Raw genomic sequence first — 103,032 nt, 5'->3', positions numbered from 1 at the left:
TTCGCCCCATAAAAAATACTCCCCTTAGATAAACAGATTTTATTTTTTCATCTGTCTACCTAATAGGGAGCATATCAATGTATGATAGTGGTCGATTTTTTTGTATGACTGGTAATCAAATCGGGAGATACACCCGTGTGGAGGAAGATGAGTTTAACAAAATTAATTATCTCCACAATAAATATTTGTATAAACCGAAAGTAACAGACAGTCGAAATAAAATGAATATAAATTGTGGTACGAGTTTCACCGAAGACGAGCTTATAAACATTGCTTTAAAAAGTAAAGTCGGGGGCCGTTTTCAAGTTTTTATGGATGGTGGATGGGAGCAATTCTACAATTCGCACTCTGAAGCAGATATGGCTTTTACAAACGATTTAGCCTTCTGGACGAATTGTGATTACGCAATGATGGATAGTATTTTCCGCCGTTCATCTTTAATGCGTGACAAATGGGATAGGGAACAGAATTCCTCTACATATGGGGATGAGACATTACAAAAAGCGATAGCAGATTGTACAAAAACATTTAATCCGGAGCCGAAAGAAGATAACCTTCGAACCATTCTTAATGAAAATAATTCGTTTGTTTTTCCAAAAGGTTACATTTCTAAAAATGGCTGTCTGTATAATATTGTCGAAAAGAAAAATCGTAACGGTGAAATTGAAGAGCAAGAAGTATTAATATGCCGTCAAACACCAATAATTACACGCTCATTTATGAATGTGGAGCATCCACAGTTATATTATGAGCTAGCTTGGTCAGATAAGGGTAAAGTTTATAAAGAGGTTTTACCAGCTGGGGATCTTGCAATAAAAAAAGAACTACTAAAACTTTCGTATAAATCACTAGCAGTAACTGATAACAATGCAAAGAATCTTATCACATATTTTGATAGATTATGCATGGTAAATAATTTGGACCATGAATATTTAGTCGAAAGGTTAGGTCATATCAAAGACACTTTTGTACATCCGTTAGAAGGTGATGGTGTAAAAATCCTACCACCTGATATTGGTGAAAGACAAATACTTGATGCATTCCAAACGTCAGGAACAAGTGAAGAATGGCTTGAAAACGTATTTAAACCTATTAAAAAGCACCCTAAAGCCTTGTTAATGATATTGGCATCATTCACATCTGTCTTACTTCAAGATTTAAAAATGAAACCATTCATTGTTGATTTATCAGGGGTAACTTCTCAGGGGAAGACAACCGTATTAAGGGCTTGCGCAAGTGTATGGGGGTCAGAGCATTTAGTTTCAGAGTGGTCTTTGACAAAAGTTGCAGCAGAGAGAAAAGCCGCATTTTTGAATAGCTTTCCAATTATTTTAGACGATACAAGAAAAGCAGATGAAAAACAGTTACAAAGTTTTGTTTATGCCTTCTCAGGAGGTAGATCCAGAGGACGTGGTTCTGTGAGTGGTTCCCAGCGTGAATATACATGGGGAAATCTCCTTTTATCTACTGGCGAAGACTCACTTAATGCATACGCTGAACGTGCTGGTGGTGTGGCAGCAAGGATTTTACCTATTACAGGATTACCATTTCAGGGAGAAAATTATCAGTTTTTCACTGATTTATACAATGCGATAGATAAATATTATGGTTCGATTGGGTTAGAGTTTTTGAATCATTGGAGAGAAAAGAAAAATTTCTTGCTTCCAAACTTTGCAGAGTATAACGAAATATTTCAAAAGAAATCACAGGGTAACGAAGTTATAGGAAGAATAGCTAGATATTACGCTGCAATAGTTTTTACAGGGCGGTTATTGAATGAGTTTTTTGGTTTAGAAATCGATTTACTGGAGCTTTATCGTTTATTTGATGAATTAAATGCTGAAAATAAAGCGGTGGATAAACCTATGCAACTTTTAGAAGCAATACTATCCGATTTAGACTCTGATAGAGGCGCGATTTTTAATAACTATTTCGAACCTAGAAGTGGTATTAAAGCAATATATAAGAACGATTCATTACATTTGTTGCCTGCATATTTAAAAGAGTTTTTAAAATCAGAAGAAAAGACTATTCGGAGTGAATGGTTGCGTAGGGAAATAACAGTTCCCCAGATTAGCAAAGGAAAAACAGTTGATTATAAACAAGTCAAGCATAAAGGTAGAAATTTCAGTGGTGTACCTATCCAGCAGAAAATTGTAGAAGAATTAGGGTTTGATTTTTCGGAGGAAATTCACACTTAACTAAAAAAGGTAGGAAAAGGTAGGTAGATATAAAATTATATTCAAAACTTCCCTACCTTCTCAAACCCAGTAATATCAACAGATTGTTTGTATAGGTAGGAAAGGTAGGAAAAGTAAGAAGTAATTATATATATCGCATAAGAATAACGTTTTAACTTATTATGCTTCGATATAATGATAACTTTTATAACCTATTTTTCTTCTTACTTCTCTTACTTTTCCTACCATGCCATTTGAAGCCTTGATACATAAGGTTTTTGTCGGTAGGAAATAAGGGAGGAAACTTAAGAAAGTAGGAAGTATAAAAAGAGGATAACTCGCGGAAGTCCAAATAAATAATCAGGGAGCAAACATAATGGTGAAAACAAATATCGTAATTTTAAAAGAAACAACTTATCAAAAGCCAACTGGAATATATGGAGTAATCGAGAAGTGTGTAATCTGTAAAGATAAACATATTCATGCTGCAGAAGAAGGTAACGTCGTTGCTCATTGTATTAATTTACCTAGACCAACAACATATGAGCTGGTGATTGATCGGAATAATAAAGAAAACCTACGATTGGCCAAAAAACACGGCATTCCATTGAACTAATTGTGGAGGTACAAGCTCATGAGATTAGAAAAGTATGAAATTGAAGTAATAGAAAACTATTGGATAGACATTGAAGAAATTAAAAAGCGCGTGAAACATCGTGAATATGAAGTTTTGCAATCTGGTGAAAATCCTGCTGAAAATGCTTTTATAGACAGACATACAACAATAATTAATGGAATCGAGCAACTCTATAGTGAACTCGACGAAGATTTAAAAACTATTGTTGATATGCGCTACTGGAATTCAAGTGGTATTTCTGAAGACTGGTTAATCATTGCAGATCGTTTGTATATGTCTAGGAATCAGGTGTTAAAGAAACGTAAATGGTTGATTGAAAAAACTGCTGAACGTATTTACTGGGTTTAGTTGAAAGGAGGGTGTGCTGCATGAATCAAACTACAATTTCAGAAGCATTTGGTGAACAATTAGCCCTCATTACAGCTGACACACCTTATGCGATTGAAAGTGATTCAGATACTTTTATTTCCGAACTAGAACATAAAGTAAGGAAGTCTATGTATTCATTGTGGATGGATGCCAATGCTAACAAGCTAGCAAACTATTTAGAGAAGAAACAAGCAGCACACTTTGCCCAGCTGTACGAATTTAGTTATGGTATTCCTTCTTATGATAACGATGATCCTTTTTCTAGTAGGACAGATACACTTGCTTTAATGATTATCGATGAAAAGGCTGCATATAAGAAACGATTAAACCGCATTAGGCTTCAATACAAGCGTTTCAATGAGATATGTGAATCGTTAAGTATGGAAGATAGAGAGCTGTTTATACGTTATTTTGAGTTTTCTCAAAAGGTAGATTATGAAAGTTTAAGGAATGCTGTTATTAAAAATCTCACATTAATTAATGAACGTTATTGGCGTGATGAGCAATTAGCAGAGGAACATACAAAACAGATTAGTGAATCGATCGAAGGGCCAGCTCAACAAATTGTGTTGAAGCCTGATATGGCAAAAAGAAGTAGACGTCAAAATAAGATGCGTAGTTTGTTTACACAAGGGAGGTAAGAGAATGACAAGATCATTCGGACTGTATAATCCAGGTACCAATCTAAGAATGATACAAGATGCCTATAAAATCATGGATTATATTGAGCGTTTAGAAAGTATCGAGCATGACGAGGGAAGTAGTCTAGAAAGAAGACAAGCTGCTGCAAAAGAGAAGTCGTATCAAGTAAAAGATCTAGAAGATTTAAAATCATATATGCGAAATAGTAAACATGATTTCACAAAATTGGTTTATTACAAATACATTGAAGGTTATTCATTGGAAGAAGTGGCTCAAGTGTTAGGTCATAGCTACAGTAACGTAGCAAAAATACATGCTTCTTTTACCGAATATATGAAGCAACCAAAGGAAGAACCTATTCTAAATCCAATCCAAAATTTCAATGAATACTTGGAACAGTTGAGAGAATTAATAAACCCAAAATATGAAACATGTTGTGTTCATTGTGGAAGTACTACAACAATCCCACATGAGCAAGCAAGAAAAATATTTGCTAATGAATCTAGAAGAGAAAGAGTAAAAACAGGAAGATAGGAAGGGCAAACAATATGAAAGAACTACGATGCACAAAATGTGGGAAGCTATTACTTAAAGCTGCTAAAGAATATGAAGCAAGTGTTTCTCCATGTGACTTAGAAGTACAATGCACACGATCAAGCTGCAAAGCTATTAATCATTACAAAGTTAAATAACCTTAGAGACTCTAGAAGTCCATGACTGCACAGCGATGTGTTAAGTTGTGGGCTTTTTATTTTATTGAAAGGGGGAATGCCTATGTTTGTTAAATGACTGATTAATCAGTATCTACATTAAAAACTGGAGGGATAAATTATGTTAAGAAAAAAACGCGATTTAACTGATATTAGAAAGGAAATGGACCAAGTAAAGTTTAAGGTTCATCAATATACACAAGATCTCAAGTTACTACGTGGTAAACGTAATGACCTGGAGAATGAACAAGGAAAAGAATCAATGCACACGAGCATTGAAGAAACCGTAGAACGTGTACAACTCTTAAAAGATGTGAATGATCAAATACTTTTAGCAGAGAAAGAACTAGATGCTTGCTTAATAGAGCAAAACCAATTAGATGACGAAGTTGTATCGATTATCGAAGCAATAAAAGTTACTCGTAATGAAGAAGTGGTGCAATTCGATAAAGAAGTTTCTCGCGTAGAAAAATTAACAAAGCAATTACAGAATGAAGTTGATAAATTAGCTGAACAACGTAGGAAGATTATCAAAAATAACCAAAACATTCTTAGAATAGCAGAAAATTATTTAAACAAAACGAAGGCTCATGCAATAACTGCGAAAGAATATGATTCAAACTGTGGTGATCAAGCACGACAAATAAGAAGTTTATTGGTTAAAAAAGCTGGACAAGAGTGGGATACCATTGCGTAGGGGGATAGCCCCCCTCCATTCGTTTCCCATACGGCAGGGGGCCCTACACCGGCTGACCGCTTTCTGGGCATAGGAATCCCCACTTGAATTATTTTTAGAAAATCGAGGTGATATTTATGGCTGGACCACGAAAACCGATTGATTTATTAGTACGAACTGGACGAAAACACTTTACCAAACAGGAAATAAAACAGCGTATTGATCAGGAAAGACGTGTGTTAGGACCAACAGAGAATATCGTTCCACCTTCATATTTAACTGCAGCACAAAAGCGTGAGTTCAATGAAATCTCTGCCCAATTGGTGGAATTAAACATGTTTAGTGAGCTTGATTTGGACAATTTAGCTCGCTATTTAGATTCAAAATATCAATATTTTGAAGTGATGAAAGGATTAAAAAAAACCAAACCTACTTCAGTTATTGAAACTGATAATGGGAAGCAAATAGTTCCGAATGAGCATCATGCCAGCTTAGTTAGAACAAAAAATATGTTATTCAAAGAATGTCGGGCAGCTGCACGTGATCTAGGATTAGATATTTCTTCTCAAATGAAATTGAGTATACCAAAGGAAGTAAAAAGGGAATTAAGCGAATTCGAGAAGAGGTTCGGGGATCGAATTTGAGGAGGACTTAAATGGAGAAAGCAATATATGGACTAGCTGCTGATTTTGAGGCTGTTCATTGGGATATAAAAGGTAAGAATGTGGAATATTTTCACGTTGAACCAAGCACTGTTAATTATGCGGATAATGTAGCATTTACATTAGAACATGAACCAAAAGAGATCATAACAACGACTAAAGACCAGGAAAACGGCCAGCTAATATTGGTACAAAAAGGACCACTCTTATTCTTTAAATTTGTTCCAACAACCAAATATGGTGAACGTTTTTATCGCTATGTTAAGTTACAAAGGTTACGAAAATGTAGCTATATTTTCAGAAAGATCTTAAGTTATCGTGACGTACACAATGAGAAAAAATTAATGTGGGCTATGGATTCTAAAGAGAAGATATTAATTAATCATGGAACTGTATTTGAAATTTGCTTAACTAACAGCCCACGTGATAATACCACTTTTTGTACCACTAATGTAAATGATCCAAGACTAAAGGGGATTAATTGGATAACTAATGTGGAATTAAAAGGTGGTTCACGTTGGGAACAACATCTTGAAACAGAAGAATTGAAAGACATGATAGAAGAATTCGATTTGACTTTCAAACGAATCGATCAATTATTAAGTAAAAACTACAACAAAATCCACTTATCAAAAGAGAAATGAAAGAAGGTGAGAATATATGGCAAGCATAGGAAGTTTAGAAGTCAGTCTTAGTTTAAATGCATCAAATTTTAACGGTACTGTAGCACAGGTAAACCGAAACATGAAGGCGATGGGTAGTGAGTTACAAGCTATTCGAGCAAAAGGCTCAGCTTATGAAAATTCATTGACTGGTTTATCTCAAAAACAAAATGTTCTATCAAGATCATTTGACGCTGCTTCAATTAAGCTGCAAGAACAGCGACGTCGATACGATGAATTGGTAGCTAGCGGTACCGCATCTTCTGCACAAATCGAAAGACAAGCCAATGCAGTTAACCAAGCCCAAGCGCAATATAATCGCTTAGAACGTGAGTTAGCTGAGGTTACTGACCAATTACGTATCCAATCATCTCAATGGACTCAAGTTGGACAGAGATTTCAAGATGCTGGAAGCAAGATGAAATCATTTGGTGGAAACATGACCGCCATCGGAAAAGATTTATCATTGAAAGTTTCAGCTCCAATCGCCGCTCTGGGGGTGGGAGCTATAAAAGCAGCAGTAGACTTTGAATCAGCTTTTGCAGGTGTTCGTAAAACTGTGGATGCAACTGAATCAGAATTCCAATTCTTCTCTGACGAAATCAGAAACATGTCTAAAGAAATTCCAGCTGCTGCTACGGAGATCGCAAAGGTAGCAGAGGCTGCAGGACAATTAGGTATTAAAAACGATGCAATTATAGGCTTTACACGAACAATGACAGACATGGGAGTAGCAACAAACATGTCAGCAGATGAAGCAGCGACTGCTCTTGCAAGGTTTGCGAACATCACGAAGATGTCACAACAGGACTTTGACAAGTTAGGTTCAACAGTCGTTGATCTTGGTAACAACTTCGCAACAACAGAATCTGAAATCGTGGAAATGGCCCTACGTTTGGCAGGTGCAGGGGCTCAAATTGGCATGTCTGAAGCTGACATTCTTGGTCTTGCTACTGCTTTATCATCTGTAGGTATTCAAGCTGAAATGGGTGGTTCTGCACTGTCACGTGTAATGGTACGAATGCAGGTAGCTGCTAGTACAGGACTTGGTAAAACAGAAGAACTATCTAGAAAAACAGGTATGTCGTTACGAGAGTTACAAATGCTTGCCGCTAACAACAGCATGGATTTTACTAGCTTGGCAGATAGTCTTGGCATGACCAACAAAGAAATGAAGAACATTGTTAACGCAGGTGTTGATTTAGAAAATTTCGCGAAAGTCGCTGGAATGACAAGTAAGGACTTCAAAGAGGCATTTGAAAAGGATGCAGTCGGTGCAATCGGAGCATTTGTAAACGGCCTTGGCACAGCAGAGCAAGCAGGGGATTCAGCCATCAACATGCTTCAAGAAATGGGCATCACAGAAATTCTTCTACGTGACTCATTACTTCGTGCAGGGAATGCAAACGAATTATTTGCAAGCTCAATAGACATTGCTAACAAAGCGTGGGAAGAAAATGTTGCTTTAACTAATGAGGCTGAACAACGGTACAAAACAACCGAATCACAACTGATTATCTTGAAAAATAAAGTAACTGATTTAGGAATCACACTTGGAAACATATTGATTCCAGTGGTCTTATCAATTGTGGAAGTAGTGGGTCCTTGGATTGAAAAATTTGCGAGCCTTAGTGAAGGTACACAGAAACTAATTCTAGTTTTAGGTGGTATAGCCGCAGCTATTGGACCTGTACTCATTGTTGGCGGTGCCTTAATTTCAAGTATTGGTACTATTATAAGTGCGGTTGGTGGATTATCTATTGCTATTGGTGCAGCAGGCGGTGCGACAACAGCATTTGGTGCCACATTAGCATTAGTAACTGGTCCTGTTGGATTGGCTGTTGGTGGTATTGCTGCGTTGACTGCAGGTGGTGTTGCTCTCTATAAAAACTGGGACACAATCGTTGAAAAAAATCCACAACTCCTAGCTACTTTTGCTGCTATTGCTCCCCCAGTTGTATTAGCTGTTGGTGCTATTAAAACAATGCAAGAGGCGATGAGTCCTGCAATAGAGAAAGTTGATCTATTTGGTGAAGGTGTCTCAAAAGCTACACAAAAGGCGCTGGGAGGATACTTAGAACTATCAGATGGTGTATCACAAACTCTATCTGAAGTTTACCTGACTTCCACAAGAATGACTGAAGAAATAGCAGCTGGTTTGGCAGAGAAATATGCTGAAATGAATAAAAAGATTGTGGAGGGCATGAAGGCTAGACATCAAGAAGAACTATCAGAAATGGAGAACTTCTTTGCAAATTCATCTGCTCTATCTTCAGTTGAAGAAGAAAAAATCCTAGCAAATCGACAGGCTCGTCATGATAAAGAAGTTGAACAGCAAAACTTCATGTTCCAAAGGATTAAAGAAATTACTGAAAAAGCAGCCGCTGAAAATCGTCAACTTACTGAACGTGAACACGAAATTATCAATAACTACAATCAAATGATGAAAGAAAATGCTGTTAGAACGTTCTCAGAAAGCGAGTTAGAACAAAAAGTCATACTTGAACGCATGAAAGAAAATGCTTCTAAAGTATCCGCAGAACAAGCAGCAGAAGTAGTTAAAAATGCTGTTAAACAAAAAGAAGAAGTCATTAAAGAAGCAAATGACACCTATGATCAAAAATACAAACTTATTATAAAAATGAGAGATGAAACAGGGGATATATCTGCTGAAGAAGCAGATAAAATGATAGCTGAAGCAAAAAAATCCCGTGATCAGACAATTAAGTTGGCTGAAGAACGCCATGAAAAGATTATTTCTGAAGCCCAAAAGCAAGCAGAAGAACATGTCGCAAAAGTAAATTGGGAAACTGGTGAAGTACTATCAAAATGGGAAGCTTTTAGAAACGCAGCATCAAAAAAATGGGGAGAGATCAAAACGATTGCCTCAGATATGTGGAAACAAATTGATGCAGATACACAAAAATGGTGGAAATCTATAAAAGATTGGCCAGGTAAAAAAATCGATGAAATGAAATCATCTATTGAGAAAAAAATGGGTGATGTGAAGACAATAATCGAAACCCAATGGAAACATGCGCAGTCTTTCCTAGAAAATGTTAACTTGGTTCAAGTAGGTAAAGACATTATTAATGGCCTAATAAAAGGTTTAAACGATATGATGGGTGGCGTTAAAAAGAAGGTAGAAGAAATGGGAAATTCTATGTCTAGTACAATTAGAAAGGTTTTAGGCATAGCATCACCTTCTAAAACGTTAATAGAAGTAAGTGCACCATTCGATATGAAAGAATTTTTAACTGATGTAGCTAATGTATTATTTGGGGATCAAGGAGTGTGTATGAATGACTTTTATCTATAATTTTAACATAGGAGGATCCATTTCCATTCTAACGAGTGATACACGACAGACAATAGAAATAATGGGCCATCAATTTAAAGTCAAAGATGCTGAAAAGAAAATATTTCAATTGTCTGATTACCTAATCGCTGGAGGCGGAGGAGAGAATAATATTGTGGATTTTATTCTTGAAGAACTACAGTGCTTAGATTTGAAATACATTAATGATTGTCTCGGTGTTATGGACAACATTTCGTCTAAAGTAGATTCGATTTTTTATTCTGATAAAAATAAGGACATGTATGCACAATTTTTCTTAGTTGGATTTAATCAATATGGTCAATCCGGTTTTGTTTATTATAATACTGATTCAGAAGACAAAGTTACATCGAATTTACTACCAAAAGGAATGCTTCATGTTGGAGCTGCTTTATCTAGTGATGAAGTCTTTGATGTAGCTAGTGCTAAAGTGATACAACCGAGTTTAAATGGTCTTCAAAATACAAATGAATTTGCTGAAAAAATTACAAATTATTTGGCCGAGGTTCAAAAAAACATGTATCTAATTGATGAAATGTCCGTATCCGATACATTTTGTTACCACATTTTGTATTGGGACTATAAGGAGAATAAAGTGATGCATATTGCTGATAAACGAAAACTAGATGTGTCTGAGGTGAAAAAATGATGAACAATTCTCGAGAATTAATTTACCTCACAAGTAGAGTATTAAATGACATAGACAGCGAAGCCAGACATATAAATAAAAAGCTTAAGAGCTTGCAAAGAAAGGCTAAAAATGAAGCTCCAGAGAATGAGAGGGATATATTCATAGATGGTTGTAAAGTGGCTAAACAGGGTGTGAAAAAGATTCAACGTGAAGTCTTAAAATTAAGATTTAAAAAGCCAGAGCAAGACACAATTGGACAACTGCAGTTAATTAAAGATGAAATAATAAGGCAAAGAATTGAGATAGATCAAATTTATCAAGAACTAATGGGATAATTGAAAAATAAAAAATGTAAATTAAAAACACTTACTTCGGTAGGTGTTTTTTTATTATCCAATAATTGTACGTGTAAGCTTGTACGTAATTGTGAAGAAACAAGCAATTAAGACTACGAAATTGGTAGTCTCTTTTTAAATATTTCAATAATATAGTTGAATGTTCATATTTTTCCTCTTAAGCTAGATATTAAGTAGAGGAGGAATAAATGTGTCATTTGATGAAATCGAATCAGTAGTAGTAGGTGTAAGTGCAATAGCTACATCGTTTTTTAGTTTTCTAATTTGGAGAGCCAATATACAATCTGCAAAGGCTGCTAAAGGAGCTGCAGATGCAGCCGAGGAAAGTGCTAAAATATCTAAATTAATGCTAGAGGCAGAGGAAGAGAAAAGGCAGAATCTTCGAGATCAAATAAAAAGAGATATCCTTAAGCAGACTAGCTACATTATGAATATTCTTAATGAAATGAAAGAAAGTAGTATGCCATCTTTGGTTATGAGTAAGTTACCTGAAACTATTAATAATGTTAGTAATTATGAATTAGCCCATTATTTCTCAATGAAAGAAAGACAATTAATCTACTATACTATTAAAAAATATGAATCATATAGAAATGATTACTTTAAAGACGGAAAACCTAATTTTACATTGAATGATAAATTCCAAAAAGAAACCCAAGAACTTCTAGATAAAACTAAAGATGTAATAATCGAGTTTACTGAAAAAATATTTGTAACTAGTGAGATTGAAATAGGTTAACAAATCGATAAAGTCACATCTAACCAGGTGTGGCTTTTTATCATGTTCATTTTTTCTTTTAATGACAATACGTTCCTAATACACTAAAATTATTATGAAACTGTGTAAGTAGGTGGTAAAAATAAAAAAATTAATTTTGATTTTAATGGTAGTAGTGCTTATTGTCTTGATGTGTCATAATATTTTCCCTAATTGGTTTTTGGAGGTAATAAGATTACTTAAGGAACCAGCAACATTTATAAGTTTTCTTACAACAACTTTAGGTATTACAGGAGCATATCTCGTCGCAAATTATCAAGTAAGTAAAAGTTTGAAGTATGCCAATCCACAATACTTACAAAATTTTAATACTGCACAAGTTCCTATAAGATATTTTATTGAAATTGCTAAAAAAATCTCAAATGTAATTAGTACTGAAGAGAGAGTTGAAGCAAGATATAAAATTTATTGGTCAGATTTTAAAGAAATGGAGGAGAATTTGTTTTGTGCAATTCAAATCATGAATCCAGAAATAAGTGATGAACTTGTGCGTAAGGATCTCCCGAGTGCTTTATCGAAAAAAATGAACACGCACCGCCTTATTATTATAAATCCATGAATTATTTATTTTATCAAATGATTTATATATATGATTCTCTTTTAAAAGAGAGTGAATATCTTGACTTATTTGGTGATAAATCTAATTTGAAGTATATTAGTTCTTATATAAGCGGTCCTAAATTCACACCTGAAAAGATAGATGAATTTATAAAAAATAATAAGAAAAAATACAAACAACTTAATTTGGATCAATTGTAATTTTTGATTAAGCATCTCAATGATCTCTATGAGGTGCTATTTTATGTATTAAAAAAGACCCCTACTTAGGAGTCTTAACATTATCACGTGCCACTATTCCATTTCTCTTGTCTTCAGGTAATTTATTAAATAAAGCTTCAATAGTTTTTGGGCGAGTAATTCTATCTTCAACTATAAAGTTGATGAGTTTAAATAAATGATTGGTAGTTTCAAAATCGTCTTTTAAATCAAGTTGTCCAGGATGAACAGATTCGTTTCCAATCACTCTTACGATATCTAATGCTTGTTGAACATGTGGATCTAGTCCTTTTTGAACTAAAGAACCGATATCTTTATTTATATCCTTACCAGATTCACCTAGATGGAACATTAATTTTTGCAAAACAAGCCTTAGTAAAGCGGCAGCTCCTCTAGGCGAATGATTTACTATACTAGAGGCTTCCAAATAGTCTACCAATAACTCTTCAGGTAAATCATCGTGGGGCAATGGAGCTAATGATTTATCTGGAAAAATCATTATTCTTTCTAACCATAAAGACATTTCTTTGCAATGTGAGCAAATAGCTAACTCCAATTCTGATAACATTTGATATGTATGAGTATAGTAATAAGTAGAATGCCAGATTTGATTTGAGTTTACTTCACAAAATGGACAATGGAAGTGTGTTTTACCATATTGTGGCGGGAAATATTTAGACATAATTTTCCTCCTAGTTTTTCTATAATTTTACTTTTTATATATTGGACAGTCAATATATTATTTGATTTAAGCTTTATATTTCATTTTAATTGTGGAGTGATATACGGCCGAAAGTACAAGATGATAGATAATGAAAATGGTAGTACCCCCGGGTAAAAGGTTTTGCGATTTTGAAAACCGCCTACACCGGATGCCACCCGTTTGTCTGAAAATTAATAGTTAAAAAGCGCTCATAGGAGGGAGGGGGAGTCATGGCCATAAAAATTAGAGAAATCGAGAAGGATTTATTAGCACGTCACGCCGATGATCCTATTAAACTATCAAAAGTACATCGCTACATACGATTTTTAAAAATCGATATAAGTTGCGATAAAGAGATTGATAATGATGGAACGATAAGTTTAACGTATAATTCCTACTTGGCGACAGGGAGTTTATTTCTTCTCAAACTCTTAATGGTGAACTTGCTAACTAAAGTAGTAAAATGACATTTAAAAGAGGTAATCTTTATGAATGAACTATTAGAAGTTGCAGAAGTAGCTAAAAGACTTAAATGCAATAAAAATAAGGTATATGACCTTATTAAAAGTGGCCAACTTGTAGGATTAAAACTCGGTCGAATGAAAGTATCAACTATTGAACTTGATAATTTTATGGTTAGGAACGCTGGTAAGGATTTAACAGATCCTTTTAATGTTAAAAATTTATGATTCGCAACTTCTACAATAAAAATATGTTAAACACTTTCAGCTGCATGATCAGTCGAGAGTGTTTCTTCTTTTTTATAAAGCTTAAAAATTGGCAATGATTAAAGAGAAGGGAGGGGATATATGTGGATCCTTTTAAAGATTTTGAAATTACAGAAGAAAAAGTTCGGAAATTATTACCGATTGTTGAGAGAATTTGGTCTAGGAAATATGGTGTTGATTTTAGATTAAAGTATTTAACAGTCAATAATATAACTGTATGGCGAGATGAAGCTAAAATACCGATAGACATTAAGAAAAAAACAATCGAAATAGAATAAAATATAGAACAAGGACACCCGTATTATTGGGCGTCCTGTTTTGTTTGGTGTGATTCTCCATTAAGCCAACAATCTATTTTATCTAGATCAAAAAGTAAAATACCTGGCGATGGTTTATTAAATGGAATACTGTTAGTTCGCATTAAATTGTAAATAGTAGTTCTCCCTATGGGGCAATTGATAGATTGAAGATAAGCTATCAATGCCTCGACACCTCTTACTTTTCTCAATATAATCCTCCATTTTTTATATGTTTATTTTATTGAACCTTCTATCTCTTAAATTTTCTAGAAGAACAGAATTACTCCTTCAATAAAGGTGATTTTTGTAAAAAAATAGAATAAAAGATAATACGAAATTACTGCAGTAAAAAGGAGGAATTAGCATGAATATACGTAAAAATTTTTATTCGTCTAAAGAGGTAATGGAAATGTTAGACTGTGGATGTTTAAGAACGGCTCAATTAAGAATTCAAGCGATGAACAACGAATTAAAAGCAAAAGGTTTTTGGGTTGAACGTGGGAAAATTCCTGTAGCTTTTTTTCACGAAAAATATCCTTATATCTCATACAAAGAAGACTAAAGGCAGCCATTTTAAGGCTAGCCTTTTTATGTTGCTAATTAAATTTTTTCTCCATCACCCATGATGAAATTGATTTCATAATTAATTTCCAATGCTTCTGTAATTTTCTCTAGATCATTTTCACTAAAATTATTTCGTGTCATTTTATTATGTAAATTTTGACGTGTAGTACCTAATTTATCCGCTAAATCTTTAACAGTCATGTTCTTTCTGCCAAGAATGATTTTGATTTTTTCACTAGTAGTTAATTTCATTTTTAACAACTCCTTCTAATCATTAGTATACCACTTAGTGTACTTGTATACAAATATTTTATAAAGTAAATAAATTAATTTACTAAATGCTTTACATTGTAAATTAATTAGTGTGCTATGTAATTAACAACATTATTATTACTCCAATATAGCCATCAATGGTGAGTCGGTGAATGGACTAGAAATAGCAGACATTTAGAAAGGGGTGAGGAAGTGAGAGTTACAGCAAAAGAATGGTGTACTATGTCAGACCACAATAAACAAATACTTTTAAATGCAGTAGCAAAGAAATAAAAACCACAGAAGGGAATTGATAATTATGCAACAGCAAACACAACTTACATTAGAAAAAGTAGTGATAGATTATAGCAATAAAATTTATAGTTTATCAGCACAGATGACTCAATTAGAAGTTTTACAAGGAGCCATTGCAAGATTAATGGATAGAATTGATGAGATCGTTCATAATGGTTGGAATAAAAATCGAGGGATGGCTTATCTTGCAATTGATGAAATACAAGATACTGTACGTTTAATTGATATGGGCTTTAATCCGTTGTTCAAAGAAATGTCAGAAGAGATTAATACCCTTAACATTCATGCAGATAATTTATATGAAAGGGTAGTAAAAAGCAAATCAGATCAATCAAATAAGGAACCTAATAAACTGGATAAAAATAGTGTGGAAGGTTGGAATGCCTTTGCAATGGAAGGTAATATAAAAACATTCACCAAGGAAGTTGGTAGAGAGCCAGAGAGCTTTGAGGAAGTATTAACGTATATTGCTGATATGGTAAAGAAAGTTGTGGAAAAAGACAAAGAAAATAAAAAAGCCGATGCGCCAACATCGACTCAAAAAATATAAACTAATTATTATTTTAACACATAGAGAGGACTTGCGCAAAATTGCGTAGTCCTTTTTCTTTTAACTATTTTTTTAAAGGTTATGTGGTCAAGAAAGTATATTTGTGAAGTTTTAGGAATATATACTTCGGAGAAACGATTGTAATATGTGGGTGAAAAATCAATACTTTGTAGGTAGTAATAGACCATTAATAAAAAAGGAGCGAATTTATGAAAACTATTCCATCAATTGAAACTCAACAACGTATGCACGAATTTTTTATGAGAACATCTGCACCACGTATCTATCAAAGACAATTAGAAGAAGAAAGAAAACGTAAAGAAATAGAAGCTGAAGAACAATTAAAAAAAGATCATAAATAATTTATCTAAGCACTTGCTACTATAGGTGTTTTTTTGTGGAAGGCAAAATAAAAAGATTGAAGAATACCTTCAATCATTGTTTGAATATATTGTTGTCACCACTACAAACATGCCCACCAAAAGCATTAATTATTAGCCCCAATCCAGCCCCAATTAGCCCCAAAACTATTCAATTTTATGCTTTGTTTTGCGTTGTTTAAAATTAATCAAAAACCTCTTAAATGCTGATAAATCCACGTTTATGGACTTTTTTATTTGTAATTTGCACCTAACAATATCTATTGGGAAAAAAACACACCACCTAAGTGGTTGTCATAGAATACCCGAAACACTCGTATTGAATACGGGTGTTTTTTTATTGTAAAACGTTGATATATAAGTGTTTGTTGTATTTCATTAAGTTGTTGATTTTTAACAAAATAGAGAGAGGGGGAGGTAGGGAAAAGCATGTACCTCAAAATGTATCCCAAATTCTTCATTTTTTGCTTAGATTTTTCAAATGAACCTAAAGTTTATGATTTCATCCATGAGATTAGATGCGTGTACCTCATCTTTTTCGAATGAATGTGCATAAACTTTATAAGTCGTCTACGGAGTATATATAGCGTAAAGGAACATAAGTAGTTCCATTGTATGTAAAAGGCTTATCTTCTGGCATCTTAGACACCGGGTTAACTACTGAAAATCCGATTAATTAACTTTGCATACACTTTTATTCCTCCATAAATTTAATTAAATGAGACAAATTGCTCGATTTCAATAATCCTTTATTCATCGTTAGATTATGTTTTGAATGAACAATTTTACTCATTTTTTAAAAATATTTTTAAAAAATATTTTATTCTAATATCATTTAATAAATTGATTTTTCAAGTGAATAAAAGCCATAGCGTTTGCACACGCTACAGCTTGTATCCTTATTTACTTTTATTTAAAGGAACGACCAATTCTAGTTCCTTTATTTCTTCGCTAAAACCTTCTCGATTTGTATGACTGGGCTTGAGTGTTAATGATTTTGGTATCGTATCCATTGGAGGCAAAGTCAGTACCATATGATGACCATAGTTCCCAGCCATACCTGCTTGTAGTTTCAGTTTATCATATACATGACCATTATCATCGACTACAGAGAAATCAAACCATGGCCAACTATCGTTTTCATCCATTTCAGTAGGATAATCAATTGTTAGGTCTATTCTTGTTGATAGAGGTGAAAATGTTACTTTGTCGGCCGTTAATGTATAAACTTCATCGACAGTTTCAGTTGTAACTTCTGGATAAAACTCAAATACATCACCTTTAATTTTTTCAAGTGGGAAAGCCACCCTCAACTTGCCCTCATAGCCAAATAAATCTTCGCCATGCACCGCAATCTCAATTTTATCTCCATATTCATTATAATTAGAAAAAGTAAATTGATGATGTTCTATTATTGTTTTCGAGTTTATGTCAACTTGCCCTGTTGAACTAATCGCTGGTTTAACTGGTTGTCCATTAATTGTTATATAATTAAAGCCAACAACTTCTTCTTTCATCGAAAGTTCTTTTTCTCCTGTGTAAACTAATGTTACGATTAACCGGCTACCATCATAAGCTGCTTCTTTTACAGTCATTGTTAAGCCATTTTTACTATCTTGTTTATCAATTATTGTCGTAAGTTGATCGTGTTCAATTTTATCTGAGGCAATGTCTCTAAAGTCCTTATAAATTGGACCAATTAGGGGGATATTTGATAATGCTTCTGCCATGCCTGTTGAAACAAATCCAGAACCAAGCAAAGTAATACATAACCCACACGCAACCAAGATTGACCGTTTTGAGGTTCTTACTTTTCTTTTTTTCTTGCCTTGAAAGATAGCCGTCTTCTCCCTTGCCATTAGCTTTTCAATAGGTACATTTATGTTGTTGATAGATTGATTGAATTTGCCTTTATTCATAAAGATAGCCCTCCTTTAAAATGGGTCTTAGCTCTTTTTTCGCTCTATTTAAGTGTGATTTCACGGTTCCTTCTGGATAATTCATTATGGTAGATATTTCCTTGATAGACAGATCATGATAGTACCTCAACAAAATAATGGTCTTAACAGTTGGATTTAAGAATTTAAAGGCTTCTGATAAATCCATCGAATGCATAATAAAATCAACATTTTCAGAAGCGATTAATTCAGTAAAGATTTCCTCATTATCTGTAGTAAAATGGTGGGATTCTTTCCGAATAAAATCAATCGATTTAAAAACTAGAATTTTTGTAATCCAACTCGAAAAACTTTCAGGGTTTTTTAATGTCTTTATTGAAATATAAGCTGTATAAATAGTTTCTTGATAGACATCAAGAGCATCTTGTTCATTTCTAACATACGCATAGGCTGTTCGGTACAGCTTTTGTCGAACAGAACCTATCAGTTGTTCAAATGATTCATCATCACCCTTTTTTGCTTTTTTTACTAATTTTGCTATATCCATTTTGCTTCTCCTCTCCGTTACACAATAAAGTCGAATGAGGAGGTAAATCGGTTGCAAAATAATTAAACACATTAAACTTGTTATACATTATCTTTTTCCATTTCCTTTAGCCTAAGATAAAATGCCGCCTGACTAATTCCTGTAATTGTACATATCTCCTTTACAGTTATATCGGAGTATTACGTAATTCAATAGCATGGTTCTTTTACTTATCTGTATTTTTTTAACTTTTCCTCGATGTTACCACTTTGCTTACTCAATTTAATTCCTGAATGTTTCTTCTTACTAGGTATTGAATGGGGTGGTTACTGGCAGGCAGGAAATTTTGATGCTCCACACTTTGAGATTCTAAAATTGGGCTATACCTAAAGAAGATGATGATAAAACATTGAGATTTACAAATCCAGCAACTGAAAATGCAGTACGCGACTACATCAAACAGACTGTAGATAAAGGGGAAATCGATAAGTCGTTGCTTGATAAATTTGATTCAGGTACTATGACAAGTGATAATTTTGAAGGATTGAAGATCATCATTGCGCAACGAGCATACTAAAAACTATAAGATCAGCAAAGCTATTTAGTCGAGCTGGTTTTAATACATAGTAATAAAAGTGACAATTCTGCGAAAATTATTAGAGGATTATAAGAAATGAACTAAATGAAGGTGTCAAGGATTTTAGTGTGAATTTAACTAAAAATGTTACTTTTGTTATATAAAATAATAAAAAATGCGCCAAATAATGACAGTATAAGTGGCGTGATTTGGCGTACTTTCAAAATAATTAATTGAGCACCGCCAAAAAATGACGGAGTGAACGCCAAAAAATGGCGTAATTATTCAATTGAATTATTATTTTCAGGAATGGTAGGATAATAGTTACTCGAGGGTATTTTGCTATAGCAATTTATGTTAATTACAAATAAAGAAAGGTGATTATATATGAAAAAAATTAAAAAAATAGTTTTAGCTTCTGCATTAGCTTTATCAGCGTTTGCGTTACCATTAACAACTACACAACAAGCATCTGCTGCAAGTCCAAATTGTAATTTACCAAATGATAAATTTGGGGGTTCATTTTACAAAACTTTATCAATAGCTCAAATGTATACTTTTGGTGCTGATAATATAGAAATTATTTCGGGTTTTGATGTAGTTACTTTAACTCCTAATAACTCGCTTAAACCACTTAAGCGTGGAACAGCTGTCGTTCATGCACATTTCAAGGATGGTACTTATATATCTTATGATTTTAATATTTTTTAACTGTGCAACAATTCTGTAATTTGTTATTCCCACAGAAGATGCAAACATCTATTTATAGAGCTACATAAGTTCTTAAAACAAATCGCATTTTGAGAAAATAGCCCAGGAACTCATTTATTTTTGAGCCTGGGCATTTTCTATTTCCAGAAATTTTATCTTGTCAAAATACGAATGTTTGCTCCGATTCGTATACAAACAAGTGTTCTTTTATAGATTATAAATGAGGAACATTTCACATATTAGGAGGAACTGTGATGAGAGAGCAATTGATTAAAGCTATGCAGCGTAATCAATTAGTAAACATGATGTATGTATCTAAAATTGGGTCTGTAACAAAAAGGCGAGTAAAAATTTTTAAAATCGTTGGTGATTCATTTCAAGCATTCTGTTTCATGAGACAAACAAAGCGTACATTTTTAATAAGTAGTGTTCTTGCTGGTGTTCCAGTTTTTTACTAAAACAAAACGAATTCCTATTCAAAACATACAGTCAGCTCAATTAGAAGCTGATTATTATGATTAAACCTGATCAACAACAGTTGTTACACCAATACTTACTAATTGAACTAGCAGTGAAGTCCGTACAGATTGATTATCAAAAAACGGAACAATTTAAAAAATTAAAGTTGTATTTCTTCCCCAAATGGATGCCCTTTTAAAAGATTTACGCCAAAAGTATTTCGATCTCAAAAGACAGTTGGTTTAGCAAAAGATACGGGTCATAGGATGGACTAATGTAGATGAATATTTTAGTGATGTACAAATAGCAACTGCTGGCAATGATGTCGTGCTTCGATATGCCAACCAAGCACTAAAGACTCAAGTAGAAAAATTATTGATCCATCATAGTAATGAGAAGATGAAATGAGAAGATTTAATGTTTCTGAGAAATTAAATCGTTTGAAGAAATAAATAATTCTAAAGAGCCGTTTCTCTATAAAAAGGACGGCTTTCATGGAGTATGTGAAACAATATCCATAAGTTAACGGGTGCTTTCCTTCAATATGAACAGGACTTGTGTTTATGATTGATTACCCTATATGCAAGTCCCTTTGTTATGCTTTCACAGCCTCTCCCGTAATCCACATAGGGCTTTATAGCACCATTTAGACAACCATATAAAAGAAGAGGCTGGGACAGAACTCGATTATTTTGAAAAATAGCGAAAATGGATATTAATTTTTCTGCCTCACTGAGTTAAATACTCCTTCCTAAATCAAAAAAATACTAGACCAAATGTATCTTGGTCTAGTATTTTTTCTTTTTGTCCCCGCCTCTTTCACTTATATAGCAATTTATTTATTGAATATTTGCTCATAACGGTGGAAGAATGCCACTGCGTGCGCTCTTGTGAGAGAATCATTTGGTTTAAACTCTGCATCCGTTTTAGTAGTTGTTAAGTCGAATTCACGTAGAAACTGGATGGCTTCTGGCTGAGATACTGTTTTTCCATAATGCATAGATGCTAGGATACGAGCAAAATTACCACGTGTGATATCTTTGACTGCATATACCTGTTTAGATGCTGAATTACCACCAAGCGTTGGTAGAGCATACTTACTCGCTAGTTGATAGTTTACATCTGCACTCCATGAAGAACTAGGTTTTGTTGAAGCTAATTCATCTGACTTAAAGTAACGGAAAAGTACAGATAACATCTGATTTTCTGTTAAATTTGTGTTTGGTTTCAGTAAGTTTTCGTATTTCTTTGTGGCAGGGTTGTATACGTTTTGATAACCGCTGATAAGACCTTTGTTGACTGCCCATTGAAAATCCTCTGCCCAGTACTGGTCTGCCTTGTAATCAGCGAACTTTGATATATTTATACTACCTACTAGAGTTGTAGGTGTTGGCGTTGAAGCTGAGTAGTTTAAATAACTTGATGCTACATAACCCTCTGTCCCATCATTTCTTTTCACAGGATACCAAACAAAATGGTTTTTCTTCGTTGATACTGCTTCATATTCAAAAGGGCCCGTAATGGTAACAATTTCGCCTTTACGTAAAGTACCCATAGAAGGACTATCCGTAGTAGGTCTTGTTCTAACTGTTACATTAGTTGTTGCACTAACTTTTTGATTTGTTTTAAAAAAGTACTTTGATTTTGTTAATGGTAAATCAAAATCATAGTTCATCGCTGAAAATTTAATATTTTCCCTGCTGTTAGAGTCATATTGAAAATGTTCGCGTTTAAAAGGCAGCTCTGTTAAGTCTATTAATTCTAATTTCTCAATAATTTGGAGAATTCTTTCTTGATAGGCATTTGCATTTCTTTTACCAGTCGCTTGGACAAAAGGACTATTTACTGGCTTAGTACCGTTATAAGCCATGATAGCGAAGTACCAATGTTCTAATACATCTTTTTCCCCTCCGTTGATGCTAGGCAAATCCTTCCGCTTAAACATATCATCCAGAGTCTCAACACCAGCTCGAATATTATAGACAATATCGCTTTTTAGTCTATCTTGATTGTAGCCAGCTTGATTTGTAATTTGCATAATGCCAATTCCATTATCAGCTGTCACAATCGCTTTACCATTCATATCGAAATGACGCCAATTTCCACTTTCACCTTCCGCTATTGCCTTCACAATTTCAGGAGGAACATTATAACTCAGTGCTGTTTCGGTTAACAAACAGTTCATTGTTGAATAATCAGGGTTGACCTTCGATGCCGAATCATACTTACATGTATTTGCAATATCATTAGCTAATACATTTTTATCTATATTTATAGTTAGAGAGAGGGCACCAATGACAATACCACTAATCAAAGGTTTCAATATCTTTTTCATCTCTGGTTATTACACTTCCTTTCATATTTTCCAAAGTTAAAAGATTCAGATATATGTTATCATAAACCCAATATTTGGGATAGGGGTAATATTCAATGTTTCTTTCATTTAACAGGTTTGAATGATAAATGATAGCCCTAACATATATTGATTCGGTGAAAGGGTTGTAAATAGTGATACTATTTTAGTGTAACAAAATCTGTTTCATTTGGAGTAAGTGTATCATATGGCTTTGAATCAGTAAGTGCAGCCCAATCTGCTTCTGCTGGTTATCATATTCATGCAGATTATAGTAGATGGAATCGTCAGCTGTTTTTGGTGTAGATAGGGTAATATGAAAATACTAAAAAATAAAAAGATTCAAAAGAAATGTGGTTAATACCATCATCTTTTTTGATGGAGGAACAAATATGATAAAAAGACCAATTTTATTATTTTTAGTTACTTTTCTTCTGTTAACAGGGTGCAATGAAAGAAATCAAGACAATATTTCTTTCCCTGTATTTAATTGGAATGGTCATAATTATATTGTTACTAATGAACCTATCCCAAATGATGAAATAGAAGAAAAAATCGGAGAAATAAAAGAACAAACAACAGATTTACCTACAAAACACGAAGAGGGTTACAGACTAAATATCGGAACAAATATATATAAAATAAGGGAAGTGGAAATTACGAATGATATTGATAGCAATATGGCGATAGAGATAGAAGGTGAATATAGAGTAGCGAGAATAATTGTTGACATAAAATAATAGTATTTAGCTTATGGCATTTGATGCACATTTTTGTTTTGTTCAAGTGAAAGTAATGATATAAACTGTGTAGCTACTACTCCAACCACTCTTCAACTCTGCGTACTTTTTAAACCTCAGCTTATAACATTGCGGTAATAATAACGAAATTCTAACGAAATATGAGACTTGGAGAAAAAGTTACACACCTATAATATTTTAATAAATTAAAGGATTCACATACACCAAAAAAACTCAAACCATTTTTGTCTAAGTTTTTTTGTACAGTAATAATTTTAATATGCATTGGTATTTCAGCTAGTAACATTTCTGTATCTTCAGGACTTAAAATTAATGTACCTCTCTGTAAACGAAAATTCTCCCTTGAGATTTTTCCTGTAGAGTTTACGACGAAGTAATTAATTCAGAGAGTCACATCTAACAAGGTATGGCTTTTTAATATTTAAAGAAAAAGACTTTTTTTAAGGAGTTTGTGTGAAAACGCAATACTGAGAGGGGGAGGTAACGGAAAGCATGTACCCTGAAATTTTGAGATGATGGGGAATATCACGGATTACTTAGTATTGAAGGTATTCAAGATGAACCTACTCAACAGGAAATAATTATTGAACAGGTAAACTACCCCATAATTCCTTCTGTTAGTATTTTTAAAAGCAAGATAATGAAGAAATCAGTCGTTTGATGGAGGAATGTAGGATTGAATTTGTCTTTTCTTGCGCTTACCCGGGAAATTTTTTTATTTCCTAAAGTTACATTTTGTTAAAGGGAGATAGGGGGACTGACAGATGAAAGTACGACTCAAATTGATATCAAACTACTATAAGAAAAATAGCTACCTGTTAAGGCAGCCATTTATTATTCCGCAACATTGCCCATAGCAATAGAAATTCGATTCCAACTGTTAATTTGATTAATCAAGATAACCAAATCGACATAAGCCTTTTCATCAAAATGCTTGCGAACACGTTTATATAATTCATCAGGAACGCGTTTATCTGGAATAAGCGTAATATGTTCCGTTAATTCTAATGCTACTTTTTCAGCATCTGAATAAAAAGTACATTCTCTCCAAGCGCTAATGCAGTATAAACGCTGTTCAGTCTCTCCCATTTTCTTAGCATCAGCAGTGTGCATGTTGATGCAATAGGCACAGCCATTAATTTGAGAAGCTCTAATTTTAATAAGCTCACGAAGTTTTCTCTCAATACTACTTTTTTTAGTGTATTTGTCCATTTCTATCATTATCTTCATAGCATCTGGTGCAACTTCATAATAATTCATACGTTGTGTCATTGTGAATCCCTCCATTATTTATTAGCTAATTCAACTGATAATTGATTCGCTTGATAAAGTGCATTTTGCAAGACATCTTCTGTATTCAATAAGGCTGTTCCTTGGACACGAAGAATTTTAAAATCTTCTATTCCAAGAAAGGCAAACATTGATTTAAGGTATTTGTAAGAATACTCCACTTCGGTATACCAATCGTCATTTGTATAGATTGAACCACTTGCCTGTATGAGTATCATGCTCCTTCCATCATTTAATAAGCCCACAGAACCATTTTCCGTATATTTGAATGTTTCTCGCGCAATTAGAATGTTATCCATATAATCCTTTAGCTTTGAAGGAATATTAAAATTATGCAAAGGCATCACGATTAGGTATTTATTTGCACTTTTAAATTGAACTAAAATTTCATTCATGCGTTTCAAAACTTCATTTTCTCCGTGTGTCAAAGGATCTCCATTTCGAGAATGTTCCCAGCCACTTAAAACAACTTTATCTATCATCGGAACAACATCTTCATATAGATTAATTTGCTCAATTACTTCATCATTCTGTTTATTTTCTTTATATGTCCCTAGAAAATGGTCCAATACTTGAAGGCTCAAAGATGTCTTGGATTCCACTTCAGGGTGTGCATTTACCACAAGTAGTTTACGCATAAAAATCCTCCAGTTAAATAAAGTTGTTACTAATCGCCGATTAGTTTAATCGTTGATTAAATTTGTCTACAATATACGCTTTTCATTTTCGTTTGTCAAACTGATTCATTTATGTATGGCTAAAATGTGTTACTATCATGGTAAGCAAAATGTTTTAAGAGGGTGGAATAATGAAATATAGTGTGATGGTTGAATATGCCCTACACAGTCTTGTTTATTTAATTGATGTACCAAAAAATGAAAGTATAGGAATAAAGGATTTATCAGAATTTCAAGGATTATCGGAGACCTATCTTTCAAAAGTTTTAGGGAAATTGTCCAAGGAAGGCATCGTTAGCTCGGTATCTGGCGTAAAAGGGGGTTATCGACTCAATAGAAAGCCTGAGGATATTACATTTTGGGATGTTGTGCGAGCTGTTGAAGGTGAAGAGCCGATATTTCAGTGTAAGAATATTAAAGCGAATTTTGCTTATCAAAATAAAAAACAAAAGTGTGAATCTTGTTCAAGTCAAACGAACTGTACGATCAATAGTGTCATGCTGGAAGCGGAAGAACACATGCGTAATTATTTAAGAAGCAAAACAATAGCATGGTTAGAAGAAGAATTACTGCGGACGCTACCAAAGGAGCAAATAGAAGAAGCAAAAAATTTTTTTAAAAAAACAAATTGATATAACTTCAATCGAATCATTGTAGATGTATGTAAATTCGGTTTACTTGAATCAACATCTAAAGCGAGAATTTTATCTTGAAGAAATCAACTAAAATTTTCCGAGAAACAAAAAACCGGCAAGGATGCCGGCTGCGGATGTTGAATGAAAGCTATTTTGAATTATTTTCGTTTGCAAATTTACCAGAAGCAAATTTTTTGTTAGCTTCAGCTTGTTGAATTTGTTGTCTGATTTGGTTAACATCAGTTTCATTCCCAAATTCAACGTTCGTTGACTTCATTGCGTTCATAGAACCAGAAGCCTGTTGCTTTTTAGCTTCAGCTTGTTGAATTTGTTGTCTGATTTGATTAACATCAGTTTCATTCCCAAATTCAACATTCATTGATTTCATTGCGTTCATAGAACCAGAAGCCTGTTGCTTTTTAGCCTCAGCTTGTTGAATTTGCTGTCTGATTTGATTAACATCAGTCTCATTCCCGAATTCAACATTCATTGAATTCATTGCGTTTGGAGCTGCATTAGGAATTTTTGAGTTGAAATTTTGGTTGTTGTTATTATTCGCCATTAAATATCACCTCCTGAAAAGTAGTCTGTGCAGAAGGCTTTTTACTATCCATACATTTTAGAAAAACCTAATGAGGACTCTTGCATCAAATTTACATAGTTTAAGAAATCTAGTTTTCCTAGTATAATTGTAGTCAGTTCGTTATTGTGTTTAGAGATTGGAGAAATGTATGAAGGATCGTAAACAAATCGTTATCGAATCAACATTACAATTATTTACTGAAAAAGGGTATCAGCATACATCGGTTCAGGATATTTTAGATAAGGCAAATATTTCAAAAGGTACATTTTATAATTATTTTTCATCTAAAAATGAATGTCTGAAAGCCGTATTAGAGCAAAATCGCCAAGAACGAAATGTTTTAAAAGAGGAAATTTTAGTTGGTAAGAAAAAAGATGATGTTGACGTTTTAATTGAACAATTAATCGCCACATTAAAAATTAAAGAAAAATATAATTTAATGCCTTTATTTCGAGAAATCTCCTTTTTGCATGATGAAGAGTTGCAAGAAATTCTTGCGGAACATCGCTTTCATGAAATTACCTGGTTAAAAAACAGATTCTATGATATTTATGGAGAAGAAGGAAAGCACTATTATTATGAGTGTGCGGTCGTCTTTTTTGGCACATTCCAATATTTATCTTTTTATTGGAATTTGGCTACTAATATGACGATAGATCTAAAAAAAGTGGTTACTCGGTCATTGAAATATGTAGAAAGTTTTCTCCCAGAAATGATTAAGAGTGGAGAAATTTTATTAGAACCACAGGAAATGTTTTTGTTAGAAAAGGATTTAGCCTATAAGTCCATCACCAGTGAACAAATACAAGAGAAATTAGAGAAATTTTGTAAAAAAATCTCGACAATCGAACTTCCACAAAAATCACTCGAACTTTCTAGCTTGCTTTTGGATGAAATGAAGAGAGAAACACCCCGCATGAGTGTTTTAGAGATCATGTTACAGCCATTTCGTGCTTCTTTTGCTGAAACAATTTATAAATATGAAGCTGAAGAAATAGCCAATCTTTTCTGGCTCTATATGAAGATGAAAAACAGCAAGGCACAATAAATGATTGAATGACTAGACCAGCTTTTTATCATAAAGTTGGTTTTTTCTTTTGAATTCGTTGGCTAAAATTCTAGGGAGGGTTATTAAGTCTTTATCCCCTAAAAGCACTACCACTTTCATTATGATTTCCGTTTTTTTTATTAATACTGCCACTTTTATGGCGTCCTGATTTTTAATATAGTTTCATTTTGAATAATTAATTGTGAAAAGAGGGTTATGACTGTGAAAAAATGGAAGGATAGGGCAGAAGTATCTTTTGTCACGAATATTTCCCGATACGATTATCTGAAACAGCAAATTCAAGAAGTGGCTGAAAAATTTAGTTTCAATCATCAGCAACTTGCAAAAATATTTGATTTACCAATGAAGGAGCTAGATAGTTTATTGAATAACAAGGGAAGCATTACGACGGAGCAGCTGGATAAGATTGAACGAAAAATAGCTATGTTATGTGCTGGCTTTGAAGGCTTTGATGCAAGGGAAAGAGCCGCATTGCTTTTGAATGATCTCATCAAGGAATACATGTTTTCCACGGATAGTGTCGCGAAAATGATTCATGTAGAGGAAAAGGACTTAATTGATTTTAGACAAGCGTTATCGATGGATAAGAACGTAGAATTGAAAATTTGCGTGAATAGTATCATGCTCCATTTTGTATTACATAACTAACGACAAGACCTGGTATTACAGCATTCCTTGGCATAAAAGCTTCATGACTTCCACGTTTTCATTCATATAGTAATGACGAGAACCACAAACATTAACCTCAAAAAGTATGGGGGTTCCAAAATGAAAAATGGCAATAAAGTGTATATGCTTTTATTTATCGTAGTTTTCTTATTTTTTACAACCGTATATGCTGAAGAAAATAAGGAAGGTATTCTTGTATACCATGTCAAATATGATTATGAAGCTATAAGTAAATTTTGGGGCATGACAGTGCAGGAATACGACCAAGAGTGGGGGAAAAGTCTTTCTATTGCAGAGATGGCGGAGAAAAAAGGAATTGCTAGAAGAGATGTAGAAGGCTATTTTTATCAATTTCATTAAGAAGAAATGCAAAAATGGCGAAAAAAGGGTGTCATGACGGAAAAACACTATTTCCATCTTGTCTACGGATTAGCGGATGAAATAGAGAAATTTATTGATCGTAATCCCAACCGATAACATTTCTCTATACCCTAAAATTGACCTTTTAAATAAAGTTTAAAGGCAGAAATGTTGCTTGCACAACATTTCTGCCTTCGTTCATTTATTTTTGAGTTATACGCTCGAAAAATTCCAGTGTTCTGTTCATATCCGTAACATGTTCATTGCATGTTTGACTATCTGCACAAATGTAATTACTGTGGTTGGTAAACGTGCCTACCACCTGTCCTTTAATGGACGTAGTAAATAAGCCTACATCTGAATGGCGATTACAGATAGCACAAATGCCGCGAACCGTGTTATTAGCAAATATCCCTTTGATCCCTTTTAGCTGCCCATTTTGCTCAAGGACAACATATTTTCGATGTGTGCCAGCATCATCCCAAGCAAGATAACAAATTTGCTGAAAATCGAGTGCTTCTAGATTTGGTAGCTTGAGCTTCTTTTCCTTTTTAAATATGGCTTTAAGCGTACTAGCGGTCACCGGCTTGAACGGGATGACATATGGTTTTAATTGCTCTAAAAATGCATCACCTTGTGCACGATCTGTGACAGCAAAAAGCTGGTCAATCAGCATTGTTTCTGCTTCTGATAATGCTAATTTTGTTGTTACCTCCGTATCAACAAGGCCACGTACTGCTAGGATAACGTTTTTATCCTTTGTTGTTGTCAGTGCATGTAAAATTTTATTTAATTGCTGTTCTAGTAAATGATAGTTGGCAACCGTTAAAAACGGCTGAATTGTTTGTTGTTCCATTTGAAATCTCTCCTGTTTATTAGGCTATTTGATTACTTTTTGGCCTAAAGAGATCATTCAATTTCTGTTAGTTTATAACTTAATCTTGACCTCTTTGACCTAAAGAAGTCGTTCTAGAGCATGCATTACAAGTGAATGCGATCATTTCGATCCCTCCTTTAAAGGAAACGTTGATTTATATGGATTTACATGAGGTTTTATAATAAGTTGAATTAAAAAGGCGACCAATTTACATTAATTTGTTAAAAATTATAAGTGTCTATAGATATAGTAACATGTGATTGTCCTAATTGCTCTTGAATTGTTTTGAAATTTACTCCCTTTACAATGGGATAAGATGCAAAGGTTCATGCAAATTTATTAGACGAAATTATTTGTCTATAATAAATCATTTCCATCTTCATTATATGTAGGATACTATTCATTTTTCTTTTGTTAGGCTGATTTTGGTAATCTTGATGTATATGAATTAGGATTGTTTAATTGATTTTAATGAATTAATTATATTTCTACCGTAAAAAAGGATAAAGTAAACTAGTGTAACATTTATAAAGAAATAAAGTATATTAAAGTGAATTTGAGTAATGCCATTTTTAGTAAATAAAGCAATTGCGGATGATAACTCATACTCACCGATGTAACTTATAAAGGGGAATGGGGCTCCAAATTTGTTAGAATCATAAGATGCAAAGAAGATGGACAATACGCTCATTATAACGCTAATCCATAACAACGCCTTTTTGTTTGTACCTTGCATAAAGTCATCTCCTTTTTATATTTTAACTACCCAATATAATTATTATATCGTAGAAAGTGGAGTGTGGTAATGTTTTGGGAATTTTTATTGAAACATTATCCAAAATGTTTATTTTAATTTAAATAAATATCGTTATTAAAACAGCTTTTGACAATTTGATAAATGATAAAGCAATGTTTATTTTCTGAATTGTTGGAAAGGTAATAAATTGGTATAATGGACTGAATTGGTTAATGAAAGGGGATTTATGATGAAACAGATGACTGAACGTAAATTAATGAATGCTTGGAGAATTTATACATTGTAGGAGGCACTATGCTATTAAATAAACAAGGTTTTGATTTATGGGCCGATGGATATGATCAAACGGTACAACACAGTGAGGAAAAGGATCAATATCCATTTGCAGGCTATAAAGCGATTTTAAATAAAATTTTCAATGAAGTGATGGCTGTTCCTGCTTCCACTGTTTTAGATATTGGCTTTGGTACAGGGATATTAACGGCGAAGCTTTATGAACATGGGCATTCAATTTATGGCTTTGATTTTTCAGCGAACATGATTGCCATTGCCAAGGAAAAAATGCCAGATGCCCACTTAATGGAGTGGGATTTAATGAATGGCTTGCCACAGGAGCTATTGCAGCAGCCCTATGATGCGATTATTAGTACGTATGCGCTCCATCATTTTACAGATGAGCAAAAGGCTTTGTATATCACACAATTATTACAGCACCTATCACCAACAGGGAAAATTTTAATTGGCGATGTAGCTTTCCAGACAAGAGAGCAGCTGGAGCAATGTCGTCAAGATAGCAAGGGATACTGGGATGAGGATGAATTTTACTTTGTCCATGAGGAGCTAAAGGTCGCCTTACAGAAAATTTGTGAGTTAACCTTTTACCCACTATCGCATTGTGGTGGAGTCTTTGTGATTAGTCGGAAGAATATAAATGCTGATTAGTGATCCCTTATATGGGGAGTTCGAAATAGATGGTTTGTTAGAGGAATTGATTGTAAGTAAGCCAGTTCAACGCTTAAAGGAAATTCATCAGGCTGGGGCAGGCTTTCTAGTAAATAGCAGGTGGACTATTTCAAGATTTGAGCATTCTGTAGGTGTCATGCTGCTTATTAGAAAGTTTGGCGGTTCATTGCAGGAGCAGGTGGCAGGCTTATTACATGATGTGTCCCATACCGCTTTTTCCCATGTTGTGGATGTTGTCCTTGAAAATGAGGCGGAAGATTATCATGAAGCAATATTCATGGATGTTATCAAACAGTCTTCGATACCTGCGATTCTAGAAAAATATGGCTACGAGGTTGAGAACATACTCGATACATCAAGGTGGTCGTTACTTGAACAACCTGCTCCAGCATTGTGTGCGGATCGTATAGATTATACATTAAGAGATATGTATTTTTATAGAAATTTAACTTTGGAAGATATCCAAAAATTTTTACAGGACTTATTCGTTTTTCAGGGGAAATTGTGTGTTAAAACGATTGAGCGTGCAGAATGGTTTGTGAAAATTTATTATCAGGAAGTGTTAGATTTTTTCTTGCACCCTTTAAATATCTATGCGACTAGTTCGTTAGCGAATGTATTAAAACTGTCGCTAGCAAAACAAATTCTAACGCTTGAAGATTTCCTAAAGACTGATCATGAAGTATTGCAGCTGGTGAAGGCTTCACATGATCAAGACGTTCAAGCTCTTTTACAACAATTACATGAAAATGTAGAGGTAAGAGAAGAACAAGAGAATCATGACATTCATTTTCGTAATAAAGTGCGACTCATCGATCCAGCTGTCTATCATCAACAGCGACTATGGAAGGCGAGCGAGGTATCTAACCATGTTAAAGCAATGAATGCCTGTGCTTTGGAAAGATTTGAGCAGGGTGTTTATGTGAAAATAATCAAAGGGTAGGCAATCATTGAGGAGCTGTCAAAAGGCAGCTCCTTTTCTTTAGGCAAACATGGATAAAATATATTTGCAGAAAGCATAAATAGGGCATAGACAGCGAGCGCGCTCATAACAGAAATGCCTGGTTTAAACCAGCCTGTTAGGAGGAAGGGGAGCACAGTAAATAATAGCATGCCAACCGCTCCAAATACCGTGTTTTGAAGAACAGTATGAAAGGTATCTTCTTTCATATTTTGTGCCACCTACTAAAAAATAGAGAAAGTAAAACATAGGATGCCCAAAATTAAATTCAGATTAGAGTGATAATACTGTAGAAGGAGAGTGTTCACAAGTACTCATTGATACGATTTAGCAAGAAACGCAGAAAGATAGATGTTTATGAAAAATAGATAGTATATTTGGGAGGGGGTGAGTTGTGATGTCCATTCTATCCTTTATGCTTTTATATGTAGTAGGCATACCAATCTCCACACTGTTGCATGAAATTGGGCATGCATTGGGTGTTATAGTATGTTCAAAGGAACGAGCCCATGTTTATTTGGGGGCAAAAAATTTTCCTGAAAACTTGCGTATAGGTCGTATACATTTCCATATTCGATGGGGATTTTTTGGCTTCTGTACCCCGCAAAAAGGGAGTAGCTTAACGCGCAAGCAGTCGCTTGGATTTATAGCGGGTGGTCCTATCATGACTTTAGCAGTATTACTTTGTGCCAGCTATCTAGCCCGTTATTTTACTGATTATGCAGGGATACACTATTTTTTTAATGGCCTTTTTTATTGGAATACTTTTCAATTTCTTGCAACAGCAGTCCCGCTAATTTATCCAAACTGGTATAAGCCCTATGCAGGATTACCCTCAGATGGCTATCAAATGCTAAGCTTACTGAAGAAAAATATCTGAAAATATAAACTTTAACGAGGTAGCTTTTAATATATCGTCATATACGATATAATCGTGTGGAACGATATATTAAAGGAGCTATTACAATGATTAAAGATATAAATGATTATTTTACAACGATATTCTATCATCTACATACAACCCATGAAGATGTTATTTCCCATCAAAGTGTGCGTATTTTGCAAATGATTCAAAAGGAAGCGGAAGTGACGGTGCGTGATATTGCAGGGTTACTAAATATTTCTCCTAATACGGCATCAGAGCATGTGAAAAAGCTAGAGCGTCATGGCTGGGTGATGAAGGAGCGTGCAAGTGACGATCAGCGTAAGGTCATGCTACATTTGACAGCGGAAGGGCTACAAGTGTTGAAGAAAAACTCGGAGCTAGATGATGATAAGCTACAGCATGCCCTTAATCAGCTAACTGAGCAGGAGCAGCAAGCCATTCTACAGGCGTTTCGACGTCTAAGTGAGGTGGCAAAATAATGTATACATTCTTTAAAATTTTGAGTTCAGCAGCCATCATTGGCGTTGTGACGGAGGTTGCACGACGATTTCCTACCTATGGAGGAATTATTGCTGCGTTGCCATTGGTGAGTATTTTAAGCATTATTTGGCTGACAGTGCAAAGTGAGTCGAGTGAGCATATTCAACGCTTTACGGTAGGCGTTATCGTTGGCTTGCCTGCAACGATGTGCATGCTATTTGTGATTTACATGGCGATGAAATCCTCCGTACATATTGTGCTAGCTATTGGACTTGGTGTGCTATCCTGGGCTATATTTTTAGGCATACAAAAAGCGATTGCAGGGGTTTTTCATATTTCCATTTAAGAAGGAGTTTATAACATGACGATTATTGCCATACATCAACTACCAAAACAAACTGTAAGCGAATTTTTTCAGGAGCATTGGGGTTCAACGGAGATGGTCATTTCCAGTGGCATTTATGATTGTAGTGAATTAGCGGGCTTTGCTTTTATGAATGAGCAACAAATGATGATCGGTTTAATCACCTATATCGTGCGGGAAGAGGACTGTGAAATCATTTCGTTAGATAGTAAGGTTGAGGGGAAAGGTATCGGTTCTGCTCTTGTGAAAGCGGTAGAACAAGCAGCAATGGAGCAGGGCTGTACAAGCATATCACTCATTACAACAAACGATAATTTACATGCATTAAAGTTCTATCAAAAACGAGGCTATTGTTTAATAGAAATACTGCGTAATGCAGTTGAAAAAGCAAGAGCCTATAAGCCTTCTATCCCACTCATTGGTAATGATGGTATTCCAATACGAGATGAAATACGTTTACAAAAACAACTTGACTGTCAATAGGTCAGGTTGTTTTTTGTTATACTAGTTGGGAGGAAAGAGAGGGAAAGTATGAAAAAAATACTATTTATTTTAGTACTGAGTGTGCTTGTGGTCGGGGCAATCTTTATGATTTATCTCAAGAGCAATCCACCACTTGTTATTCAAAGCTATAGCAGCAAACAAGGCAATGAAGCAATCAAAATCATCGCACTTGAAAATACTGGATTGCGTGAAATTAAGCTGAAGGAAATACTGGTGAATGATCAGCGTCCTGATAACGCGAAGCTTGTAATAAGTAAGTCAGAACCTTTTGAGGCGGAAACAAAGCTAGAGGGAAATGATCAACTATCTTTTCATAAATTAGCACAGCGAACGATCGTACCTCAACGATACATAAATCAACAAGCTATTGGCGAGCAGCCACAGCATTATGCAGTTCAAGTTCTAGCATCTAACAACCAGAAAGTAACGATACACTATGAATACTTAAAAATTCCTTTTACGCTTACAGTTGAGCTTCAAGCCAACAAATAATCATTTTTTGTCTTATCCTTTATGCCTGTGTCAATTTCTAAGATTGTTTGGTGAAAAGCTCCTATCTCTCCTAGAACATGGTAATATTGTATTAACAGCAATTGTGATACTAGGAGGGACCTAATGGCATTTATCATCTTGGGTATAGTACTAATTATCTGTGTTGTCACTGTGACTTTAGTGTTTATGAAAAAGCTTTCAAAAAATGATATTATGCTTGAAGTGACAGCCACTTGTGAAGGGAAAAATGAAGACAATCAAGCGATTATGAAGATATATTTTAGGTATTCCATTGGACGTCTTGCCAGAAGGAAACGAGAAATGATAGGCAGTATTGAATGGTCTGAAGGGTGGATGCCTGTCAGCTATAATTTAAAAGAACATGGCGTGTATGATGAAGAACGACTTCTGTATGCAACGAATGAGCAAACGTATTCCACCTTTGAAATCAATGCGACGAATGCGCTTGATGAGCAAGGACGTGGAGAGGGCTACGTGGTCCTTGTATTAGAAAAGCCAAATACCTCTCATATGTCCCGAGCGGGTGTTATTCTCGCTGTGACAGCCAATATGGTTACATATCAATTATCAGACTCGACTAGCTGGCACAATGATATGCTAGCGAACTAGCTATCCAATGTATTGGATAGCTTTTTTGGTATTTACAAGTAAAAATAGGCTGTTTATGGAACCAATTGCGGAAAATAACGTATAGAAAGAAGACGGACTAGCAGGAGGAAGGAGGATATAGATGTCCGAACAACATAGCAAATACAATGATTCAAGGCTTGTCACAATAGATGAGCAAATATGTACACTTTTGCAGCAACGAAAAGAGCAAGCTGCTCTTACTCCAGGCTTGCCTTCGGATGATACCATTTCGAAATGGGCACAGCAATATGGTTTCGATGATACTTTTTTAGCGTTGTTCTTCCAGTTGATTAAATCAGAAAAATACTATACTTCAAAGGTAGAACCTTCAGGCTTCCGTCACTATATCCCTGTATTGAAAACGGTAACAAAGGGAGAGCGTTTGTATACGGTTTCTTATGTTCGTCAATATGACAATGCAAGTGTGGTGCAATTATTAATCGATTGGGATGAGCAGCAAGAACCTCAGCTAACGATTCAGCAAAAATTAGAACGAAAACATTTTGGTCTATACATTGATGCGTCCTATGAATGCCGAAGTAAAGGTACAGGTGGCTCAAATGGACATGAAAGCAGTACGTATGTGGTGACACCACCCTTGCCAGATGATTTAAGGGGACTTCATTTTGTTTTTACAGAATACGAGGATGCCTTTGAAGAAAAGCCGACAGGGTGGGCTATCACCATACAAGGTTAGGGGGATATTTAATGAAAAAATGGATGTTTCCACTTGCCCTCATCATCCTATTGACAGCTTGTCAAAGCCCCAAGCAGGAGATACATTATATCGCCAAAAGTGAGCATTGGAAAGCCATCTATCATAGTAATGGTGAGGTGGGCTTACGCTTATTTTATCTGGGAGATGATGATGATTTGGGGCCTTTAGAAATTACAATTGAGGGGACAAAAGAATCCCAAAATTTAAGTGATGTTCAGTTAAATAAAGATGGCTATTATTCCTTCACAAAAAAAGAAAGTGAGAAAATCTTTAAACGAGAAACAAAGCCAATGATCCATGTAGAATGGCAAACTGAAGATGAGACCTTAGAAGTGAAAAATCATTAGGAGTTAATAATAAAATGCGAATTGAACAGCGCGAAGATATAGTGATTATTGATGGGCTAGAAATCAGCGGTACGATTCAAAAAAATCAACAATGCCCGAGTTGTCAAAATTCCATCATCTATGATGACACGTTTGATAGTTATTTTTGTGCGATGTGTAATGAGTGGCAAGAGGAGGCATGTAATGACCCGCATTGTCACTATTGTGTTCAACGTCCAGAACGCCCATTGCAAGTCCGTCGCTAAATTTTTTTCTTTTTTAGTGTTTGACAAAGAATTCACTATTCGTTATAGTAATTAACAATTTCATACAAAATGAAATGGGCAATGATAAGGACAAGAGATGCGATTAACCATTTATAGAGAGGGAGGCCTTGGCTGCAAGCTTCCTAATGTCGTATTCCCATCTTACTACCTTGGAGCCGTGCTTGGAAACTTGCACCGTTTTTTTGCGGCGTTACAGCAAAATCAATGAGCCACTAGCTTATAAACTAGTGGGAATTTGGGTGGAACCACGGGTAATCAACACATACTCGTCCCTTCTTAGGGGCGGATATGTGTTTTTTTTATCTACACAATTATGCCAAGGTGTAATTGATTTTATTACTAAAAGGAGTAGAGAAACATGTCAAATCAACGTATTCACATTCAATTTCCAGATGGTCAACAACAAGCATTTACAAAAGGTGTGACACTAACCGATATTGCACAAGCGATTCGTCCAGAGCTTCGTAAAAAGGCAGTCGCAGGGAGTGTTAACGGAACCATCATTGATTTGACGCGCCCGATTATGGAAGATGCACAAATTACATTGTACGATGCAAGCTCAAAGGAAGGGATCGAGGTCATTCGCCATTCTACGGCCCATTTATTAGCTCAGGCAATTAAACGACTTTATCCACATGCACAATTTGGAGTAGGACCAGTCATTGAAAATGGCTTTTATTATGATATAGATATTGCCGATACACTGACACCGAGTGATTTACAGCAAATTGAAAAGAAAATGAAACAAATTGTACAGGAAAATATCCCGATTCATAGACGCGAGGTTTCACGTGAAGAAGCAAAGCAATTATTCGCCCATGATGCGTTAAAGCTAGAGCTGTTGGAGGCAATTCCTGTAGATGAGCTAGTTACGATTTATGAGCAGGGAGATTTTTATGATTTATGTCGTGGTCCACATGTCCCGTCTACAGGCAAATTACAGCATTTTAAATTAATGCATGTGTCAGGCGCTTACTGGCGAGGCGATAGCAAGAATCAAATGCTTCAGCGTATTTATGGCGTTGCCTTTGCGACAAAAGAGGAACTGCGCGATCATTTTATCTTCTTGGAGGAAGCAGAAAAGCGAAATCATCGCAAGCTAGGTAAAGAGCTATCGTTATTTATGTTTTCAGAGGAAGCACCTGGCATGCCCTTCTATTTAGCCAATGGTCAAATTTTACGCAATGAACTGGAATCGTATTTGCGACATTTACAAGCAAAATATGACTATAGGGAAGTACGAACACCGCTGATGATGAACCAACGTTTATGGGAGCAGTCAGGTCACTGGGATCATTATAAGGACAATATGTATTTCACACAGGTGGATGACCAAAGCTTTGCCTTAAAGCCGATGAACTGTCCTGGGCATATGCTGATTTTCAAAAATGCCTTACATTCCTATCGGGATTTACCTATACGTATGGCAGAATTTGGGCAAGTGCACCGACATGAATTTAGTGGCGCCTTGAATGGTCTGTTACGTGTACGAACTTTTTGTCAGGATGATGCCCATATTTTTGCAACACCACAGCAAATTGAGGATGAAATTGCACTGGCCTTAAAGATTATAGATGAAGTGTACAACGTCTTTGGATTTGCGTATACGATTGAATTATCGACACGACCAGATGATTATATGGGTGATTTGGCACTGTGGGATCAAGCAGAAGCAGCACTTGAAAATGTCCTAAACAATTTAGGTATTGCCTATACAATTAATGCAGGGGACGGGGCTTTCTATGGACCGAAAATTGACATCCATATTAAAGATGCGATTCAGCGCAGTCATCAATGTGCAACGGTTCAGCTTGATTTCCAGCTACCAGAGAAATTTGATTTAACGTATATTAATGAGCACAATGAAAGGGTGAGACCTGTTGTCATCCATCGTGCAGTGTTTGGCTCAATTGATCGCTTCTTAGGTATTTTAATCGAGCATTTTGGCGGAGCATTCCCAACTTGGCTGGCACCACAGCAAGTCCAAGTGATTGGGGTAGCTGAGGCACATCAAGGCTATGCCAAGCAAGTTGTTGAAGCTTTACAACAAGCAGACATCCGTGTGCAATTAGATGACCGTCAAGAAAAGCTCGGCAAAAAGATACGAGAAGCCCAATTGCAAAAAATACCATATATTGTGGTTATCGGTGATCGTGAGGTTGCCAACCAAACTGTAGCTGTTCGCAGACATGGTCAGCAAAATTCCAATGATAAGTCACTACAGCAATTAATAGAAGAAGTCACAGTAGCCATTCAACAAAAAAGTTTAGCTTAATTCAAGTAAAAAAAGCTTGCGATGCATGTTCGTCATTCATCGCAAGCTTTTCAATTGTTAAGAAATTTTTACTTCTATTTTTTTGAAATGACTACTAGAATCTACATGGTGTGCATACAATGAATTAAAGGTGCTTGGAACTTTCTTGAAAATGCGAATGTCCCAGTATTACTTCTTGTGTTTCAGCGTCGATGACAAGAAATTTGCGATAGGATTCATCGGTATTGTGCTGAAAGGATGCTAAAAAATAAACTTGTCGATTGGGATGAATAAAAGTATGTTGAGAGAGGTCTATTGTTTCCTGTTTACCATCTGTTTGTAAATAAAAACGTTTTGTCGCATTTGCTACATCTTTAAAAGCCATCTTTTGACGAATATTCAATGAAGCATTGGTATATTCCTCATAAATCGCACGATTAAGCTGCTGATAAAATTTGTCCTCATCACGAAACGATTGAAATTGGTTGTTTGGATATTGATATAGTGTATTTATTTCAGTTGGTGTGCAAAGTGTGGGTGTTGTCTGGTCTACTGAATGTTGAGGTGGCATTAATATTTTGGAAACAACCATAAAAGTTAAGATGAATACGTGCATCATTCAACCTCCAAATGTTTTCTTATCAAAAACATCGCCTACTTTTTCATTCTCTATACATTCTGAGAAATGGCTAGGTGAATGCATGTATCATCCCCGATAAAACCGCCAATAAAACATGACTGGCTTTATCATATCTATTCTTTCTTCTATTATATGCCTCGTTATGATTAGGAAGCTTGTGCTTGTTTTAAATATCTATTAAGTAAGACATCCAATTCTTGACTGTAATCTACTACAATAGGGTGGGTGAAACCAAGATCCTTTGCTTTTTTATACATAATTCTTCGTTTGATCTCAATTTCCGCCTTCAAGAATTGTTTAAGTAATAAGTTAACCAAGATATTTTCCTCCTAATTTTTTATCCATATTCTTGAAATAAATTTTTATGACCTCGATTCAACTTTTTCATTGTATATCACTTATATTAAAAAAAATGTCATATTGTGTATCGTTTCTCAAATTCGTAATTTAGTCATAGATAAGGTACTTCATACTATTTAGATTGATTGAAATTTTTTATGTATTATAGATAAAAATTACTGTGTAATTCCCCTTTTATAGAATTTAATGCATGACTTAAAACCCTATTCATGCGCTGGATAGGGTTATTCACATTCTTTGTTTTAGAAAATATTAAGGGGAAAACAGAGCGGTATTAAGTCTTTTATACTAAGAAAAAAGTTGTGATTGGAGATTGAATTTTCCGATAATTAAGCGCGGAATTCATATCTTGTCACATTTTAGCAAATTCCCTTTTTTGTTGTTTAGAAATGGGGACATTTCATTGTCTATGGTGAAATGTTGAGAATTTTTGAAATTAATGGAATAATGGGTAAGAGAAGAGGTGATGAAGCGAATTTATCTTTGGAAAAAAGAGAGACCTATTAAGCTTTCTTAAAGGCAGGTAAGATTCGTCTTTTACAAACCTCTTCAAATAGAGGAAATACTGCTCATTATGTTTGATTTAGTGGAGGAACCTCATGATTTGCAATGACTGATAGCCATGATGCATTTCCCCACAAAAGAATTGTTTAAGCAATACTTAACGGATTCAATTACGTATTTTCTTATAGATTTTATGATCGAATAGCTATTAATGAATCGAGCACCCCTGATTTACAGGTCGTTCAACTGGAAATTTCCGTTGGGAGTCAGCGCTACAGCAAAACATACACGCTGCAATAGCAAGAGGGAATTTGGTAGATTCATTTAGTTAATATTAAAGAGGAGAAACAGATGACTGAAATTTATTTTGTTAGACACGCACATGCTCATTATTCAGAGGATGAATATCATCGTCCACTATCTGCTCAGGGACAATGGGATGCAGAGCGTGTCACAAATCTTTTGAAGCATTATCGAATCGATGCCGTTTATGCTAGTCCCTATCGAAGAGCCATTCAAACAGTGGAGGGGATTGCACAGGCGCGTCATTTACCCATCCAAACGATAGATGCTTTAAAAGAAAGACAACTTGCTACTGGGAAGCTGGAGGATTTTCATGCAGCAGTGCAACGGGTGTGGCAGGAGCCAAGCTTTGCATGGGCAGGTGGAGAGTCCAATCAACAGGCGATGGCTCGTGCCATTCCAAGTTTGCAGCGCATCCTTCTTACTCATCAAGAGGAGTCTGTCGTTATCGGTACACATGGTAATATCATGGCATTGATGATGCAATATTTTGATGCCCAGTACGATTATGCATTTTGGCAAACGTTAAGTATGCCAGATATCTATCGATTAGCCTTTCAAGGTCTATCCTTACAGGAAGTAACACGCGTGTGGCAAGAGGACTGAACAAAAAAAGAGATACTACAGCGATCATAGTATCTCTGTTGTGCTATTTAGTTAGTTCCTCTCCCATTCCGAGCGTAAGAGGCCAAATAAAACTACGTCATGGAATGTACCGAAGCGGAAGATTTCTTGGCGTAAAATGCCTTCTTTTGTGAAGCCACATTTTTCATAGGAGCGAATAGCTGCTGGATTAAAGCTAAAAACCTGAAGCTTGATTTTCTGAATAGCTATATATTGGAAGATGAAATCAATAAGCGTTTTCATTGCATCCGTGCCATAGCCCTTGCCGTGCCACTCTTTCCCAATTGAAATGCCCACTGAGCAAGTGCTATTTTGCCAATTCACTGCATAAACGCCACAGGAGCCTATTAACTGATGTGACGCTTTTTCATAGATACCGAAAAAGTATTCCTCCTTCTTTCCGCTGATACTGTTAAAGAAAGCGGTGTGATCCTCTACAGTTTGTGGAAAGGGAATCTCATCATTAGCAAGTAGTAAAGAGGTGAATTCGCTTTCGATTGCTATAAAAGCCTCTAGGTCAGCAGCAGTCATTTGCTGTAAAGTGATCGATTGCCCTGTTAAAAATGTTGTCAAATAGTTTTCCATTATTATATTCTCCCTTGTATAAGGGCTGCAAGTAGCGTTACAACCCTACGATTGTTGGTAATATTTTCACGTCTACTGCATCTTTCACACTCATAAACCCACCCCTTTTTTGTGCATACTTCCATAGTAGCATGAGGGACTAAGAGAATGGAAGAAATTATGCTGAAATATGTCATAGTTAAAGAGAGAGAGGGATTAAGATGCGCACAACATATTTTGCGAATTTATTACAATACTTACCACAAGAAGAGCAGCAACAATTACAACAGGCTTTTGGTGCTTCAGAGGCACAAATTCAGGCCTTGTTAGAAGTATTTCCGAACTGCCCACAAGTTTTGGTGGAGCTATTACAGGATGTCAATGGTACATATTATTGTCAGCATGGGCAAGAAACGATCTGTGTTCTAGTGCTAGGCTCTGATTTAGGGGATTATCCATATTATTTAAAGTCGGTGGAGCAAATCGTGAAAGATTATCATGACAAACGTGAAACAATTTATGAGCGCTATCAGGAATTTTTAGCGTATGTGGAAGTAGATGAAAAGATTAATATGCATGTCCCGTTAAATGAACGGCTCTGCTTTGCAGATTGTATGAATAATGGGGGAACATCAAGCCTATATATTGATTTTACGCCAAATGAAGCGGGACAAGTTGGCCAGGTGGTTCGTTATGTACATGATCCTGATAGCTTTGAGGTGATTGCAGCTTCGTTTGAGGATTATTTACAGCAACTTATAGAGGGAGACTATGAATTCACCGCTATTTACGAGGAGGAATTCGAGTGACTATGCAGCTCATGTTCTATGAGGACAAAGCACAAAATTTAGTAGAACAATACACGCTAACTAAAGAGCAGCTACGCTATACAAAGTCTCCAAAAGAAAGCATTGCACTTGCTAAGCAGGATAATAGTCGGCATGCCATTTTAGCAATGGACAGTAACAAGCTAGTCACGTTCTTTGTCTTACATGAAAAAGAAGGGGTGATGCCTTACTCCTCCAATGAACAGGCGCTATTAATCCGTTCCTTTTCCACTGATTTTTATGAGCAGGGCAAAGGCTATGCCAAGACAGCACTCCAATTATTGCCTGACTTTGTTCGCAAGCATTTCCCATACATCAATGAGCTGGTGCTTGGGGTCAATGTACCAAATAGAGCTGCTCAAGAACTTTATAAGCGATGTGGCTTTGTCGATGAAGGCATACAGGCAATGGGACTTCGAGATGAGCTAAAGGTGATGAGCTATTATATGAAGGAGGCTGAAAATTGAGCCACAATGTAATTGAAGCAAGAATGGAGCATTTACAGGCGCTTTGTACAATCGATCAAGAAGTGATTGGAGATTCATCCAGAGTGGAAGAAATTCAGCAAGCTATTAAAGAGAAACGCTGTTTGCTATACCAATCCACCGATACCGTTGGGGGGTTTTTGTTATTTAGCAATGACTTTTTTGGCTATAGCTTTATTTCCTTAGTCATTGTCAAGCCATCCGAGCGCAGACAGGGGATCGCTTCTGCCTTAATGATCGCTTATATCCAAATGGCTAAAACAGCAAAGGTTTTCTCCTCTACAAATCAGTCCAATAGGCGTATGCACCAGCTTTTTCATAACCTAGGCTTTGTCAAAAGCGGTTTTATCGACAATTTGGATGAGGGAGACCCAGAAATTATTTATATGAAACAAGCCTCACCACAAACATAGGGTGAGGCTTTCGTTTATTTTTTCGCTTTGATGAATAAAAAGGATGGCCTGCGTAGCTCCTTTTCAATAGAAGGAAGCTGTTGAATGGCTGCTGTGCTTGGAATTGGTTCTACAATACTATCAATCGTTAATCCATGAGCAATCAATGTATTGACCAGCGTCGCTATGGTGCGATGATATTTAACAACACCATCCACCAACCATGTTTGCTCACGCAAGCCTTCTTCCTGATAATGATCCACAGCGTAATGTAGACGTTGAAGATTGTCGTCATATACCCAATTATCATCCGTTGTATGACGAGCTGTAGCAATAGGATGCTCCACCGAGAAAATAAATACACCGTTAGGACGGAGCATGTGAGCAATTTGACCAATGACCGCATCGAAATCTTTGACATAATGAAGAGATAGGGAGCTGGTTATACAATCAAAGCTAGCCGAAGGAGCTTCATAATCCTCTATTGCCTGTAGCTGATAGTCAATTTGTGGGTGGGCATGCTCCTGTTTAGCGACGGACAGCATATTGCTCGAAACATCTAATGCGGTTACGTGCTTGGCTTGATGGTCGATACAATACTTGGCGAAATCCCCCATACCACAGCCAATATCGAGTACCTGTAAATTTGTCAAAGGTGGAAGTAAAGCCTTCATCGTGGGCTGCTCCAAAAGACGGTTATAATTAGTTGCTTTTTGTCTCAATGTCTTGTAGTGATGAAAAAATATCGGATTATCATAAATATTTTGTTTCATTAAAAGCCTCCAGTTTATGAAACATAACGTTATGTCATTTGTGCGCATCATTATTGTCCCATGTAGATAGAAAAAGAAATAGACTTTTATTACAATTTTTTGTAAGATGTAGATAGAGGCATACCATTTTTTGATACAGTCGTTTTCCATTTAATGGGGTATTTTATCGTTCCCTCTACATAATGATTGAACCTACCAAGCACATCCTCATTTCTATGTCATAAAAATGTAACAATTCGAAAAAATAAATATATTTAAAGGGAAAACATGGCACTTCTCACACGCTATAACGTTCTTAGTATTTGGAAGCATATTCCGAAAAAGAGACGTTGGAGGGATTCTATTGAATCAAGAAAGTTTATTATCCATTAGTAGCAATGCCTTATTTATTGCCTTTATTCTACTACTCATTGCTATTGTGCCATTAGGGCTAGCAGTCAAATCAAAGAGAAAAACATTCGGTAAGCTAGGCCTATTGCTCACTTATATAGCCTTTGCCCTACAGCTCGTGTACTTTGTTGTCAGATGGGTGGCGGTTGACCATGCGCCTGTCAGTAATATGTATGAATTTATGACGTTCTTTGGCATCATGCTTACAGGAAGTTACTTAATTATCCATTTCTTATATAAGCAAATCGTGGTTGGCTTATTCACGATTCCTGTATCCTTAATCATCCTTGGTTATGGAAGCGTTTTTGCGAAGGAAGTATCGCCGCTTGTTCCATCATTACAAAGTCACTGGTTAACGATTCATGTCATGACTGTGGCCTTTTCTAGTGCCATTTTATCTGTATCCTTTGCTACAGGTTTAATTTATTTATTAAGAACGCTGGATGTTTCCAAAAAATCTATCAGTACATATGGGCTTGAGTTTGTATTGTATTGTTTGGTGGTTGTCATTGGCTTTATCGGCGTATCTACTTTTTTCAGCCTTGCCACAGAAGAGGTGCAGGTACAATTCGATAATGCACAGGGACAGCAGGAAAAAGCTACTTACTCCATGATGCCCCTGATTGTAAGTAAAGGAGCCGTCACCGAAAAGGGCGAAGCAATCGGTGGTGTGGAAATCACAAATAAAATAGATGCCAAGAAATTAAACTCGATTGTCTGGGCATTTATCGTGGGGACTATTTTATATGGTGTCATTCGATTCATCACAAGAAAATCAGTGAGTGCCTTATTAAAGCCATGGACAAGCCGCGTACAGCCACAATTAATGGATGAAATTTCCTATCGGGCTGTTGTTATCGGCTTCCCATTATTTGCATTAGGTGGCCTGCTATTCGCCATGATTTGGGCGCAAATTGCCTGGAGTCGCTATTGGGGCTGGGACCCGAAAGAGGTGTGGGCATTAATTACCTTTTTATTCTACGCTGCCTTCCTCCATTTCCGCCTATCCAAAGGCTGGGAAGGGGAAAAAACAGCCTGGTTGGCCATTATCGGCTTCGGCATTATTGTGTTTAACCAAGTATTTGTCAATCTAGTCATTGCCGGCTTACACTCCTATGCCTAGCTAAAAGGGGGGATTCGTGACTCCAAAGTGATCCTGAGTGAGAAGGAGCCCGCTCCAAAGTGAGAGGAAAACGCTCAAACTAGTCAGGTGACCGCTCCAAAGTGAGGAGAAAGCGCTCAAACTATTCAGGAACCCGCTCCAAAGTGAGGAGAAAGCGCTCAACCCAGCAAGGAAGCAGCTCCAAAATAACTGAAAAGTGCTCAAACTGATGAGTGAATCGCTCCAACGAGTGAGAGAACCTCTTAGCTTTGGCCATCCTTTTCTTCTTATTAAAATATTCAACCGAAAAAAGCATTACGAAATGCATTGAGCACTTCGTAATGCTTTTTATTAATTATTTTTTGAGAAATAGTCTAGCGTTGCTTGACCTAAAACGTTGGCGGCAATTCGTAATGAGCGCTCGTCGATATCAAATTTCGGGTGATGGTGTGGATAGACTTCCTCCCAATCAGGATTTTTTGCCCCTGTGAAGAAAAACGCACCGGGGATTTCCTCTAAGAAATAGGCAAAGTCCTCACCGCCCATATTCGGATCAACTATTTCAACCGTCTCAACATCTGCAATTTTCTCTGCGGACGCCATTATATGCTCAGTCTCTTCTTCATGGTTTACAACAGGCGGATAGCCTCGCACATACTCATACTCGTAATCGGCTTTTGTTAAATAACAAGTTGCCTTTAGAAGCTCTTCGATTTCATGCTCTAACAAACTACGCTCCTCCTCGTGAAAAGTGCGTACCGTACCCTTCATGTACACTTGATCAGCAATGACGTTGAAAGGATTTAATGCCTCAATATGCCCAATTGATACTACTGCTGGACGTAATGGGTTGATGCGACGTGCCACAAGCTGCTGTAAATTTGTAATAAACTGAGCTGCAAGGACAATGGAATCCTTGGTGTCACTTGGGTTTGAACCGTGGCCACCCTTGCCTTTTATCGTTATATAGATACCATCTGCTGCAGCCATTAATGGTCCTTTAGCTGTTTGCACTTTACCAAGATCAGTTGGTGCCCATAAATGTGTCCCAAAAATAACATCTACACCTTCTAAGCAGCCATCTCTAATCATCGAAATAGCTCCACCTGGCGCAAGCTCCTCAGCATGTTGATGAATAAAGACGATTGTTCCTTCTAAATCATTCTTCATTTGGTTAAACGCCTTCGCTAAGATTAATAGTGAGGCTGTGTGTCCATCATGGCCACAAGCATGCATACGCCCTTTAATTTTTGATTGGAAAGGTAAGCCAGTTTCTTCCGTAATGGCTAAAGCATCAAAGTCTGCACGCAACGCAACTGTTTTCCCTGGTTTCCCACCAATTAGCTTTGCCACAACTCCATTGCCACCTACACCTTCACGAACCTCATGACCTAACGCGCGATGAAAGGCAGCAATGGTTTTTGGTGTTTCTACTTCCTCAAAGGAAAGCTCAGGATTTTCATGAAAATGACGACGAAGCTGTATTGTCTCTTCTTCATAATGTTTTAATAAATCTGCTAACTGTTGTTGTAAAGTTGTCATTCACTAACACTCCTTATTTTAAGTAAATATAATCTCCAGGACCAAGCGGTAAACCGAATAGGAACCAAATGGCGAAGAGGATAATCCAACCGATTGCGAAAAACACGGAGAACGGCAATAAAGAAGATATAAGCGTACCAATTCCGATATTTTTATCATAGCGCTTTGCAAATGATAGTAAAATCGCGAAATACGGTAACATAGGGGTAATTGGATTTGTAATCGAATCACCTACACGATAGGCCATTTGTGTAACCGCTGGGGAATAGCCTAAGTATAAGAACATTGGTACGAAAATTGGTGCAAGTAAAGCCCATTTTGCAGAAGCACTGGCGATTAATAAGTTGACAAAGGCACAAATTAAAACAAAACCTATCATCATTGGTAAACCTGTAAAATTTAATGCCTGTAAAAGCTCTGCACCTTTAATGGCTAAAATAGAACCAATATTGCTCCAATTGAAAAAGGCAATCATTTGTGAAGCGGCAAATGCTAATACTATAAATGGTGCCATATCTGCAATGGATTTAAAGATTTTCTCTGCAACTTCCTTATCGTTTTTAACCTCCTTCGCTGCAATCCCATAGGCAAGGCCTGGTAATAGGAAGAAGAATAACATGATAGGGACAATGCCTGCCATGAAAGGTGAGTTTAAAAAGCCACCTGTTGCAGGATCACGTAAAAGACCGTTCGATGGTATGACTGTAAAAGCAATGACTAAAATATAAACTAGCGTTACGATTCCAGCCCATTTTAAACCTCTCTTTTCTAAAGCTGTCAATGGCTCTAGCTTTTCAATTTCACCATGGAACGAACCAAAGCGAGGCTCTGTAAACTTCTTTGCAACCCACGTACCAATAATGACTAATAAAAACGTCGAAGCAATTAAGAAATAGTAGTTCATCGTTGCGCGACCAGCGTACGCTGGATCTGCTATTTGTGCTGCTGATTCTGTAATCCCCAATAATAATACATCTAGAGAGCTAATTAATATGTTCGCACTGAAGCCCCCCGCTACAGCCGCATATGTAATAATTAAGCCTGCTAATGGATTTCGACCAATACTCATAAAAATCATGGCAGCAATTGGTGGTAAAATGATAAATGCCGCGTCAGCAGCTAAGTTACCAACTAAACCTGTAAAAATGATAAAAGGTACAATTAATTTTGTAGGTGCTGACATCACAATTTTCTTCATGACAGCTGAAATTAAACCTGTTTGCTCAGCTAAACCAATACCAATCATTGTCACGATTACTAGCCCTAATGGAGCGAAGCCTGTAAATGTTGAAACCATCTGCGTTAATATTAAGATAAGCCCTTCTTGACTTAGCAGATTTTTTACTTGAATGACATCTTCGGTCCCAGGTTGAACTGCTGAAATACCGAGCATGGATAAAACCCATGATAAAACTAGTACTACACCTGCTAGAATAATAAATAACGTGATCGGGTCTGGTAGCTTATTACCTGCACGCTCGATTTTATCTAACATGTTATCAATCCAAGATTTTTTCTTAATTGTTTGTGAATTCCCTTGCATAAATTTCATCTCCTTTTATACTTTATTAGACTTAACCTTTAAAAATCCAATGTCTTTATTTTAAGACACTGAAAATCTATGTCCTTTATACAAAGAAACCATATTTTCTGACTATTTTCAATATTTATTTTTTATTAAGGAGCTATATGTATGTATAAAATTAATGTTTTTACCGCTAAACGCTCACTTTCATGGGTTCAGCAGCTTGAAAAAATTAAACCCTCTTTTTGTGAATTTCATTACTATGCTTATACTGATTTTGAACATTTGAAGGAGCTTTTAGAAAAGTATTTGGAAGGGGGAGATGGAGCACTTTTTAGCGGGCAAATTCCATATTTCTATGCACAAAAGCATTTTCAAGAAGCAACGGTACCCATGCATTATTTTGATATTTCAGAGCGTGATTTTTACCGTACCGTTACGGAGCTTTTTTATGAAAAAAAGATTGCTATGAATCGCATTGCCATCGACTTTTGCTATGAAGAAAACGGCTATTTGGGCATTCATGAATGGTCGATTGGAAAAAAACCTTATCTTTTTAGCCAAACGATGAGCGAGTACGCAAGTAACGATATTGTCGATAAAGCTGCTGAATGGCACATACAATTGCATAAGGAAAACAAGGTTGATTTGAGCTTTACCCGCATTGCAGAAATACGTGAGCGCTTAGCAGATCAAAATATACCATTTATTGCTTTTTATCCGTCTCCATATGCCATGCAATTAACATTAGATCATTTTCTCAATCAACTGCAAATTCGACAGCTTAACCAAAATAAAGTAGTGGTAGTGCATATTTTAATTCCGATTGATAAATCGAATATAGAAGACCTAGAATATCGGCAAATTGCCCTATATAAAACGATATTAGATTTCAAACAACTGTATGCTAGCTCATTTATCGTCCATCGTGAGGCATCCTTTATTGCAATTATCACGACGTATAAGCAATTTTTAAGTACAACGAATCGTTATTCACATTGTCATTTAGTTGATTTTTTAAATGAGAAGCTATCGTTTCCTGTCAGAATAGGGTGGGGAATTGGTGACTCTCTAATTGAAAGTCAGGAGTTTGCTAAAAAAGCCGCAACCCTCTGCTCTTCAAAGGAAACACAGGGACACATTATTGAAAATTCACGAGAAATCGGGCCTTTACTATATGGAACGATGCTACAGTTTGACGATGAAAAACAACAGCATTTAAAAAATTTAAGTACGACATATGATATTCCCTTATTACAATTACAAAAAATAGAAGCGATGCTGGAAAAACTAACGACAACGATCGTCAGTGGGGAACTGCTCAGCACACATCTCGGCATTACTGTACGCTCTGCAAACCGCATTTTAAAGCAGCTCCATGAAAAAAATTTAGCACACGAATTACCAAGCAACACGTCCACCACGCGTGGACGCCCAAAAAAGTATTATCAAATTCATTTATATTAGTCAGGATGGAATGGATCATACGGAGGGGCTACCTGCGCAAGTTGATAGGATCATCGTAAAGGTATAACGAGGGAGTAACTCGGATTTATAAATCCTGAAAAGGAAAAAGAGACATCCATTTAAGAATGTCTCTTTTTATATGCACGTCTATGTTAAGTGAAGATTATAGTTTCACTACATTCGTTGCTTGAGGTCCGCGGCTGCCTTCTTCTACGCCGAATTCAACTTTTTGGCCCTCTTCTAAAGTTTTGAAGCCATCAGATTGGATAGCAGAGAAATGTACGAATACATCATTGCCACCTTCAACTGCGATGAAGCCAAAACCTTTTTCTGCGTTAAACCATTTTACTGTACCTTGTGTCATGTAAACACCCTCCCAAAAAAATTCAACAATCAATTGCTTCTATCACATATAAAAAACATATTCAAAAGCTCGTATTACTTTTGAATACGTGTTTTTAATCATCGCAATGAAGTAATGTAATTATTACCCTTATTATAGTACAGAATTGTTTGTATATCCAGTAAATTCCGTTTTTAGTAAGGAAAAATTTACATTTGTAATCTAATAGTAAAGAAACGCTATTTCCTCATTATTTAATCCATGCTTTTTCCTTAGCAACGATGACAGCCTCTGCCCGCGACTCTACATTCAGCTTGACGAATAGCTTGGATAAATAGTTCTCCACCGTACGCTGGGTGACACCTATTGCAGAGGCGATGGCTTTATTTGTACAGCCTTGGGCAACGAGCTGTAGTATTTCCTGTTCCTTATCGCTCAGTAGAACCTCCTGCTGCACATTCGGCAGGTTCGTGCGTTGCTGAACAAAGTCTAAGAAATCGGCTGCAAGTAAAATCTCACCCCTTATGGCTGCTTGAATGGTTTGAATCACTTGCTCCTTTGTCGCCAGCTTTGATAATAGACCGTCAATTTTTTTCTCAATCAATAGCTCATAATAATCGGAAAGTTCGTAGCCTGTGTAAAGTATAATCAAAGCATCAGCTTGTTTTTTCTTAATCATCTCTGATAATTGAATACCGTTGATTGGCTTCATATTGATATCAATGAGAAACAACTGAAAGGTATCTGTATCCATTCTTGATAAAACGGCTGCGCTATCCTGTTCTGTTTCGATTTGAACATTGGCTAAATCTTGCAACAATGTTTTCGTACCATCTAAAACGACAGGATGGTCATCTATAATAAGTATGTTCATCATATGAATCCCCGTCCTCTTGTATTTGTATATAAATATGCATGCCCTCGTTAAGGCTCGATTGAATCGTAATGTCACCATTAAAAGCACGGACACGTTCACGAATGCCATTAATGCCCATTGATGCAGAGGACTGTATTAAATCGTCAATGTCGCAGCCTATACCATTATCATCGTATCGAAGGATAAAGCCTTGAGGAATCACTTGTAATTGAAGCGAAACCTCTGTTGCTTCGGCATGCTTGATTGCATTATTTAACAGCTCTTGAACGAGACGATAGACTACGAGATGCAGGGTGACATCCTGAAATTCTACACGATCAATTTGTGCGCTTAATAAAAAATCAGCCCTTATTTTTACCTTTTGAATGAGTTTTTTTAATGCCATTTGTAAACCAAAGGTATCCAATAGTGGGGGACTTAAGTTCTCGCAATATTCTCGTAAGTCCTTCGTTGCATTTAATAGCTGCTCGCGTATAGCTAGCACGGTCTCCTTTTGAATAGTAGGGGAGCCAGCTAGGACATCAAGCTCTCTGGCTAAATGAAGCTGCTCCTGCAAAATGGTGTCATGTAATTCCTGTGCTAAAATACTCTTTTCCTTCTCAATAATATTCCATAGCAATTTATCGAGCCAAGGAAGCGGTGTATCACTGGTATTTTTCATATGCTGAATTTCACGCACTAAATCCTCAATTTGCTGTAAGTTATTGATAAACATCGACACATACAGTGCAAGCAATTCTAACCAAAGTAGCTCTTCCTTTTGCAGAGCATGGCGTATTTCTAACATAATCTTTTCCTCACCAGCATCATGTAACAATAATTGCGGATAGTAGCTTACTTGCTGTGGAGAATCGTCTGTTATTGTACAGATATGAAACGCTGTTGTTCCAAGCTTCTCGGTAATTTCATATTTAAAACGATCCAATAATTCTTGTTGGTTTTTTGCTTTGCCCATGCGCTGAACGGCTGCATATAAATTATGTACATAATTTCCAGTAGAAGAGAAGATAATTTTCCGATACTTAAAATCAATGCGTTCTTTTATATAAAAGCTCGCAATGATCACCATAAAGACAAGTAAAAAAATACTTGTGACATGCACGATGGATAGCTCCCCCATAAATAACAGGGCAATCCCTGCTGTCAACAGAAGCGCACTGAAAAAGGCTAGCGTTGAATAATAGCGTAATCGTGATAATTGGTATTCAAAATCGAATAATCGTTCGTTCACCTGAATGAACAGAAAAGAGAACGGAATAAATAATAAAAACAATGCGGCGATTTCAGCGTGTAATATCGGCTTATGTCCTAATATTTCAGGTGTAACGAAGAATAATAAAAAGGGTAAAAACGGCACGATAAAGGCAAGCGCAATTAAACGAATTTTGGCCAATTTTGTACGTAAGAAACTCGTTACTAAAATAAAAATTGCATAGAGCACTAGGACAGCAAATAAGCTCAAGTTCAAGATAGGTATTATCTCACGTAATGTTGGCACCACTTCCTCCAGTAAAATGATAAGTATTAAAAAGTACAGCCATTTGCTGTGAGGATAGGTCCACTTGATTTGCAGGTATTTGAAAAAGTGTTGTAAAAAGTGAATAAAGAGAACCATGCATAAAATAATACAGCTACTAATGACAAACATCCCAATCATATTTCCTCTAGCTGATGCGCCAGTACTGATATAGGCAGTCGAACAAGTTAATAAAAATAGGATCAATAAAAACGTTGAAAGATTATTTTGATTGCGTCGCCAAACATAAAGTGCGACTCCAAAAGCTAGGAAAAAATAAAAGATGGGGAACAAAATTTGCAGATATAATTCTTCTGGTATGTCCCGATGTTTGACAGTAATGGTTTGAATACTCTTATCAGCCTTTTGGATCGTTATTGCATTGGCGCTTCTAACGATCATTTGCTGTTGAACGTAGCGATTCTCCATGGCTGGCTGCCCATCGATAGCCACAATAATATCCCCTTTTTCAATATTTTTTTGCTCTGCCCATAGAGGGTAATAGCTATCCACAAAAACAGGCTGACCGTTTGTTGTATCGAGAGTGAGACTAACAAAGGGTGTTTTGATAGTAATACCTAACACATAAATACCGAGTATTAGGTATGTAAGAAAAATACAATATGTCCATTTTTTCATTGTAAAACCTCGAATTTACTTATGATCATAATCTCCTATATATTATCGCTAATTATTGATAAATTTGGAATACCGAAATAACGAGTTTCGGAAAACCACTATTGTTTTTTCGGAATAACGAAATAGTGTTTTCGGACATGGCTATGATAGGGTAAATTTAATCATTAGTGACGAATAGGGGGACTTCTGCGTGAAAAAAGGCATTTTAACACTTTTACTTTTTTTTCTCATCGCTATGATCACCATTCCATTGACCACGAAGGCCAAAACGGTGAATCAGGATAAAGTCGAGGTAGAAATTGGTCTCATAGGCAGTGATCATCATTTTGTCTATAAGATTCCGAAGCACTTACATAAGGATATGCCCTATACAGAAATGAAAAACGGCATTCAAGCTTCCTTAGCTAATCATTGGAAAATTGGAGAGACTCGTTATGAGGCCAATAAATCCGATGTTGCCTATACCTTTTATATTCAGGATTTATTTCAAGAAAAACAGGATGGTCAGCTAAAAGTAGCCATACCCTATCGTCATCTAGTAGGGATGTTTGGCGAGCAAGATCCTATTCAATTGCGTATTTTAGCAAGTAAATTATCCAAGTGGACTGTCAATACAAAGGATTGGACAGCGCTTGGCTTTATGGAGCCCTTTACTTTTTTAAGTGAACGTGAATATGTCTATGAGGGAGCAGTCCAAGAGTTATTAAACCAAAGAGTTGGCCATTTTGATGGCACCATTCAAAAAAGTCAGTTGCTTGTATACAGTGTCATTTATTTTTGCTTTATGGCTATCCAACTGCTTGCTTGTCTTATTTTATCCAGACGGTTAAAAAGGAAAATCATTGAAAATCCAGACAATATGCATCAGTTCCGTAAACTCAATTACCTGTATCAATTGGTGCCGATCTTGATTATTGTCGCACAAATCGTGTTCCTTGTTTTATCGGGTCTAATTACAGCATTTGGATTATACTTTAGTCCTGGCATTGATTTATTAGTGATCGTTGGACCTGTTTTATTAAATATCATCTTGCTGCCCACTTTTTTCGTCACAACAGAGAGTGAAATTTCAAGGGAGCTCAACAATAATTCGTTGTGAAATGGTATAATGGTCAACAGCAAACTTGAAGGAGCTGTTGAAGAAAAATGACGCATCCAGAATTCGCGTACTTAAATTTACTACAACATATATTAGAAAATGGCACAAAGAAAGAGGATCGAACGGGGACAGGTACATATAGTGTCTTTGGGTATCAAATGCGTTTTGATTTAAGCAAAGGTTTTCCTCTTCTAACGACAAAGCGTGTGCCCTTTAAGCTTGTAGCAAGTGAATTATTATGGTTCATTAAAGGGGATACCAATATCCGTTACCTATTGCAGCACAACAACCACATCTGGGATGAATGGGCATTTAAAAAATGGGTGGAATCTGATGAGTATACAGGCCCTGATATGACAAATTTTGGTCGACGCTGTTTAGTAGACGAGTCATTTAACGCAATGTATCAAAAGGAGCTTGCCTCATTTTGTGAACGTGTCTTAACAGATGATGACTTTGCACAGCAATATGGAGATCTCGGAAATGTCTATGGCAAACAATGGCGCCATTGGACAACCTCTGATGGCGATAGCCTTGATCAGCTACAGGATGTTATTCATCAAATTAAGCATCAACCTGATTCACGCCGTATTATTGTCAATGCATGGAATCCTGAAGATGTCATTAATGCGGGCGCAAAGGGCAGTAAAGCTGCATTACCACCGTGCCATGTGATGTTCCAATTTTATGTAGCAGATGGTAAATTAAGCTGCCAGTTAATGCAAAGAAGCCTTGATACATTATTAGGCTGTCCATTCAATATTGCGTCTTACGCCTTATTAACACATTTGATCGCACATGAGTGTGGCCTAGAGGTTGGCGAATTTATTCATAGCATTGGAGATGCGCATATTTATGCGAATCATGTGGAGCAAGTGAAAGAACAGCTATCACGTGAGCCAAGAAACCTACCAACATTGCACATCAATCCCAATAAAGCATCCATCTTTGATATAGAGCTTGAGGATTTATCGATTGAAGGATATGATCCACATCCTGCGATTAAAGCACCGATTGCCGTATAATGCTAACAGCAGCCATTTTGGTTGCTGTTTTTTCAAACGAATAGCTAGGTCTAACTTTTTGTTAAATAGGTAAGTAGTTGGATGACTGGATGAAAAAAATCATTATAGTTATTATGGTATAATTAGCATTATTTGGTATAATAGGAATAGTTCATTATATTGTAGGGGTGATAGTTGTGAAAAATACAATGGTACTTCTAGTAGATGAATATGATCGACAGCAAAGAGAGCCAGAACAAAGCATGGGTTCTGTGCAACATGCATATTCTTGTAACAAGATCGAATTGTCGCAGCAGCAAATTCAAGAAATGATGCAAATCATTGAAGAGATTCGCTTGAAAGGTTATAAAGATACACTATAAATGTAAGCGCCCCCTAAGCTATAATGACTATGGAGGTGTTTTTTATGAATGTTATTTTTATCGATTCTTATTCTGGGGAAGAGCTGCTACATATGGTGTCACAAGATGTAGCAGGCATTTTGGCAGCAGCACAAGGAGAAAGTGTGACATTTCCTGTAGGTCACTTTAAATATGAATTTCATAATTTAGATTTTTATGAGGACAACGGTCAAATACGACAGGAATTAGTCATTTACGTAAAAAAAATATAAGCGATACATTAGCAACAGCATATCGGGAAACAATATATACAGGTGACAGTGCTTGACTTTTTTCTGCACCTGTAACTATAATAGTTACAACAGGTGGTGATACATATGGTGAACAGTCGATTTTCGGTGGCGATCCATATTCTTTCGCTCATTGCTACAACATCTGATAAAAGTCTCCTTTCGTCCGATTTTATAGCTGGAAGTGTGAATACCAATCCAGTAGTCGTAAGAAGAATGATTGGTGTGCTAAAAAAAGCAGGCTTACTTTCTTCTCATTCTGGCATGGCTGGCTATGAGCTATTAGTAGAGCCAAAGGATTTAACACTGTTAGCTATTTATCAGGCAATTGATGGGCCAGAACAGCTATTTGCCATTCATGATGAGCCAAATCCAGCGTGTGCAGTAGGTCAAAAAATCCAGCATACATTGGAGGGTGTCTATACATCTGTTTGGCTGGCAATAAAAGAGCAATTACAAGCACAGACGCTACAGGGTGTGCTAGATCAGCTTCGTACTTAGACGAAGATGGTCTTCTTGTATCTAACCTGTAACTAAAATAGTTACAACTAAACCTTAGGAGGAACAAATCATGAAAATGGCCGTAATTGGTGCAACAGGGAAAGCAGGACAAAAAATAATAGAGGAAGCGATACAACGTGGTCATGAGGTCACAGCCATCGTTCGTTCAGCAGCAAAAGTGACAGCTACTATTCCAGTAATTGAAAAAGATGTGTTTGATGTGACGCAAGATGATGTAAAAGGCTTCGATGTCGTTGTCAATGCATTCGGTGCTCCAGCTGGACAAGAAGATTTACATGTCAAAGCTGGTCGTCATTTGATCTCGATTTTCCAAGGTATTCCTACAAAATTAGTGGTTGTAGGCGGAGCGGGTAGTCTATTTGTGGACCAAGAGAAAAAAGTGCGTGTGATGGATACACCAGATTTCCCAGCCATGTATTTAGCAACGGCACAAAATCAAGGACAAAACCTCTTGGATTTACAACAATCATCCATTACTTGGACATTTATTAGTCCATCTGCATTTTTCGATCCAGAAGGACCACGTACAGGGCGCTATACAGCAGGAGTCGACCACTTACTAGTAAATGATGCGGGGGAAAGCTATGTCAGCTATGCCGATTACGCAGTGGCTGTCGTCGATGAATTAGAAAACCCACAGCACGTTAATAGCCGTTTCACAGTAACGTCGAATAAATAATATGCAACTGAGCGTTTCTATCAATTTCGCCTCGGCGTAATTGCATCCAGATTTTTTCGAGCTTGCTCGAAAAGCTCCTCTGCAAAATCTGTGACATTCGCCGGAGGCTTTGGGGCAACACGAAGTTGGTCACACCGTCAATGCCACAGGACGTGGCGCTTTTGACGGTGTTCTTCTATTTCAGTGGAATTTTGAGCAAATACTATGAGCAAATCATAAGGACCTTACATTGGCTTTCATTGCACAAAACATTTGCTGAATCAAGATAAAATGCGCTCGGTTTTTTGTGATTTTTTTGCTTTTTTGAAGGATTTTTTTCGTTTACAGAAAAATGACTGTTTACAATACGACTTTTATTAGCTACTATCAAGTGTGAGTATTACATAAAAGGAGACGACAATAATGTCAACACAACGAATAGAAAAAGATTTTTTAGGTGAGCGCGTATTACCAGCAGAGGCGTATTACGGAATTCAAACACTACGTGCTACGGAAAACTTCCCGATTACAGGCTACACAATTCACTCTTCACTTATTAAAGCAATGGGGATTGTGAAGAAGGCAGCTGCATTAAGTAATATGGAAGTACACCTATTATCAAAAGAAATTGGTGAGGCAATTGTCGAAGCAGCACAAGAAGTGATTGATGGCAAATGGGATGCTGAATTTATCGTAGACCCAATTCAAGGTGGAGCAGGTACTTCCATTAATATGAATGCCAATGAAGTCATCGCTAACCGTGCCCTAGAAATTTTAGGGAAAGAAAAAGGTGACTATCACACAGTAAGCCCAAACAGTCATGTCAATATGTCACAATCAACAAATGATGCTTTCCCAACAGCTATTCATATCGCTGTGTTAAATTTAATAGATGAATTATTAGTAACAATGGATTATATGCAATCCGTTTTCCATCAAAAAGCAGAGCAATTTGCTCATGTCATTAAAATGGGTCGTACGCATTTACAGGATGCCGTGCCAATCCGCTTAGGACAAGAGTTTGAAGCTTATTGCCGCGTGATCAATCGTGACATCGTACGCATTCGTCAAACACGTCCAAATTTATATGATGTGAACATGGGTGCAACGGCTGTCGGAACAGGCTTAAATGCCTTCCCAGACTACATTAAATCTGTTGATGAGCATCTTGCTGAAATTTCTGGTTTACCATTAAAGGGTGCAACGCATTTAGTGGATGCCACACAAAATACAGATGCCTATACAGAAGTATCAGGCGCTTTAAAAATCTGTATGATTAATATGTCTAAAATTGCTAATGACTTGCGTTTAATGGCTTCTGGTCCTCGCGCAGGCTTAGGAGAAATCCTGTTACCAGCTCGTCAACCAGGTTCTTCAATTATGCCAGGTAAGGTCAACCCAGTTATGCCTGAGGTGCTGAACCAAGTAGCCTTCCAAGTAATTGGGAATGACCATACGATTTCTCTTGCATCGGAAGCTGGCCAATTAGAATTAAACGTAATGGAGCCTGTATTAGTGTTCAACCTAATCCAATCCATTAGCATTATGAATAATGTTTTCCGTGCGTTTACAGAAAACTGCTTAAAAGATATTGAGGCAAATGAAGAGCGCATGAAAGAATATGTAGAAAAAAGCGTAGGGGTGCTAACAGCAGTAAACCCTCACATCGGTTATGAAGTAGCTGCTCGTCTAGCACGTGAAGCCATTCTAACAGGTCGTTCAATTCGTGAGCTTTGTATTGAAGAAGGCGTCCTAACAAAAGAACAATTAGACTTAATTTTAGATCCATATGAAATGACACACCCAGGTATTGCGGGTTCAAGTATCATGAAATTAAAATAAAACGAGCAATGATGGACTGTAGACATGCCCTAAAAAGCTGTCTATAGTCTTTTTTTTTGTAGACCTTTCCTCATATAAAAATAGAGCGTATCCTTATGTGTTTTAGGATTATTCAACTATAATAATGGTATGGAATACATATTTTAGTTGGGGGAATTTGGAATGAGTTTACGAAAAAAGAGTTTACTTGGCTTTTCCGCTTTAAATGTTTTAATGATCGTTATTTTATTTATCGATTTAGCCAATGTAACAACATTAGATTGGTTTTCTACCGTGTTAACAATTGTAGGAATCGCTATTACACTATCTTACACAGTGTATGTCCACTACAAAGTGATACAGCCTATCAAACAAATTACAGAGGCTGCACAAGCAATTACGGCAGGCCAATTAGATACAGTTGTCATTGAGGTTCGTGACAATAGTGAAATTTCTCAACTAGCAAAATCCTTTTTAGAGATGCAGGAACAGTTACGAACAATGACACAAAAAATTGCGCACAGCTCTACAGATTTATCAGCAAGCATCGAGGAATTATCTGCGAGTACGAATGAAATTACGCTTGCTGTGGAAGAAGTAGATCAACAAATGGATAAGACTTCTGAGGGCTTGAAGCAAGCAGCACAATCGGCTAATGATAGTGCTAAATCTATGCAAGAAACCGTTGATGGAATTGAGCGAATTACAGTAGCCACACAAGATGTGTTTGTGCATGCGAAAGATGCTAGCGAGATAGCAGGAAATGGTGCAAATATTTTACATGTGGCAAAAGAGCAAATGCAATTTATTTCCTCTTCAACAGAAAAAACAAGTGGATTGATGCAGCAATTATCCCTTAAAATGTCAGATATTAAATCAATGACAGATATGATTACGGCCATTACAGATCAAACAAATCTACTAGCATTAAATGCGGCCATAGAAGCAGCGCGTGCTGGAGAGCATGGTAAAGGCTTCGCCGTTGTAGCTGAGGAAGTGCGTCAATTAGCAGAACAATCCAAGCACTCTGCTACGCAAATTGTAGATTTAGTTGTAGGAATAGAAAGTGATACAAAACAAGTAGCCTCATCAGTAGAAGATGATTTGAAAAATGTTCAACAAGGAGTTTATGTCATTGACGAAGCGACAAAATCATTTGGCACGATTTCACAGCATGTTAGTCAGATGACAAGTCAGCTTGAGGATATTTCGACGACAGCTGAGCAGCTTTCAAGTAGCGCCAATGAAGTAGCATCCACTGTGACAACCATAGCAGCTGGCATGGGCAAGCTATCGAATTATACAGAAGCTGTGTTACATTCAATGGACGAGCAAACAGCCTCAATGCAAGCAGTTAATCATGTCACACAGGATTTAAGTGTCCAAGCGGATAACTTACAAAAGTTAACTAACCAGTTTCAGGTTTAGGCAATGAAAAGTATTTTTCTAGGTTTTTTAAGCCTAAAATAAGCATCTTCATCAATACTACGAAAAGCCACAAAGTAGAAATGATGGACCATAAAAACACTTTCCTAGAATACATGGAAAGTGTTTTTATGGTCGAACCAGCGCAATTAGTTTCCCAGTGAACTCCTCAGATAGTGTGTAGATCGTATGCGTATCCTCGACATGCATCAAACTACTGTTTTGACCTTTATCACCTAACCAATGATGCTAGCCATATTTGTTTCCTGCCTTGTCCACTATTTGTACATTATGTTCTGGTGAAGCCATATTGACGGTACCCTCGTTTTTGACAGCTGTTGCAATGGCTTGTTGGAATAGTGTAAGTAATTCTTCATCCTGATATTTTTTACTAAAATCACGGTTTATCTTGCCAAATTCAGCACGATTAGAAATGCTGACCTTAGCTAAATCATCATCTGGTTTTTCATTACATCCTAGTAAAACAACGGCTAGTAGAGACACTAAAGCAACTATCATTATTCGCAACCACTCACCCCCTCAATAGGCAAAATAATACCACCATTTCCTGTCGTAGCTCTCACTTCTTTGTAATACATTAAATAAACGAGAGCGAAAGGGGACAGATAGTGGGCTTATTTGATGGATTGATCGGCAATGCAAGTGAGGTGAATTTAGAAAAACTACAGGAGGAGGTCCATGATTTATTAATTCCAAATGAGACAGTCAAGAACGCCTATAAAATTATTAGAGACACGTTTATTTTTACCAATAAACGATTGATCCTCATCGATAAGCAAGGAGTGACTGGCAAGAAAACGGAGTATCATTCTATTCCCTATAAAAATATCGTGCATTTTTCAGTAGAAACAGCTGGAACATTTGATTTAGATGCAGAGCTCAAAATATGGGTGTCTGGCAGTTCATTACCGATTCAAAAAAACTTCAATAAGGCGACAAATATTTATAAGGTGCAAAGCGTCTTAGCACAGTATGTGTTGGGGACGTAATGAAGGTGCTAATAGTACATGTGCACAACCAAAAGCCCGCAAATATGCGAGGCTTTTTTGTCGTGCCAGAAAAGGACGGCGTAAGGGATTTTAAGTCGGCTTCATGATTACGGTAGGCTCGAAAATACTGATAAGCGTAAATAAGAACGCCTTGCCGAAGTCTTATTCAAAGACAATCATTTCTCCGACTTCTTTAAACCCGAAGCGTTTGTATATATTCTTTCCATCCTCTGATGCCTGTAAGACTACGGGCTTTTGCTTATCAATTGTTTGACTGAGTAGGAATTGAAACATCTCACTGCCATACCCCTTGCCCCCATACGCATCTTTTGTCATCACATCATAAATCCCATAGCTATGTTTACTGTCTATTAATAATCCCGTAGCGATAGGTATTTCCTTTAAACAGCCAATAAACATTCGAGCATTTGATGCTAACTTTTCCTGTGAGAATTTATGAAAATAAGTTTCTAATGCATCTCTTTCTGCTGTTTCTCCAAATAAACTTAGAAAAACTTCCTTATATTGTAGAAGCTCTTCCTTGTTGCTTACTTCTGTGATGGTAAGATGATTGGAAATTCGTGGACCTGTGCGAAGTGTATGGTCAAGCTTCATCATCATATTTCGTTCAGCTTCCTGTAAATTGCAGTCTTTTATCAGCTGTAGCCAATCATCGCTTAGATAGTTGGCATCCACCCACGTGCTGAAAGGAAGTTTATTAACAATGAAATGATTAATCCTTTGTTTAAGATGATTTTCCTTATGAATCATAGGCGATTTCACTACTAGCAAATTAAATGTATCAGTTGGAATGTTCGTGTTGGCTATGACAAAATGAGCTTCCTCTATAATTTGTCCAGAAACAGCTTGAGTAAATAGTTTCATTTTTTCCTCTAAATTACTCGTCACTAAATGTTGACTTGCTTTCATATCTTTCATCCTTTCACTATTAGTAGTGCGCACTATCTTTTATTATAGAGTCATTGAAAGATTAAAAATACGGAGTTCACCGTTTTTATATCCTCCCATAATTTTCAGAAAACAATCAGGCACGAAAAGCAAGGATGATTAGTAGTTTGGAAAATATTATGATATTTGACTTTAGAAAAATACTACTTTACAATTGATTTTAGTAATCTAATAGGAATGTGGCGTACACTAAATTCCTATGACAACTGAATAGCGTGTAGTAATAGGTGTAAATTGCGTGCAATTTGCTTAAAAGGGAAGTCGGTGCGAATCCGACACTGTCCCGCAACTGTAAATGTGAGCGACTTTTCAGCAACCACTGTCAAATGATGGGAAGGGGAAAAGTGGCGATGACCATGAGTCAGGATACCTGCCTAGTTACGAGTACACACCATAAACCTACGAGGAATAGGAGGTGGCATGTTGACAAAACAGAATACTCTGTTCGTCACAGTACGTCAAACGCCCATAGTAAATGAAAGGGTTCACAATCGAACTCGTTCACACATACTTAGGGTTTGTTTGCCATTGTGTGATGAAAGAAGATAAAATGAAGGATTTCCTCTAAAGTAGGGAGTCCTTTTTGTTTTGAAAATATGTACGCAAAGGGGATGCACGTATGACAAATTTTCATGTAACGACAACGTTGGAAACGCCTTTTGAAGATCTGAACATTTGTAAGCAACCACGCACAGAAGTTGCCAAGAAAGCGAAAACAAGAATGGTGGTCGAATCTCTAATCGATCAATTATTAGCAACGAAGCTGATTCGCAATGATCGCTTCTTTGAGCAAATCTTATATAATAAAGAAATTATTTGGATACAAAATGGGGATGTGGACGGTCATCTTTTAGCGAAAGCAGCCATAGCAGATGAACTGAAAACAAAGACGAATAGCTTTATGATGTACATGCCGACCAATCCGATTGTCTATGAGGTCAATGGAGAAGCGTATCACTTAATTACGCGCATTGATTCTACACGCGCAAAGCCCAACCTTGACCGTCTCTCATTGGCGCCAAAGCCTGTTTTAAGTGCCGCTCGTGTCAATGACTTATTATGCTCGATTGTTATGCGCTTTTACGAAACGTATTTACACGATTTAGCGCCTCACCATGACAAACTCATCGCATTTGTACAGCAGGAATATGCCCAGTTTATTGAAGCAGTGCAAGCGTTAAATGATTATCATTTCAACTGGCATCCACGTGGCAACGGTCACGAGCTTTTACTGCAATTAATTGATCATCTACAACTTTTAAAAAGTCAGCCAGGTAAGGTACTAATTGATTTTACAAACAAGCATGACTACGTGATAGTTGAACCCGCTTATTTGATAGACAAACCAACAAAGAAGGCTGTCGGTGCACTATAAAACCAAGCCCTCCATTTTTTGGAGGGCTTGTTTTGATCTTGCGCTATGAATATCCGCGAAAGCAGGAAAAATACCCGCGCTAGTGCGACGAATACCCGCGAAAGCAAGTAATGCCTTCACGCGAACAAAATCACCCCATCCTACAGGCAATGCATGGCTGCCTGTGCTTCTTGCCATGGAACCGTATACCCTTTGCCCTTTGCACAAAAGATACTAGAGGAACTATACTCAGGGTCTGCATTTTTATCGTAGCCAATCTGTGCAATCACATCCTCTGTATTATGGCACACATCATAGCCATCAAATTGGAGAGTGAGTGCACCTTTCCCATTTGTATAGGCGGCAAAGGTTGTACTGTAGCTCATTAAAGTGGCAACAGGCGCACGACCTGTTAGGATAACATCCGTTTCGGATAAAATCGGGTCATCGAATGTGCCTGCTGCTTGCTGAATATCATTCATCATACGGCCGATAAAGTCGTTTGAAGCCTTCATTTTAAAGCGATAATAGGGTTCAAGTAGGACATTTTGTGCCTGCTCCAGCCCCTGACGCAGTGCACGGAAACTGGCTTCGCGGAAATCTCCCCCCGATGTATGTTCATTATGCCCGCGACCTGTTAGAAGTGTAAAATGAATATCTGTTACAGGGAAGCCTGTCAGTAGCCCATGATGGTCACGCTCAAACAGATGCTTTTCAACAAGGCGCTGATTGCCTAAAGATAAATGATCTGCATGACAGGCATTGCTGAAGGTATTACCTGTTCCACGTGGATTTGGCTCCATTAATAAATGAACTTCGGCATAATGCTTGAGGGGCTCGAAATGACCATAGCCTGTTACGGGGGTCGCAATGGTTTCCATATATAAAATTTGCGGCTCACCAAAGGAGACAGCTATTGAAAAACGCGTCATGAATACCTCTGTCAGGACCTCTAATTGAATGACACCCATAATATGCACATGGATTTCCTGAAATTTTTCCAGCCAGACCACACGCAAGGACGGCTCTTCTGCTTCGAGTAAACGGAAAAACTGGAGCACTTCCTTGATATGCTGATCGCCCTCATATTGAACCTTTGCCTGTAAGGTTGGGACAAGCTCATAGGGCTGGGATAGCATCGTTGTACCGATTCGATCCCCAATGTTTGCCTGGCTCAGCCCTTTGACAGCGAAAATTTCTCCCGCCTCTACCTGTTGAACGGTCTCATAGCGACTGCCGTTATAAAGGCGAATTTCAGTTACTTTTTCTGTTACTTCGCTAAATGAAAATTCATCACGCACATGCAATGAACCCTTGACCGCCTTCATAAAGGTTAAACGCTGGTGACCATCATGACGAATTTTAAAAACCTCTCCCTCAAACGGGGCAACCTTGTCAAAATCGGTACTCGTTAACAGCGGGAGCTGGTCAAGAAATTCCTGAATGCCCTCATCCTTTAAGGCAGAGCCAGCAAAGCAAGGGAAGGCACATTCATTTTTAATCATTCCCTGTAACTGAGCAAGACACTGTTCATGCTCCAATGACTCATTCAGAAAGGCATCAAGCAATTTTTCGTCGCGCTCCGCTAGCCATTCCATGATGCTATTTGACACATAGTCTGCTCGCAGTGGCTCATCGATGAACAATACATGCTGTGAGCAATCTTTGCGAAGCTGCCTGATGACAGCCTCCACATTGGCACCTTCACGATCTATTTTGTTGATAAAGAAGAAGGTAGGGACATGGTATTGACGTAAAAGTTGCCATACTGTTTCTGTATGGCCTTGTATCCCTTCGACAGAGCTAATGATCATAATGGCATAATCCATCACACGAATGGCACGCTCCATCTCAGGGGAGAAATCGACATGCCCTGGCGTATCAATCAATGTGTATGTATCATCGCCAATGCGCATACGCCCCTGCTCGGCAAATATCGTAATGCCTCGTCTGCGCTCCAGCTCGTGATTATCAAGAAAGGTATCCTGATGATCAACTCGACCACGGGCTTGGATACTATTTGTATGAAAAAGTACTTGCTCAGAAAAGGTCGTTTTCCCTGCATCCACGTGCGCAAGTACACCAATTGTTTTGTACATAAGAAATCCTCGTTTCTATAGAATGCTATCTTTTTATTGTAACAGAATACTAGCTTCTATATTTCTTGTAAAATAGTTCGTCTTTATGTCGAAATAGTGCTAATATAATGATGATTATACTTTTAGTGTCATACTACTGATTGCGCGATAAATATTCTTCTGCTAGTCTATCAATAGTATTGACCATTATAGAACGTATTGGTGCAAATGGCATTTGTCATTTGCTTAAAAGGGAAATCGGTGCAATTCCGATGCTGTCCCGCAACTGTAAATGGGGAGTCTATACAGCATGCCACTGTAGTGAAACTATGGGAAGGCGTATAGATGATGAACCTAAGCCAGGATACCTGCCAGTATGTATTTTTTGACTAAGAACCACGAGGATGGGGATAGTGATACAGGTAATATACCGTTATTTCACTATGCTACTCTCTTGGCGACAAGAGGGTTTTTTTTATGCCCTTCCAAACACCTGGGTAGTAAAGAAATCTCTGATTTCTTTCTATATTTTAACAACAAAGGAGAAAAGGACATGAAGAAATGGAAAAGTATATGGCTAATGATGATCATTGCCTTGGTCGCTGTTTTAGGGGCTTGTAATGCAAAAGACAAAACGGAATCAGCAGCACAAGGTGAAAAGGTTGAGCCATCTGAGGCGGCAGCCGAAGTAACCATTGAAAACAATGACACAAGTCAAACATATACGGAAGCACCAACAAAAGCGATTAGCTTAAATCAGCATGTGACAGAAATTATGCTAGCACTTGGCTTAGAGGATTCTATGGTAGGGACAGCTTACTTAGATGATAAAATCTATGAGCCACTGCAAGAGGCATACGACAAAGTCCCTGTGCTTTCCGATCAATACCCAACGAAGGAGCAAGTCATTGATGCCGAGGCAGATTTCCTATATGCAGGCTGGAAAAGTGGCTTTGGCGAAAAGGGTGTAGGCACACCAGAAGAGCTTGAAGAATTAGGCATCCATACGTATTTACATACGGCTTCCAACATGACAAAGCCAACATTAGAGGATATTTTCACTGATATTCGCCATATCGCGAAGATTTTCCGTATTGAGGATCGTGGCGAAGCTTTAATTGAGCAAATGACGAAAGATGTAGAGGCAGTACAAGCTAAATTACCAAAAGATAGCGAAAAATTACGTGTTCTTGTGTTTGATAGCGGTGAAAAGGATGTATTTACAGCTGGTCAAAACTTTATGAATGAGCTGGTGACAATCGCGGGTGGTCAAAATATCTTTGGTGATGTGGAATCAGGATGGACAACTGTGTCGAAGGAAGATGCAGTAGACCGCAACCCAGAGGTAGTTGTCGTGATTGATTACGGTGAAACAACGGCAGACCAAAAGATCCAATTCTTAAAAAATGATCCAGCATTGAAGGAGATGGAAGCGGTCAAAAATGAGCGCTTTGTCATCCTGCCACTTTCAGCAGCGTCTGAAGGGGTTCGTGCAGCAGAGGCCATTGAAATTTTAGCCAAGGGCTTCTATCCTGAAAACTTTTAATCCATTCGAGCTAGCGTTTTGCTAGCTCCTTTTTTATAAGGAGCGATAAAAATGAACGCATTTCAAAAAAATGTACCAGATCAAACATTTGAAACACTAAACCGTCATGGTGAGTTTACCCGTCTAGCCGTTAGCCCTGGCATTATTAATAAGCATTATACGCCTGCACAATTCCAAAAAATAGCCGAAATTGCTGGCGAAAAGGGGGCGATAAAATATTCTGCTTCCTATAGTATACTCGTATCCATACCAACGTGCGATGCCACAGAAGCGGTGCAAGCCTTACAGGAAGCAGGTCTTTATGTTGCTCCCTCTGGTTCAATCATAGCCATGAAGGCCTGCGATTTTTGTGATGGGGAGAAAATGGAGGCTGCGCCGATAACCGAACAGCTCTATCATGCTATAGAGGGGATGAAGGTACCTGCAAGAGTGCGTGTCAATATTAATGGCTGTGCATCAGCTTGCTACAATGCAGTCTATGATGATATTGGACTCGTTTACCAACAAAAAAGCTTTGATGTCTATTTAGGGGCAGTACCGATGGGAGCAAAGGCACAGGCTGGTACGTTATTCGCTAAGAGGGTAGACGTCACACAAATTGAAGATTTTTTACTGCACCTGATCAACCTATATAAGGAGCATGCTCGCCCAAATGAGCCCTTTTACAAATTTTATCGCAGAACAAAGTCCGCAGAATATTGGGAACTAGTAAAAAATTCAATTAAATAGCAGGAATATTACTTAGGGTGTCGAAGTATTGTAGTAAGGCACAAAAAATTACAATACAAAGGAGCAAGAACATGACATCGAAACAAGGGATTCAACCAGAAGATCTTTATCGCTTAAAATCAGTAGCAGATCCACAGCTTTCACCAGATGGGACAGAGGTAGTTTATGTAGAGACTCGTATGGACGAGAAGAAAAATGACTATATATCGAATTTGTTTTACATAAACTTGAAGGACAAAACACCACAGCAATGGACATTTGGTGAAGATAGAACGAGTTCCCCTGTTTGGTCACCAGATGGCAGTCAAATTGCATTTTTGTCAACGAGAACAGGTAAGTCACAAATTTATGTTCTTTCGAAAGCAGGTGGAGAGGGAAAACAGGTGACACATTGTAAAAATGGAGCGACATCCCCTGTCTGGTCACCATGTGGCAAGAAAATTGCTTTTTCAGTCGTGCTAGGGAAAGATGAAACCATCCTAGATAAAGCGGAGGATGAGAAGAAAAAGGATAAAGAACTAAAGCCACTAGAAATCGAGAAAATGAAACACAAATCGGATGCTGGTGGATTTATTGATATGGAGCAGTTTACCCATATTGCCATTGTCAATGTGGAATCAGGAGAGCTAGAACAAGTGACAGAAGGCAAAGAGTACTTCCATCTGGGTACTTGGTCGCCAGATGGCAAATACCTTACGTATTTAGCAGATAAAGCGGAGGATTTAGATTTCTCATTCAATGTGGATATCTATTTATTGGAGTTTGAAACGAAACAGAGTCACAAGCTAACAGAAGGTTCGGGAGCATATTACCAAACGGCTTGGTCTCCGAATAGTCGCTATCTTTCTTTTGTAGGAGGAGAACGTGAATTTGAAAATGCCACACAAGCGAAGCTTTGGATTTATGACATGGAGCAAAAACTACTAAACTGTGTAACAAGTGAATTTGATGCGCCTGTCGGTGATTTTGTCATCGGTGATTTCCTGCAAGGTGTAGCGTCACCACGTGTGCAATGGATGAATGATAATCATAGCTTCTACTTCCAAGTCACAGATCACGGCAATGCGGCGATCTATTACGGAAATGTAGATGGCGAAATTTACCCAGCTATCCATGATGATCAATATGTTTATGGCTTCTCACTTGATGCGCAAAACGATCAGGCTATTGTGGCTATTAGCACAACGACCAATCCAGGCGATCTGTTTTATGTGAACCTAAAAACGGGTGACACAGAACAGTTGACGTCCATTAATGAAGAATTTTTAAAGACCAAAACATTAGCTGTTCCAGAGAGTATAGAATTTGAAGGTGCAGAAGGCTGGAAGGTCAATGGCTGGATTATGAAGCCAGTTGGCTATGAAGCAGGGAAGAAGTATCCTCTCATTCTTGAAATCCACGGTGGTCCACATGCAATGTATGGCAATACCTACTTTAATGAATTCCAAATCCTTGCTGCACAAGGTTTTACAGTGCTTTACACTAATCCGCGTGGTAGTCATGGCTATGGCCAAAAATTTGTTGATGCAGTACGTGGCGATTATGGTGGTAATGATTATGCGGACTTAATGGCAGCGGTAGACTACGCTCTGGAGCACTATGATTTTATTGATCAGGATCGTCTAGGAGTAACTGGTGGAAGCTACGGTGGTTTTATGACTAACTGGATTGTGGGCCATACAAATCGCTTTAAAGCAGCTGTGACGCAGCGCTCCATTTCGAACTGGATTAGCTTTGCTGGTGTCAGTGATATCGGCTATTACTTTACAGACTGGCAAATTCAAGCAGGACTCGATGATATAGAGAAGCTATGGCATCATTCGCCGCTGAAGTATGTAGACAAAGTGGAGACACCATTATTGATTTTACATGGTGAAAAAGACTATCGTTGTCCAATTGAGCAGGCAGAGCAATTGTTTATCGCCTTAAAGTATCGTAAAAAACAAACAAAATTCGTGCGTTTCCCTGAGGCCAATCATGAACTGTCAAGAAGTGGAAAGCCCACATTGCGAATTAATCGACTTGAATATATTCGTGATTGGTTTGTAAAATATCTATAATAGGGTGGCCTAAGAAGAGAATATCTTCTTAGGCTACTTTTAATAGAAAAGCCCTGTATGATTGTTTATAACGATTCAATCTTTTGAAAAACCTCATGGTAAAGGATTTGTTCACCTTTATTATAAAGGTACCAAACATCTTCTCTACTTGCTTTATAATTATATAAATAAATTGTTGTATAAGAACCGTTATTTAATGATACAGAAAAAAGAATCACAGCATGGTGTGATTCTCGATTGGTTAGTCGATTTTCTGGATGAACACGACCTTCAGATAATTAAATTCAGGGTATTCACGTGGTACACGGAAATCTTTTGGTAAACCATATTCCTCAACGATTTTATAGCGTGTATGAGTCTCTTTAAAGGCTTGGTCGATAAAGCCTTTGAACTTTTTCATGCCGAAGCTGGCATTATTTGTGGAAGCCACAATGATGCCGTTTTTAGCGGTAATGGCAATCGTGTCCTTTAGTAATTTAGGGTAGTCCTTTGCCGTTGAAAAGGTCATTTGCTTCGTACGTGCAAAGCTAGGTGGGTCTAATACGACAAGGTCAAACTGTAAAGCATGACGCTGTGCGTATTTAAAATAATGGAAGACATCCATGACTTTTATATCCTGTGCCTCATAATCAATATGATTGACACTAAATTGCTCAATCGTTTTGGCTAGACTACGCTTTGCCACATCTACACTCGTTGTCTTGATGGCTCCTCCTAGAGCGGCTGCCACAGAAAATGCTCCTGTATAGGAAAAGGTATTCAGCATATCTGTATTGTTGGCATAACGCTCACGAATAGCCAATCGTACCTCACGCTGATCGAGAAAAATCCCTGTCATCGCGCCATCGTTTAAATGCACAGCATAGGTCATACCATTTTCCTTCACCATGATAGGAAATTCTCCTGGCGTGCCCATCACAAAATCATCCTGCTCGATATACTGTCCTTTGGTATCAAAGCGTTTTTTCTCATAAATCGCTTGGTAGTCCACTGTCTCAGCAAGCGCCTCATACACCACTTCTTTAAATGAGTAAATGCCCTCACTATACCAGCTTACCATATAGTAACTGTTAAAAAAATCAATCGTGAGACCGCCAATGCCATCTCCTTCACCATTAAACACACGAAAGGCTGTTGTGTTTTCATTGCTAAAAAATGCAGCACGATTGTCGATGGCTTTTTTGAATTTTTTTATAAAAAAAGCTTTATCGATTGTTTCATTCGGATCGGTCGTTAGCACCCAGCCAATCCCTTTGTTTTGGACGCCATAGTAACCTGTTCCAATAAAACGGTTATGGTGATCCATGAGCTTGAGGAGTGTTCCTTGCTCAGCAGGTAAACGTCGTGCATCAACCGCATCTTTTGAAATAAGTGGGAAGCCTTTTTTTAATTGATCAGAAAAGGGCTGTTGTATTTGTAGAGCTATTGTTTGTGTCATAGTGTCATCCTTTAAAAAACGTTTTGCTCTATTATCGCACTGTTTGCATGGGATAGCCAAACTTATTTCAGGAATTGCGCAATTTTTGTCACGGTTTCAATCGTTGCGTCTTCAAAATAATTCATTTTACTGAAATAACTATGGATTAAACCTGACATTGTAATATGTTCCACTACCACACCAGCAGCCTTTAACTTCTGTGCATAGCTTAGACCCTCATCAAAGAGTACATCTGCCTCTGCAGCTATAATAAACGTTTTCGGCATGTTACGGACTTCCTCTAGCTGAAGAGGGGACACAAGTGGATTTGTGAAGTTTGCTTCCTCTGTATAGTGATGAGAGAACCACTGCATGGCTTGTGTATCTAAGCCGTAATCTTCACCATATGCCAGATAAGATACTGTTGAAAAATCGACATTTGTAACAGGATAGATGAGTGTTTGAGCGTGTAACGATGGTCCCTCTAGTGCAGTAGCTAAGTATGCAACCACAGTAGCCAAATTTCCGCCAGCACTGTCCCCAGCAACTGATAATCGACTTGCATCGCCACCTAAGGCTTCCATATGATCGTGCACCCACACTAAGCTATCGTAGGCATCATGTAAGGGTATTGGGAAAGGATATTCAGGTGCTAAGCGGTAATCCACTGATACCACAATCGCCTGTGCCTGGTCTGCTAATAGCTGGCAGCCTGCATCAACAGATTCTAGATTGCCATAGACCCAGCCTCCACCATGATAATAAACAATAACAGGTAATGTTTTACCGAGTACAGGCGTATAAAGCCGAACTGTAATTTGTTCGCCATCTCGCACTGTAATTTTGTGATCCTCAATGGATGCTAGCTTCGGTTTGTGTGCAGCTTGCCATTGTGTAACCGTCCGCATGGCTCTCGCTTCCTGCGGTGAAACTTTGTAATAAGGTGTACCAGTACGCTGAGCTTCTAGATATTGAACAGCTTCTTTTCTTAAAGTTATCATCTTCATCATTCCTTTATTGAGAGGTTTGTTATTCTTATTATAAACTATTCATATAATTTTAATAGGATTTAGGTGTAACAAATGTTTATTTATTTAAAAATAGGTGAAATAAGCGCATTATGTTTATAATAAAAGGGACGAAAGTATTTGGAGGGACAGTATGATTTCTTTAATTGTGGCACATGATGACAATCACGTCATCGGATATAACAATGGGATGCCTTGGCATTTACCTGGGGATCTGCAGTATTTTAAACAAAAAACAATGGGCAAGCCTATGATTATGGGACGTAAAACATTTCAATCAATCGGTCGACCACTTCCAGGGCGACGCAACATCGTCATTACACGTGATGAAAACTATCAGGCAGAAGGCATTGAAACTGTGACTAGCTTGGAAGAAGCTTTAGCGCTAGCTGGAGATGTACCTGAGGTGATGATTATTGGCGGCGAGCAAATTTTCCGTTTAGTGATGGAGATAGCTGATCGCTTGTATATCACAAAAATTAATCACGCCTTTCAGGGAGACACCTATTTCCCGAGCTATGAGCAAGATTTTGTTCAAGTCTCTTCAGAGGAGCCTGAAACAGCCCCAGAAGGCTATACATTCCAATATCAAATATTTGAACGAAAATAACAGCGAGAGAAGTACGGTTTTGTAGGACCGTCCTTCTTCTGTAAGTAGGGGGAATATTGATGCGTAAAATAACCTTATCGAGTGGAGAAATTGCACATGTTGATTGTTTGAGCTGTGCCATCACTAGTGGACAGGTAGCACCCAATGGAGGAGTAGTGATTGAAACAGATTATTTTCACGCTCACCAAGATGTAGCGTATCCTATCAAGGGATTAGTCATTTTAGCCTCCAAGCGTCACATTCATTGCTTTGATGAATTAAACGATGATGAAAAAATGGACTATATCAACCTCTTAACAACAATCAGAAAGGCTCAAAGGGAAGTATTGGACATAGAATACGTTTATTATTTTTACAATGAAGATACGACCCATCACTTCCATACTTGGATGGTGCCACGCTATGAGTGGATGCATGCATTTGGGCGATCCGTGGAATCCTTAAGGCCAGTTTTACTTCATGCTCGAAATCAATTGAATCATGAAGAGAATGAAAAAGAGGTAAGGGAAGACATTATGTTTTTAAGAGAATACATAAAAAATCGCTCCATATGATGGGAGCGATTTTTTTATAAATAGAAGTACACACAGGCATACATAGACGCACAGCCCGCTAGTACAAAGAGATGCCATATCGCATGATTAAAGGGCAGAGAGCGCCATGCATAAAAGATGGCTCCAATCGTATAAAATAGCCCGCCTGCTAACAGTAAAGCAAAGCCATGTAAACCTAAATACAGATAAACGGGCTTAATGGCAAATATAATTAACCAGCCCATGCCAATATAAAAAATTAAGGAAAGTACTTCAAAGCGATTAATAAAGAAACATTTAAACAACACACCAAGCACAGCCAACGACCAAATAATACATAGTAGCGTCAATCCAAGGGTACCACCAACGGCAATTAATAAAAACGGCGTATAGGTGCCGGCAATTAAAATATAAATGGACGAATGGTCCAAAATAGCGAAAAAGTGTTTATATTTTTCTGGCATACTGTGTAGTAATGTAGACATTAAAAACAGAATGATGACAGACGCACCGAAAATGCTGAAGGTTGTAATATGTAGGGCATTTCCTGTTTGTACGGCTGCTAACAGTAGAACAACCAGTGCCGGAATACTAGCAATGAAACCAATACCGTGTGTTATGGCATTCCACAGCTCTTCCCTCCATGATTTATAGTCAAATGAATCAACCATTTGAAACACTCCTTTCGTTCATACATTTACTATACCCCAATAATTTATAGATGAACATTTACATTTGTCATATAGTTCATATCAAAAATGTCATAAGCCTGTCATATTCTTTGAGGGGCATTGATAGACAGGAGGTAGGTGAAAACGCTATAGTATCCAAGGTAGCGTTTACATGCGAGCTAGGACAGAGCTTTGCCTAATGACAAATGTCATGTTTACATAATGATTCATTAGTCTATATAATAAATTTTAATGAAGTAAAAGGATGTGTCGAAGTGAGACGAATTCATATAGTAACGGACTCAACTTGTGATTTAACAAAAGAAGAAGTAGCACAACATGGCATACATATCGTGCCCTTAACGATTCAAATTGATGGTCAAACATATACAGATGGAGTGGACTTAGAGCCACAATCTTTTTTAGGCTTAATGAAAAATGCAAAAAATTTACCGAAAAGTTCACAACCAGCACCAGGTAAGTTTAAAGAATTATATGATGAGCTCGGTAAAGATGGCGATCAAATTATCTCCATCCATATGACTGGCGGTATGAGTGGAACGGTAGAATCAGCCCGTCAAGCAGCACAAATGACAGATGCTGATGTGACAGTCATTGACTCACGCTTTATCGCGATTGGTTTAGCTATCCAACTACGAGAGGCAATCCGTATGCGAGATGAAGGCGCCACTGTGGAGGATATCGTGGCACGTTTAGAAAAGGTACGAGACAATACACATTTATACGTTATTGTAGACACGCTCGAAAACTTAATCAAAGGCGGTCGAATTGGTAAAGGAAAAGGCTTTATCGGTTCTCTCCTAAACATCAAAGTCATTGCCAACCTTGAAGGTGGCGTATACAATCCTGTGTCAAAGGTACGTAGTCATAAACAAGTAGTCAATTTTTTATTTAAACAATTCCAAGCAGATACAGCTGGAAAAACAGTGAAGGCAGTCGGCATTTCCCATGCAGATGGCCTAGTAACGATGGGTAACCCATTAAAAGCGCTGATCGAAGAAACCGGCTTTAACGATGTTGAAATTGCCTTTACATCTCCAATCATCTCGACACACACAGGTCCAGGAGCAATTGGTTTTATTTATTTTGCAGAATAATAAGAAGGAGCTACTACATAAGTAAATGTAGTGGCTTTTTTTATGCGTGCTTCTCCTAGCAACTTTGACAAGAGGGATGAGCAGTTTTCGACTAACTATGAGCGTCCTCAATAAAAATGTGATCACTTTGCTAACAAAAAAGAGCGGCTCCAATCAAATTGTGAGCGTTTTCCACCAAAGAAGAGCAGCTTCAATCAAACAGTGATCATGGTGCCACCAAAAATAATCAGAAATCTTCCTAATTATTTATCATTATTGAGTGAGGAAATTTGGCAAGAGCACAAAATTATGGAGAACTAAGGGTAAGTCACTTTTCATTGCGACATGAACTATTCTATAATAGAAGTAATAGAAAGGGATGGAAGGTGGTCAAATGGACATTTGGCGATTTATGTTGTCATGTTTGACCGTCTTAGTACTAAGTGGTTGTGCAATATCAATCGATGAACCGAATCCGCAAGCAGAACCTGAAGGTGAGCAAGCAGGAACGGAGCAAGATATACCGCAGGATGAGCAACAAACAGAAGATGAGGAAAAAACATCTAAGAATATGTTGACGCAAATTTTTGAACATTTTTTTGAGCCATCAGCAGAGGATTTATCGCAAATTGATGAAGAACAAGCAAAGCAACTACATTACTTGGCACTGGGAGATTCGTTGACAGATGGTGTCGGTGATGAGTATAGTCAAGACGGTTATGTTGGAAGATTAGCAGATTCATTGCTCGCATGGCCTTCGATTTCGGATGTAGAGGTTGATAATCGGGGCAAACGTGGTAGACGCAGTGATCAGCTACTAAAATTAGTGAAAAAAGGGCATTATGATGAAGAGATGCAAGAAGCCCAGCTAATTTCCTTAACAATGGGTGGCAATGATGTCATGAAGGTCGTCAGGCAGGATTTATTTAACCTGAAACGTGATGCTTTTGATAAGGAATTATTGGCATACAAGGAACGTTACAGCAAAATCGTAGAAGGCATTCGTGCTAAAAATCCGACAGTGCCCTTATTACTCATTGGTTTTTACAATCCTTTTTCGATTGTAACCAATGAGGCGAATGAATTTGATACGATTATCACAGAATGGAATAATGTGATTGAGGAAGTAGCCAGCAAGGATTCCAATGCTTGTTACGTATCAGTAGAAGATTTGTTTGATTCAAATGAAGAGCTCGTCTATCATACAGACTTTTTTCACCCGAATGCAAAGGGGTATGAAAAAATGACAGAGCGTATACTAGCAGCAATGGAGCAGTGTGGTATGGAAAAAAAGATTAACAAGGCAATAGGCTTCGAGGAGTGACAAAATGAATAAATGGAAAGTCGCGTTTTTCGCCTTAGCGGGCACAGTGCTTTTTGCAATCCTCCTCGTCGTTTTTTTAGCAACTAGACCAGTGGATGATGTCCATGTTGCGAAGAGTTCAGCAGGTGAAAGTGAAAGCAAAGGGAATGTACTCGTGGTGCAAACCACAACAAAGGAATTAGAATCGATATCAAAAAAATACCTAAAGGATGCAGCGAAAGGCTCTCCTTTACCACTGGATTTCACAATTGGGGATGATATTCAATTACGTAGCACACTAACGGTATTTTATACGGAAATCCCTATTTCCATGAATTTTGACCCCATTGTGGATGACAAGGGAAATATTATTTTAAAACAGACAGGCATGAATGTAGGGTTATTAAACATTCCACCAGAAACGACAATGAAAATCATGCGCGATTCGGTGGAATTTCCCTCTTGGATTACCGTGAATCCGAATAAAGCAGAAATATATATTGATTTATCGCGTATTAACATTGCCTCTGGTTCACGTGTACGTGCTAAAGAGTTGGACTTACCAAAGGATAAAATCTTATTGGAAATTATTGTTCCTGGTGAATAAGGAGTGAAATGAATGGCAAAGCAATATGCAACATTTGCGGGAGGCTGTTTTTGGTGTATGGTCAAGCCTTTTGACGAAACACCTGGGATTGATTCCGTAATCTCAGGCTATACAGGTGGACATGTTGAAAATCCTACCTATGAACAGGTTTGCTCGGAAACAACAGGGCATGTGGAAGCTGTACAAATCAAATTTGATGATGAGTTATATAGCTACGAGCAGCTACTTGCGATTTATTGGACTTTAATTGACCCAACAGATGCAGGCGGGCAATTTTACGACCGTGGAGAATCCTACACAACGGCTATTTTTTATCATAACGAAGAACAGCGTGAGCTAGCTGAACGTTCAAAGTCGGATTTACAAGCGTCTGGCAAGTTTGATAAACCAATTATGGTAAAAATCTTACCAGCCACTACGTTTTATACGGCTGAGGATTATCATCAACAGTATTATAAGAAAAATCCAATGCACTATGAGCGCTATTCGATTGGATCAGGTCGTCGAGCGTTTCAGGAGCAACACTGGGGGAACAAACATGAATAAGGAACAACGTTTAAAAGAATTAACAGAGATGCAATACTATGTAACACAGGAAAATGGCACAGAGCCACCATTCCGTAATGAATTTGATGACCATTTTGCAGAAGGCATCTACGTAGACATTGTGTCTGGCAAGCCTTTATTCAGCTCACTCGATAAATACAATTCAGGCTGTGGCTGGCCAGCTTTCACAAAGCCGATTGAAAAAGAACAGGTAACCGAGCATTTCGATACATCTCACGGTATGCGTCGTGTGGAGGTACGCAGTAAAGAAGCGGATTCGCATCTAGGACATGTTTTCCCAGACGGCCCAAGTGAGCAAGGCGGCTTACGCTACTGCATTAACTCAGCAGCGCTTCGATTTATCGCAAAAGAAGATTTAGAAAAAGAAGGCTATGGCGAATACCTAGCACTATTTAAATAGTAAAAACCTAGCAAGGTAGCTTCTTGCTAGGTTTTTTTGTGGTCATGACACAGCAGTTTAGAAGGATAGAATGCTCAAAGTGAGGGATAGCCCCGCAAATTAGGGGGATAGCTCTCAAATAATTGGATAGAAATCTGAAAGTGGAGGATAAACCTGAAAAAGTAGGGGATAGAATGCTCAAAGTGAGGGATAGCCCCGCAAATTAGGGGGATAGCCCCACAAATTAGGGGGATAGCTCTCAAATAATTGGATAGAAATGTGAGAGTGGAGGATAAACCTGAAAAAGTAGGGGAAGAATGCTCAAAGTGAGGGATAGCCCCGCAAATTAGGGGGATAGCTCTCAAATAATTGGATAGAAATCTGAAAGTGGAGGATAAACCTGAAAAAGTAGGGGATAGAATGCTCAAAGTGAGGGATAGCCCCGCAAATTAGGGGGATAGCTCTCAAATAATTGGATAGAAATCTGAAAGTGGAGGATAAACCTGAAAAAGTAGGGGATAGAATGCTCAAAGTGAGGGATAGCCCCGCAAATTAGGGGGATAGCCCTCAAATAATTGGATAGAAATGTGAAAGTGAAGGATAAACCTGAAAAAGTAGCGGATAGAATGCTCAAAGTGAGGGATAGCCCCGCAAAGTTAAGGGAGAACCAATAAAAAATTGGTTCTCCCTCTCTCTTTCAGTTCGCTTAAACTTTAAACTCGCTCACGAGGTTGCGTAGGCTATCTGCTTGTTGGGCAAGCTCAGTGGCTGCGGCGTTGATTTCCTGCATGGATGCGGAGCCTTGTGTGGCTGCTGCCGCAGATGTCACGGTGTTGGCCGCGGATTGTTCTGCGTAGGCATTGACATGAATGAAGTCACTTGCCACCGCATTGCTATTTTCAAGCGTTGTTGCAATTTTATCCACCATGGCCGCGATGATGGACGTTGTTTCTTCGGTATGCGATAAAATATTGGCTAAGGATTGATTTGTTTCGTTTGTTACTTCAACGCCTCGGATGACCGTTGTCACACCCTCGTGATTTTGAGCAATGATGGATGTGACCTCATCTTGGATGGATGTGACAATCGATGTCACCTCTTTCGCTGCACTTTGGGATTGCTCTGCTAGTTTGCGAACTTCATCGGCTACGACAGCAAATCCTCGTCCATGCTCGCCAGCCCTTGCCGCTTCAATCGCCGCATTTAAAGCGAGGAGATTCGTTTGCTCAGAAATGGCCGTGATCGTACCAATAATGGACGTAATATCCGCAGATTTACGACCCAACGCCTCCACAGTAGATGTTGTAGAAGCCATTGTTTCTTCAATGGATTGCATGACGAGTGATGATTGCTCCACAGAGCGGCTACCCTCATCGGCTGCTTGCTGCATGGCGATAGAGGCACGATGGACAGCACTCGCTTGCTCATTTAATTGATGCATTGAATGCTCTAAGTCGCTCATTTTTTGCTGCGCACTATTCATACTGGAAATTGTATTGTCACTATCACTCGCAATATCTGCTGTCGCATCCGCAATATCCTGAATGGTACGCGCATTTTCATCTGCTAAGGACATTAGCTCCTGACTGCTGCTTGATACATGATCCGCCAACTCACTTACGCGTCGAATTAAGTTAGAAATCGACTCAATTAACGTATTTGTCGAGGCTGCAATAATCGAAAATTCATCACGATTACGTACATTTACACGTCTTGTCAAATCGCCTCCTGCTTGCGCAATATCAAGGATAGAGTCATTAATCGCCTGTGTATTACGTTTTAATGATTTAAATAGCATAAAGCCAAAAATTACAATCGCTAAAAAGCCAACGATTGAAACGAGAAAGAATGTAGTGATAGAAATATTTACCTGCTGGTTAAGCTTGTCTAATTTTGTTTTATTGGAATCGTCCATGACAGTATTAATGGTCTCAATGTTTTGATCGATATGCGTTTTCATTGTTTCCCCAGTAGCACCCATCATCAGTTTACGAGCCTGCTCAAGACCGAGCTCATCACGCATTGTCATGACTTTATCTGAATAATCAAGGTAATTTTTATAATATTGCTCGATAGCTTGCATATGACCGAGTTCCACTTGTCGATCTTGAAATTGATCTTTCAAAGCGGCTAGCTTTTTATTAATGGTATCTATTTTTAAATGATAAGAAGTAGAATAAATGCCGTTACCCGTAATTAAATACGATTGCTCTAAATTGGTCAGTCTAGCAATCTCATAGGCAAGTTGATTCACCGTTAGTTGCTCCTGCACATTTTTCTTTGTGAAATCTTCCATTTGGTGCTGCAAGTTTTGTATATTGACATAAGACAATATACCCATAATACCGTTAATTACAATAAGAAGTGCAAACATAATAAGCACTTTACCCCGAATTAAATGGTAAAAACGTTGTCGTTTTTCTTTAATAGGAGGGGGATTTTTCCCAGTTTCCCCTTGTGTAGAAGCTTTCCTCTTCTTAAAAAAGCTAAAAGTAAAGAGAGACGGGCGTTTTTTCGCTGTACCATGGGTTTTTTTAGTCTTTTTCATCGCCATCACCTTCCTATTTTTTAAATAATCGATTTCAATTTTATCTTATTTTGCTAGATTTTTCTATCTTTATTTCTAAAAATTAAAATTTTTCAGATAAAATAACTATGACAAAAGTCAGGATAGACTATGAAAATAGTTCTAAAATCATAAGTGGATAAAATATAGTAGTAGTGGAATTTATGACGAATACAATTTTTTTTGATACACTAGCGAAAAGCCAATGCGTAAAAAGGGGAATTTGTTCGATGAAGAAAAGTTTTTATTTATATGTCCTAACCTTTCGAGGTGGCGATTGGTCTGACCCTAAAGTACGCTTTGCAGAGGAAGTGTTTCATGAGCATAATTTTCCAAAGCAGAGCACAGACTTTAATGAGTTGTCCGACTATATAGAAACCTATGCAACGGAAAACTTAACAATCCAGACCTTTGATACTTTGTGGTCACTTTATGAGGAACAATCATAATTGTACGAAAACTATAAATAATTTTGTAGTTGCTAGACGTCTAGCATTGCGTAAATGACAGAAACACAGTATTATTTATAGTGATAACTGACAGAAAAGAGGGATTGCAGTATGAGTATTCATATTAATGCAAAAAAAGGTGAAATCGCTGACACAATTTTACTTCCAGGAGATCCATTACGTGCAAAATACATTGCGGAAACATTTTTAGAAGATGTAATTTGCTACAACGAAGTACGTAATATGTTTGGATACACTGGTACGTATAAAGGAAAACGTATTTCTGTACAAGGAACTGGTATGGGTGTGCCATCTATTTCAATCTATGCAACAGAATTAATGCAAGAATATGATGTTCAAAAATTAATCCGTGTAGGTACTTGTGGTGCAATTCAAAAAGATGTAAAAGTACGTGACGTGATTTTAGCACAAGGAGCAACATCTGATACACGTATGAACCAAATCATCTGGGGCGGTGCTATCGATTTCGCACCAATCGCTGACTTTGATCTTTTATTAAAAGCATACAATGCAGGTAAAGATGCAGGTCTTAACTTACAAGTAGGGAATATCTTCACAGCAGATTTATTCTACTCAGATGAGCACCAAAACGAAAAATTAGCTCAATACGGCGTACTAGCGGTAGAAATGGAATCAGCAGCTCTTTACACATTAGCGGCAAAATTCGGCCGTAAAGCACTTGCTGTTCTAACAGTAAGTGACCATATCATCACAGGTGAAGTAACGACTGCTGAAGAACGTCAAACAACATTCAATGACATGATCGTGGTAGCTTTAGACGCAGCGATTCAAGACTAAGCGTATCAAGGATTTATGGTTTGGATTTAATATCAAAGGACAAACCTTTACACGAATTGCCTGTTAGGTGACTGAATAAATCAGAGCCTAATGGGCTTTTTTAGTGTCCCGTCAAACTTTCACAAACAAGCCATATGAATTTAATGAATGATTAAATGGAACGTTGTGAGAGACATGCTAGAGGTTTTCGAAGTGATTGACGTGGCATTTACAAATGGACTTGTGCGTAATTTTAAGCACAAGTACCTAGTTTGATGCATGACGGGAAATTGTTTCAAGTGTCGAATGGTTGATGAAATCTCTTATGTACGTTTTAATTTTTTATTGATTTCCTCTAATTATCTGGATTGCCTTTTTTATTGCTTAGTTGTACGGATAGCAAACCAAAGGAAAAAACAATTGGAACTAGAGAAAATAGTAACCAGAAAATCGAGAAAGCACTAATTAAAATATCTCCTGAATTATAAGTATTCATAAAACAAATCCTACTGCTTTTAATCTATTCATCATGAAGTATCCTCTCTAAAAAGAACTACCTTTTTTCCTGGTTAGCTGAAAACTCTATCGTAACATAGTAAGGTGTATGAGTTAGTACAGAGGTGGTAAGTAGATAAAAGTTGAGATTTACTAATACCGCAGGCAATAATAGGCCTATTAATTAGTGTTTTTTTCGCTCAATTGTTTTCATTAGCATTAAACAGGTAATGCTTATAGATGCAATTACATACCATACTGTTTTAGATGTATCACCCCAAGAGTTAAGCGTTGCAATAAAAATCATCATTAGTAATAGAGCGTAAACTAAATAATGTCGCATATAATAACCTCCAAATAACCCTCTATAAAGAAATCATAACATAGCAAAGTATTAGTTGGAAGTAAAATGGTAAATAAAGAAATAAGGTTTACTTCAGCTACAGTAGGCTGCAAGATAAGCTCAATTGTTTCAATTACGAAGGAACTTACAACAAACCGAAGCAGCCCTTTAGCAGAGTTTTGCGAGGCTATACGGTTTGTTGTAAAGCAGTGGAATTTATTCATGGATGAGCAAAACACGCTGCTCTATGTGGCTGATACAGCCCATTTGCCAGGGTATAGACAGGTTATGGAATTTCCTCGATATACAGAAGGACTGCTGAAAAATTTGTTGGAGCAGTTTCAGCAAACACAAAAGGTAAATGCCACTCCTAAGCTCCATTTGCTACTGCATGAGTTGCTTGATACGATTTTTGAAAGAAAGAATATCGATATCAGTTTTGTGACACATGATTAAGCGATTCAACAGGCAGTTACCTATATGAAACAACATTTTGAAGCACCGCTAACTCGCTCTTTTATGGCCAACCTCACTGGTTTTAACGAAAGCTATTTCTCCTCATTGTTTAAGAAGGAAACAGGTTGGAGCTATGCAGAATATGTTAATCAAATTCGAATTGCTCAAGCAAAGCATATGCTACTTGGCACAAATGACAAGTTGCAGGATATTGCTTTGAAAACAGGATTCGCAGACGGCTCGTATTTGGGAAAAACGTTCAGCAAATATGTACATCTGTCACCTAGTAGTTTTCGCAAGAGGAAGCATACGAGCCGTATAGTAAGTATACAATTAAAAGTCACTTGTGATGAATGGCCTTTGTTGTTGAAAGATAATTACATATATTTGTCAATCATCTCTGAAAACATTTTCCTTATTTACTTTGACTAGAAAAATCAATTTTATTACACTAGTTTTTCTATAGCTTCTTCGATATCTTTCCATTCGTACACTAACTCTTCTAACACTTTCCCACCAATTGTAATTTCCAAGCTTTTTATAAGCTACGCCCCATAATGTTCATAAAAATAACGTGTTTTATTCTATAGCTAAGACTTCAACAAATATAGTTTGATAGATCTTTTGATGAAAGTAATGAAAGATTTCCTTCAGCAATTGTTTTCCTATCCCTTTTCCGTGATAGTCTTCTAAAAGATAGAGCGTTTCTACATAATTGGAATAGGGTAGGGGTTGAGTCTCTTTTACTTGCAGATGTGAAGCCAATAATGTCGCCTAATTCATTTTCAGCTACTAGGACATACTTCGTTTTGTAGGCAATTTGTTGTGTCCAACATTGCGTTTTTTGTTCGTAGGATAATTTACTTTAATATTTTGCTGGCACAATATGCTTATAGTTTGTTCACCAACTATCAACATGTACTTTTCCAATACCTTTCGCATCTTTATAGTTGCCTTTCTAATGATGAAATTTATCACCTCCTATTAAATCTTTATAAACAGAATGATAACATCTTCTATAGTTTATTTACTTAATAAGGTAAAATATGAAATGTATAGGTTTATAGAGGGGGTATATTTTTGAAAAATAAGTATATGTGTACGATTAAAATTAATTTAGAGGGTGGAGATATTCAATTTGATGTGTCAAATGATGAACAACTTTTTAGTTTTAGATCTGGTTTAGCCTTTATAGCCATCCCGCAATTTTTCTCCACGCTCACCCGTTTTTATCAAGGTAATACAAATGAAGTAATGATAGATTGTCACGGAAACTATGATTACTATATTTTTTCCTGCGATGGTGAATACATATTAATTGAACATAAAAGTCATTATCCTATCGAAAGAATCTTTAATTATCAATTTTCTCTTAGGGGGTATATGGAGGCTATAGATCAAGGCTTCAAAAAATATTTGGAGCAGTTAGAGAATGAAGGCATCTTCCCATTTGAAAATCAAGCATTTGCTGATCCATTAGGGGAAGATGTTTTAAACGCTTTCTATAACTTTTCTTCATTATTAAAAGCTTGAATAGCAATGAAAAAAATAAACGTATGACCGCTTCAAAATAGAAGCTCTCTTTTACAGATAAATTTTAGCAGCCGATTCTTAACCAGACAAGGAGGAGAGTGAGCTTTGAAAAAAATAGGTTTACTAATAGCAGCTCTTTTCGTAGTAAGTGCGGTCTTTATTGATAGCAATAAATTATTATATCCTCCTTTGCCAATCGATTCCCTTACACCAAAGGAAGCCATACAAAAATTAAATGCATCCTCCTTCGATTTAGTGGCGCTCTCCAATGATAAGAAGGCAACTTGGTACCTCACAGCCCTCTCAGCTAGGGGCATACAGAAGGTAGACGAGGACATTCAGCAAATGATGGCTAATGAAGGATGGGCATTTCTTGAAAAAGAGGGGAGCGGTCTATTTTTCGAAAAAAATGATGAACGTTCCATTGTGACGACGGAAATGTGGACGAAGCAGTATGTGCTTGTTCAAATTCAGAAATGAGGTGCTCAATGGAAGTCTGGGATATTTATGATAAAAATCGCAAAAAAACAAATAAGCATCATGTACGTGGGACAAAATTAGCAGCTGAAGATTACCATATCGTTGTGCACGTATGGATTTGCAATAACAAGGGAAAATTCCTTCTAACAAAAAGACATCCCAATAAACATTATCCTCATTTATGGGAATGTCCGGGAGGCTCTATAGTCGCGGGTGCAAGTAGTTTGGACGGGGCTATTCGGGAGGTGGAAGAGGAAATCGGGATATCATTATTGAGGACTAATGGACAATTAGTAAAGAGTGAGCGTCGTGATTGTTTCAATGATTTTTATGATGTTTGGTTATTTGAACAAAGCTTTGAAATTTGTGACACCATGCTTCAAGAGGAGGAAGTGACAGCGGTTCAATGGGTCACAAAGCTAGAGCTTGAAAAGATGCTACACGCGAATAAAGTAGTACCGACACTTCGCTATTTTACGTCCATTTTTAACGATAAGACTATGCCATGATAGTGATCAGTGCCAGCATAATTTTGATTCAGAAGGTTAATCTATACTCAAACAGGATAGAGGAGCGTTAATATGAACAAGCGTATTCTTATTGGACTATCTTTATTTGCGTATGTTTCCCCTTTTTATTTGGTTTCTGCAAAGGACAGTGATTCGCCACAACCTCTTGAAGAATTTCTTCCTGAAATCGGCTATAAAACAGTAGAAATAGCCGTAAAAGAGTTCGAACACCACTATAATAAAGAGCTGAAGCTACCCCTACGAGTACCGCCAATCAGCTTTACGCATCACTTTGGAAGGTTTAGTGATTTGGAAGGAGAAATGAATGATCAGCTGGAGGTGGTAATGATCAGTGATCAATTGCCACAAAATCATTTCAAAATCAAGGTTCGACCAGTTCAACATAAAATGTCATTTGAAAAATATAAAACGGATGTATTTAAGCTGAAAAATGGCAGTGAGGCAGCCTATATTGAAAATCCACGAATTGGTTTTCATTTACTTGTATTTGAAAGAGACAATTGGCAATATGTCTTTAGTATTGATCGAGATGTGGCAGATCAAGTGACGGCTGAAGTCCTGATTGATATTGCTAATTCGATGGATTATCCAAAGCAAAAGTATTAGCCCCTCTAATTTTTATCCTTACCTTTCAGCGCCTCTCGTAATTTCTTTAGTTCCTCCGTTTGCTCCAAAATAGTTTTGTTAACTCGTCTAATGGAATCATATATAGCAAAAATCCCCGCAAAAATAAGAATGATAACTAGTAATTCCATCTTGCACCTACTTTCTATATACAATGATTGTAACAGGAATTTCCAAATGTATGAAGAATTAGTTAGGTGGAGGTGCTTGTCATGCAGAGATATGTTTATCATATGGTTCCAAAGGAAATGATGGGTCTTGAGCTCATGCCTTTAAATAGGTTAGGGGCAATGTATCCACATTTATATGAACGATATTCGAAAAAATATTTTGATCATCCAGAGAGGCCGAAATTATTCATGAAAGAAATTCCTCAATTAAATTGCTTGTGGAATGATGTTGTTCATTTCCTACCAATCCATCCTAGTCATCTATATAAGGCATTAACAGAGCTAGGTATTGCAACGAAAGAAAGTCTAATGTTTTACCAAATTCCAATCCAAAAACTAGCGGCTAATCGTAATGCGATGTACCTGTATTCTAAGGAACACTATAAAGGGCCAGCAGGGGCCATTGCTGCAGAGGATATAAAACTACTGTCATTACCTGATTATAGAGAACTAGAAGAGCTACCATCAGCAACTGTAGACTATTTCCAAACGGAGAACGAAAAAGGGAAGAACTTTGGGCTTTTTGCGTATATTCCGCATCTCTTTAGCTTAGGCAATGTCAACGTAGACGATGTGGAAATTATTTCGTGGAATCAACATAATCCTAGCATGAACACTAATTGAGGTGGGAAGAGAAATAGGGGTTGCCGAGTAGCTGGCTGCCCTTTTCTGTCCAAATTGAATGGCAATGGAAAAATAATACCTCTTTCTTCTGCTTCATAAAAGATTATGCCAGCAGCATACCTTCTGTTAGCTGCAATGGATATTCTTTCAACGGCGCAAACACAATTCTTTCTCCAGCTCATTCGCTATGATTCCTAGTAAACTTTTGAAAAACGTGTTGAAGCAAATAGACAATCAATCGAAAAATAAGTAGATAGAAAAAGGCCTCTATGAAGCTTGTAGCTAGTATTATTATATAACGACCGAAATCTTCTAGCTCATGAAAAGTATATTTTTGTATATGCCAATCAAAAAATAATGCTTTGTAACTCGTCCCCAAAAAGATAGGTATGAACAATAGCCAATAAAAGCGAGGTAAACTAAATTTATAGCCTTTAACCAGCAAGGTACTCCCTCCTCAATTTTTAAACCATCATAACATAAGAGATAATTTTTAAGTATATTATGGGATTTTTAAATGATAATACGAATGCGTTATTTACAATTATAGTAATTTAAAGGTATTATTAGTAAGTTGAGACGATGCCCAGAAAGGTAGAATTCCATGAAAATGATCCATTCAAGCAAAATTCATCCCGAAGTGAAAACATTATTATCCTATGCCACTTCCGAAAAGAAAGTGGAGAAGGAATATTCATTGTACATTGCATGTCCAGAAAGATTATTGTATGGCTATACCTTTGAACAAGACATTGTTGGTTGTATAGGAATTGTTAAAAGAGAGGCAAATCAGTGTGAAATTAAACATATAGCCGTATCGCCCGCTTATCGGGGAAAAGGCATTGGCCGTGAGATGATACGATATGTGGAAGAACATCATGTATTTTCTTCTATTTACGCAGAAACAGATCAGGACGCAGTGATTTTTTATAAAAATAACGGCTTTCATATTACAAGTTTAGGAGAAAAATACCCTGGAGTGGAACGTTTTGGCTGTCTATTAACCTACACTACCTAATGGTTAATTCGTTGTACTGTCGATAAACGTCCACTTATGTGCTTTTTCCGCCCTCTTATTTATCTGTGTTAAAAGATAGGAGATTTGAATGGTACGCTAACATTGAAAGGAGCTATAAAAATGAAACAAAAATTGTGGTGGATAATATGTGGCTTGGCATTGTTCATAGCGGGCTATTCAATTGTTCAATATTTACTATTCGATGCACAGAAGGCTGGATTTGTACAATTAAAGCTTATGCTTAATGCTACATTGCATTCATTTTGGTATATTGTGCTCTATATACATATTGTATTCGGTATATTAGCTCTCGTCATCGGTCCTTTTACGTTGTCATCAAAGTTACGAGAGAAAAATGTGAAACGCCATAGACTACTAGGCAATATATATATGGTTAGTATTTTGTTTGGTGGCTTGGCAGGACTTTATTTAGCACTGAACGCAACAGGAGGATGGGTAGCACAGCTAGGCTTTGCTTTATTATCCATAGGGTGGCTCTTCACCATGTTTCAGGCGCTGGTCCATATTAAAAAAAGAAATATCCAAGGCCATCAGAAATGGATGCTAAGAAATTATGCTTTAACCTTTGCAGCTGTGACATTGCGAATCTGGCTACCTTTGTTTACGGTATTATTTGGCTTTGATAATTTTCAGTATAGTTATGCCTCTATCGCTTGGCTATGTTGGGTGCCAAATTTAATCGTGATGGAATGGTATATCCAGCGTAAGCTCTTTGCATCTAAAGACAAAGGATGCGTTACAAAGACGACTTGACTTGAATTTATTCTTCAATATTGGGATTAAAAATAGAGCCTAATGCTTTTTATGTTGGCAATTATTTTTAATTAGTATCTAAAAACATGCAAATTGTCCTTTTGGTCCATTGTGGCAAGAAGGACATCTTTTATTTCTAGGTTATAGATTGTTTTTAGTTGACTCATCAACCATTGCTCAGAATGCTTAGTCTTGCTAAGCTCATGGTAATCAATTTTTCCCTCTTTAATAAGAACAGTGGGAAGAAAAAAGGGTTCGGGCTGTAAATTCATATCTGCTCGTGTTGGTGTTTGGTAGGGTGTGTGCAAAAAACTAGAGATCGATCCGTCTGGTTCCCATAATGCTAGTGCTACATTTTGAACCTCTTCAATTTTTTCTTTTCTTAACTCCGATAAAAGTAAATCTACAGATATTCTAGCCTTTTGTAAATTGGCGCTAATAATTTGCCCATTTTTAATCAGGGGAATCGGCGGGGAGTCTATCAAATGACGAAAGGCAACCCATTTTAGGCTCAAAAAAACACCGATGAGGTAAAGCACAACTAAAACGGTCATGGTAATCATGGAACCCTTCATTCCTAAACCTTCATCAGATAAGGGATGTGCGATAATATTCCCAAGTGTGATAGCCATTGCAAAATCCAGCATTCTTAACTGAGAAATAGAGCGCTGTCCCATAATTTTTGTTGCGAAAAGTAGGAAGAAAAAAGCGACAATGGCTCGCAGAATCCATTGAATAGCAGTAAGTGATTCTTGACTATGAAAAAATTCCACAGCGACACATCCTTTTTTTTCTTATTGTTTCCTTCCGTTACATGATTATGCGGATCTTCAGGATTGAAACTAAATAGACTTGTAAAAATATGTTCAAAACGATATGGTTAAAATAAAAAAGCTATTATTTAGTAATTTTAAGAAAATCAGGAGAATACCTATGCACACAAAATTACAAAATATTCTAATCGACATACAAGAGAAGGTTAATTTTTCAGGAACGGTGCTAGTGGAAAATCAGGAGAAGGTTGCCTTAGTTAGCCAAAGTTTTGGCTATGCGAATCGCTCAGAACAAATCGACAATCATGCCAAAACTCGTTTTGGCATTGCCTCTGGCTGTAAAATTTTTACTGCAGTCGCTATTTGTCAGCTTATTGAAAAAGGGAAGCTTGCATTTGACACAAAATTATGCGATTGTCTGCCTGAACATTTTAAGTACTTCGATGAGCAAGTAACCATCGCTCATCTGCTAACACATACGTCAGGAATACCCGATTATTTTGATGAGGAAGAAATGGAGAATTTTGAAGCGTTATGGGTTGAAAATCCGATGTACCAGCTTCGAACATTGCGAGATTTCTTACCATTATTTCAGAAACGTCCAATGAAATATAAAGCTGGTGAGCGATTTCACTATAATAATGCAGGATATATTGTATTAGGGTTAATTGTAGAGCATGCAACTGGTATGGATTTTTCCGATTACATTCAACAACATCTATTCGATCGGGTGCATATGACGGAATCAGGCTATTTTTCGTTAGATTCTTTGCCAGCTAATACAGCATTAGGGTACATAGACAACCCAGATGGAACCTGGAAAACAAATATCTATTCTTTACCTGTAAAGGGGGGTTCTGATGGGGGTGCATTCGTAACGGGGAAGGATATGGCAAAGTTCTGGAGTGCACTGATGAATTTTGAACTTTTAAATGAAGATTTAACGAATCAGCTATTAATGCCACATGTTGAACTCAATGAAAATGATAGTTATGGCTATGGTGTATGGATTAAGAAGAATAGTGAACAAGCAATACTGAAATACCATGTAATGGGGTATGATCCTGGCGTGTGCTTCCATTCAGCCTATTATCCTGCTTCTTCCATTAAAGTTGTCGTATGTTCCAATAAATCTAAGGGAGCTTTTGATATGATGAAAGGAATAGAGGCTACCCTATAAAAGAATAGGGCTTGTCTGTGAAAAAGATTACAGACAAGCCTATTGCTAGTTATTAAGTAATGCCACCATGTATATTACAATAATACTCGATCTCAATAATATGAGGTGAGGATACACCATTATATGAATAGTAGCCACCGATCGCAATATTGTAAGCACTGCCTTGATCTTTAATGGAAGGGTCATACCCCATTTGCGTCCAGTAGCCTTTACCCTGTTCAATTGTAGAAGACAAGGAATGCATAACCGAAAATAACTGTCTTCCCCCAGGAATGTCCATGCTTAGTTGGGTGTCAAATGAACCATCCACTCGAATCATTGTTCGATGTGCCCCCATATGTAATTCAACGAATTTCGGTACTTTAACTGGAGAAAAAACTTCCTTATTATCGACCACGACATAAGAAGTGTCTATTCTACCTTTTAACATGTCTTCAAAATCTTTCAATTCTATCCAATAATTTGCTGAGAATGATGTGATGGGATCTAGCTTAAAGCCTGTCCCATACTCTTCATTTAGTTTATTGACAATTGCCGAATATTCTTTATAGTAGTATTCTTTCTGCGCTAGCGTTAAGACTAATGGAACAGGTACCCTGACAGATTCCGTTGTGATTATTTGTTCATCTACTGATGTAGATAGTGTTGAGGCTGCTTTGTCATTCTTTTCACAGCCTGTCAGGAAGATGGCTCCTACTAAAATGCTTGTCACCAAATATCTTTTCAACACCTTCACCTCCCAAAAATGAATAAAATCTATTATACCATACATAAATGTGAATAATTTCATTTATTTGGTAAAATAATAGTTTCGTAGTATATTGTAGAGAGAACGACGATTAAGCAAGTGTAAGGGGCGGTATAGTGGCAATTTTAAAAGATTATTCGAGTCAGCCGAGTTGTGAGGTAGAGCTAGATATTTTAATGGTGAATGAGGAAAGTGTAAAGTTTCGTATTGAATTTCGCTTTGGGCCAGCTTTCCCAGCGATAAATACTGAGATTTCCTGTTTAAAAAGAGATTTCCTTCAATTATTAGAAGACATAACACAATTGGAGCTTGCTTATTTAAGTATGCTGGAGCCGCATGATCCTGGCCTATGCATCTATCATATCCCTCATTATGGCGAATATTTTTTTCCTGGATACGGTATCTTTCAAATTCCTGAAGAGGAGAGGGAGGAAGCAGAGCAACGTTATAAATTAATGTTTGTACTAGATGCTTATGAAAAGAATCATTATGGTGCAAGAGAATGTGGGCCTGCATTATGTATTATTGTGACGATGGAACAAATTCGCGTGTTCAGTACCACTTTGCGAGAACAAGTAAAGATATTCTAAAGTAAAAGGTGATACAACGGTCATTCATCTTCTTCTAAAAAGATGCTAAAGGAAAGGTTGAGACGATCACATAGTTTATTTCATCGCTAGGTAATTGCTCATTAATCCCTAATTGTTCAAATGAAAATGTTTCCTGAATTTGATCGGTATATTTCGTATTAAAGGAAAACGTAATGAATTTAGACACGTTGATTTTCCTCCGTTTCCTAGGGGGCACATTCATGGGCGAATTATAAGAAATTGAATGTCGTTGATATTTTCAGTAACTAAACTTTTTTTCTTTGGGTAAAAAGAATAGAAAATGCTGTCGGCTGAATTATCATTAATATAGACAGTGTAAGTAGTATAATTTTCTAGCAATTGCTTTAATTGTTGGATTATTTGTTCATTCGGTTTTTCAGCTTTTGTTTCTTTTTCTAGTTCAAGAGTGATTGCTGTCGTCATATTTTGTATATCTAATTGGCTTGCAGGGCGATTAAATTTTTTCTGACTAGATAAAATAGCATCGATTTCTTCAGGTGTAAGATCTTGTTCAGAAATATTTTTTCCTCCTCTCCAATTTATTGTTTGTCAAAAGGCAACTTAACAAGTATGAAATTTATTAAGTGTTTTTGTTAAAATGTAGTATAAACTCTCGTGTATGAAGGTGCAATAGTTACCATTAAGGAGCAGTATACTTCTGCTTTCTTCGTTTCTTTTGCTTATAGGTAAGATAAGAAGTTTTTAAGGAAGCATAACTTCCAATTGCTGCATAGCCATAAAACCAGCCCATGAATAGTCCTGCAAGAAGATTATGTCGGTGGCTGATGAAAATAGAAATGAATAAGCCGACAACTAGTGCAATGGTCAGAACCCAGAAAGGCTTTATATGACACATTTTCTTAATTAGTTGCGTAATAATCTTAACTACAGGGACTGCAACGACGGCATCCCAAAAATTTGTATGTATGAGTGGAAAGTGTTCCATTCCGTTCACCTAGCATTGACAATTTACAACTTATTGTGGACATAGAAATCATTGAGGATTTGTTGAGAGAATGTATAGATAGCTATGGTAGACTTACTCTGTTGGGGTGCACAAGCAAACTAACACGCACAAAAGGGGCAGGGCAACTAGCCTTGTCCTTTTAATAAAGTAGCACCAAGTGGAAATAGAGAGTGCAATAGCCAGTGGATAAATGTAAAATTTGATTCATAAATCTACGATAAAAGAGGTATATGATGTTTCCAATATTACATACTGAACGATTAGTGTTAAGGGAATTGACGAGTTCTGATGGACAAGCTCTACTTGCGTGCTTTTCGAATCCTGAAGTTTTGCGCCATTATGGACAACAGCCCTTAACGAGCTTAGGTCAAGTGCAGCAAATCATTCGAAATTTTGCAAACAATTTTGCCGAAAAACGTGGTATTAAATGGGGCATTGCATTAAAGGATCATGAAGGAATTATTGGTACAATCGGCTTTCAAGAGTGGTCAATAGAGCATCGAAGAGCGGAAATCAGCTACGCCCTTTTGCCTGAATATTGGGGAAATGGCTATGCTCAGGAAGCTGTCAAACGAGCTATTTCCTATGGTTTTGAAGAAATGGATTTAGTACGAATTGGAGCCATTGGATTTAAAGAAAATGAAGCTTCCAATCTACTATTGCAGAAAATAGGCTTCGAACAAGAAGGCTTATTAAAAAAATATATGCATCAACATCATGTGCCCCATGATACTTATATATACTCACTTATTAAATAATAGGGAGACCAGATTCCTATAAGGACATCTGGTCATTTTTTGATGGTTTCTGTAAAAGTTTTTCGACCTGGATTGATTTTGGCTACATCCACATCAATTTTGCTAATTGAATCCTCTGATAAAGGGATTTTTCCATCTTTCTCAAGCTTTTTCCAAGCCTTGACGTTATCGCGGTAGAGATATTCTGACAATCGATAGATATCCACATCTAATTTTAGACCTTCTTTATAGGTTTCCTGGATTTCCTTTTTCACTTCTTTTACAATAAGCTCTTTCAGCTCTTGTTCGGTTACTTTTCCTTTAAAACCATTGATGGTCGCATTGATTCTCAATTTGACTTCAAATGTAACAACCTCCTGTTTGACAAGTGGTTCCACATCGACATGTATTTTCTCAATACTGACCGTTAGTTCTTCCTGGTCGCCTGTATTTAATTGAAAGGTAATCTCTCCACGATTTGTATAGTTATGCATCCATTGACTGCCACGAGCCGCAGTGTCTTGCACGAACCCCTTAAAGCCATCTTTCGACAGGACACCAACCCCTGAAAAATAGGTTTCCTCTACTTGCTCCCCACCTGTTTCCCAATCCTCTTTAATGGACACATAAGGAATTGTTACTTCATAGCTTGGCTCATTTAAACCAATGACAACATCTCTTAAGTCCTTTGGTTCAATAAATGTTTCTTGTTCTGTTGGGTTGATTGGGCTACTTAATTTTGATGAGGATAACGAATTTCTTAAGATAGGTGTGACAAGCAGTATGTCTTCTACTGGGTTTTTTGTACAATACACCCAGATTTGATACCTAGTATCGCGAAAACGTATGAATGTATCGATGACAGGAATAATGTGTTCATTTTCCATAGCTTGCTCTGAAAAAATCATATATCGCATATGTCCCCAAAAAATTTCCTGATCTGAGGAGCGATATAATTTGTAAATGGCCTCTTCTATTGTTTTACCAGTGGCACGTCCTACTTCTGCAGGCGCCACCGATGCGCTAGGTTGTATAGATTTCGCGACATCAGCGAAATTAATCACTTGTAAATAGACAATATACTCGTCGTTTTCGTAGTCTACACCTACTGCATTTATATAGTACATTCTTTGTGGCTCCGTAATATCCCAGCATCCAGCGAGTAAGGTCGTCAATCCGATGATCAATAAAAAGTTGAAATAAGTTTTCATGGTTTCTCCACTCGAATTGCTCTTTAGTTGTATTTTATAGTGTTAGCTTAGACAAAAGATGGCTTTTTTATAAAGTGCTTGCTGAGGAAATGGTATTTGGAAAATCATATCCAATGTGCCGATTTTCAGGTATGATGAGGCAAGGAGGGGAGAACGGTGACTAGTATTTCATATTGTCTAATTAATACATTTACGAATGAGCTATATAAAGGAAATCCTGCAGCAATATGTCTATTAGATGAAGCTATTTCTGAGGAGACCATGCAAAAAATTGCACAGGAGATACCTGTCCCGACAACAGCCTTTATTGAAAAAAAACAGGTTGATTTTTCGCTGAAATGGTTTACGCCAAATAAGGAAATACCCATTTGTGGTCACGGCACCCTTGCTAGTGCCTTTGTGCTTTGGCAGCAAGGAATTGTGCCAAAGGAGCACACAATTACATTTCATACAGCAAGTGGTCCTTTACATGCCAAGTGGCAACATGAACGAGTGGAAATCGCCATCAAAACGTATCCAATTGCTGAAATGGAATGTCCTTCAGCATTGGAGGACTGGTTAGGATGTAAGCCCATCTTTGTAGGGAGGACCGAATTGGATTATATCGTGGAAGTAGGCAATGAAGATCAAATTGCACAGTTTGAACCTGACTTTTTTGCGATGAAGCAGTTTTCTGTTCGAGGAATTTGTCTAACTAGTCAGTCGAAGGAAGAAGGCATTGATATCGTATCTCGCTTTTTTTCTCCAGCACAAGGTATTGACGAGGATCATGTAAATGGTTCAAGTCATGGTGCACTAGGCCCTTATTGGTGTGAGAAATTATCTAAACAACAGCTTGTCAGCAAACAACTTTCTAAACGTGGTGGTGTACTCTATGTGACCCCTCATCACAACAAGGTATTGATTGCAGGCGCAGCAGTTACAGTCTTGCAAGGAGAATTAAACATCTAGTTACGGTTTAGAAGGAGATTTATATTCGAGGTAACAGTTTTTTGTTTTGGTAATTATTCCTATTAGAAAAAGCGAGAAAAAATTTGAAACTTGTTGTAACCTTTTTCAATGTGAAACGACTACTCTATTAGTAGAATACAAAAGAACTAAAGCAAGTAGTAACATTCACTTTTCACAAAATGACCAGGGCTCAATTTTGAGTGCCTGGTTATTTTGTTGTCATAATAAAAAGAGGGCTCGCACATGGCATACCCTCTTCGATTTTATTCGCTCAGCATAGCTTTTAATGTTCGTTTTTGCCAGCCTAGCTTGAAGTATGCATATTGCATAATGAAGTGGACGCAGAAGGTGATTGGATAGGCTAACCAAACGCCATTTAGTTCTAGTGACGTATGGTGAGATAATAGGAACGCTAATGGTACCTGTACAACCCAAATCGTAATGACTAAGAAGATGGTTGGCCATAATACCACACCAGTGGCACGCATTGTAGCAGAAACAGTTTGTGTGTGTCCAAAAATTAAATAGCTCCAAAAGGCAATATATAAATAATTCTTGGCAATAAGCACAGTCTCATGTGAATCGATAAAGAAAGCCAAAATAGGCTCTGCAAACAGATACATAATGAGGATGATCGCGCCACCTAGAAAATAATTAATTCGCACACCCATTTGTCGGATTTTTTTAATCATCTCTGTGGAATTAGCCCCTAACGCCTGTGCTACAAAGACAGATGTAGCAATGGCAATACTCATAGCTGGGACTTGAGCATAGCTAGCTACCTGATTGACAACGCCATAAGCGGCAGTAGCATCCGAACCATAGCCATTCACAAAGCCAATAACGGCAATTTCGGCCACTGAAATGGCAACCATGCTAATACTGGCTGGAATGGCTAGCTTTAATAAGGACGTTAAAATATCTTTCTTTAATTTAAAATGCTGTAAGATCGTTTTATCAAAACGTAGTAAATGCTTTGTTTTATGCAAATAGGCTAACAACAGGATCATTGTCACCAGATTTGATAACACGGAAGCATAGGCAGCCCCATTTAAGCCGAACGCAGGCAACCCCAACCATCCAAATACTAAAGGTGGTAGGAAGACGATATTTAACACGACACTAATTACTAAAAATAAAAATGGGGTTTTGGAATCACCGACTCCTCGCATAAAGGTTGTATACACCAAATACCAAAACATAATCGGTAACGTGAAGAAAAGTATTTGGGCATAACTAATACTCATGTCTAAAATATTCGCAGGTGTCTGCATAAAGCGTAATATCCATTCAATGAAAAAGCCACCAAAAATCGCGACAGCAATGGATAAAATGGTTGTAAAGGCGAGTGTTACACCAACAACCTCTTTCATTTTGGCATGATTACCAGCCCCAAATGTTTGACCGACTAAAATAGAGCTTCCTGAACCAATGCCAATTGCAAAGGCCATTAAAAAGAAGAAAAATGGAAAAAATGCCGAAATGGCTGCTAGGGCATCGACCCCTAAATTGCGTCCGACGATAAACATAGCAAATACCTGGCCGACAGATTGCAGCACATTTGCTAGCATCACGGGAATTAAGAAATTAAAAAAAGCTTTGCGTAGCTGTTGATCATCCTGTACCATTTGTTCGTTCATAAATAAGTTCCTCTTGAGTTTTAATAACCCATTTCTTTTAAGATTCTTGAAAGTGTGCGTAGGCGTTCTCCAATTAGCTCACCATCATTAGTAAGTGCTTGCTGAAAAAGCTGGATATCCTCTTTAATCTGTTCATTTTCTGTACAAACTTCCACTGTCATGGCATCTCCCTGTAAGCCTACACGATTAATCACAGGGTTTTCTTCATCATATAAATGCTCATGACGATAAGCCTCCTTAAAATAAAGTTCCGTTTCACACACTAAAATAGCGAGATCAAGCACGCGGTGTAGGGGAAGTTCTTCTGATTGGCGAGACCACTTGCCACCTGTATGCCGCCAAACCTTGGCAGAAATATCAACCTTTCCTCGATCATTCCATTGTGCCAGACCAAGGGAAAGCCCTTGTGCATCGGTTTGATAAGCCGTGCGCCCATCAATATTGGCATAATTTTCTGCCACGATGACAGGTTTATGTTTTAAATGTGTTGGAATTTTCATGTATCCGTACTCCTTATCATTTCTATTTTAGTAATTTAGTAAATTACTGATTTAGTAAATTTAGCATTAAACGCTTCTATAAGTCAATCGAAAAGAGGAAAGTTGGAACCCTTTCTTTTAAAACCAACTAAACTAAAGGGGGGCTTAGCGTAAGGAATTCATTACAATAAACGTTCAAAATCTGCCGTGGTTTTTACAAAATAGTAAGTTATAATTTATAGAAGTATGATTGATTGGAGAGAAAGAGGATGGAAACAGCTAAATATCACCGAATGGTTTATACACGTATATGTGAAAATTTACAAAAATGGGATAATAGTGACTTTGTTAGAGAAGACGAACTCTATTCATTTTTACATACATTAAAAGGCACCGCTGGATCAATCGGTTTACATGAATTAACTTCGATTGCTAGTGAAAAGCTAGAGCTTTTGAATGAAGACCGTAACAAGCAATGGACCAAATCAGAATGGAAAAAGTACCTTGCTCCGTTTATTGAAAGCGTTCATTTTTATCAAGAAAATGATTCAATGGCTCAACATATAGAACATCCTACAACCATCATTAAAAATCCAGCAAAACAAGATTTTATTCTGATAATAGATGATGATGTGGTATTTATTTCCTATTTAAAAAATGTTTTAGAGAAAAAGGGCTACTCTGTCATTGCAGCTCATAATGGTAAACGAGGATTAGCGTTAATTTATGAATTGCAACCATCCATCGTATTTCTAGATATCATGCTTCCAGATTCTAATGGCTTTTCTATTTTAGACAATATTAAAAAAACGAAAAAAGAGCTCATGTTTGTGACAGTGATTAGTAGTAATGATAGTAAAGAAAATCGCGTTCGCACATTGGAGATGGGTGCTATGGATTTTATGGCAAAGCCCATTGATGAAGAGCTATTAGTTGCTTATGTTTCCAATCGCTTAGCCTATAAAAGAGAATTAGAGCAGGCTATTGTCATTGACGAATTAACCCAAATTTATAATCGTAAATTTATGGAATCGCAAATAAAGCTTTTCATTAAACACCATCAGCAAAACAAAGAACATTTTTCAATTGCGATTATCGATTTAGATTATTTTAAAAAAGTAAATGATACATATGGTCACCTAGTAGGTGATGAGGTGCTGAAGGGTTTCGCTTCATTGGTGAAGGAGCTAAAAGGAGCTGAAGCAATTGCTTGTCGCTTTGGTGGAGAAGAATTTGTGATTTTAATGCCCCGTACTACTAAAAAAGAGGCATTTATTTTTATTGAAAAACTTCGTACCTCCATGGAGAAAAAGATATTTACAGCAAATGGAACTAGCTTCCATGTTACATTTTCTAGTGGAATCGCAGAAGCAACTTCTACCAATTTACATCCTAAAAAGATGCTAGAAGAGGCAGATCAAGCACTATATACGGCCAAGCAATTAGGGAGAAATCAAACGATCATCTTTGATAACATAGCTGCTGTGGAGAAAAGAAAGGTGAAAATCAAGATCGTTGTCATTGATGATGTGTATATTATTCGTGATCTGATTACCAATCATTTTAAGCATTTGGAGGAAAATGAGGATTATATGATTGAAACACTGGCATACCCTGATGGCATTAGTTTTCTGGAAGCCAATTGGTATGACCCTGAGTGCAAATACATTATCTTATTAGATTGGATATTGCCGAAAATGGACGGCATCGAGGTGCTAAGTAAGATAAGAGAGCAACATGCTTCAAGTAATGTAATCGTCTCCATGCTAACTTCACGTGTGGGGGAAGAATACGTCATGAAGGCTTTCATTAATGGGGCGGACGATTATATTGTGAAGCCGTTTAATGTGGCTGAAGTATCGGAACGCATTATTCGTTTAATTCATCAGATGTTTCTTTAATGGGAAAGGGAGAAAAGACAGGATGGCTAGAATTTTAGTAGTGGATGATGAAGAAATATTACGCATGTTAATACGTGAAACCTTAGAAGATTTAGAATTTGATATTGATGAGGCAGAGGATGGCGAAGAAGCCCTTAAAAAAATGATGGAAAGCTCCTATGATTTAATGATACTCGACTATATGATGCCGAATTTAACAGGAATTGAGGTGATCGAGCTTCTCCCACAAGAGATTAAAATGTCGATGCCTATTCTCATGCTGACAGCTAAATCACAAGAAAGTGATCGTCAAAAGGTATTTGATTTAGGGGCAGATTACTTTATGTCCAAACCGTTTAGTCCCATTAAGCTAATGAATTTGGTGGAGGACATCTTAAATGATTAAGTCGACATCCTTGCTGAATAAAAGTATACGAAGCCAATTCTTTAAAATGCTACTTTTTCTAGTTGTTAGCTTTTTAATCATCATTGCTGCTTTTCTTGTCGTAGTCAATGCAAGTCAAAATGCCTTACAGCAGAAGAGAGAGCAAATGTATGAAAAATCAATGCTTGTGGATGAATTGGAAGAAAATTTTAATGGCATATTTTTTCGAGCAAGGGGCTACTATGCCTTTCAAAATGAGCAGGAATTAAAGCTATTGTATGAAAATTTGGAGAATTTCGAAGTTCTATTACAGCAGTTTTCGCAACTGGATTTAACGGAAGAAGAACGAGGGCTCTATAATGAGCTAGTTGATTTTCATTATAATTATAAAACAGTTACTCTCCCAAAAGCGTTAAGCTTTGCGAAGATGGGGGATTATGAGGCTTTGAGAGAGCTTTCGAATGGCGGAGCAAATGACCTTGTCAATAAATTTATTACCTATACAAAATCCTATAAGAAAAAAACAGACCACTCCTTAAACCAAATTTTTAGCAAGACAGTGGAGCAGGGGCAATTATTCACTTTTATTTCGTTAATGATCAGCGGTCTCATTTTACTCTTTGTTGGCGTCATTTTACGAAGAGTGCTGAATAATATGATTCGACCAATTGAACAATTAACACTTGCGACAAACGCTTTGGCGTCAGGGAAATCTATTGATTTAGGTAATCTTGTACAAAAGGAAGATGAGTTAGGCATTTTAGCGAACTCATTTCTTAAAATGATACTCTCTATTCAGGATAAGGAAGAGGTACTGACAACCCAAAATGAGGAGCTTTTAGCGCAGCAGGACGAGCTTCAAGAAAATCAATTACAATTACAAAATTCATTAAATTATTTAGAAAAGTATAATCAATTAAATCATGTACTGACGTTTACGTTAAATAAACAGAAACTAATCGATAATCTCCATAATTATTTAAACGACATTTATCAATATGATACGAGTGTGCTTTATTGGATGGAGGGCAATGTGTATGCGACAAAAGGTTTATCACACCAATCTGCTGCAGCCCTAGTTGAAAATTTTGACATGGATAAACAAGCAAGATTAAAGCAGGAAAAATCCTTTGTTATTAAACGTCAATTGACAGCAAATGAAAAAGGAATTGCACAAGAGTCTTATTATGCCTATGACTTGTATTCTTCCGTGTTTAATTCTAAACGAGAGCTAGTCGCTATATTAATGGCCACACGAGAGGGGCATCCCCATAATGATCGGGATATAGATAGTTTAAATGG

124 protein-coding genes and 2 riboswitches (1 of these 126 only partly in view) are annotated in these 103,032 nt (G+C 37.2%); of the genes, 84 read left to right on the top strand and 40 right to left on the bottom strand.

Going from position 1 to position 103,032, the window contains the following annotated elements; translation table 11 throughout:
* The first annotated feature begins 137 nt into the window (after positions 1–137).
* From HCH28_RS16960 to HCH28_RS16900, 13 genes are all read left to right on the top strand, one after another.
* Complete coding sequence (locus HCH28_RS16960; protein ID WP_221682358.1) at positions 138–2,201, top strand: phage NrS-1 polymerase family protein; 2,064 nt, start codon at positions 138–140, stop codon at positions 2,199–2,201.
* A 355-nt stretch (positions 2,202–2,556) separates the two neighbouring features.
* Positions 2,557–2,796: a hypothetical protein gene (locus HCH28_RS16955; protein ID WP_221682357.1), complete on the top strand. Its 240-nt coding sequence runs from the start codon at positions 2,557–2,559 to the stop codon at positions 2,794–2,796.
* Positions 2,797–2,814: 18 nt separating this feature from the next.
* Positions 2,815–3,165, top strand: coding sequence for a hypothetical protein (locus HCH28_RS16950; RefSeq protein ID WP_221682356.1), 351 nt, complete (start codon positions 2,815–2,817; stop codon positions 3,163–3,165).
* A 20-nt stretch (positions 3,166–3,185) separates the two neighbouring features.
* The gene (locus tag HCH28_RS16945) at positions 3,186–3,827 is read left to right on the top strand and encodes a hypothetical protein (RefSeq protein WP_221682355.1); all 642 of its coding nucleotides are present in this window, start codon (positions 3,186–3,188) and stop codon (positions 3,825–3,827) included.
* A 4-nt stretch (positions 3,828–3,831) separates the two neighbouring features.
* Positions 3,832–4,362: a hypothetical protein gene (locus HCH28_RS16940; protein ID WP_221682354.1), complete on the top strand. Its 531-nt coding sequence runs from the start codon at positions 3,832–3,834 to the stop codon at positions 4,360–4,362.
* Positions 4,363–4,659: 297 nt separating this feature from the next.
* Entirely contained in the window at positions 4,660–5,235 is a 576-nt protein-coding gene (locus HCH28_RS16935) for a hypothetical protein (protein WP_221682353.1), read from the top strand.
* A gap of 116 nt (positions 5,236–5,351) precedes the next feature.
* Complete coding sequence (locus HCH28_RS16930) at positions 5,352–5,858, top strand: phage terminase small subunit P27 family (RefSeq protein WP_221682352.1); 507 nt, start codon at positions 5,352–5,354, stop codon at positions 5,856–5,858.
* An 11-nt stretch (positions 5,859–5,869) separates the two neighbouring features.
* Entirely contained in the window at positions 5,870–6,520 is a 651-nt protein-coding gene (locus tag HCH28_RS16925) for a hypothetical protein (RefSeq protein ID WP_221682351.1), read from the top strand.
* A 16-nt stretch (positions 6,521–6,536) separates the two neighbouring features.
* Positions 6,537–9,857: a phage tail tape measure protein gene (locus HCH28_RS16920; RefSeq protein ID WP_221682350.1), complete on the top strand. Its 3,321-nt coding sequence runs from the start codon at positions 6,537–6,539 to the stop codon at positions 9,855–9,857.
* Positions 9,841–10,524, top strand: a complete 684-nt coding sequence (locus HCH28_RS16915) for an Ntn hydrolase family protein (protein WP_221682349.1) — start codon at positions 9,841–9,843, stop codon at positions 10,522–10,524. Before HCH28_RS16920 ends, HCH28_RS16915 begins: the two co-directional genes overlap by 17 nt.
* Positions 10,524–10,841: a hypothetical protein gene (locus HCH28_RS16910; protein WP_221682348.1), complete on the top strand. Its 318-nt coding sequence runs from the start codon at positions 10,524–10,526 to the stop codon at positions 10,839–10,841. Before HCH28_RS16915 ends, HCH28_RS16910 begins: the two co-directional genes overlap by 1 nt.
* A gap of 211 nt (positions 10,842–11,052) precedes the next feature.
* Entirely contained in the window at positions 11,053–11,601 is a 549-nt protein-coding gene (locus HCH28_RS16905; protein WP_221682347.1) for a hypothetical protein, read from the top strand.
* Between the two features lie 112 nt (positions 11,602–11,713).
* Positions 11,714–12,199 (top strand): hypothetical protein, encoded by a 486-nt coding sequence (locus tag HCH28_RS16900; protein ID WP_221682346.1) that lies wholly within the window; start codon positions 11,714–11,716, stop codon positions 12,197–12,199.
* Positions 12,200–12,460: 261 nt separating this feature from the next.
* Here the strand turns inward: HCH28_RS16900 and HCH28_RS16895 are convergent, their stop codons facing one another.
* Positions 12,461–13,099, bottom strand: coding sequence for a DUF4145 domain-containing protein (locus HCH28_RS16895; RefSeq protein ID WP_221682345.1), 639 nt, complete (start codon positions 13,097–13,099; stop codon positions 12,461–12,463).
* Positions 13,100–13,350: 251 nt separating this feature from the next.
* Here HCH28_RS16895 and HCH28_RS16890 point away from each other — a divergent pair, with 251 nt between their 5' ends.
* The 3 genes from HCH28_RS16890 to HCH28_RS16880 all read left to right on the top strand — a co-directional run bounded on the left by HCH28_RS16890 (position 13,351) and on the right by HCH28_RS16880 (position 14,126).
* Entirely contained in the window at positions 13,351–13,587 is a 237-nt protein-coding gene (locus HCH28_RS16890; RefSeq protein WP_221682344.1) for a hypothetical protein, read from the top strand.
* Positions 13,588–13,608: 21 nt separating this feature from the next.
* Positions 13,609–13,809 carry a helix-turn-helix domain-containing protein gene (locus tag HCH28_RS16885; RefSeq protein ID WP_221682343.1) on the top strand — a complete coding sequence of 67 codons (201 nt, stop codon included), beginning with the start codon at positions 13,609–13,611 and terminating at the stop codon, positions 13,807–13,809.
* A gap of 122 nt (positions 13,810–13,931) precedes the next feature.
* Positions 13,932–14,126 carry a hypothetical protein gene (locus HCH28_RS16880; protein ID WP_221682342.1) on the top strand — a complete coding sequence of 65 codons (195 nt, stop codon included), beginning with the start codon at positions 13,932–13,934 and terminating at the stop codon, positions 14,124–14,126.
* Positions 14,127–14,149: 23 nt separating this feature from the next.
* On the opposite strand, the gene HCH28_RS16875 is transcribed toward HCH28_RS16880, so the two are convergent.
* Entirely contained in the window at positions 14,150–14,356 is a 207-nt protein-coding gene (locus tag HCH28_RS16875; RefSeq protein WP_221682341.1) for a hypothetical protein, read from the bottom strand.
* Between the two features lie 155 nt (positions 14,357–14,511).
* On the opposite strand from HCH28_RS16875, the gene HCH28_RS16870 reads away from it, so the two are divergent.
* A complete protein-coding gene (locus HCH28_RS16870; protein ID WP_221682340.1) occupies positions 14,512–14,709 on the top strand; it encodes a hypothetical protein in 198 nt (65 codons plus the stop codon).
* Between the two features lie 38 nt (positions 14,710–14,747).
* Here the strand turns inward: HCH28_RS16870 and HCH28_RS16865 are convergent, their stop codons facing one another.
* A complete protein-coding gene (locus HCH28_RS16865; RefSeq protein WP_221682339.1) occupies positions 14,748–14,963 on the bottom strand; it encodes a helix-turn-helix domain-containing protein in 216 nt (71 codons plus the stop codon).
* Between the two features lie 319 nt (positions 14,964–15,282).
* Here HCH28_RS16865 and HCH28_RS16860 point away from each other — a divergent pair, with 319 nt between their 5' ends.
* Positions 15,283–15,828, top strand: a complete 546-nt coding sequence (locus HCH28_RS16860) for a hypothetical protein (protein ID WP_221682338.1) — start codon at positions 15,283–15,285, stop codon at positions 15,826–15,828.
* A 209-nt stretch (positions 15,829–16,037) separates the two neighbouring features.
* The gene (locus tag HCH28_RS16855) at positions 16,038–16,190 is read left to right on the top strand and encodes a hypothetical protein (RefSeq protein WP_221682337.1); all 153 of its coding nucleotides are present in this window, start codon (positions 16,038–16,040) and stop codon (positions 16,188–16,190) included.
* Positions 16,191–17,107: 917 nt separating this feature from the next.
* Here the strand turns inward: HCH28_RS16855 and HCH28_RS16850 are convergent.
* From HCH28_RS16850 to HCH28_RS25125, 3 genes are all read right to left on the bottom strand, one after another.
* Positions 17,108–18,127, bottom strand: a complete 1,020-nt coding sequence (locus HCH28_RS16850; RefSeq protein ID WP_221682336.1) for a DUF4179 domain-containing protein — start codon at positions 18,125–18,127, stop codon at positions 17,108–17,110.
* The gene (locus HCH28_RS16845) at positions 18,120–18,653 is read right to left on the bottom strand and encodes a sigma-70 family RNA polymerase sigma factor (RefSeq protein WP_221682335.1); all 534 of its coding nucleotides are present in this window, start codon (positions 18,651–18,653) and stop codon (positions 18,120–18,122) included. The genes HCH28_RS16850 and HCH28_RS16845 overlap by 8 nt, the downstream gene beginning before the upstream one ends.
* An 80-nt stretch (positions 18,654–18,733) precedes the next feature.
* Positions 18,734–18,790 (bottom strand): hypothetical protein, encoded by a 57-nt coding sequence (locus HCH28_RS25125; RefSeq protein WP_274773467.1) that lies wholly within the window; start codon positions 18,788–18,790, stop codon positions 18,734–18,736.
* Between the two features lie 251 nt (positions 18,791–19,041).
* Between HCH28_RS25125 and HCH28_RS16835 the strand changes: the two genes are divergently transcribed.
* The 4 genes from HCH28_RS16835 to HCH28_RS25120 all read left to right on the top strand — a co-directional run bounded on the left by HCH28_RS16835 (position 19,042) and on the right by HCH28_RS25120 (position 20,578).
* Positions 19,042–19,209: a hypothetical protein gene (locus tag HCH28_RS16835; RefSeq protein WP_221682334.1), complete on the top strand. Its 168-nt coding sequence runs from the start codon at positions 19,042–19,044 to the stop codon at positions 19,207–19,209.
* A gap of 387 nt (positions 19,210–19,596) precedes the next feature.
* Entirely contained in the window at positions 19,597–19,920 is a 324-nt protein-coding gene (locus HCH28_RS16830) for a BLB8/JUQZ-1 family protein (protein ID WP_221682333.1), read from the top strand.
* Positions 19,921–20,174: 254 nt separating this feature from the next.
* Positions 20,175–20,378 carry a transcriptional regulator gene (locus HCH28_RS16825; protein WP_221682332.1) on the top strand — a complete coding sequence of 68 codons (204 nt, stop codon included), beginning with the start codon at positions 20,175–20,177 and terminating at the stop codon, positions 20,376–20,378.
* Between the two features lie 56 nt (positions 20,379–20,434).
* A complete protein-coding gene (locus HCH28_RS25120; protein ID WP_255601650.1) occupies positions 20,435–20,578 on the top strand; it encodes a hypothetical protein in 144 nt (47 codons plus the stop codon).
* Between the two features lie 636 nt (positions 20,579–21,214).
* Here HCH28_RS25120 and HCH28_RS16815 read toward each other — a convergent pair.
* Positions 21,215–22,714 carry an SH3 domain-containing protein gene (locus HCH28_RS16815; RefSeq protein ID WP_221682331.1) on the bottom strand — a complete coding sequence of 500 codons (1,500 nt, stop codon included), beginning with the start codon at positions 22,712–22,714 and terminating at the stop codon, positions 21,215–21,217.
* 410 nt (positions 22,715–23,124) lie between these two features.
* Here HCH28_RS16815 and HCH28_RS16810 point away from each other — a divergent pair, with 410 nt between their 5' ends.
* Positions 23,125–23,472, top strand: coding sequence for a hypothetical protein (locus HCH28_RS16810; RefSeq protein ID WP_221682330.1), 348 nt, complete (start codon positions 23,125–23,127; stop codon positions 23,470–23,472).
* An 855-nt stretch (positions 23,473–24,327) separates the two neighbouring features.
* On the opposite strand, the gene HCH28_RS16800 is transcribed toward HCH28_RS16810, so the two are convergent.
* Complete coding sequence (locus tag HCH28_RS16800; RefSeq protein ID WP_221682329.1) at positions 24,328–24,765, bottom strand: carboxymuconolactone decarboxylase family protein; 438 nt, start codon at positions 24,763–24,765, stop codon at positions 24,328–24,330.
* Between the two features lie 14 nt (positions 24,766–24,779).
* Positions 24,780–25,421 (bottom strand): FMN-dependent NADH-azoreductase, encoded by a 642-nt coding sequence (locus HCH28_RS16795; RefSeq protein WP_221682328.1) that lies wholly within the window; start codon positions 25,419–25,421, stop codon positions 24,780–24,782.
* Positions 25,422–25,591: 170 nt separating this feature from the next.
* On the opposite strand from HCH28_RS16795, the gene HCH28_RS16790 reads away from it, so the two are divergent.
* Positions 25,592–26,092, top strand: coding sequence for an Rrf2 family transcriptional regulator (locus HCH28_RS16790; RefSeq protein ID WP_221682327.1), 501 nt, complete (start codon positions 25,592–25,594; stop codon positions 26,090–26,092).
* A gap of 151 nt (positions 26,093–26,243) precedes the next feature.
* On the opposite strand, the gene HCH28_RS16785 is transcribed toward HCH28_RS16790, so the two are convergent.
* A complete protein-coding gene (locus HCH28_RS16785; protein ID WP_221682326.1) occupies positions 26,244–26,657 on the bottom strand; it encodes a gamma-type small acid-soluble spore protein in 414 nt (137 codons plus the stop codon).
* A 169-nt stretch (positions 26,658–26,826) separates the two neighbouring features.
* Between HCH28_RS16785 and HCH28_RS16780 the strand changes: the two genes are divergently transcribed.
* Complete coding sequence (locus HCH28_RS16780; RefSeq protein ID WP_221682325.1) at positions 26,827–27,726, top strand: TetR/AcrR family transcriptional regulator; 900 nt, start codon at positions 26,827–26,829, stop codon at positions 27,724–27,726.
* A gap of 12 nt (positions 27,727–27,738) precedes the next feature.
* On the opposite strand, the gene HCH28_RS16775 is transcribed toward HCH28_RS16780, so the two are convergent.
* On the bottom strand, positions 27,739–27,879 hold the full coding sequence (locus tag HCH28_RS16775) for a hypothetical protein (RefSeq protein WP_221682324.1): 141 nt from the start codon (positions 27,877–27,879) through the stop codon (positions 27,739–27,741).
* A 69-nt stretch (positions 27,880–27,948) separates the two neighbouring features.
* Between HCH28_RS16775 and HCH28_RS16770 the strand changes: the two genes are divergently transcribed.
* Together HCH28_RS16770 and HCH28_RS16765 are read left to right on the top strand one after the other, a co-directional pair.
* On the top strand, positions 27,949–28,395 hold the full coding sequence (locus tag HCH28_RS16770; protein WP_221682323.1) for an HTH domain-containing protein: 447 nt from the start codon (positions 27,949–27,951) through the stop codon (positions 28,393–28,395).
* Positions 28,396–28,515: 120 nt separating this feature from the next.
* Positions 28,516–28,776 carry a hypothetical protein gene (locus HCH28_RS16765; RefSeq protein ID WP_221682372.1) on the top strand — a complete coding sequence of 87 codons (261 nt, stop codon included), beginning with the start codon at positions 28,516–28,518 and terminating at the stop codon, positions 28,774–28,776.
* Between the two features lie 202 nt (positions 28,777–28,978).
* On the opposite strand, the gene HCH28_RS16760 is transcribed toward HCH28_RS16765, so the two are convergent.
* Positions 28,979–29,632, bottom strand: a complete 654-nt coding sequence (locus HCH28_RS16760; RefSeq protein WP_221682322.1) for a FusB/FusC family EF-G-binding protein — start codon at positions 29,630–29,632, stop codon at positions 28,979–28,981.
* Between the two features lie 1,072 nt (positions 29,633–30,704).
* Between HCH28_RS16760 and HCH28_RS16755 the strand changes: the two genes are divergently transcribed.
* Positions 30,705–31,352, top strand: a complete 648-nt coding sequence (locus HCH28_RS16755; RefSeq protein WP_221682321.1) for a class I SAM-dependent methyltransferase — start codon at positions 30,705–30,707, stop codon at positions 31,350–31,352.
* Positions 31,342–32,316 (top strand): HD domain-containing protein, encoded by a 975-nt coding sequence (locus HCH28_RS16750; RefSeq protein WP_221682320.1) that lies wholly within the window; start codon positions 31,342–31,344, stop codon positions 32,314–32,316. Before HCH28_RS16755 ends, HCH28_RS16750 begins: the two co-directional genes overlap by 11 nt.
* On the opposite strand, the gene HCH28_RS16745 is transcribed toward HCH28_RS16750, so the two are convergent.
* Positions 32,292–32,543 carry a hypothetical protein gene (locus tag HCH28_RS16745; RefSeq protein WP_221682371.1) on the bottom strand — a complete coding sequence of 84 codons (252 nt, stop codon included), beginning with the start codon at positions 32,541–32,543 and terminating at the stop codon, positions 32,292–32,294. The two genes, HCH28_RS16750 and HCH28_RS16745, sit on opposite strands and share 25 nt — an antisense overlap.
* A 188-nt stretch (positions 32,544–32,731) precedes the next feature.
* Between HCH28_RS16745 and HCH28_RS16740 the strand changes: the two genes are divergently transcribed.
* The 10 genes from HCH28_RS16740 (at position 32,732) to thrS (ending at position 39,317) form a co-directional block, all read left to right on the top strand.
* Positions 32,732–33,214, top strand: coding sequence for a hypothetical protein (locus HCH28_RS16740; protein ID WP_221682319.1), 483 nt, complete (start codon positions 32,732–32,734; stop codon positions 33,212–33,214).
* Between the two features lie 86 nt (positions 33,215–33,300).
* Entirely contained in the window at positions 33,301–33,699 is a 399-nt protein-coding gene (locus HCH28_RS16735) for a MarR family winged helix-turn-helix transcriptional regulator (RefSeq protein WP_221682318.1), read from the top strand.
* Positions 33,699–34,046, top strand: a complete 348-nt coding sequence (locus HCH28_RS16730; RefSeq protein WP_221682317.1) for a DUF3147 family protein — start codon at positions 33,699–33,701, stop codon at positions 34,044–34,046. The genes HCH28_RS16735 and HCH28_RS16730 overlap by 1 nt, the downstream gene beginning before the upstream one ends.
* A gap of 15 nt (positions 34,047–34,061) precedes the next feature.
* Complete coding sequence (locus HCH28_RS16725) at positions 34,062–34,547, top strand: GNAT family N-acetyltransferase (protein ID WP_221682316.1); 486 nt, start codon at positions 34,062–34,064, stop codon at positions 34,545–34,547.
* A 48-nt stretch (positions 34,548–34,595) separates the two neighbouring features.
* Complete coding sequence (locus tag HCH28_RS16720; RefSeq protein WP_221682315.1) at positions 34,596–35,060, top strand: hypothetical protein; 465 nt, start codon at positions 34,596–34,598, stop codon at positions 35,058–35,060.
* 123 nt (positions 35,061–35,183) lie between these two features.
* Positions 35,184–35,690 (top strand): hypothetical protein, encoded by a 507-nt coding sequence (locus HCH28_RS16715; protein ID WP_221682314.1) that lies wholly within the window; start codon positions 35,184–35,186, stop codon positions 35,688–35,690.
* A 121-nt stretch (positions 35,691–35,811) separates the two neighbouring features.
* Positions 35,812–36,408 carry a hypothetical protein gene (locus tag HCH28_RS16710; protein WP_221682313.1) on the top strand — a complete coding sequence of 199 codons (597 nt, stop codon included), beginning with the start codon at positions 35,812–35,814 and terminating at the stop codon, positions 36,406–36,408.
* A gap of 11 nt (positions 36,409–36,419) precedes the next feature.
* Positions 36,420–36,776 carry a hypothetical protein gene (locus HCH28_RS16705; RefSeq protein WP_221682312.1) on the top strand — a complete coding sequence of 119 codons (357 nt, stop codon included), beginning with the start codon at positions 36,420–36,422 and terminating at the stop codon, positions 36,774–36,776.
* Positions 36,777–36,790: 14 nt separating this feature from the next.
* A complete protein-coding gene (locus HCH28_RS16700; protein ID WP_221682311.1) occupies positions 36,791–37,021 on the top strand; it encodes a hypothetical protein in 231 nt (76 codons plus the stop codon).
* 379 nt (positions 37,022–37,400) lie between these two features.
* Positions 37,401–39,317 (top strand): threonine--tRNA ligase, encoded by a 1,917-nt coding sequence (gene thrS, locus HCH28_RS16695; protein ID WP_221682310.1) that lies wholly within the window; start codon positions 37,401–37,403, stop codon positions 39,315–39,317.
* 124 nt (positions 39,318–39,441) lie between these two features.
* Here the strand turns inward: thrS and HCH28_RS16690 are convergent, their stop codons facing one another.
* Together HCH28_RS16690 and HCH28_RS16685 are read right to left on the bottom strand one after the other, a co-directional pair.
* Positions 39,442–39,912 (bottom strand): hypothetical protein, encoded by a 471-nt coding sequence (locus HCH28_RS16690; protein WP_221682309.1) that lies wholly within the window; start codon positions 39,910–39,912, stop codon positions 39,442–39,444.
* Positions 39,913–40,082: 170 nt separating this feature from the next.
* On the bottom strand, positions 40,083–40,253 hold the full coding sequence (locus HCH28_RS16685) for an aspartyl-phosphate phosphatase Spo0E family protein (protein WP_004230265.1): 171 nt from the start codon (positions 40,251–40,253) through the stop codon (positions 40,083–40,085).
* Between the two features lie 898 nt (positions 40,254–41,151).
* On the opposite strand from HCH28_RS16685, the gene HCH28_RS16680 reads away from it, so the two are divergent.
* Entirely contained in the window at positions 41,152–41,709 is a 558-nt protein-coding gene (locus HCH28_RS16680) for a histidine phosphatase family protein (protein WP_221682308.1), read from the top strand.
* 51 nt (positions 41,710–41,760) lie between these two features.
* On the opposite strand, the gene HCH28_RS16675 is transcribed toward HCH28_RS16680, so the two are convergent.
* Positions 41,761–42,312, bottom strand: a complete 552-nt coding sequence (locus tag HCH28_RS16675; protein WP_221682307.1) for a GNAT family N-acetyltransferase — start codon at positions 42,310–42,312, stop codon at positions 41,761–41,763.
* A 200-nt stretch (positions 42,313–42,512) separates the two neighbouring features.
* Here HCH28_RS16675 and HCH28_RS16670 point away from each other — a divergent pair, with 200 nt between their 5' ends.
* From HCH28_RS16670 to HCH28_RS16660, 3 genes are read left to right on the top strand one after another with little or no spacing between them, the layout of a single operon-like run.
* A complete protein-coding gene (locus HCH28_RS16670; RefSeq protein WP_221682306.1) occupies positions 42,513–43,100 on the top strand; it encodes an SMI1/KNR4 family protein in 588 nt (195 codons plus the stop codon).
* 2 nt (positions 43,101–43,102) lie between these two features.
* Positions 43,103–43,585: a GNAT family N-acetyltransferase gene (locus HCH28_RS16665; protein ID WP_255601663.1), complete on the top strand. Its 483-nt coding sequence runs from the start codon at positions 43,103–43,105 to the stop codon at positions 43,583–43,585.
* Positions 43,582–44,016, top strand: a complete 435-nt coding sequence (locus HCH28_RS16660; RefSeq protein ID WP_221682304.1) for a GNAT family N-acetyltransferase — start codon at positions 43,582–43,584, stop codon at positions 44,014–44,016. Before HCH28_RS16665 ends, HCH28_RS16660 begins: the two co-directional genes overlap by 4 nt.
* 14 nt (positions 44,017–44,030) lie before the next feature.
* On the opposite strand, the gene HCH28_RS16655 is transcribed toward HCH28_RS16660, so the two are convergent.
* On the bottom strand, positions 44,031–44,768 hold the full coding sequence (locus tag HCH28_RS16655; RefSeq protein WP_221682303.1) for a class I SAM-dependent methyltransferase: 738 nt from the start codon (positions 44,766–44,768) through the stop codon (positions 44,031–44,033).
* A 343-nt stretch (positions 44,769–45,111) separates the two neighbouring features.
* Here HCH28_RS16655 and ccsB point away from each other — a divergent pair, with 343 nt between their 5' ends.
* A complete protein-coding gene (gene ccsB, locus HCH28_RS16650; RefSeq protein ID WP_112118749.1) occupies positions 45,112–46,281 on the top strand; it encodes a c-type cytochrome biogenesis protein CcsB in 1,170 nt (389 codons plus the stop codon).
* A gap of 330 nt (positions 46,282–46,611) precedes the next feature.
* On the opposite strand, the gene HCH28_RS16645 is transcribed toward ccsB, so the two are convergent.
* Both HCH28_RS16645 and HCH28_RS16640 read right to left on the bottom strand, forming a co-directional pair.
* Positions 46,612–47,802 carry an amidohydrolase gene (locus HCH28_RS16645; RefSeq protein WP_221682302.1) on the bottom strand — a complete coding sequence of 397 codons (1,191 nt, stop codon included), beginning with the start codon at positions 47,800–47,802 and terminating at the stop codon, positions 46,612–46,614.
* 13 nt (positions 47,803–47,815) lie between these two features.
* Positions 47,816–49,345, bottom strand: a complete 1,530-nt coding sequence (locus HCH28_RS16640; RefSeq protein ID WP_221682301.1) for an AbgT family transporter — start codon at positions 49,343–49,345, stop codon at positions 47,816–47,818.
* Between the two features lie 150 nt (positions 49,346–49,495).
* Between HCH28_RS16640 and HCH28_RS16635 the strand changes: the two genes are divergently transcribed.
* Positions 49,496–50,794: a hypothetical protein gene (locus HCH28_RS16635; protein ID WP_221682300.1), complete on the top strand. Its 1,299-nt coding sequence runs from the start codon at positions 49,496–49,498 to the stop codon at positions 50,792–50,794.
* A gap of 163 nt (positions 50,795–50,957) precedes the next feature.
* Here the strand turns inward: HCH28_RS16635 and HCH28_RS16630 are convergent, their stop codons facing one another.
* From HCH28_RS16630 to HCH28_RS16620, 3 genes are all read right to left on the bottom strand, one after another.
* Positions 50,958–51,158: a cold-shock protein gene (locus HCH28_RS16630; RefSeq protein ID WP_004230248.1), complete on the bottom strand. Its 201-nt coding sequence runs from the start codon at positions 51,156–51,158 to the stop codon at positions 50,958–50,960.
* Positions 51,159–51,387: 229 nt separating this feature from the next.
* Positions 51,388–52,014 (bottom strand): response regulator transcription factor, encoded by a 627-nt coding sequence (locus HCH28_RS16625; protein WP_221682299.1) that lies wholly within the window; start codon positions 52,012–52,014, stop codon positions 51,388–51,390.
* Positions 51,989–54,169, bottom strand: a complete 2,181-nt coding sequence (locus HCH28_RS16620) for an ATP-binding protein (protein WP_221682298.1) — start codon at positions 54,167–54,169, stop codon at positions 51,989–51,991. Before HCH28_RS16620 ends, HCH28_RS16625 begins: the two co-directional genes overlap by 26 nt.
* A gap of 190 nt (positions 54,170–54,359) precedes the next feature.
* Here HCH28_RS16620 and HCH28_RS16615 point away from each other — a divergent pair, with 190 nt between their 5' ends.
* The 8 genes from HCH28_RS16615 to HCH28_RS16580 all read left to right on the top strand — a co-directional run bounded on the left by HCH28_RS16615 (position 54,360) and on the right by HCH28_RS16580 (position 61,353).
* On the top strand, positions 54,360–55,268 hold the full coding sequence (locus tag HCH28_RS16615; protein ID WP_221682297.1) for a hypothetical protein: 909 nt from the start codon (positions 54,360–54,362) through the stop codon (positions 55,266–55,268).
* A 47-nt stretch (positions 55,269–55,315) separates the two neighbouring features.
* Entirely contained in the window at positions 55,316–56,293 is a 978-nt protein-coding gene (locus tag HCH28_RS16610; RefSeq protein ID WP_221682296.1) for a thymidylate synthase, read from the top strand.
* Positions 56,294–56,469: 176 nt separating this feature from the next.
* A complete protein-coding gene (locus HCH28_RS16605) occupies positions 56,470–56,655 on the top strand; it encodes a hypothetical protein (RefSeq protein ID WP_221682295.1) in 186 nt (61 codons plus the stop codon).
* A gap of 44 nt (positions 56,656–56,699) precedes the next feature.
* Positions 56,700–56,906 (top strand): hypothetical protein, encoded by a 207-nt coding sequence (locus HCH28_RS16600; protein WP_036080672.1) that lies wholly within the window; start codon positions 56,700–56,702, stop codon positions 56,904–56,906.
* A 105-nt stretch (positions 56,907–57,011) separates the two neighbouring features.
* On the top strand, positions 57,012–57,425 hold the full coding sequence (locus HCH28_RS16595; protein WP_221682294.1) for an Rrf2 family transcriptional regulator: 414 nt from the start codon (positions 57,012–57,014) through the stop codon (positions 57,423–57,425).
* 70 nt (positions 57,426–57,495) lie between these two features.
* Positions 57,496–58,125, top strand: coding sequence for an NAD(P)-dependent oxidoreductase (locus HCH28_RS16590; RefSeq protein WP_221682293.1), 630 nt, complete (start codon positions 57,496–57,498; stop codon positions 58,123–58,125).
* A 402-nt stretch (positions 58,126–58,527) separates the two neighbouring features.
* Positions 58,528–59,946 carry an aspartate ammonia-lyase gene (gene aspA / locus HCH28_RS16585; RefSeq protein ID WP_004230240.1) on the top strand — a complete coding sequence of 473 codons (1,419 nt, stop codon included), beginning with the start codon at positions 58,528–58,530 and terminating at the stop codon, positions 59,944–59,946.
* A 162-nt stretch (positions 59,947–60,108) separates the two neighbouring features.
* Complete coding sequence (locus HCH28_RS16580; protein WP_221682292.1) at positions 60,109–61,353, top strand: methyl-accepting chemotaxis protein; 1,245 nt, start codon at positions 60,109–60,111, stop codon at positions 61,351–61,353.
* A gap of 246 nt (positions 61,354–61,599) precedes the next feature.
* Here the strand turns inward: HCH28_RS16580 and HCH28_RS16575 are convergent, their stop codons facing one another.
* The gene (locus HCH28_RS16575) at positions 61,600–61,878 is read right to left on the bottom strand and encodes a hypothetical protein (RefSeq protein WP_255601633.1); all 279 of its coding nucleotides are present in this window, start codon (positions 61,876–61,878) and stop codon (positions 61,600–61,602) included.
* Positions 61,879–61,979: 101 nt separating this feature from the next.
* On the opposite strand from HCH28_RS16575, the gene HCH28_RS16570 reads away from it, so the two are divergent.
* On the top strand, positions 61,980–62,360 hold the full coding sequence (locus HCH28_RS16570; protein ID WP_221682291.1) for a PH domain-containing protein: 381 nt from the start codon (positions 61,980–61,982) through the stop codon (positions 62,358–62,360).
* A 162-nt stretch (positions 62,361–62,522) separates the two neighbouring features.
* Here HCH28_RS16570 and HCH28_RS16565 read toward each other — a convergent pair whose 3' ends face one another.
* Positions 62,523–63,290, bottom strand: coding sequence for a GNAT family N-acetyltransferase (locus HCH28_RS16565; protein ID WP_221682290.1), 768 nt, complete (start codon positions 63,288–63,290; stop codon positions 62,523–62,525).
* Between the two features lie 247 nt (positions 63,291–63,537).
* A riboswitch (cobalamin riboswitch) is annotated at positions 63,538–63,721 on the top strand.
* Positions 63,722–63,948: 227 nt separating this feature from the next.
* Between HCH28_RS16565 and HCH28_RS16560 the strand changes: the two genes are divergently transcribed.
* Positions 63,949–64,704 carry a hypothetical protein gene (locus HCH28_RS16560; RefSeq protein ID WP_221682289.1) on the top strand — a complete coding sequence of 252 codons (756 nt, stop codon included), beginning with the start codon at positions 63,949–63,951 and terminating at the stop codon, positions 64,702–64,704.
* A gap of 140 nt (positions 64,705–64,844) precedes the next feature.
* On the opposite strand, the gene HCH28_RS16555 is transcribed toward HCH28_RS16560, so the two are convergent.
* Positions 64,845–66,782: an elongation factor G gene (locus tag HCH28_RS16555; RefSeq protein WP_221682288.1), complete on the bottom strand. Its 1,938-nt coding sequence runs from the start codon at positions 66,780–66,782 to the stop codon at positions 64,845–64,847.
* 182 nt (positions 66,783–66,964) lie between these two features.
* A riboswitch (cobalamin riboswitch) is annotated at positions 66,965–67,151 on the top strand.
* A gap of 163 nt (positions 67,152–67,314) precedes the next feature.
* On the opposite strand from HCH28_RS16555, the gene HCH28_RS16550 reads away from it, so the two are divergent.
* The 3 genes from HCH28_RS16550 to HCH28_RS16540 all read left to right on the top strand — a co-directional run bounded on the left by HCH28_RS16550 (position 67,315) and on the right by HCH28_RS16540 (position 71,096).
* On the top strand, positions 67,315–68,307 hold the full coding sequence (locus tag HCH28_RS16550) for an ABC transporter substrate-binding protein (protein WP_221682287.1): 993 nt from the start codon (positions 67,315–67,317) through the stop codon (positions 68,305–68,307).
* Positions 68,308–68,358: 51 nt separating this feature from the next.
* Positions 68,359–69,036, top strand: a complete 678-nt coding sequence (locus tag HCH28_RS16545; RefSeq protein WP_221682286.1) for a precorrin-3B methylase — start codon at positions 68,359–68,361, stop codon at positions 69,034–69,036.
* A gap of 71 nt (positions 69,037–69,107) precedes the next feature.
* Positions 69,108–71,096 (top strand): S9 family peptidase, encoded by a 1,989-nt coding sequence (locus HCH28_RS16540; RefSeq protein ID WP_221682285.1) that lies wholly within the window; start codon positions 69,108–69,110, stop codon positions 71,094–71,096.
* A gap of 241 nt (positions 71,097–71,337) precedes the next feature.
* Here HCH28_RS16540 and HCH28_RS16535 read toward each other — a convergent pair whose 3' ends face one another.
* On the bottom strand, positions 71,338–72,534 hold the full coding sequence (locus HCH28_RS16535) for a class I SAM-dependent rRNA methyltransferase (RefSeq protein ID WP_221682284.1): 1,197 nt from the start codon (positions 72,532–72,534) through the stop codon (positions 71,338–71,340).
* Between the two features lie 62 nt (positions 72,535–72,596).
* Positions 72,597–73,514, bottom strand: coding sequence for an alpha/beta hydrolase (locus HCH28_RS16530; RefSeq protein ID WP_221682283.1), 918 nt, complete (start codon positions 73,512–73,514; stop codon positions 72,597–72,599).
* Between the two features lie 160 nt (positions 73,515–73,674).
* On the opposite strand from HCH28_RS16530, the gene HCH28_RS16525 reads away from it, so the two are divergent.
* Positions 73,675–74,151 (top strand): dihydrofolate reductase, encoded by a 477-nt coding sequence (locus HCH28_RS16525; RefSeq protein WP_221682282.1) that lies wholly within the window; start codon positions 73,675–73,677, stop codon positions 74,149–74,151.
* Positions 74,152–74,210: 59 nt separating this feature from the next.
* The gene (locus HCH28_RS16520; RefSeq protein WP_221682281.1) at positions 74,211–74,705 is read left to right on the top strand and encodes an HIT family protein; all 495 of its coding nucleotides are present in this window, start codon (positions 74,211–74,213) and stop codon (positions 74,703–74,705) included.
* Between the two features lie 14 nt (positions 74,706–74,719).
* Here the strand turns inward: HCH28_RS16520 and trhA are convergent, their stop codons facing one another.
* Positions 74,720–75,355 carry a PAQR family membrane homeostasis protein TrhA gene (gene trhA, locus HCH28_RS16515; RefSeq protein ID WP_016993322.1) on the bottom strand — a complete coding sequence of 212 codons (636 nt, stop codon included), beginning with the start codon at positions 75,353–75,355 and terminating at the stop codon, positions 74,720–74,722.
* 275 nt (positions 75,356–75,630) lie between these two features.
* Between trhA and HCH28_RS16510 the strand changes: the two genes are divergently transcribed.
* The 5 genes from HCH28_RS16510 to msrB all read left to right on the top strand — a co-directional run bounded on the left by HCH28_RS16510 (position 75,631) and on the right by msrB (position 79,329).
* Positions 75,631–76,473 carry a DegV family protein gene (locus tag HCH28_RS16510; RefSeq protein WP_202342112.1) on the top strand — a complete coding sequence of 281 codons (843 nt, stop codon included), beginning with the start codon at positions 75,631–75,633 and terminating at the stop codon, positions 76,471–76,473.
* Between the two features lie 373 nt (positions 76,474–76,846).
* Positions 76,847–77,776, top strand: a complete 930-nt coding sequence (locus HCH28_RS16505; protein WP_255601626.1) for a GDSL-type esterase/lipase family protein — start codon at positions 76,847–76,849, stop codon at positions 77,774–77,776.
* Between the two features lie 4 nt (positions 77,777–77,780).
* Complete coding sequence (locus HCH28_RS16500) at positions 77,781–78,362, top strand: YpmS family protein (protein ID WP_004230217.1); 582 nt, start codon at positions 77,781–77,783, stop codon at positions 78,360–78,362.
* Between the two features lie 12 nt (positions 78,363–78,374).
* Positions 78,375–78,908, top strand: a complete 534-nt coding sequence (msrA, locus tag HCH28_RS16495) for a peptide-methionine (S)-S-oxide reductase MsrA (RefSeq protein WP_221682279.1) — start codon at positions 78,375–78,377, stop codon at positions 78,906–78,908.
* Positions 78,901–79,329: a peptide-methionine (R)-S-oxide reductase MsrB gene (gene msrB, locus HCH28_RS16490; RefSeq protein ID WP_048395692.1), complete on the top strand. Its 429-nt coding sequence runs from the start codon at positions 78,901–78,903 to the stop codon at positions 79,327–79,329. Before msrA ends, msrB begins: the two co-directional genes overlap by 8 nt.
* A gap of 685 nt (positions 79,330–80,014) precedes the next feature.
* On the opposite strand, the gene HCH28_RS16485 is transcribed toward msrB, so the two are convergent.
* The gene (locus HCH28_RS16485) at positions 80,015–81,856 is read right to left on the bottom strand and encodes a methyl-accepting chemotaxis protein (protein ID WP_103118074.1); all 1,842 of its coding nucleotides are present in this window, start codon (positions 81,854–81,856) and stop codon (positions 80,015–80,017) included.
* Positions 81,857–82,104: 248 nt separating this feature from the next.
* Between HCH28_RS16485 and HCH28_RS16480 the strand changes: the two genes are divergently transcribed.
* Positions 82,105–82,323 carry a YozE family protein gene (locus tag HCH28_RS16480; protein WP_221682278.1) on the top strand — a complete coding sequence of 73 codons (219 nt, stop codon included), beginning with the start codon at positions 82,105–82,107 and terminating at the stop codon, positions 82,321–82,323.
* Between the two features lie 111 nt (positions 82,324–82,434).
* Positions 82,435–83,142 (top strand): purine-nucleoside phosphorylase, encoded by a 708-nt coding sequence (deoD, locus tag HCH28_RS16475; protein WP_048395686.1) that lies wholly within the window; start codon positions 82,435–82,437, stop codon positions 83,140–83,142.
* A gap of 658 nt (positions 83,143–83,800) precedes the next feature.
* Here the strand turns inward: deoD and HCH28_RS16470 are convergent.
* Positions 83,801–83,959 carry a hypothetical protein gene (locus HCH28_RS16470; RefSeq protein ID WP_202342117.1) on the bottom strand — a complete coding sequence of 53 codons (159 nt, stop codon included), beginning with the start codon at positions 83,957–83,959 and terminating at the stop codon, positions 83,801–83,803.
* A 66-nt stretch (positions 83,960–84,025) separates the two neighbouring features.
* Between HCH28_RS16470 and HCH28_RS16465 the strand changes: the two genes are divergently transcribed.
* Together HCH28_RS16465 and HCH28_RS16460 are read left to right on the top strand one after the other, a co-directional pair.
* The gene (locus HCH28_RS16465) at positions 84,026–84,415 is read left to right on the top strand and encodes a hypothetical protein (protein ID WP_221682277.1); all 390 of its coding nucleotides are present in this window, start codon (positions 84,026–84,028) and stop codon (positions 84,413–84,415) included.
* A gap of 24 nt (positions 84,416–84,439) precedes the next feature.
* Entirely contained in the window at positions 84,440–84,847 is a 408-nt protein-coding gene (locus tag HCH28_RS16460; RefSeq protein WP_221682276.1) for a helix-turn-helix transcriptional regulator, read from the top strand.
* A gap of 147 nt (positions 84,848–84,994) precedes the next feature.
* Here the strand turns inward: HCH28_RS16460 and HCH28_RS25115 are convergent, their stop codons facing one another.
* Positions 84,995–85,180 (bottom strand): GNAT family N-acetyltransferase, encoded by a 186-nt coding sequence (locus tag HCH28_RS25115; RefSeq protein ID WP_255601622.1) that lies wholly within the window; start codon positions 85,178–85,180, stop codon positions 84,995–84,997.
* 315 nt (positions 85,181–85,495) lie between these two features.
* Here HCH28_RS25115 and HCH28_RS16450 point away from each other — a divergent pair, with 315 nt between their 5' ends.
* The 4 genes from HCH28_RS16450 to HCH28_RS16435 all read left to right on the top strand — a co-directional run bounded on the left by HCH28_RS16450 (position 85,496) and on the right by HCH28_RS16435 (position 87,564).
* A complete protein-coding gene (locus tag HCH28_RS16450) occupies positions 85,496–85,948 on the top strand; it encodes a hypothetical protein (RefSeq protein WP_221682275.1) in 453 nt (150 codons plus the stop codon).
* A gap of 105 nt (positions 85,949–86,053) precedes the next feature.
* Positions 86,054–86,428, top strand: coding sequence for a hypothetical protein (locus tag HCH28_RS16445; protein ID WP_221682274.1), 375 nt, complete (start codon positions 86,054–86,056; stop codon positions 86,426–86,428).
* Between the two features lie 8 nt (positions 86,429–86,436).
* Positions 86,437–86,937: an NUDIX hydrolase gene (locus HCH28_RS16440; RefSeq protein ID WP_221682273.1), complete on the top strand. Its 501-nt coding sequence runs from the start codon at positions 86,437–86,439 to the stop codon at positions 86,935–86,937.
* A 72-nt stretch (positions 86,938–87,009) separates the two neighbouring features.
* Complete coding sequence (locus tag HCH28_RS16435) at positions 87,010–87,564, top strand: hypothetical protein (RefSeq protein ID WP_221682272.1); 555 nt, start codon at positions 87,010–87,012, stop codon at positions 87,562–87,564.
* Between the two features lie 5 nt (positions 87,565–87,569).
* On the opposite strand, the gene HCH28_RS16430 is transcribed toward HCH28_RS16435, so the two are convergent.
* Positions 87,570–87,713, bottom strand: a complete 144-nt coding sequence (locus tag HCH28_RS16430) for a hypothetical protein (RefSeq protein WP_221682271.1) — start codon at positions 87,711–87,713, stop codon at positions 87,570–87,572.
* 81 nt (positions 87,714–87,794) lie between these two features.
* Here HCH28_RS16430 and HCH28_RS16425 point away from each other — a divergent pair, with 81 nt between their 5' ends.
* From HCH28_RS16425 to HCH28_RS16415, 3 genes are all read left to right on the top strand, one after another.
* Complete coding sequence (locus tag HCH28_RS16425; RefSeq protein ID WP_221682270.1) at positions 87,795–88,376, top strand: group-specific protein; 582 nt, start codon at positions 87,795–87,797, stop codon at positions 88,374–88,376.
* 604 nt (positions 88,377–88,980) lie between these two features.
* Positions 88,981–89,394, top strand: coding sequence for a GNAT family N-acetyltransferase (locus HCH28_RS16420; protein ID WP_221682269.1), 414 nt, complete (start codon positions 88,981–88,983; stop codon positions 89,392–89,394).
* Between the two features lie 120 nt (positions 89,395–89,514).
* Positions 89,515–90,168, top strand: coding sequence for a DUF2306 domain-containing protein (locus HCH28_RS16415; RefSeq protein ID WP_221682268.1), 654 nt, complete (start codon positions 89,515–89,517; stop codon positions 90,166–90,168).
* Positions 90,169–90,239: 71 nt separating this feature from the next.
* Here the strand turns inward: HCH28_RS16415 and HCH28_RS16410 are convergent, their stop codons facing one another.
* Positions 90,240–90,941 carry a DUF421 domain-containing protein gene (locus tag HCH28_RS16410; RefSeq protein ID WP_221682267.1) on the bottom strand — a complete coding sequence of 234 codons (702 nt, stop codon included), beginning with the start codon at positions 90,939–90,941 and terminating at the stop codon, positions 90,240–90,242.
* 160 nt (positions 90,942–91,101) lie between these two features.
* On the opposite strand from HCH28_RS16410, the gene HCH28_RS16405 reads away from it, so the two are divergent.
* Entirely contained in the window at positions 91,102–92,121 is a 1,020-nt protein-coding gene (locus tag HCH28_RS16405) for a serine hydrolase domain-containing protein (protein WP_221682266.1), read from the top strand.
* A gap of 52 nt (positions 92,122–92,173) precedes the next feature.
* Here the strand turns inward: HCH28_RS16405 and HCH28_RS16400 are convergent, their stop codons facing one another.
* On the bottom strand, positions 92,174–92,851 hold the full coding sequence (locus HCH28_RS16400) for a hypothetical protein (RefSeq protein WP_274773185.1): 678 nt from the start codon (positions 92,849–92,851) through the stop codon (positions 92,174–92,176).
* Positions 92,852–92,985: 134 nt separating this feature from the next.
* On the opposite strand from HCH28_RS16400, the gene HCH28_RS16395 reads away from it, so the two are divergent.
* Positions 92,986–93,459: a hypothetical protein gene (locus HCH28_RS16395; protein WP_221682264.1), complete on the top strand. Its 474-nt coding sequence runs from the start codon at positions 92,986–92,988 to the stop codon at positions 93,457–93,459.
* A 34-nt stretch (positions 93,460–93,493) separates the two neighbouring features.
* Here the strand turns inward: HCH28_RS16395 and HCH28_RS16390 are convergent, their stop codons facing one another.
* The 3 genes from HCH28_RS16390 to HCH28_RS16380 form a co-directional block, all read right to left on the bottom strand.
* Positions 93,494–93,646, bottom strand: a complete 153-nt coding sequence (locus tag HCH28_RS16390; RefSeq protein ID WP_221682370.1) for a hypothetical protein — start codon at positions 93,644–93,646, stop codon at positions 93,494–93,496.
* 32 nt (positions 93,647–93,678) lie between these two features.
* Complete coding sequence (locus HCH28_RS16385; protein ID WP_255601606.1) at positions 93,679–93,903, bottom strand: hypothetical protein; 225 nt, start codon at positions 93,901–93,903, stop codon at positions 93,679–93,681.
* Positions 93,904–94,120: 217 nt separating this feature from the next.
* Positions 94,121–94,426, bottom strand: a complete 306-nt coding sequence (locus HCH28_RS16380; RefSeq protein WP_221682263.1) for a hypothetical protein — start codon at positions 94,424–94,426, stop codon at positions 94,121–94,123.
* Positions 94,427–94,680: 254 nt separating this feature from the next.
* Here HCH28_RS16380 and HCH28_RS16375 point away from each other — a divergent pair, with 254 nt between their 5' ends.
* A complete protein-coding gene (locus HCH28_RS16375) occupies positions 94,681–95,205 on the top strand; it encodes a GNAT family N-acetyltransferase (RefSeq protein WP_221682262.1) in 525 nt (174 codons plus the stop codon).
* Between the two features lie 32 nt (positions 95,206–95,237).
* On the opposite strand, the gene HCH28_RS16370 is transcribed toward HCH28_RS16375, so the two are convergent.
* Complete coding sequence (locus HCH28_RS16370; RefSeq protein ID WP_221682261.1) at positions 95,238–96,395, bottom strand: Ger(x)C family spore germination protein; 1,158 nt, start codon at positions 96,393–96,395, stop codon at positions 95,238–95,240.
* A 156-nt stretch (positions 96,396–96,551) separates the two neighbouring features.
* On the opposite strand from HCH28_RS16370, the gene HCH28_RS16365 reads away from it, so the two are divergent.
* Entirely contained in the window at positions 96,552–97,346 is a 795-nt protein-coding gene (locus HCH28_RS16365) for a PhzF family phenazine biosynthesis protein (RefSeq protein ID WP_221682260.1), read from the top strand.
* Positions 97,347–97,609: 263 nt separating this feature from the next.
* On the opposite strand, the gene HCH28_RS16360 is transcribed toward HCH28_RS16365, so the two are convergent.
* Both HCH28_RS16360 and HCH28_RS16355 read right to left on the bottom strand, forming a co-directional pair.
* The gene (locus HCH28_RS16360; RefSeq protein WP_221682259.1) at positions 97,610–98,986 is read right to left on the bottom strand and encodes an MATE family efflux transporter; all 1,377 of its coding nucleotides are present in this window, start codon (positions 98,984–98,986) and stop codon (positions 97,610–97,612) included.
* A 20-nt stretch (positions 98,987–99,006) separates the two neighbouring features.
* Positions 99,007–99,486: a DUF6530 family protein gene (locus HCH28_RS16355; protein WP_004230188.1), complete on the bottom strand. Its 480-nt coding sequence runs from the start codon at positions 99,484–99,486 to the stop codon at positions 99,007–99,009.
* Positions 99,487–99,734: 248 nt separating this feature from the next.
* Between HCH28_RS16355 and HCH28_RS16350 the strand changes: the two genes are divergently transcribed.
* The 3 genes in view from HCH28_RS16350 to HCH28_RS16340 are tightly spaced (at most 22 nt apart) and all read left to right on the top strand, a layout consistent with a single transcriptional unit that may run on beyond the window.
* Positions 99,735–101,366 (top strand): diguanylate cyclase, encoded by a 1,632-nt coding sequence (locus tag HCH28_RS16350; protein ID WP_221682258.1) that lies wholly within the window; start codon positions 99,735–99,737, stop codon positions 101,364–101,366.
* A gap of 22 nt (positions 101,367–101,388) precedes the next feature.
* Complete coding sequence (locus tag HCH28_RS16345) at positions 101,389–101,751, top strand: response regulator transcription factor (RefSeq protein ID WP_048392951.1); 363 nt, start codon at positions 101,389–101,391, stop codon at positions 101,749–101,751.
* Positions 101,744–103,032: the start of an ATP-binding protein gene (locus HCH28_RS16340; protein ID WP_221682257.1), read on the top strand. It continues 1,504 nt past the right edge of the window; 1,289 of the gene's 2,793 nt are visible here — the first part of the coding sequence; its start codon is at positions 101,744–101,746; its stop codon lies beyond the right edge, outside the window. Before HCH28_RS16345 ends, HCH28_RS16340 begins: the two co-directional genes overlap by 8 nt.

The sequence above is a fragment of the Lysinibacillus sp. K60 genome, from assembly GCF_019731275.1.
Classification (GTDB): Bacteria; Bacillota; Bacilli; order Bacillales_A; family Planococcaceae; genus Lysinibacillus; species Lysinibacillus capsici.
Note: the sequence above shows the minus strand (reverse complement) of the source record. Positions and strands in the feature narration are given on the sequence as shown.

Bases quoted from the DNA above. Each gene is read 5' to 3' on its own strand.
- HCH28_RS16645 (WP_221682302.1), bottom strand. From the start codon at position 47,802: ATGACAACTTTACAACAACAGTTAGCAGATTTATTAAAACATTATGAA.
- HCH28_RS16415 (WP_221682268.1), top strand. From the start codon at position 89,515: ATGAAACAAAAATTGTGGTGGATAATATGTGGCTTGGCATTGTTCATA.
- deoD (WP_048395686.1), top strand. From the start codon at position 82,435: ATGAGTATTCATATTAATGCAAAAAAAGGTGAAATCGCTGACACAATT.
- HCH28_RS16930 (WP_221682352.1), top strand. From the start codon at position 5,352: ATGGCTGGACCACGAAAACCGATTGATTTATTAGTACGAACTGGACGA.
- HCH28_RS16380 (WP_221682263.1), bottom strand. From the start codon at position 94,426: ATGGAACACTTTCCACTCATACATACAAATTTTTGGGATGCCGTCGTT.
- HCH28_RS16920 (WP_221682350.1), top strand. From the start codon at position 6,537: ATGGCAAGCATAGGAAGTTTAGAAGTCAGTCTTAGTTTAAATGCATCA.
- HCH28_RS16795 (WP_221682328.1), bottom strand. From the start codon at position 25,421: ATGCGTAAACTACTTGTGGTAAATGCACACCCTGAAGTGGAATCCAAG.
- HCH28_RS16885 (WP_221682343.1), top strand. From the start codon at position 13,609: ATGAATGAACTATTAGAAGTTGCAGAAGTAGCTAAAAGACTTAAATGC.
- HCH28_RS16480 (WP_221682278.1), top strand. From the start codon at position 82,105: ATGAAGAAAAGTTTTTATTTATATGTCCTAACCTTTCGAGGTGGCGAT.
- HCH28_RS16765 (WP_221682372.1), top strand. From the start codon at position 28,516: ATGAAAAATGGCAATAAAGTGTATATGCTTTTATTTATCGTAGTTTTC.
- HCH28_RS16755 (WP_221682321.1), top strand. From the start codon at position 30,705: ATGCTATTAAATAAACAAGGTTTTGATTTATGGGCCGATGGATATGAT.
- HCH28_RS25120 (WP_255601650.1), top strand. From the start codon at position 20,435: ATGATTAAACCTGATCAACAACAGTTGTTACACCAATACTTACTAATT.
- HCH28_RS16500 (WP_004230217.1), top strand. From the start codon at position 77,781: ATGAATAAATGGAAAGTCGCGTTTTTCGCCTTAGCGGGCACAGTGCTT.
- HCH28_RS16610 (WP_221682296.1), top strand. From the start codon at position 55,316: ATGACGCATCCAGAATTCGCGTACTTAAATTTACTACAACATATATTA.
- HCH28_RS16815 (WP_221682331.1), bottom strand. From the start codon at position 22,714: ATGAAAAAGATATTGAAACCTTTGATTAGTGGTATTGTCATTGGTGCC.
- HCH28_RS16940 (WP_221682354.1), top strand. From the start codon at position 3,832: ATGACAAGATCATTCGGACTGTATAATCCAGGTACCAATCTAAGAATG.
- trhA (WP_016993322.1), bottom strand. From the start codon at position 75,355: ATGGTTGATTCATTTGACTATAAATCATGGAGGGAAGAGCTGTGGAAT.
- HCH28_RS16680 (WP_221682308.1), top strand. From the start codon at position 41,152: ATGACTGAAATTTATTTTGTTAGACACGCACATGCTCATTATTCAGAG.
- HCH28_RS16715 (WP_221682314.1), top strand. From the start codon at position 35,184: ATGGCATTTATCATCTTGGGTATAGTACTAATTATCTGTGTTGTCACT.
- HCH28_RS16620 (WP_221682298.1), bottom strand. From the start codon at position 54,169: ATGAAAAAATGGACATATTGTATTTTTCTTACATACCTAATACTCGGT.
- HCH28_RS16780 (WP_221682325.1), top strand. From the start codon at position 26,827: ATGAAGGATCGTAAACAAATCGTTATCGAATCAACATTACAATTATTT.
- HCH28_RS16950 (WP_221682356.1), top strand. From the start codon at position 2,815: ATGAGATTAGAAAAGTATGAAATTGAAGTAATAGAAAACTATTGGATA.
- HCH28_RS16915 (WP_221682349.1), top strand. From the start codon at position 9,841: ATGACTTTTATCTATAATTTTAACATAGGAGGATCCATTTCCATTCTA.
- HCH28_RS16520 (WP_221682281.1), top strand. From the start codon at position 74,211: ATGCGTAAAATAACCTTATCGAGTGGAGAAATTGCACATGTTGATTGT.
- HCH28_RS16745 (WP_221682371.1), bottom strand. From the start codon at position 32,543: ATGAAAGAAGATACCTTTCATACTGTTCTTCAAAACACGGTATTTGGA.
- HCH28_RS16750 (WP_221682320.1), top strand. From the start codon at position 31,342: ATGCTGATTAGTGATCCCTTATATGGGGAGTTCGAAATAGATGGTTTG.
- HCH28_RS16550 (WP_221682287.1), top strand. From the start codon at position 67,315: ATGAAGAAATGGAAAAGTATATGGCTAATGATGATCATTGCCTTGGTC.
- HCH28_RS16730 (WP_221682317.1), top strand. From the start codon at position 33,699: ATGTATACATTCTTTAAAATTTTGAGTTCAGCAGCCATCATTGGCGTT.
- HCH28_RS16470 (WP_202342117.1), bottom strand. From the start codon at position 83,959: ATGCGACATTATTTAGTTTACGCTCTATTACTAATGATGATTTTTATT.
- HCH28_RS16555 (WP_221682288.1), bottom strand. From the start codon at position 66,782: ATGTACAAAACAATTGGTGTACTTGCGCACGTGGATGCAGGGAAAACG.
- HCH28_RS16690 (WP_221682309.1), bottom strand. From the start codon at position 39,912: ATGCACGTATTCATCTTAACTTTTATGGTTGTTTCCAAAATATTAATG.
- HCH28_RS16355 (WP_004230188.1), bottom strand. From the start codon at position 99,486: ATGAAAATTCCAACACATTTAAAACATAAACCTGTCATCGTGGCAGAA.
- thrS (WP_221682310.1), top strand. From the start codon at position 37,401: ATGTCAAATCAACGTATTCACATTCAATTTCCAGATGGTCAACAACAA.
- HCH28_RS16375 (WP_221682262.1), top strand. From the start codon at position 94,681: ATGTTTCCAATATTACATACTGAACGATTAGTGTTAAGGGAATTGACG.
- HCH28_RS16850 (WP_221682336.1), bottom strand. From the start codon at position 18,127: ATGAATAAAGGCAAATTCAATCAATCTATCAACAACATAAATGTACCT.
- HCH28_RS16595 (WP_221682294.1), top strand. From the start codon at position 57,012: ATGGTGAACAGTCGATTTTCGGTGGCGATCCATATTCTTTCGCTCATT.
- HCH28_RS16360 (WP_221682259.1), bottom strand. From the start codon at position 98,986: ATGAACGAACAAATGGTACAGGATGATCAACAGCTACGCAAAGCTTTT.
- HCH28_RS16675 (WP_221682307.1), bottom strand. From the start codon at position 42,312: ATGGAAAACTATTTGACAACATTTTTAACAGGGCAATCGATCACTTTA.
- HCH28_RS16460 (WP_221682276.1), top strand. From the start codon at position 84,440: ATGAAACAACATTTTGAAGCACCGCTAACTCGCTCTTTTATGGCCAAC.
- HCH28_RS16640 (WP_221682301.1), bottom strand. From the start codon at position 49,345: ATGCAAGGGAATTCACAAACAATTAAGAAAAAATCTTGGATTGATAAC.
- HCH28_RS16385 (WP_255601606.1), bottom strand. From the start codon at position 93,903: ATGACGACAGCAATCACTCTTGAACTAGAAAAAGAAACAAAAGCTGAA.
- HCH28_RS16435 (WP_221682272.1), top strand. From the start codon at position 87,010: ATGAACAAGCGTATTCTTATTGGACTATCTTTATTTGCGTATGTTTCC.
- msrB (WP_048395692.1), top strand. From the start codon at position 78,901: ATGAATAAGGAACAACGTTTAAAAGAATTAACAGAGATGCAATACTAT.
- HCH28_RS16830 (WP_221682333.1), top strand. From the start codon at position 19,597: ATGAAAAAAATTAAAAAAATAGTTTTAGCTTCTGCATTAGCTTTATCA.
- HCH28_RS16420 (WP_221682269.1), top strand. From the start codon at position 88,981: ATGAAAATGATCCATTCAAGCAAAATTCATCCCGAAGTGAAAACATTA.
- HCH28_RS16845 (WP_221682335.1), bottom strand. From the start codon at position 18,653: ATGGATATAGCAAAATTAGTAAAAAAAGCAAAAAAGGGTGATGATGAA.
- HCH28_RS16565 (WP_221682290.1), bottom strand. From the start codon at position 63,290: ATGAAAGCAAGTCAACATTTAGTGACGAGTAATTTAGAGGAAAAAATG.
- aspA (WP_004230240.1), top strand. From the start codon at position 58,528: ATGTCAACACAACGAATAGAAAAAGATTTTTTAGGTGAGCGCGTATTA.
- HCH28_RS16345 (WP_048392951.1), top strand. From the start codon at position 101,389: ATGGCTAGAATTTTAGTAGTGGATGATGAAGAAATATTACGCATGTTA.
- HCH28_RS16800 (WP_221682329.1), bottom strand. From the start codon at position 24,765: ATGACACAACGTATGAATTATTATGAAGTTGCACCAGATGCTATGAAG.
- HCH28_RS16700 (WP_221682311.1), top strand. From the start codon at position 36,791: ATGCGAATTGAACAGCGCGAAGATATAGTGATTATTGATGGGCTAGAA.
- HCH28_RS16720 (WP_221682315.1), top strand. From the start codon at position 34,596: ATGAAAAAAATACTATTTATTTTAGTACTGAGTGTGCTTGTGGTCGGG.
- HCH28_RS16540 (WP_221682285.1), top strand. From the start codon at position 69,108: ATGACATCGAAACAAGGGATTCAACCAGAAGATCTTTATCGCTTAAAA.
- HCH28_RS16705 (WP_221682312.1), top strand. From the start codon at position 36,420: ATGAAAAAATGGATGTTTCCACTTGCCCTCATCATCCTATTGACAGCT.
- HCH28_RS16665 (WP_255601663.1), top strand. From the start codon at position 43,103: ATGCAGCTCATGTTCTATGAGGACAAAGCACAAAATTTAGTAGAACAA.
- HCH28_RS16350 (WP_221682258.1), top strand. From the start codon at position 99,735: ATGGAAACAGCTAAATATCACCGAATGGTTTATACACGTATATGTGAA.
- HCH28_RS16535 (WP_221682284.1), bottom strand. From the start codon at position 72,534: ATGACACAAACAATAGCTCTACAAATACAACAGCCCTTTTCTGATCAA.
- HCH28_RS16580 (WP_221682292.1), top strand. From the start codon at position 60,109: ATGAGTTTACGAAAAAAGAGTTTACTTGGCTTTTCCGCTTTAAATGTT.
- HCH28_RS16485 (WP_103118074.1), bottom strand. From the start codon at position 81,856: ATGAAAAAGACTAAAAAAACCCATGGTACAGCGAAAAAACGCCCGTCT.
- HCH28_RS16865 (WP_221682339.1), bottom strand. From the start codon at position 14,963: ATGAAATTAACTACTAGTGAAAAAATCAAAATCATTCTTGGCAGAAAG.
- HCH28_RS16895 (WP_221682345.1), bottom strand. From the start codon at position 13,099: ATGTCTAAATATTTCCCGCCACAATATGGTAAAACACACTTCCATTGT.
- HCH28_RS16625 (WP_221682299.1), bottom strand. From the start codon at position 52,014: ATGATGAACATACTTATTATAGATGACCATCCTGTCGTTTTAGATGGT.
- HCH28_RS16560 (WP_221682289.1), top strand. From the start codon at position 63,949: ATGACAAATTTTCATGTAACGACAACGTTGGAAACGCCTTTTGAAGAT.
- HCH28_RS16590 (WP_221682293.1), top strand. From the start codon at position 57,496: ATGAAAATGGCCGTAATTGGTGCAACAGGGAAAGCAGGACAAAAAATA.
- HCH28_RS16600 (WP_036080672.1), top strand. From the start codon at position 56,700: ATGAATGTTATTTTTATCGATTCTTATTCTGGGGAAGAGCTGCTACAT.
- HCH28_RS16655 (WP_221682303.1), bottom strand. From the start codon at position 44,768: ATGAAACAAAATATTTATGATAATCCGATATTTTTTCATCACTACAAG.
- HCH28_RS16810 (WP_221682330.1), top strand. From the start codon at position 23,125: ATGATAAAAAGACCAATTTTATTATTTTTAGTTACTTTTCTTCTGTTA.
- msrA (WP_221682279.1), top strand. From the start codon at position 78,375: ATGGCAAAGCAATATGCAACATTTGCGGGAGGCTGTTTTTGGTGTATG.
- HCH28_RS16405 (WP_221682266.1), top strand. From the start codon at position 91,102: ATGCACACAAAATTACAAAATATTCTAATCGACATACAAGAGAAGGTT.
- HCH28_RS16425 (WP_221682270.1), top strand. From the start codon at position 87,795: ATGCAGAGATATGTTTATCATATGGTTCCAAAGGAAATGATGGGTCTT.
- HCH28_RS16530 (WP_221682283.1), bottom strand. From the start codon at position 73,514: ATGATAACTTTAAGAAAAGAAGCTGTTCAATATCTAGAAGCTCAGCGT.
- HCH28_RS16955 (WP_221682357.1), top strand. From the start codon at position 2,557: ATGGTGAAAACAAATATCGTAATTTTAAAAGAAACAACTTATCAAAAG.
- HCH28_RS16945 (WP_221682355.1), top strand. From the start codon at position 3,186: ATGAATCAAACTACAATTTCAGAAGCATTTGGTGAACAATTAGCCCTC.
- HCH28_RS16910 (WP_221682348.1), top strand. From the start codon at position 10,524: ATGAACAATTCTCGAGAATTAATTTACCTCACAAGTAGAGTATTAAAT.
- HCH28_RS16635 (WP_221682300.1), top strand. From the start codon at position 49,496: ATGTATAAAATTAATGTTTTTACCGCTAAACGCTCACTTTCATGGGTT.
- HCH28_RS16465 (WP_221682277.1), top strand. From the start codon at position 84,026: ATGGTAAATAAAGAAATAAGGTTTACTTCAGCTACAGTAGGCTGCAAG.
- HCH28_RS16370 (WP_221682261.1), bottom strand. From the start codon at position 96,395: ATGAAAACTTATTTCAACTTTTTATTGATCATCGGATTGACGACCTTA.
- HCH28_RS16710 (WP_221682313.1), top strand. From the start codon at position 35,812: ATGTCCGAACAACATAGCAAATACAATGATTCAAGGCTTGTCACAATA.
- HCH28_RS16670 (WP_221682306.1), top strand. From the start codon at position 42,513: ATGCGCACAACATATTTTGCGAATTTATTACAATACTTACCACAAGAA.
- HCH28_RS16870 (WP_221682340.1), top strand. From the start codon at position 14,512: ATGAATATACGTAAAAATTTTTATTCGTCTAAAGAGGTAATGGAAATG.
- HCH28_RS16630 (WP_004230248.1), bottom strand. From the start codon at position 51,158: ATGACACAAGGTACAGTAAAATGGTTTAACGCAGAAAAAGGTTTTGGC.
- HCH28_RS16785 (WP_221682326.1), bottom strand. From the start codon at position 26,657: ATGGCGAATAATAACAACAACCAAAATTTCAACTCAAAAATTCCTAAT.
- HCH28_RS16725 (WP_221682316.1), top strand. From the start codon at position 34,062: ATGACGATTATTGCCATACATCAACTACCAAAACAAACTGTAAGCGAA.
- HCH28_RS16505 (WP_255601626.1), top strand. From the start codon at position 76,847: ATGGACATTTGGCGATTTATGTTGTCATGTTTGACCGTCTTAGTACTA.
- HCH28_RS16925 (WP_221682351.1), top strand. From the start codon at position 5,870: ATGGAGAAAGCAATATATGGACTAGCTGCTGATTTTGAGGCTGTTCAT.
- HCH28_RS16790 (WP_221682327.1), top strand. From the start codon at position 25,592: ATGAAATATAGTGTGATGGTTGAATATGCCCTACACAGTCTTGTTTAT.
- HCH28_RS16860 (WP_221682338.1), top strand. From the start codon at position 15,283: ATGCAACAGCAAACACAACTTACATTAGAAAAAGTAGTGATAGATTAT.
- HCH28_RS16735 (WP_221682318.1), top strand. From the start codon at position 33,301: ATGATTAAAGATATAAATGATTATTTTACAACGATATTCTATCATCTA.
- HCH28_RS16760 (WP_221682322.1), bottom strand. From the start codon at position 29,632: ATGGAACAACAAACAATTCAGCCGTTTTTAACGGTTGCCAACTATCAT.
- HCH28_RS16545 (WP_221682286.1), top strand. From the start codon at position 68,359: ATGAACGCATTTCAAAAAAATGTACCAGATCAAACATTTGAAACACTA.
- HCH28_RS16525 (WP_221682282.1), top strand. From the start codon at position 73,675: ATGATTTCTTTAATTGTGGCACATGATGACAATCACGTCATCGGATAT.
- HCH28_RS16890 (WP_221682344.1), top strand. From the start codon at position 13,351: ATGGCCATAAAAATTAGAGAAATCGAGAAGGATTTATTAGCACGTCAC.
- HCH28_RS16440 (WP_221682273.1), top strand. From the start codon at position 86,437: ATGGAAGTCTGGGATATTTATGATAAAAATCGCAAAAAAACAAATAAG.
- HCH28_RS16740 (WP_221682319.1), top strand. From the start codon at position 32,732: ATGTCCATTCTATCCTTTATGCTTTTATATGTAGTAGGCATACCAATC.
- HCH28_RS16935 (WP_221682353.1), top strand. From the start codon at position 4,660: ATGTTAAGAAAAAAACGCGATTTAACTGATATTAGAAAGGAAATGGAC.
- HCH28_RS16825 (WP_221682332.1), top strand. From the start codon at position 20,175: ATGAGAGAGCAATTGATTAAAGCTATGCAGCGTAATCAATTAGTAAAC.
- HCH28_RS16855 (WP_221682337.1), top strand. From the start codon at position 16,038: ATGAAAACTATTCCATCAATTGAAACTCAACAACGTATGCACGAATTT.
- HCH28_RS16430 (WP_221682271.1), bottom strand. From the start codon at position 87,713: ATGGAATTACTAGTTATCATTCTTATTTTTGCGGGGATTTTTGCTATA.